Here is a 115,343-nt window from a genome sequence, read left to right as displayed (position 1 = left end):
CCGTGCGGATACGGCGGGCGACCGCCATCGCCCGCTCGTTGGAGCCGTGGATTCCGCCGGCCAGCCCGTAGTTGGAGTTGTTCGCCATCTCGACGGCGCCGTCGTCACCGCCGTCGTACGGAGTGATGGACAGCACCGGCCCGAAGACCTCCTCCTGGAAGATCGTGTGGTCCGGTGCGACATCGGCAACGACGGTCGGTGCCACGAAGTATCCCCGGTCCAGACCGTCGGGCACGCCGCCGCCGGCAGTGATCCGGCCGCCTTCGGCCTTGGCGGTCTCGATGTATTTGAGCACCCGGGCCTGTTGCTTGGCCGACACCAACGGCCCGCAGAAGGTATTCGGATCCGCGGGGTCACCGACGGTAAGGGAGCTGAATGTCGCCGAGGCGACCTCGACGGCCTGGTCGTAATGCGAGCGCGGCACCAGCATCCGGGTGGCCAGCGCACAGCCCTGCCCGGAATGCATCAGTGCCCCGATACAGCCGGGCAGTGCCATGCTCATGTCGGCGTCGTCGAGTATCAGATACGCCGACTTGCCGCCGAGCTCGAGCATGTTGCGCTTCATGGTGTCCCCGGACAGCCGCTGGATGAGCTTGCCGACCGCGGTTGATCCGGTGAAAGACACCATGTCGATCCGCGGGTCGGTGGCGAGCACCTGCGCGATGTCGTTGTCCGACGCCGGGACGATGTTGACGACACCAGCCGGAATGTCGGTCTTCTCGGCGATGATCCGGCCCCACCGCAGCGCGCTCCACGGCGTCTCGACGGCGGGCTTGAGCACCATCGTGTTCCCGGTGGCCAGGATCTGACCCACCTTGTTGCTGATGATCTCGAACGGGAAGTTCCATGGCGTGATGGCGCCGACGACGCCCATCGGCTCCTTGACCACGACGCGGTTGTACGGCACGCCCATCTTGGCGTCCTGGTCGAGCATCCGCTCCCAGGCGAACTTCGAGATGTATTGCGCCGGCCACCGGATCGCATCGGCCAGCGGCCATTCCAGCTGCGCGATGTAGGTCATCCCGACCGTCGCGCCGACTTCGGCGATCAGCTCGGCGCGAATGTCTTCTTTTTCCTGCTGCAACGCGTCGTGCAACTGCATCAGGCAGTGTTGCCGGAACTCGTGGTTGGTCGACCAGTCGGTGGTGTCGAACGCACGGCGGGCGGCGGCGATGGCCTCCGCCATGTCCTCGGCACTGGCGTCGGCGGCGAATCCCAGCACTTCTTCATTGGCCGGGTTGACGTTTTCGACGGTCTTTCCGGTCGATGAGTCACGCAGCCGGCCGTCGATGAACAGCCGGGTCTCGGGGTTGAAGTTGACGGTGGCAGCGGCGACGGGTGAAGCCGTCATTGGCGATCCCTCTCACTGAAGTAGCGGCGTGGGTTATTGTAACCTTTTATAGCTAACTGTTTAGCGGATTCTGGCTTGCGCCCGAGTCCGGGCACCTATGAAGGGGGTCAGTTGTCCGCCCCTGTCGACAGCACCGTGGCTAGTGTTCGCCACCCTGAGTACCTGTCCGACGTCGCAGCCTACCGTCAGGATTTCCGCAATTGGCTCAGCGAGTTGGACTGGGCCGACGCATGGCGCACGACGGCGTTCGATACAGCCGAAGACGAACTCGCCTACCACGCCACGGTCCTCGCTCGCGTCTACGAGGCCGGCTGGAATCGGTACGGCTGGCCGGAGACGGCGGGCGGATTCGGAGGCACCGAGATCCACCGCGCGGTGTACTTCGAAGAGTTGGCTGCGGCGATGCTGCCGGTTCCGGAACAGCACTGGACCCTTGAAGTGCTCGGACCTGCCCTGCTCAAGTACGCACCAGAGCTGGCCGCCGCGTATCTGCCGAACTATTTGCGTGGCGCGGAGTGGTGGGGTCAGGGCTTTTCCGAACCCGAATCCGGCAGCGACCTGGCCGGGCTGCGATGCCGGGCTACGGACGACGGCGCAGGCGGCTTCGTCCTCAACGGGCAGAAGATCTGGACCAGTCAGGGCCCGACCGCTACCCGATTCTTGGTGCTGGTGCGCACCGGCACACCGGAGAGCCGTCATCGTGGGCTGAGCACCCTGTTGGTCGATTCCGATGCTCCCGGGGTCACGGTGCGACCTATTACGTTGGCCAGCGGTCGCCGCGAATTGGCCGAGGTGTTCTTCGACGATGTCCGGGTGCCGCGTGAGCGGCTGATCGGCGACGTCGACGCCGGCTGGGGCGTGGTCATGCATCTGATGCAATACGAGCGCGGCATGTACGGCTACGCCGTGCTGACCACCGCACTGACTGAGCTGAGCCGGCTGCGGGCCGTGATGGCCGTCCACGGTGCGTCATCTGCCCACCGCGAACGCTTCGCACAGCTGTATGTGGCGGTGGTCGCCGCGCAGGCCCGTGCGGCAACCACAGTGCGCGCGCTGGCCGAGGGTCGGATGGTCGGTCCGAACAGCAGCATCGACAAACTTCTGTTCGCCAAGGCCGAAAAGGAGATCAACGACCTCACTCTCGACGTACGGCGGGAGTGGATGATCGCCGGGGTGGGCGCCGAGGGCGGCAAGGAGCTCGATGCCGTACGCGCGAAATGGTGGTACACCCGCGCCGCGACCATCATGGGCGGCACCGCCGAGGTGCAACGCGGCATCATCGCCGATCACCTGCTCGGGCTGCCGAAGGAGAAGCGGTGATGGGCGCTCCCACAGTCGACGAATCATGGCCGATGGTTGAGGAAGCCGTCTTCCGGCTGTTCGACGAACTGGCCGCCAAGGGGACCGACGAACACCTTTCGGTCGGACCGCCACTGGCCGAACTGGGGTGGTCAGACATCGAGATTGAATACCCGATTCAGGCTTGCGAGTTGCTGTTTCGGGCCCAGGGCCGGTCGCTGCTCAACTCCGACTCACTGAACAGGGTCTTGCTGGCCGAGTTGGCCCCGGTGCAAGACGGCGCGGTCGACGGCATCGTGCTGCCGGCGATTGCTGACGGCTACCGTCCGAGCGCTGATGCCGAGCGGGTCCGCGGAATCCTGCTCGGGCCGATGCCGAGCAATGGACGACTGGTTGTCCCGGTGTCGAGCCCGAAGGGCACGGTGTCAATCGGGATTATCGACGCCGACGGTCTTGACGCCGAGAGGCTCGACACCTTCGACCCGTCGGCATATTGGACGCAGGTCACCGGGCCGATGACCAGCGAGCTGGTCGACGCCTCGGCTGAATGGAGTCATGCGATCGCCGCGGCGCACCGCGCTTTGGCCACCGAACTGGTCGCGCTGGCGGACGAAGCGCTTCGTATCGCCGTTGAACACGTGAGCGTCCGCATCCAGTTTGGTGCACCCATCGGATCGTTCCAATCGCCGCGTCATCTACTCGCCGACGCATCAGCGGGTCTGGAAGGTGCGCGCGCATTGCTCGGCGAAACATGGCAATACGGCGGGGAACTCTCCGCGTTGACCGCGAAGGCCGCCGCCGGGCGAGCCCATCGGGCAGTGTCCGACGCGACTCTGCAGGTATGCGGTGCGATCGGGCTGACCATCGAACACGAGCTGCACCGGTATGTGAGCCGTGGTTTCCAGATCGACTCCCTCTTCGGCTCCTACCAGCAACTCGAGGCACTGCTTGCCGACTGCCTCTTTGCCGACGACTCCCCCGAAGGGACCTTGCCCTCCATCGTGTCCTCGACCAATTAGAGGAAAGTGTATGCGCCGCAACATCTTCGATGAGATCCACGACGACTTTCGGGCCAGCGCGCGCGAATTCTTCGAGCGGGAATGCGTGCCGAACGTCGAGAAGTGGGAACGCGACGGCAAGGTCAGCCGCGAGGCATGGCTGGCCGCGGGGGCGGCCGGTCTGATCGGCTGGGAGTTCGACGAGAAGTACGGCGGCCTTGGCGTCAAGGATTTCCGGTTCAACCAGATCATCTCCGAGGAGATGTTTGCGACCGGGTCGGTGGGCATCGGCCTTGGCGTCCAGAACGACATCCTGGTGCCTTACCTCAACCACCTCACCACCGACGAACAGAAGGCCCGCTGGCTGCCCAAGTTCGTGTCCGGCGAATACATCGGCTCCATCGCGATGTCCGAACCCGCGGCCGGGTCCGACCTGGCGGGTATCAAGACGACTGCCCGTGACGCAGGCGACCACTGGGTGGTCAACGGCCAGAAGACCTTCATCAGCAACGGCTTGCTGTCCAAGCTGGTGCTGACCGCCGTCAAAACCGATACTGAAGCGCGCCACAAGGGCATCAGCCTCTTGATTATCGAAGACGGCATGGAGGGTTTCACCCGCGGCCGCAAGCTCGACAAGATCGGCCAGTTCTCCGCCGACACCGCCGAACTGTTCTTCGAGGACGTCAAGGTGCCCAAGGAGAACCTCGTCGGCGAGCTCAACCGCGGCTTCTACCATCTGGTCTCCAACCTGCCCAGCGAGCGGGTCGGCGTGGCCTGTTACGCGCTCCCGGCCGCTCGTCGCGCTCTGGACCTCACCAAGGCATATGCGTTGGAGCGCACCGCTTTCGGTCAGCCGATCGGCAAATTCCAGGTCAACAGACATTTCCTCGCCGAGATGCAGACCAAACTCGACGCCGCCCAGACTTATCTCGATCAGTGCGTGCTATCGGTCAACGACGGCACATTGTCCGACCAGGACGCCGCCGGCTTGAAGTGGTGGACCTCTGAGGTCCAGTGGGAGATCATCGACCGCTGCCTGCAGATGTACGGCGGCTATGGCTACATCAACGAGTACGAAGTGGCGAGGCTCTGGCGTGATTCGCGTGTGCAACGGCTCTACGCCGGCACCACCGAGATCATGAAGGACCTCATGGGACGGGCAATGGGGTACTAGGGGTGACGTTGATTACTGACAGTCGCCAATTCCCGGCTCAAACCACGTATTCGGATAACCTGCTAAATGATTAGTTAATTCGCATATTCGCTTAACGGTGGAGGTTGCAATGGAGGTCACCAGTCTTCGGGAACCGAAGATGGCCGATCGGGTGGCCACGGTGCTGCGGCGGATGTTCATCCGCGGCGAGATCACCGAGGGCACCATGCTGCCACCCGAGTCTGAGCTGATGGAACGATTCGGGGTGTCCCGGCCGACGCTGCGCGAGGCGTTCCGCGTGCTCGAATCGGAGTCTCTAATTCAAGTGCAACGTGGGGTACGCGGCGGTGCGCGCGTCACCCGCCCACGTCGTGAAACGCTGGCCCGCTACGCCGGCCTGATCTTGGAGTACGAGGGCGTCACGGTCAAGGACGTCTACGACGCGCGGGTGACCCTGGAGGTCCCGATGGTCGAGCAGTTGGCCAAGGACCGCAATCCCAAGGTGATCGCCGAACTCGATCAGATCGTCGAGCGCGAATCGCAGCTGAATCCCGGCAGCGAAGCCGTCGATCAGCTCACCGACTTCCACGCTGCGATCGCGCGGTTGTCCGGCAACAGCACGCTGCAAATCGTCAGCGACATGCTGCATCACATCATCGAGAAGGCCAACCGGTCGCTCCAGCCCACCAAGGGCACGCGCGCCGAGCAGGCGGTCCGCCGCTCAGCGAAGACCCACCGGATGGTGCTGGACATGATCAAGGACGGCGACGCCGAGAAGGCCGGCGAGCTCTGGAAGCGCCACCTGCAGAAGGCAGAGGAGTTCGTTCTGACCGGCGCCGAATTGTCTACTGTCGTAGACCTTCTCGAATGACCGGGGCCGACGAACAGGTAAACCAGCACGATCTCGAGACACCCGACTCGATACAGGTCCGGTTCGGTATCGAATACGTCGAATCAGACCCGCCCAAGGCCGCAGCTGTGCTGTCGATGCCGATGCACCGATTCCGGAATCCGTCCACCGGCGCTCCTACTGTGGCCCCCTTGGCGATCCTCGTCGACGCGGCCGCCGGGATCGTCAACCACTACCGCCGGCGACCTGGCCAGTGGACGGTCTCAAGCGAGCTGTCGATGGACCTCAGCCCCGACGTCGGCGAACTCGACGGCCCGGTGCTGGCCAGCGCGCACTCACCCGGTCCGCTGGGTGCCACATCGCTGGGAATCTGCACACTGACGTATCGGGGCGTGGTGATCGGCACCGGCATAGTGCGGTCGTTCTTCATCCACGCCGGCGACGTCGTCTCCCAGCAACGGTCGGAGACCCTGCGCAGGTCGGGCGAGACCGCGTTCGCCGACCTGATGGCTGTGCACGTTACACAGGATGGTCCGGCGACGGTGCTGGCGCAGCGTGTCGACCGCAACCTGAACAACGACATCGACATCGTGCACGGGGGCGTGGCCGCCGCCGGCCTGGAGATCGCGGCATCGGCGGCCGTGAACCGGGACCCTTCCGACGGTCTGCTGCAGACCGGCTCGCTGCGAGTGAACTTCCTACGACCGTTTCTCGCCGGCACCGAATCCCGCTATGAGGGCACACCAATGCGGCTAGGTCGCAACACCGGCGTGGGCGATGCACGGGCCATCGGCGATGACGGCAAGGTGGCGATCACCGCGCGAATGACCGCCTACCGCTGAGGTCGATCGCTCTCACGAAACGACCACTCGGACCTGCGCGACATTGGCGATCCGGCACGAGCTCGCGGCGGGGTCGCCATCCCGGTGCGAGTGGACCCGGCCGGTCACGAAGTACTCGCCCGGCCGATCGAACGCGTGCTTGGTGAAAAGTGTTACCGAGGCTGCCGATCCGTCGATGCCTTCGTGGCTGAACGGGAAGGAGCCGGTACCGTCGAAGTCCCAGTCGGCGGAGATGATCGTGCCGGCGCCCGGAGGCACCGTCGCCCGGAGCTCCAGTTCCACCGCTTCGCCCACCGCCGCTTCGGCGCGGTCGCGGCCGTTGACGGTCACCGCGATGACCGCTTGGATGCCGCGACGCTGCGCAGCGTCCGGGGACAGGATCACCTTGTTCTCGACGTAGTCGAAGGCGGTATCGACGGGCTCGACGCCTTCCTCCACCCAGGCGATCAGGTCGGCCAGCGACTGCTCGATGTACGGCAGATAGTCGATGAGCCAGGTGTTGCTGGCCCGGTTGGGCAGCGAGGGCACCATCATCGAGGGGGTGTGTTCGGCGTTCTCGATCCACCGGAGCCGGAAACGCTCCTTGGCGCCCTCCTGCCCCTGCGCCCGCAAGACGGCCTCGCGGTAAATGAGTCCCTGCGAGGGCCACAGCGACGAATCCTTGGTGTGGTGGACCCAGATGAGCTTGCCGCGGTAGAGCCCGGAGTAGCCGACGCCCATGAGGGCCGACTGCCGCGGCACGGGGTGCTGCGGAAACACGGGGCGATCGTCGACGCGCAGCGAGTCGAACTGAGAATCCCTCATCAGGTGGTGCCGGGCGAAGTAATGGAAAGCCAGGAAGTCACGGTTGTCGACCTGCAGCTCGTCACCGGGTTGCACTTCGCTGAACCTGAGCAGGTTGGCCTCGCCCGCACCGTCGCAGTAAAGGACGTCGTCGGCGTGGGCCCCGCAGTAGAGCCGCCGCCCGGCCGCCGCGCCCGTGAGCATGGTGACGCTCGCGCCGAGCCGGTAGCCCGTCTGCCCGAGGCCTTCGAGCTCGACCAGCATGGGTAGCGAGGGGTCTGCTCCGAGGCTGGAGAACACCATGATCAGCAGCCGGAAGTTCTGGTGCCGGGGCTCGAGGAAGCGCGGATCCCCGAGTACGTCGGCGCCCGTGAGCACCTTGGTCACGGTGGCTCGTGTGTTCAGGATGTCGCGCTCGACGAGGCCTGGCTGGTCAAAGCCGATGTAGCCGGGCTTGGTCCAGAAATCGTCGAAGTAGCTGGGGTCCTGCTCGAGCAGCGACGTGGCCATTGAGGTCCAGAGCCACATCTGGCCGAGGGGTTTGCCGATCATGTACTCGTCGCCGCGCGGGAAGCCCTGCCGGTACAGGCTGGCCAGCTCCTCGCGCTGGTGGGTGGTCAACCCAACGAAGGGGTCGCCATGCCCGCCGGGAGCCATGGCGGCGGCGATCTCGTCCGTCTTGTCGCCGAGCAGGCGCTGGCAGTTGAACATCGTGGCGAACGACATCACCTGGGCGCCCTCGATCTTCTCCGTGTTGCCGTGCTCCACGATCGGCCCGCCGCCGGCGAACGGCAGCGCCCCGTCCCACACGTCGGCTGCGTTCTCGAGGCACAGCGGCGACCGACGTCCGCCGCCCGAACCTCCCCAGACATACGCGTGGTGAGGCGCCTCGCCATAAACCTGCGCGGCGACGAATTTGGCCAGTCGGGCCGTCTCCGCGCTGGCACGGTGCCCGTAAAGCGTCGGGTCGTCGCCCCCTCGGGGGTCGAGGTCGTCACCGATGTGGCCCTGGTTGGACTCCACCATGCAGCCGCCGAGGCGGGCGCACATCCGCAGGCCGCCAAGGAAGTCAGCCACGAGGTCGTTGCCGAAGGCGTTCTCGTGACCGCCGTGAGCGCCCTCGAGCGGCTGGAGGATCCGTCCGCGATACTGCCCGTCAGTCGGGAACCAGAAAGCCCAGCGAGTAGCGGTGTCCGCGAACCCACCGTGGACGTAGCGGTGCCCGATCGGCTCCGATCGATCTTCGTCGACGTCCACGTACGCCGTACCGAAGAACCCGTCCGTCGACACGTATCCGGCAACGTCGATCGCGCCGTTCCCGACCTCCGAACGCTGACCAGTCTCGGTCATCGATGCCTCCCTACAGTCGGGTCGCAGCCAATTCGGTCCTACGAACTCCGAAGTTGCGGGTGCCTGCCAACCTTTGCACCCTCTGCCATCTTTTGTCTAGAGTCGTGCCGTGCTGCCTAAACCCGCCGCTCCGGCCACGCTCGTCCAGGAAGGGGTTTGGGATCGTCGCCGTCGCCTCGTCGCGGGCGAGATCGAGCAAGTCGCGCTCCAGTTGTTCGCGGAACGGGGCTACGACAACGTCACGACCGACGACATCGCGCGGGCATGCAACATCTCCGCGCGGACGTTCTTCCGGTACTTCGCCGCGAAACGCGACGTGCTACTCGCCATCCCGCGCCGCAGCCTCGTCGTCCTGTGCGACGCGGTGGACCAGCGCCCCGCAAACGAGGACCTCCTCGCCTCCTGGCGAGCGGCCGCCATCGGTGTCCTTGGTGGCGACGAGGTCGATCTCGCCCTGATCGAGCAGCTCAAGGTGCTCATCCGTGACAGCCCCGATCTCGTCGACACGATCAACGGCGATGCTGAGCTCACGGAGCGGTTCGTGCGGACCACCGCCGCGCGGCTCGGCGTCGATCCGGCGACGGACCTTCGGCCGATCATCGTCGCGGGGGCCGTGCGCAACGCACTCATCGCGGCATTGGACCAATGGTCCTCCGGCCGTGCCGACGACCTCGCGCGATCCTTCGGGGAGGCCTTCGACATCCTCGCTCGCCTCGACACGATCGGTGGCCGCAACCCCGCCTAATGTTTCTCCGACGGGGCCGTGACGGGTGGTGCCGCACGAACACCGTTGCGCCGCAGCGGCCAACGGATCATCTACTTCTTTGAGCGCGCCCGGAACGCGGCCACCCGCTCCTTGAACTCCGGGGTCGTGAACGACGTGTATTCCTCGGCCAGCGCATACTCCAGCACACCGAGCGCGGCCCGGGAAAGGTGCATGTTCATCGCGACCTTGCTGGCGCGCAGCGCCTGGGGCGGCAGACCGGCCAATCTCTCGCCGATCGCGAGCGCCTCGTCGAGCACGGTGTCGTCGGTGGCGACTTTGGTGACGAGGTTCAGCTTGTCCGCAACAGCCGGAGTGATCCGATCTCCCAGCAGCACATATTCTTTGGCCTTCATCAGGCCGATCAGCAGCGGCAGCATCGCGGCACCGCCGTCGCCGGCGACCAACCCAACCGCTACGTGCGGATCGGCCAAGTAGCTGCTCTCCCCCATGACAAGGAAGTCGCTCAACAAAGCGATCGAGCAGCCCAGCCCGACAGCGGGGCCGTTGACCGCGGACACCAGCGGCTTGGGGAAGTTGATCACTTCGAGGAACACCGTGCGGGCCTCGGTGATTTGGAACTGGCGCGCCACCGCATCGTCGATCAGGCGCCCGAACATCACCATGTCGCCGCCGGCCGAGAACGCCTTGCCGACACCGGTTGTCACCACTGCACGCACGTCGTCGTCGGCAGCCAGTACTCGCCAGATCGTGGCGAACGCGTGGTGGACTTCCTCATTGACGGCGTTGAACGCCTCCGGTCGGTTGATGCTCACGACGTGGACGTTGCCGGTCTTCTCAACCAGCAGCCACGGCGCGAACTCCTCATAGCCGGACAAGGTGGCGATCTCGGAAGTCGTCATGTGATGTCCCGTCAGTTCTTCTTGTTGGATAGGACAGTGACCGCGGAGACCGCGGTCGGCCCGCCGATATTGTGGGCCAACGCGACTCGCGCACCGTCGACCTGATTCTCGGCTTCACCACGAAGCTGGTTGAACAGTTCGTAGCACTGCGCCACGCCCGTGGCGCCCGGTGGGTGGCCTTTCGCCTTCAACCCGCCGCTCGGGTTGATCGGAATCGACCCGCCGACATAGTGTTCGCGGCCCTCGACCAGCTTGTAGGCCTCGTAACGCTGGGCGAACCCCAGATCCTCGTAGCTGATCAGCTCGACCCCGGTGAAGCAGTCGTGCACCTCGGCGACGTCGATGTCGCGCGGCGTCACGCCGGCCATCGCCATCGCGGCTTTGGCGGCGCGCACCGTCGGCGGGAACGTCGTCATGTCCGTCTTGTGCTGGTGCATCACCCGATCCATGCCCAGCCCGACGCCGCGAACCCAGACTGGTCGGTCGGTGTAGCGGTCGACCACCTCCTCGGCGGCCAAAATCACCGCGGCGGCGCCGTCGCTCTGCGGGGTACAGTCGTAGAGGCCGAAGGGTTCGACCACGATCGGGGCGGCCAGCGCCTGCTCGACGGTGATCTCAAAGCGCAGTTGGGCTTTCGGGTTCTTCAGCGCGTGGAAATGGTTCTTCACCGCCACCATCGCCATGTGCTCCTTCGTGGCAGGCGACTCGTGCAGATACCGCATCACGTGCAGCGCGAAGTTGGCCGGCGCCACCAGTCCCAACGGGTAATCCCAGGCGTTGTCACGGGTCAGCGCCGCCCAGTCCCAGAACGTGGTGTTTGACGCCGTCTCACGTACCTTATCCGCTCCGACCACGAGCACCACGTCGTACATACCCGACGCGATGGCCAAGGTTCCGTTGCGAATCGCGTCATTGCCCGTCGCACAGGCATTTTCGATGCGAGTCACCGGAATCTCGGTGAGATCGAGAGTGTCGGCCAAAATGCCCGACGGAAACCCATCGGTGGTGGACAGCTCACCGAACCACGCCGCCTGGACGTCCGACTTCGTGATGCCCTTGTCGACGTTGGCGACGCACTCGGCGTAGGCCATCGGTATCAGGTCCTTGATACCCAGTTCGAAGTGTTCGGCGAACGGCGTCATCCCCGCGCCGACGATGGCGACGTTTCTCATGCAACGGCTCCTTCCAGTGTGCGGCCGGGCCAGAATGCGTAGCCGTAGTCGGGGATGCCGGCCCGAATGGCGACCCTGCGCAACACCACTGAGCCCGGCTGGCCGATCCTCGCTTCGCCCGCGGGTACGCCGGTGACCTTGAGCAGCACCCGTACCGGGCTGCCGTCGAGCTGAACGACGGCCAGTGAGTAGGGGCCGGGCAGGTCGGGCACCGGGATCCGCACCGTGGTGTGGGTATAGACAGTGCCCGTTCGTGGCAGCGGTTCGAGTCGGTAGTCCGTCGCCAGCTGCCCCGCGTTGTTGACCCTCAGCCGCGGCGGGAACTGCGGCGCGGCGTCGATGCCGGGGTTCTCGTCGAAAACCGCTGCTTCCCAACGGATCTTCGGTTCAAATGCTCGCGCGTACGCCGGCATCGAGATCGGAATCCCCACGCCGTCGGCGACGCGTGTCATTGGCAATTCCCGCGCCGAAAACTCGTCGCGGGAGATCCGGGGCGTCGTGACCCCGAACGCGAGATCTGCCGCGCTGATGCTGGACTGCTCCACCGCAAGCAACAAGCCCTGCGTTCCCGCCTCGATCGCATCGGCCAGCACCAAGATGATCGCCGCGGCGGAGACAGTGGGGTCGCCCACGGCGTGCGATGTGTCGAAGTTGCTTGCGACCTGAGCGAGCGGCACGCCTGCTACCGCCGCCAGTGCCGGCGTTCCGGTCAGGTCCAGCCGGGCCAGGGTGGAGCGCACCCCCACCTCGCGTTGCAGCCGGGGGTCGACGTAGGCGTGGCGGGCGCCATCCTCACCCCGGGCCGTCAGCGGCAGACTTCGCGTCTGGCGTGCCGCCGGGGTCAGCGTGGCGCCGCCGTCACCTGTCAGCACCGCGCCGGCCCCCGCCGCGAGACCATTGTCGTCGGCGGCGATCACCATGGTGCCGTCGTCGGCGCTGCCGATTTGGTCCAACACCGCGGGCGCACCGCCGAGCACCTCGGCCACGGGAGTGTCGGCCGGCAGGGACAACGCGGCCAACAGCACCGCGCCGTTGCCGCCCTCCAGCAGCGGAAAGTCACGCGACACCAACACCACGCGTCGCGCCGTGGCGTCGGGGTCGGCGACGCGACCGGCGGCGACGGCCATGGTCAGCGCGTCCTCGTCGGGTCCCTTGACCCGCCGATCGCGCACTGTCCAGGGCGGCAGATAGGTGCCGATCGACAAGACCCGAGTCATAGATCCCCGCTTATGTGGATGAGCGCGCGTTACATCGCGCAACTAACTAGCTATATAGTTATAGCATTCGACCTCACAGCCTAGCGACGGACGGAAGGGTCAGCGAACCGTGGGCAATCCCCATCCTCGCAGTCTGAAGGATCGCGTCGTGGTGGTGACCGGTGCCAGCCGCGGCATCGGCGCCGCCATCGCCGAGCGGGCAGCGCAGGACGGTGCAGCCGTCGCACTGCTGGCCAGAACCGAGACGCCCAACCCCAAGATCGCGGGCACCCTGGCCGAGACCGCGGACGCCGTGCATCGCGCGGGCGGCCGGGCCTTGCCGTTGGCCTGCGATGTGCGCGACCCCGCCGCGGTCGCGTCGGCGATCGCCTCGGTCGCCGAGAAGTTCGGTGGCATCGACGTCGTCGTCAACAACGCCGGAGCCTTGGATCTGCGGCCCACCGCGCAACTGCCGCCGAAGAACCTCCGCCGGCTGCTGGAGATCAATGTGGAGGGGCCGTTTGCGGTGGTGCAAGCCGCGCTTGCCCACCTGCGCCGGTCGGGCAACGCACATGTGGTCAACGTCTCTCCCCCGCTGAACATGGACCCCAGATGGGTCGGCGCCCACGTCGGGCACACCGTGGGCAAGTACGCCGAAAGCCTGCTTACCTTGGGTTGGGCCGAGGAGTTTGCCTCAGTGCCGATCGCGGTGAACTCGCTGTGGCCGGCCACCACGATCGCCAGCACGGGGATGATGGTCGCGTTGGGCGGTGCAGCGGTCCGCGCGCAGGCCCGCAGCCCACAGATCATGGCCGAGGCGGTGCATGCGCTGGTCACCCGGCCCGCCGCGGCGTGCAGCGGCCATTTCTATACCGACGAGCAGATCCTGCGGGAAGAAGGCCGCGAGGACCTGTCGGGTTACCTACTGGCTCCGAGCGAGGAGGACCTGACGCCCAACTTCTACTTACTGTCGGCCCCGGTACCGACGGTTTAGGAAGCGGCTGTGGTGAATTCGTTCGATGCGTTGAGCGCTCGTGAGCCCGAGTTGGTCAAGCTGCGGTTCGCCGTGCGGGACTTCCTCCGCTCCGACCGCGCTGAATTTCGTTGGCAGCCCGGCGTCGACTCGTGGTTGGCCGGGTGGGACGAGGAGTTCTCCGCCCGGCTGGGCGCGGCCGGATTCATCGGTCTGACCATCCCGAAGCAATACGGTGGCCACGGTCTCGGGCATCTGCACCGCTACGTGGTGACCGAGGAACTGATCGCGGCGGGTGCCCCCGTAGCGGCGCACTGGACCGCCGATCGCCAGGTCGCACCCGGCCTGTTGACCTACGGCACCGAGGAGCAGCGCGAACGGCTATTGCCTAAAATTGTTGCGGGCAAGCTCTATTCGTCGATCGGCATGAGCGAGCACGGCGCCGGGTCCGATCTTGCCGCCGTGCAAACCAAGGCCGTCCGCAGCGACGGAGGCTGGCTGCTCTCCGGCTCAAAGGTGTGGACCAGCGGCGCCCACCATGCACACCAAGTCGTCGTGCTGGCCCGCACCAGCCCGCCGGACCCCGAGCACCGGCATGCCGGTTTCAGCCAGTTCCTGGTGCCCTGCGATGCCGAAGGCGTCCGCATCGAGCCCATTATTTTAATGTCGGGGGCTCACCACTTCAACGAAGTGGTGTTCGACCAGGTCTTCGTTCCCGATGCCGACGTGCTCGGCGAGGTCGGCAACGGCTGGCACCAGGTCACCTCCGAGTTGTCGTTCGAACGCAGCGGTCCCGAGCGGATCCTGTCCACCGGTCCCCTGCTGTTGGCCGCCATCCGCACACTCGGTCGCGGGCCGGTGCCCGACGACCGCACCGCCGCCGACATCGGCGACCTGATGGCGCGGTTGATCTCGCTGAGACAGCTGTCATTATCGGTGGCCCGCACGCTCACCGACGGCGGCAACGCGGCCAACCAGGCGGCGCTGGTGAAGGACCTCGGCACCCGTTTCGAAGCCGAATCCGTCGGGTTGATCGCCGACCTGCTCGAGGCGGCACCGCCGGACCCCGAACTGGAGACAATGCTGAACACCGCTTGGCTGCACAAGCCCATGTTCACGCTGCGCGGCGGCACCAACGAGGTGCTCCGCGGCGTGGTCGCCCGCGGAATGGGGCTGCGATGAGCGCTCTGGCCGGCGGGGTCTTCGCCGTAACCGACTCTCAGAGTGACGACGCTCAGCTGCGTCAACTCGTCGACGACCTTGGGCAGCGCTCCTACGACGCCGGGCTTGGCCACCGCGGCATCCCTGACCGGTTCGACGCCGATCTGTGGGGCCACCTCGAGGACACCGGGCTGGCCCGGCTGACGAGCACGCCGGACATGGGCGCCGGTCCGCACGAGTTGGCGATTGCGCTCTACGGCGTGGCCCGCCATGCCGGCGCGGTGCCGTTCGCCGAAACCGACGCGCTGGCCGGGTGGCTCGGCCAGCAGGCCGGCATCGAGCTACCCGACGGCCCGCTGACCGTTGCCGTCGCCGACGCCGAATCCGACGACGGCCGGGTCACCGGCACCGCGGCCGCGGTGCCATGGGCACGGGCGTGCGCCGCCGCCTTGCTGGCCGTCACCACGCCCGCCGGACTGCGGGTCGGCATGATCGACGTGATCCCCGGTGAGCTGCGGGAAGATCACAACCTCGCCGGCGAACCACGCGATGCGATCGCGTTCGACGTGCCGGCCGACCAATTACGCGCCCTAGAACCGGCACTCGGCGCCGAGCTAACTCGGCGCGGCGCATGGTCACGCTGTGTGCAGACCATCGGGGTGCTGGACGCCGCCGCGGAGCTGTCAGTCCAGCACACCCGCCAGCGTGTCCAGTTCGGTCGTCCGCTCAGCGCCTTCCAGTCCGTGCAGCAGGCACTGGCTGGCATGGCCGGGGAGATCGAAAGAGCCCGTGCCGCTGCGGAATTGGCTGTCGCTGCCGCTGCCGAGTATGGCTTCGACTCCCCCCACACCGACTACGCCGTCACCGTTGCCAAGGTGGCGGTCGGCCGGGCCGTCGGACCGGTCACCAGCATCGCCCATCAGCTGCACGGCGCGATCGGCGTCACAAGTGAGCACCCGTTGTGGCTGTTCACCTTGCGCGCGCAGAGCTGGACCGGGGATTACGGAACCACCGCGCACTACGCGCGCCGACTCGGCCGGCTCGTTCTGGCCGCGGAGGATTCATGGAGCCTGGTGACGGGCGATCTGACTCAGTTGGAAACCAACGGTAGGTAAGGAGAACTGGTGACGGTGCAGCAATTCGAGGGCGCCTCGGCGATTGTCAGCGGCGGTGCGGGCGGCCTGGGCGAGGCGACTGTCCGTCGGCTCCACGCCGACGGACTTGGCGTGGTGATCGCCGATCTCGCCGGCGACAAAGGCAAGGCGCTGGCCGACGAGCTTGGCAGCCGTGCGCTGTTCGTCAGCACCGACGTGACAAGCGAGGATAGCATCCTTGGTGCCATCGAGCAGGCCAACCAGCTCGGCCAGTTGCGCTACGCGGTCGTCGCACACGGCGGTTTCGGTGTGGCGCAACGAATTGTGCAGCGCGACGGCAGCCCGGCGGACTTCGGTGGCTTCACCAAGACCATCGACCTCTACCTCAACGGCACCTACAACATGGCGCGACTCGTGGCCGCAACCGTGGCAACCGCAGAACCCCGCGACAGCGGCGAACGGGGCGCGTTGGTGTTGACCGCCTCGATTGCGGGATATGAGGGTCAGATCGGGCAAACCGCCTATGCCGCAGCGAAAGCCGGCGTCATCGGGCTGACCATCGCCGCGGCCCGCGACCTGAGTTCGGTAGGCATCCGGGTCAACACCATCGCACCGGGAACGATGAAGACGCCGATCATGGAATCGGTCGGCGAAGAGGCCATCGCCAAGTTCGCCGCCAACGTACCGTTCCCTAAACGACTCGGTTCCCCCGACGAGTTCGCCGACGCGGCAACGTTCCTGCTCACCAACGGCTACGTCAACGGCGAGGTGATGCGCCTCGACGGCGCCCAGCGGTTCACTCCCAAGTAGACGCGAAGGGCCTAAAGTCGGCCGTCCACACGCAGGTCGGGGTGCACCCAGTCCGGCGAATTCTTCTCCTTGAACGCGCGGAAGCCTTCGCGTGCTTCGGGACCGAACAGGCTGGTTTGCATCCCGATCCGGTCATCTAGGCCCAGGTAGTTGTCCAGGCTGGCCTTGATCACGCCGCGCGCCGCGGGGGCGGTTCGGCAGCATTGCGCGAGAAGCTCTTTGGCGACGTCCAGCAGGGCATCGTGGCGAACCAGCCTGGCCACGATGCCCCAGTCGAGCGCCTCCTGCGCGGTCAACGTGCGCCCGGTGAACATCAGGTCCTTGGTGCGGACCGGGCCGATCAGCCGTGCCAACACCTGGCTGTAGTAGGTATCAGCAATGCCGCGGAACAATTCGGGCACGCGGAAGGTGGCCCGATCGCTGACGACCGCGAGGTCACTGCACATGGCGATCTGCAGGCCACCACCCTGACACAAGCCGTTGACCGCCGACACGACCGGCTTCGGAGACTGTCGCAAGACGTCAAAGGGCGTTACGTCCATACCCATGGTGGAGGCAAAGTCCATCCAGTTATCCTCGGCGGCCTGTCCCAGATCCCCACCGGGAGCAAAGACATCACCGGTTCCGGTGATGAGCAGACCCGCGAGGCCGGAATCTGCGTTGACCCGGCTGATGGCGTACCGGATGCCGAAGTACATCGCGGGTGTCATCGCGTTGCGCGCCTGCGGACGGTCCAGGGTGCAGATCGCAAACGCCCCTTCGCGTTCGAACCTCAGGAACGGGGTGCCCAACCAGTCGCCATCAGGAGGACGTGGACCGCCGTTGAGGCCATCGGACATGGTGAGATTCCCTTTCGAGAGCGACGAGTGCTTTGCCGGACCCCCAAAGTAGCGAAATAGTTGTACGATTCCAATCTCCCGGCGTAGCATTCTCCACGTGGCGCAGGTCACTGAATCGCGCCCGCTGGATACCGCTGAGCGCGGCCGCAAACGAGCTACTGGAGGCATACGAATGGGTTCACTCGACGGCCGGGTCGTCTTCATCACCGGCGCCGCCCGCGGGCAGGGCCGCTCGCACGCGGTGATGTGTGCCGAGCAGGGCGCGAACATCGTCGGAGTCGACATCTGCGAAGACCTTGAGGTGGTGCCGTACAAGCTGGGCAGCTACGAGGATCTCGAGGAGACGGCTCGCCTAGTCGAAAAGACCGGGCAGGAAATGCTTTTCCGCAAGGCGGACGTCCGCGACAAAGCTGCCCTGCAGGAGGCGTTCGACGCGGGCGTCGAAAAGTTCGGTCACATCGACACCGTCATCGCCAACGCCGGCGTGGTGTTGACCAATGCCGACGAGCGCGACGCCTCCGAAGCGTTGCGGCTCGGCCTCGACATCATGCTCATCGGCGTCTGGAACGCTTTTCAAATCGCGATTCCCCACCTGAAGGAGCGCGGCCAGGGTGGCAATCTGATCGCAACCAGTTCCATGATTGCGCTGTTGGATCTCACCGACGGTCGTGGCGGTACCGACGCCTACCTCATGTCCAAACTCGCGATCACCGGCCTGGTCCGCTCTTACGCGAACATGCTTGCCGCCGACCGCATCCGAGTGAATGGGGTGGCGCCGACCAACTGCGCGACGCCGATGATCACCGAGAACCCGGCGTTGTTCAAAGTGATCGAGGAGAACCCACACCTGGTCAATGCGATGCAGACCGCACTGCCGGACTTCCCGATGATCGAGCCACGCGACGTCAGCAACGCGATCCTATTCCTGATCAGCGAAGCGGGCCGCACGTTCACCGGCAGCGTACTGAAGGTGGATGCAGGCATGGACGTGCGGCGCTAGTCGGCCCCCCGATGCACTACGGAATCGACGGCCGTTCGGCGCTGGTTGTCGGCGGCAGCAAGGGAATCGGCTTCGAGGTTGCCAAACTGCTCGCCGACGAGGGCGCACGGGTAGCTGTGCTGGCCCGGACCAAGATCGACCTAGACGCCGCCGTCGAGACGATCCGCGCGTGCGGCGGCACGGCGATCGGCGTCAGCGCCGACGTCGGCAACGCGGAGCAACTCGGCGACGCGGTGCGGGAGGTGACCGCCCAGCACGGTCCGCCACTCATCGTGATCGGCCAGGCTAAATACCAGCGGCCCGGGGATTTCGCCGACATCACCGACCTGAACGTCTACCGTGAGTCCTTCGAAATGCACACGATGAGCCAGATCCTGCTTCTGCAGGCGGTCCTGCCGGCAATGCGGGACGCCGGCTGGGGCCGATTCGTGCACATCGGTTCAGCCACCGCGAAGGAGCCGGCGGGCAATATCCACCACGCGGTGGCCAACACGAGTCGACCGTCGACGATCGGTCTGCTCAAGACGGTCTCTGACGAGTACGCCCAGCACGGCATCACGGTCAACACCGTCGCGCCCGGCTGGATTGAGACCGAGAACGCAATGGCCTACCTGAAGCAGCACCTCGGCGCGAGCACCGAGCAGCAGCGCCGCAACTTCATGCTCACTGAGGCCCGCGTCCCCGCGGCGCGGATGGGCAAACCGCATGAAATCGCTTCGCTCATTGCATATCTCTGCTCGGAGCCTGCGGGTTATCTGACCGGCAGCTGGATCGAAGTCGACGGTGGCTTGCACCGGTCGGCCTTCTAATCGTTAGGAGAATAGGTGGAAACCCTTGGCGTACCCGAACTCTCCTTCGTGAGCCTGCCGATGGCAGCAGACCGCGGCGTGGGATGGAAGACCGTTCGCGACGCCGGACGCGTGGTGTTCATCGACGGCTGGTTCTACCTGTCTCACCGCGACGACGTGCTGGCCGCGCTGCGCAATCCGGAGCTGTTCTCGTCGAAGAAGGCCTTCGACGTGCTGGGTGCCCCGCTGCCGCTGGTGCCCATCTCGACCGATCCGCCGGAACACACCCGGTTCCGCAAGATCCTGCAGCCTTTCTTCAGCCCACACACCTTGAACGAGATGCTGCCGTCGCTGCAGAAGCAGGCGATCGACATCGTCGACGACATCGCCAAGAAGGGCGAGTGCGAAGTCGTCGCCGAGCTCGCGATTCCCTACCCGTCACAGGTGTTCCTGACGTTGTTCGGGCTGCCGTTGGAAGATCGCGACCGGCTGATCGCATGGAAGGACTCGGTCATCGCGCTGGCGGACTCCCCGTCGCTCGAAGGCGCTGACCTAACCCCCGCAATGGAATTGCTCGCCTACGTCTCCCAGGCGATCAACGAACGAAGGGCCAACCCGGGGCCGGACATCCTGTCCCAGGTGCTCACCGGCGAGGACCCTCTCGACGATACCGAGGCGATGGGGCTGAGCTTCCTGTTCGTGCTCGCCGGGCTGGACACCGTCACGGCGGCGATGAGCACGGCGCTGCTGGAACTCGCTCGCAACCCGGTACTGCGCGCCACCCTGCGTGAGGATCCCGGGCAGATCGATGTCTTCGTCGAGGAGATCGTCCGGTTGGAGCCGCCCGCGCCCATGCTGCCGCGGGTCACCACCGCAGAGGTCACCATCGGGGACATCACCCTGCCCGCGGAGACCCAGGTGCGGCTGTGCGTCGGCGCCATCAACCGTGACGACAGTGATGAGATCTCGACTAATGACGTGGTGATGGACGGGAAGGTGCATCGGCACTGGGGCTTCGGTGGCGGACCGCACCGCTGCCTCGGTTCGCACCTGGCCCGCATGGAGCTGAAGTTGATCCTCGACGAGTGGCTCAAGCGCATCCCGGAGTTCTCCCTCGAAGCCGGTTACGAACCGCACATCATCTTCCCCGCGCAGACATTCGCGCTGGAGCGCGTACCGCTGAAGCTCGGGTAGTCGACTAACCCGTCGACGAGTACTTGGCGACAAGCTGCTGTTTGTACAGCTTACCGGCGTCAGTGCGGGGTAGCTGCGCCTCGAAGGAGATCGACCGCGGACACTTGTAGTGCGCCAACCGGTTTCGCACCCAGTCTAAGAGCTCCGCGGCGAAGCCGTCGTTAGCGTCGGCTGGATCCACCGTCTGCACGACGCCCTTGACGGCTTGACCCATCTCGTCGTCCGGGATGCCGAATACCGCCGCGTCGAGCACCTTGGGATGAGTGATCAGCAGATCTTCGGCTTCTTGCGGGTAGATGTTCACCCCGCCCGAGATGATCATGTGATGGCGGCGGTCGGTGAGATAGAGGTAGCCGTCGACGTCGAGGTACCCGATATCACCAACGGTCACCCAGCCGTGCGCGTCATGGGCCGCCGCCGTCTTCGCGTCGTCCTTGAGGTACTGGAACGAATATCCCCCCTCGTAATAGATCTCACCGGGAGTGCCGGGCGGCAGCTCCTGGCCGTTCTCGTCGAGGATGTGCGGAACCCCGACCAGCGGACGGCCGACCGAGCCGGGGTGGTCCAGCCAGTCCTCTGCGCGGATGAACGAGGCTCCCACCGCCTCCGAAGCGGCGTAATACTCGTCGATGATCGGTCCCCACCACGCGATCATCTGTTTCTTGATGTCCACCGGGCATGGCGCGGCCGCATGCACCACCCGGCGCAGGCTGGACACGTCGTAGGACTTGCGCACCGCTTCAGGCAGTTTGAGCATCCGGACGAACATCGCCGGAACGAATTGGCCATGCGTGATGCCGTAGCGCTGGATGCACTCGAGCGCCTCTTCGGGGTCGAACTTCTCCATCACGACGGTGGTGCCGCCCAGCGACTGCACCACCATCGACCAGAACGACGGCGCGGTATGGTACAGCGGTGCCGGGCTCAGATACACCGAATCACCGCTGATTCCAACGGCATTCATCAACGGCGTCAGCATGTTGGGCGCTTCACTCGGCGGTAGATGCGGAAGCTCGCGGCGGATCCCCTTGGGCCGGCCGGTGGTTCCCGACGAGTACTGCAGCAGATCGCCTTCCCGCTCGTCGGGGATCGGCGTCTCGGGCTGGTCGGCGACACATTCCGGGTAGCGATCCCATCCATCCAGATCATCGTCGGCGATCAACAGCAACTCGGGCAGCCCACCGGGGGAATGCTCGGCGAGGCGTTCGCAGACGCTGCGCGTCGCGCGTGACCCGATCAGCGCCTTGGCTGAACTGTTGTGGATGATGTAGGCCGCCTCGGCGGCCGTCAAGTGAGTGTTGACCAACGCGTAGTACAGACCACTTCGCCTCGCCGCCCACATCACAGCATGAATGTGTTCATTGTTCTCGAGTATTGCCGCGACGGTGTCGCCCTCCCGAAGTCCGGCGGCGTACCAGAAATGAGCCAGCCGGTTGGCACGTATCTCCAGCTCGGCGAAGTCGATCACCGTGCCAGCCCGAGCAAGGATCAGGGCAGGTTTACCGGATGAGATGTGACCGCGGATCTCCATGATGTCAGCTTAGAGTCTGTCGATGCAAAGGAGACGAATCTCTATATTCTGTAAGGGATCTACCGAGTATTTCGTCACAAATGTCAAAAAATAGCCTAGGGTTGGGGTATGGCTCCGACACCATGGGACCCAGAGACCACGGCCGTTATCTGTGTGGAATGCCAGAACGGTGTACTGGGCCCCGACTCCATCTTGCCCGCATTGGCCGCCGACACCTCCGAACTGGTATCCGGCGTGCGGCGACTTCTCGATTCAGCCCGCCAGTTCGGCGCGCGAGTGGTGCATGCGACCTACGAGGGCAGCCTCGGCGGCCGACAGACGGGGACGGCACGCCTCTGGCGGGCGCTGGGTCCGGCAACCGCACAGTGGACGCCCGGAAGCGCACCCACCATAGTGCTTCCCGAGTTGTTGGCGCCCACCGATCTGGTGTTACCGCGCCATCACGGTCTATTCCCCACCCTCGATTCCGAATTACTGCCGGTGCTTAAAGGTTTGGGCGTGCGCACCATCGTTCTTGCCGGCGTTTCGCTGAACCTGGCGATCACCCACACTGCCGGGCATGTCACACAGGCCGGTTTCGACCTCGTCGTCCCGCGCGACGCCGTCGGCGGAACCCCCAAGGACTATGCAGAACAAGTGCTGGACAACACTATTGCGGTGCTGGGCCGACTGACCACGATCGATCAGGTGATCGACGAATGGACCTCCGTCAGGTCCGACCATTAACCGTTCGCCACAGCATCTCGGTGGCCGCCATGAGCACCGCTCGGCGCGTTGTTGACGGGATCTCGTTGTGCTGGACCATTAGCCACGAACGCTCCAGCATCGCCATGACCACCAGCCCCGACGCCACCGAGTCGAGGTCTGGCGGTGTGGGCGCGACCTTTGCGATGCCCTCACCGAGCGCGGCCGCGGTTCGACGGTACGAGCGACTGACCGCGGCACGGAATTTACGGTCGGGAGGCATGTCCTCCGCGGAGCGGATGACGAAGGCACCGTTGCGGTCGAGGTAGCTGAAGTAGCCGGCAACCCAGGCCTCGATGCCCTCCCTGCTGGGAGGGCTCCCCTGCCCCATCAAACCTTCGACGAGCGCGAGTGCTTCGCGGTAGGTATCGGTGCCGAGTTCGATGAAGAGTTCGGTCTTGTCGGAGAAGTAATAGTAGAAGTTCGCCCTGGTGACGGATGCGAGGTCAGTGATGTCCTTGATGGCGACACCCGAAAAGCCCTTGCGCGCGAACGCGGTCCGCGCAGCGTCGAGGATTGACTCTCGGGTGCGGTCAGACTTCCGTATTACCCGCCGTGGCGAGCCCTCAGGCGCCATGTGTGACCGGTTCGGCTGCGGCCTGCGGTTCGGGATAGAACCCGCTCGCCCACCGACGCAGCGCGCGAAAACCCGCCGCCTCCGATGTCGCCAGGCCCGGCGGTTCAAGGTACTTCTGGTGCTCCCAGATCCGGATGTCGTCGGGCAGGGCGACTTTCGCGGCGGCCAGACGCGCTTCGAAATCACCTGGGCCTTGTGATTGTTCCTCGCTGATCCAGTAGCCGGCGAAGATGTCGGATCTGGTGTCGTCCACCGGTGTCGCGCAGATCGAGATGACCCGGATTCCGTCGCGGACGTGTTCAGCGTTGTAGCTGACGCCAAGGCCTGACCAATAGATCTCGATCGTGTTCATCGTGTCACCGTCGCGGTCCAGGCCGTCGCTCCACCTCCGGCCGAAGCCGACCTTGGCCGACCAGGTAGAGCTGTCGGTGCTCTCGCGCAATACCACGGGACTAGTCGGCGTGCGATGTACGAACTGGAAGTGGTGCGGATCGACCGCGTTCTCGGCGATCACCTGAGGATGCACCTTCACCCGCTCGTGCCGCGTTCGGCAATCGGCACCCAACGGGTGGAACTGCCGCGACCCGACATGCTCGCCCAGCACCGCGAAGGCGTCGGGCGCTTCCCAGAGTGGGTCCCTGCCGGCGCTGTCGTGCCAGATCAAGATTGAGTCATTGAGTTCTGCGACCGGATAGGAACGTACTCGTCTGGCCTTGTTGGGTCGATCCTGATACGGAATGCGGACGTTGCGTCCAGCACCGTTCCACACCCAGCCGTGAAAAGGGCACTGAATGCCTTCTTCGACTACGCAGCCACCATGGGCCAGGCTCGCACCAAGATGCTGGCAGTGCGCGTCCAGCACCTTCACCGTCCCATCAAGCTGCCGGAAGGCGACCAGATCCCGGCCGAAGTAGTGCATTGGGACCACCTCGGCCACGGCGAGGTCAGCGCCCCAGGCGACCTGAAACCACCCGGTGGGCAGCATGCTCGGCAAGGTTTGCATTATCGGAACGTCCTTTCGCGTACGACACCTAGCAGCAGCACGATCCCGAGGCTACCCATTTTTGACACTTTTGTCGAAAAAGGCCTGCGGTCCCGGGTCGCGACATCATGGCCGCCGACCAGGACGTACAATGACATGTCTAACTAGGTTAGTGATGTAATGCCGACGGATGTGAGGACACATGGATTGGGGTCTGCCATGGCCGGGGCCCGCGCTAGCAACGCAGGCCGAGACTGCCGGGGCGCAGGCATTTTGCGCCGGTGAGTTCGCCGACCTGAACGCCTACATAACAACGACCGAGATGGCCCTCGGTACCTCGCAGGCGAGCATCGGCCCCGGGATCGCCTATGCGTTCGCCCGGTCCCCGTTCGTGCACGCCGCGGCCGTCCGACATCTCTGGACACTCGCGCCGGGCAGGGTCTTTCTGGGACTTGGGTCGGGGACCTCACGGATGAACAAGGACTGGTTCGGTGTCGACGCCGCCCACCCCGCACCCCGGATGGCTGAACTGATCGACGTGATCCGGGCGTTCCTGCACGCCGAGAACGGCGACCGCGTTCGGTACGAGGGCCGGTTCTACACGGTCGACGCCGACATCCGTGCACCGGTGCTCGGCCGGTTGGACGTGCCCATCCTGATCGGAGCCTTCAACAAGATCATGTTGAGAGCGGTAGGTCGCACTGCCGACGGCGTGCTGGGACACGGCCTGTTCACCGATCGGTGGTGGACCGAACTCGTGGAGCCCGAACTGGCCCGCGGCGCCGAATCAAGCGGACGCGACCCCGCCGAGCTACGACGCTGGGGTTGGCTGATCACCGCGATCGACAACGACGACCCGGCACGCGCTGTCCGGGACGCACGGCTTCAGATCGCCTTCTACTTCACCGTGAAAACCTACGACTCACTCGTCGAACTGCACGGCTGGACCGACGAGGTCGCCCAGATCCGTTCGGCCTTTCGCAGCGGCCAACCAGAAACGATCGCCGACCACGTCACCGACGATATGCTGTGGTCGATCGCAATCTGCGGCGACGACACACAGGCGCGTGAAATGCTCGCAGCTCGCAAACGACTGCCCAATCTGGCGTTCGCATCGCCGCCAAGCTTCCTGGTCGGGCGCCGGCGACGCGTCGGCTACGGTGCAGCCGCCACGCGCGTTCTGTCGCAGCTGCGCTGACGCAGGCCGCGGATACGCCAGATCGCGTCCTGACATGGTGTACTGAGTAGTACATGTCGAGTTTCAGGAGGTCGCGATGCCCAAGCGCGAACCACTCGCTCCGATGACCGCGTCAGAGCACAACGGTGCGGTGCGGTCGCCCAAGACCGCCGAAATCGTGGCGGACACGCTCCGGCGGATGATCGTCGAGGGGCAGCTCAAAGACGGCGACTTCCTACCCTACGAAGCCGAACTCATGACTCACTTCCAGGTCAGCCGGCCGTCGCTGCGAGAAGCGGTGCGAGTCTTGGAGTCCGACCGTCTGGTTGAGGTCCGCCGCGGTTCACGCACCGGCGCCCGCGTTCGCGTCCCAGGCCCCGAAATCGTGGCGCGACCGGCGGGCTTCCTGCTCGAAATGGCGGGAACGACGCTTGGCGACGTGATGACCGCGCGGATGGGTATCGAACCGTATGCGGCCCGACTGCTCGCAGAGAACGGCACCGTGGTGGCTCACCGCGAGTTGCGCGACCTCATCGAAGAGATCCCCGCTGCATGGGAGACCGGCAAGCTGGCCGCAGCCTCGACCGCATTGCACCGCCGGCTAGTCGAACTGTCGGGCAACGCGACGCTGACCGTGATCGCCGGCATGCTGCACGAGATCTTCGAGCGGCACATGACCGCAGCATTTCTCAGCGTGCAGAACGTCGTGCCGAAGGCTCAGTACAACAAGCTGATGCGGTCGTATATCCGACTCGCCGATCTGGTGGCCGAGCGCGACGGCACTGAGGCCGAGGCGCATTGGCGACGACACATGAAGAACGCCAGCGCTGAGCTGCTCAAAGGCTACGAGAAGACGAAGGTCCGAGACATCATGCATTGAGTGGGCACCGTGCCCACCCTCACCTGAAGGACATCTGATGCGTAAACCGCTCACCGGAGTTCGCGTGCTGGAGGTCGCCCAGTTCACCTTCGTTCCGTCAGCGGGCGCCGTGCTCGCCGACTGGGGCGCCGACGTGGTGAAGGTCGAGCATCCTGTCACCGGCGATGCCCAGCGCGGGTTGGTCAAGGTGCTAGGCGCCGCGGTGACGGTACCCGGATCGTCGTTCGCGCCAATCATGGAGGCGCCCAACCGCGGAAAGCGCAGTGTCGGGCTGGCCCTCGACAATTCCGAGGCGCGTCCTTTGCTCGACGAACTGATCCGGCGAAGCGACGTGTTCCTGACGAATTACCTGCCGTCGTCGCGAAAGAAGCTGTCCATCGACGTCGACGACGTCCGCCGCGTCAACCCCGACATCATTTATGTCGTCGGCAACGGTTTCGGCTCCAATGGGCCCGACCGCGATGCCGGCGCCTACGATGCGACGGCGTTCTGGGCCCGCGGCGGCAGCGCGGACGGCCTCACATCGCCCGACGCCGAACAGAGCCCGTTCATGCCGGCCGGAGCTTACGGAGACAACATCGGCGGGATCACCATTGCCGGAGGTGTGGCGGCCGCACTCTACGGCAGGCAGGCCACCGGGGAACCGTCGGTACTCGACGTCTCGCTGCTGGCGGTCGGCGCTTGGGCAACCCAGTTCAGCGTGAACATGGCGATGCTCATGGGCGGGCCACTGCCGAGGGTGGAACGCCGAACCCAGGCCCCGGGCAACCCACTGACCGGCGCCTATCGAACGTCGGACGGAAGGTTCGTCCAGTTGTCGATGCTGCAGCCGACCCGGTATTGGCCGGAGTTCTGCCGGCTGATGGGTCTGCACGACGTCGCCGAAGATCCACGGTTCACCTCGATCGAGGCGATGGCCGAGCACAGCGAAACTGCTCAACGACTCGTTGCGGACGTGATCGGCAAATTGACGTTCGCCGAGTGTCAAGCGTTGCTACGCAAGGGCAGAGGGCAGTGGGCCCCGGTACAGGATGCCTGGGAAATAGCCAACGACGAAGCACTGACCGCCAACGGTGGCATCGCCGAAATCATCGATGCCGAAGGTCATCCGCAGAGGTTAGTCGCCAGTCCCGTGAAGTTCGACGATGATCCGGCAAGCCTGGCCAGAGCGCCACAGTTCGCTGAGCACACCGACGGGGTGCTGCGCGAACTCGGCATCGACGACGACAGACTCATTGAGCTCAAGATCGCCGGTGCGATCACGTAATCAGTGAGTACCTGTCGACACAGATCGGCCACCGCCCTCACAACGGCCCGTCACGGAGCGACTGGTCAGGGCCGCCGACGCGGAAATCACCGTATGGCGTGAGCACATGTAGGTCGCGAACCAGCCGACCTCGTACGGGAAGCGGCCTGGGGCAAGGCAATTCACCCGGATACCGTATGAGGACCGCTTTAAGGCCGAGGACCGGGCTCCGCTGTTTCGAAACAATTGTGTGCCTAAAAGCGCTGTCCGGCGGTACTATTCGGAGATGATCCGGCGGTCTCTGGTAGCACTTTGCGTGGTTCCGGCAATGGCGCTCATCGGCATCTGTCCCGCGGTCTCGCATGCGTCGCCATCGGGCGACGATGGACCCGGACAGTGCTCCTTCATCCTCACGCCGCCGAAAGTCGTGCAAGTGTCTGGATTGAGCGTCGTGTCGGCCACTCTGCGGCCTGGCCCGTGCACGATCCATGCCAGCCCCAACTTGTCGGTGGTATGTCTGTCCGTGGCCGGCGGGGGTTCGCAGGGAGAATGCGCATCCAAGAATGGCCAGAACCCGGCGGAGGTGCGCTATCCCTACCAGCCTGGCACGACCTACGTCGTCAAGGCCCAGGGATGCGCTAGCACCTTCCAGCCACCGTATACGCTTTGCCAGAATTTCGGCCCAACCCAAACCACCCTCTGAGGTCAAGGCGGGACGATATCGCCTGGGCCACGGTATTCAGTCTAGATAGGATCGAACGAGGAAATGAGCCAGCGGGCACCGGTCTTGTCCAAAGTCACCCGGACGGTGGACGCGGTTTCGGTCGGTGCGTCGTTGCCGACAGTCACCATCTGGTCGACACACACTAGGACGACGGCATGCTGTGGAGTCGCCGAAACCGAAGCGGCAGCAGGAACAGTGGCGACCGCCGAGATGCGCTGCTTCTTCGCGCCTGGGATCACCACGTCGTGGGTCAGCTGCGTGTAGGAATCCTTGAAGGTCCCGGTCAACCGATCACGGGCGGCCCCCAAATCCTTATCGACGGTGTCGGGCTGGTAGGACAATAACGCCGCGGTGGAATCTTTTGCAGCCGCAACGGACTCGAGGCCGGCGACTCCGGACCCGCGGACCCACGCGTCTTGCCACTTCAGATAGCCTGCAGCCGCCGCTATCACCAACGCCAGGACCGGCAGCACTCCGAAGGCCAACACACGCGACCACCTAATGCGGCGCCAACGTGCTGGTGGCTCAACGTCTTCGGCGTCCTCCGGTTCAGCGTCGTCGGAGGATGTGTCCTCCGATTCAGCAATCTGTTCGGTGTCTCCGGTGTCCTCGGTGGCGTCCCCGGTGTCTTCGGGGTCGTCGATCTCCGTCGCAAACTGCTCGGTTTTCTCCGCGAAGACCTCGGCCGCGTCCTGGCTGGTCTCGCTTTGGGTTTTGACCCCCACGGGGACGGTTCCTTTTCTGGTTCGTAGGATCGGTAGTCGGCGCTTGCCGATCTGCAGCTTCCTCACTGCACAAACTCGACGTTGGAGACCTTTGCCTCGTCGCCGACTTTTTTCACCGAGATTCGCATCCGCCAATGTCGCGGCTCCTCTTCGGCCGCACCGAGATTCGAAGTTTTGACGGAAACGGCGACCAGCACTTGGGCTTCGTCCTTCGATTGCGACTCGAGACCCGCCTCATTGACAGTTCCCACTGACTTGGACTGCGCTTTCTTGACGACGTCAACGAAAGGTTTCGACCGCTTGGAGAAGTCGTCGTAGAAGGTGCCTGTGGAGGAGTCCAGAATGCGTTGTATGTCGGTGTCGGCGTGCTGCCAGTCGATCGTGGTGAGGTTCAGGGCGCCCTGTCGTCCCACCTGAACCAACAGCTCGGTCAGCCGCTGGGCCTGGCGTGCCTGATATTCGCGAAACCCTAGCCAGCCGGCCAGCGAGGTCAAGGCGACCACCAGAAGCACACCCAACACTGTTGCCAGCCGGACCGGCGAGATCGGTTTCTTCTCAGTGGCAACGTCTTTGGGATCGTCGTCCACATCGGCGTCAACTGCACCGTCATAATCCTCGGCGTCGTCCGTTTGGACTTCCGCGGCCTCGGAACTCGTCTCCTCTGAGGCGACCTCATCGGGCGATTCAGACACACCCGCGTCGGTGTTCAATTCTTCGCGGGAGGCATCAGCATGCTCTGCCATGTTTGCTCCTTTACGGCACCTGGGGTCAACTCGGCCTTTGTGTAAACATGGCCGTCGGGTCCCATGTACATACCGGTGCCTGGATCGTATTGAAAGGCCGCTATCGGTGGTGGTGGTGGACCGAGCGGCAGCGGAGGTGGCGCCTGCCCCGGCGGCTCCTCGCCCGGTCTGTACTGCGGGACACCCTGCCCCGTATATGTTGCGTTCGGATCACCCTTCCAGTTCCACCCGTCGTTGAGCGGAACATACGCTTGGTCGCTTTCGCACATTTTCACCGTCGGGGCGCGTTTGCCCGGACGGGTCTCGCACGGATAGTTCCGCGCACCGCGCACGTTGAGCATCGAGTCTTGCGGCACCCGGCAGTAGAAGTCGCCTTTAGGGGGGTCTGGATAGTCTTCGTAACTGGCGGCCCGCTGCTGCTGGGGCGGCAGGAATCCGGTGGTGCATGCTGGCGGCCATCCGAGGTTCAGGTTAAAGCTCAAGTAGGCACCGAGGTAGTCCTGCTTCGTGTTTCGGTTGGCCACCCCGACCGCCTGGATGTCGGCCGCGCCTTGCGGCAACTCCACCAGGAGGCCTTCGAGGTTGTCCCGGTAGGTGACACCAACCTGGCCCACACTGACCAGGTTGGCCAGCACGATAGCCAACGTCGGGTTGAGCCGGTCAATTAGCGCCCGGGCCTGGTCGACCGCTGGGCCGCCCTTTTGCAGAATGCCCGCCACAGCGGAGTCGTTGTTCCGTAGCTGCGACGTGATGGTCGCCAGGTGGGCGGCCCACGCCTGGACCGAGCCCGATGACGCGGTTTGGCTGTCGAGTAGCGGCTTCGACTGGTCGATCAAAGTAGTGATCGCGTCCAGGTTCTTGTGAGCGCCGATCGCCAGATCGGTCGTCCCCTTCACCAGCCGGGACAGTTCCGGACCGAGCCCGCCGAAGGCGACATACCCTTCGTCGACCACCGTTTTCAGGTTGTCACGTGGGATCGCGGACAGGCCGCGGTTGGTTGCCTCCAGCAGCGAGTTGATGTCCGGTGGAACATACGTGCGGTCCATGGCGATTACGTCGCCGTCTTTCAGCGACGGCCCTTGCGAGCTACGGGGTAGCAGCTCGACGTATTGCTCGCCAACTGCCGAAACACTGTGTACTTGAGCGTTGAGGTCGGCGGGGACGTGAATGTCCGATTTCAGCTGAAGCACCGCCTCGGCACCCGTCTGGGTGAGACGTACGGTCTGCACCCGGCCAATCTCGACTCCACGGTAAGTGACGTTTCCGCCTGGGTACAGGCCACCCGCTTGAGGTAACTGCACCGTGACCGAGTACCGATCGACCCCGAAGAACACCGTCGGTACCTGCATGTAGGCGAAGAACATGATGGTGCCCGCGATCAAGCTGACCACTGCGAAAACCGCCAATTGGATTCTGGTGCGCTTCGTCAACACGATGTCACGGCCCCTGATTGAAGTGGTAAGGGACGACTAATGGGTTGCCGGGGTTGTACTGGCTGCCGCCCATGCACGGACTGGGCATCTGCCCGATGGTGCGGCCCCACTGCAGCTCTAGCTCGGTCAGATTGCACTCAAAGCGGGTGCCGGTGAAGAACCCCGCGTCGAGCCGGCTCAGCGTGAGGTCCAGGACCGCGGTCAAGTTCGCGTAGTCGCCGCGTAGCCATTTGTTGAGCGTGTCCTTAGGAAATGGGAAGGTTCCGAAAAACCCGAGCGAGCGAGTCAGCGCGGGTCCAGCGTCGGCGAGTGATTGGAGCACCGGGCCGAGGTCGTTCAGTTCTTTGACCAGGTTTGACTTGGTTTTGTTTACCGAATCAGCAGCAAGCGCGCCGAATTTGCTCAGCTCCCCGAGCGCGTCGGAGAGATTGTCCCGTTCGTCCTTGAGGACGGCCAATGCACCCGGCAGCGTCTTCAGCGCCTTGTCGATCACCGGCTTCTGGTCGGCGAATTGACCGACCAAGTTGTTGAGGCTGTCGGTTGCGGCGATGATGTCGTCCTTTTGATCGTTGAGGTAGCCGACGAACTTATCGAGTTGCCCGAGAAGGCTTCTCAGGTCCTGTTCGCGACCGCTAAACGCGGTGCTCAACGCCTTGATGATGTCCTGGATCTGGCCTAGGCCACCGCCGTTCACCAACAACGACACTGCGGCTAGCGTCCGTTCGGTGGACGGATACGCGCCAGCGGACGCCAACGGGATCACTGATCCCGCTTTGAGCTTGCCCTTGGCCGGCACACCGGCGGGTGGTGCCAGCTCTACGTGCACCGAGCCCAGCAGGCTGGTCTGCCCCAGGGTGGCCGTTGCGTTAGCTGGCAGATCGACGTCTCCGTTAATCGTCATGGTGACCATCGCATGCCAGCCCTGAAGTTGGATGTTGGTCACGGTGCCGACAGTGACGTCGTTGACTCGGACGCGGGAATTCTGTTCGAGGTTTTGAACATCGGGCATCTGCGCTTGGACAATGTATGAGCCTGGGCCCCCGCCCTTCGTGCCCGGCAATTTGAACGAATTCGCGCCGTGGAAAGCACATCCGGATAGCGCCGCCACAGTCAGCACCGCCACGAGTCCCCTGGCGACGCGCAGCCGGTGTCGCAAGCGAATCATTGTCCACCACCTCCGGGCGGCACCATCATTCCGCGCAACCCGGCGGCTGGATCGGTCGGCACTGGTTGCGCGCCTGGCGATTCCGCCGCCAGTGGTGAGTTCCCTGCTGCTGGTGGTGCATTGGCCGGCGGCGGCGGGTTGACCGGGCCGGAGGCAGGTGGCGGCGGAACGTAGTCGGGTCGCAACCAGTCCTCGCTGTAGGTGATTTCGTTGGGACGAGCTGAGGCTCCGACGAAAAGATTCTCGCCCAGCGGCGGGAAGTTGTACTGACGGTTTTTCAGGATCGGCGCCAGATACTGCACGCACAGCTTCGCTGACTCCTTGGCGCCCCGACGGGAAGCGGCCTGTATTGCCGAGCACAGGAACTGGATCGGGTTGGCGAAGTTGTTGAATGCCAGCGCTCCGCTCAGCGTGCCTTGCGCAGGCTGGTAGATGTTGAGGAAGTTCTGAAAGGCCGTAGGCGCGACATGCAGGAGTTGTTTGACGTCGTCGAGGCTGTCGTTCACTGCCTGTGTAACCGACGCCAATTTGTCCGAGGTGGTCCCAAGCGACTCTTGATTGTCGGCCACAAAGGTTCGGACGTCATCGACCACGTCGTGGAGGTCCCGAACTGCGTTGCCAACCGCATGGGGGTCGTCTGCCAGCAGGTTCGTCACGGCGGCCAGGTTTTGGTTGAGGTGTTGCAGCAGATCGCCGCTGTCGTGCAACGCGGAGACGAGAATCGACAGGTTTTTGACAGTGGTGAACAGGTCGTCGCTGTGATCGCCCAGAGCGGAAATCGCCTGCGACAGTTTGATAATGGTGTCACGGATGTCTGGGCCCTGGCCGCGCAGGTTGTCGGCCGCAGTGTTGATGAACGCTCCTAATGTGCTGGTCCCGCCCGCTCTGGTCGGTTGCAGTACCTGCGTCAGCTTCTCGAGCTGCTCGCGGAAGTCGTCCCATTCCACCGGGACCGCGGTGCGTTCCTGCGGGATCACCGCGTCGGTCCGCATCACCGGACCACCCGTATAGGCCGGCGTCAATTGGATGGATCGAGGCGTCACCAGTGACGGCGACAGGATCACGGCTTTGGCGTCCGCTGGCACCTTGTATTTGTCCTTGTACCAGAAGGTGATCTTGACGCGGTCAGGCTCCGCCTCGATCTTTTCGACCTTGCCGACGGGCACGCCGAGAATAACGACGTCATCTCCGTTGTAGATGCCGGTGCTGTTGGCGAAGTATCCGACGACATTCGTGCGGCCGACGCCGTTCGCTAACCGCACTACCATGACGATGCCCCCGATCAGCGCCACCACCAGCGCGACGGCCACGCCGATCTTGGCGTTCCGGCCGTTCACCGTCCACCACCTTCGTCCGGCGGGTTGATGGGCCCCGGCCCGTTCAGCACGGGCGCTTGGGCCGGCGGCACCTGCCCGGGTGCCGGCTGCTCGATCGGTCCCGACGGCGGAGGCTGGGATTGGCCTTGGCCGGGACCCAGCGGTGCGGGCGGTCCCGGCGGCGGGCCTCCGGGTGGTGGCGCGGGCACCGGCTCGCGAGCCGGGTAGCAGCCAGGGCCAGGCAACGGCACGCCCGGCAAACCGCACTGATGGTCGCTCGGGTTGCCAGTGATCGCGTCAGGGATAGTCATCCGTGGTGGTCCGCCCTGCCCGGTACGCGGGTACGGAACCGGTAGCGGCGGGGTCCCCGGCTGGCCGATCTGCGGGTCAGTGCGTTGCGAGGGCAACAGCACATTCGGATCCAGGCCGAGGTCGGAGAAGGCCGCATCGATGTACGGCTGCACCCACTGCCCCGGCAGCAGGTTGACGACATAGGCCTTGAAGAACGGCCCCGATCCCACCGATTCACCCAGTCCCAGGGCGTATCTGTTAAGCCCTACGAGCGCCTTCTGCACGCGTTCTTTGCGGTTGTCGACGATCGTCAGCACGCCGTTGAGTTTGTCCAGTGCCGGCTTCAACGTGTCGCGGTTCTCGGCGATGAGGCCTTTTAGCTGCTGGGCCAGCGCGGAGAGGTTGTGGGCGATCTGGTTGAGCGCGTTGCTTTGCGTTCGCAGCTGAACCAGCAACGCGTTGGTGTTGGTGACCAGGTTGACCAGTTCGTCGCTGCGTTCAGACAGTACCTTCGTTGCCTTGTTGGCGTTACTCAACAGGTTTCGCAGCTGCGCGTCGCGCTCGTCCAATGTCTGCGAAAAGCGCGCCACCCCCTGAACCGCGGCCTTCAGATCGGGTGGCGTATCTGAGAATGTGTCGGAGAGCACCGCGAGCGAGTCCGACAGTCGCTTGGTGTTCAGGCCGCTGATGGTTGTCGTGAGGTCACCCAGAGCGTCGGGCAGTTGATAGGCCGGCGTGGTCCGGTTGAGGGGTATCGGACCGCTCAGCTTCCCCTCCCCGCGGGGGGTGACCTCGAGAATCTTGGTTCCGAGCAGAGTCTTCAACTTTATTGCCGCCTCGGTGCGGTCACCAAGGCGGATGTTGTCGGCGACGTCGAACTTGACCAGCACCCGGGGTCCGTCCAATTCGACGCTGGAGACCTGCCCGACCCGGAAACCCGACACTTGCACGACGTTGCCAGACATCAACCCGCCCGCCTCAGCGAAATACGCCGAGTAGGTCTTACCGTTGCTGAAGAACGGCAACTTGTCGTAGTTCACCGACAGCAGCATCAAAGCGAGGATGATGCCGACGCCGATGGCGCCGATGACAAGCGGGTTGCGATCGGAGAAAGGCCTCATCGCGGCGTACACCTGCCGGTGGGCTGGCCGGCCAGCTTGACGTACACCGGTTGACCACCCTTCCCGTTGACCTTTAACACGATTTCGCAGAAGTAGAAGCTGAAGAAGTCGCCGTACATGCCCTGCCTGTTGAGTATTTGAGTCGCATCGGGCCAGGTGTTGAGAAAGTTGTCGAAATAGTCGTGATCGGCCAATATGGTTGCGGCCGTTCGATCCGCCTCGTGAACCACTTTCTTCAACGGCGGTCGAGCCTGCGCCAGCAGGCCGGCGATTGACCCGGCAGCCGCGTTGGCGTACGCCACGCCGTTGCTGATGTCTTGCTTGCGGGCGTTCAGGCCTGCCACGAGTTCAGAGAGCGAGTCGACGGCCTTGGCGAACTGTTTGCTCTGGCCGCTCAGCGAACCGAGCACGGTATTCAGATTGACGACGACTTGACCGATCAGTTGATCCCGGTCGGCCAGCGTGTTTGTCAGGGCTGCGGCCTGGCTGAGGAATGAGCTGATCGTGGCGCCCTGTCCCTGGAAAGCGGCGATCAATTGACCGGTCAGTTTGTTCACCTGGTCTGGATCCAGTGCGCGAAACAACGGCCGAAAACCGCCGATCAAGGCGTCCAGGTCCAGCGCAGGCTCGGTGCGGCTCAGTGGGATGGTCCCGCCCGGATTAAGTCTCTTGACTCCCCCGGCTCCCTCTTCGAGTGCCACATACCTGCCGCCCACGAGATCGGCGAAACGGATCGCAGCCCTGGTGCCCTCGGTAAGCACTACCGAATCGGCCGCGGTGAACTCGACGCGCACCGTCGAGTCGGGCTGGACGGCGATGTTTTTGACCTTGCCGACCTCGACACCAGCAATGCGGACGAAGTTGCCGCCCTCTAGTCCCGATACATTGACGAACTGGGCCGTGTAGGTCTTCTCCGACTGGAAACGCAACTGGGCGAAGACGGCGATCAGTCCGAACGCGCCCGTCACGCAGACGACAACGTAGATGGCGAGGCGCCACAGCGCGCCTCGCAAATTCTCTCGCATCTCTGCCTTCCTCTATAGCTTTCGGCCGTCAGGGCGCTGGCGCGAACGGCGGCGGTGGCGGCGGCTCACACGGCACGGTGACCACTCCGCAAGTTGGTTGCGGGCCGCCCGGCGTTGCCGGCAAGAACGGTTCGGATCCGGCCGGCGGCGGCCCCGTTTCCCGGGGTCTGCCCGGCGGGGGCGCCGGCGGCAGACCGGGATACAGCGGCGTTCCGTCCGGGGCGTACATGGGCGCCCCGTACGGTGGTGCACCCGGGTACGGGATAGGGCCGGGAGCCGGACCTCCCGGGTGGCGCAGGCTGGGCGGTTTCGGTGTTCCGCGGGTGACGGGGAAGTAATCGACGTAGCCCGGGAAGCCGATACCGGGGTTGGGCCGAACGTCCATTCCGGTGCCCCACCCGGAGTTGGTGACCAGGTAGCGCTGCGGGAAGTTTTTCGACACGTCTGGCAACGATCCACAGCCAGGCTGGCCTCCAGGGCCGCCCTTGATGCCGTTGATCGGCAGATTCTCGGGGAAACTGTATGTGTCGTCGCCCAGTAGCAGTCCGGCGTCCAGAATCACCGAGAAGCCGTTGCGTCCACCGGCAACATCCAAGAAGCCGAAATCGACGACGTTCTTCCCGCCGACCAGCAAGCAGGTCAATTCCGGGTTGTATTTCATCAACAGGCTGGTGGTGGACTCGAGCAGGTTGATGCCGTGCACGAGGTTGTCCTTATTTGGGCCGAGCAGGTTGACCCCGCTACGGGAAAGTCCGGTGAGGTCGAGCAGCAACGAGTCAAGCTGCTTGGCGTTGTTGGTGATCGTGGAGCTAGTCGTGCTGGCAGCGTCCAGTACCGTCACGATGTCACGTGCGGCTGCGGCGTAGGTGTCACTGAACCCCTTCAGTGCATGAAAATCCGCGCGGATGGTTTCGCTGCGGGGGTTGATCTCCGTCAGCACCTGGTTGAAGTCGGTGGTCGCCTCGCCGATGGCCGGACCCTTGCCGCGAAACCCTTCGGCCAGGGCCGTGAGGACAGCGTTGAGTTTGGCGACGTCGACCTTGTTCAGCACCGCAACCAAATTCTGGAACACCGTGTTTACCTCAGTGGTCACGTTGCGTGATTCCACCACCGCCCCGGCCGTCAGCCGCTTCGGGCTCGGGTCGGTGGGGGTGAGCAGGTCGACATACTTGGCGCCGAACGCTGTGGTGGCGGTGATCTCGGCTCCGACGTTGGAGGGAATGTATTTGAGCTGCTCTGGGTACAGTTCCAGCTGAAGTTTCACCGGGTCGCCCTCCTGAATCGACGCAACCCGGCCGACCTGGACGCCGCGCAACTTCACCTTCGCGCCGGGTTCCATGACCAGGCCCGACCGGTCCGAGGTGAGGGTCACCCTGGCGTACGGTCTGAAGTCTCTGTTGAACGCGCCTAGCGTCAACACAAATGCGCCGATGATGAAGGCCAAAAGGATCACCGTCCACAGCGCCGGGTGCAGGCCGGCCTCGCGCCGTTTCCTTGTCATCGTCGCTATCCCGACAGGTTGAAGTCGCCGGACACACCGTAGGCGGCCATTGCCACCGCCAAAGTCACCGCTACCGCAACGACCAGGGATGCGCGTACCGCACGACCGACCGCCTCACCGACGCCGGCCGGCCCGCCGGAGGCGTTGAAACCGTAATAAGTGTGTACCAACATGATCGATGTGGCCGTCCCGATGACTTGCAGCATCGACCAGATCAGGTCGGTCGGCTGCAGGTAGGTGTGGAAGTAGTGGTCGTAGACCCCGGGAGCCTGCCCATAGGCGAAAATGACAAGGGTCCGGGTGGCCATATAGCCGGCCAGCGAGGCCATGCACCATAACGGAACTGCGACGACGACACCGGCCACCACCCGGGTGGAGACTAGATAGGTGATTGTGCGGATGCCCATCACCTCGAGCGCGTCGACCTCCTCGTTGATTCGCATGGCGCCCAACTGCGCAGTGGCACCGGCGCCGATGGTGGCCGCTAGGCCGATACAGGCGACCAGCGGCGCGGCGAGGCGCGTGTTGATGTAAGCGGAGGCAAATCCGCTCAACGCCTGCACCCCGACATCGGACAACGATCGGAATAGCTGGATGGCGACGAGTCCACCGACGGACATCGTCAGGGTGGTGACGATGACCACGGTGCCGCCGATTACGGCCAACGCACCAACACCCAGACTCATATTCGCGATCAGTCGCAGCGTTTCCACTTTGTAACGGACAACGGCTTCCCACATGAAGCCCAGTGCCCTGACGTAGAACGCGGTCTGGCTTCCCAGCCGATTCCACTCGTTGATCAGGCCACGCACGGTACTCGTCAGCCGCGGCAGCCTCAGTCCGGCGGGGGCGGCGCTCACATCGTCGCCTTCGTCGTGACCGCGGTGAGTACCACATTGATCACAAATAAAGCCATGAACGTATACACCACGGTTTCGTTGACCGCGTTGCCGACGCCTTGCGGGCCTCCGCCCACAGTGGTGCCCTTGTAGCAGGCGATCAAGCCGGCGATCACGCCGAAAAGTGTCGCCTTGACGAAGGCTATGACGACTTCGGTGACCCCAACGAGCAGCGTCAAGCTCGCCGCGTAGGAACCAGGATTGACGTGTTGGAAGCCGATGGAGAAGAAGTAGCTGGTGACCAGGCCGACGATCGTGTTGATGGCGTTCAGCAGCAGCCCGTTGACCGTGAGCGCAAGAACCCTCGGCACCAGCAGGCGCTGGACCGGGTTGATTCCCATGACTCGCATCGCGTCGATTTCTTCGCGGATGGTGCGAGCCCCCAGTTCGGCGCACATCGCGGTGGCGCCACAACCCGCTACGACCAGCACCGTCGATATCGGGCCGATGTACACAACACACGCCAGCGCAGCGCCGGTGCCGGAGAGGTCGGCGGCGCCGATCTCGACCAGCAGGATGTTGATGATGAAGACGGCGAACGCATTGAAAGGGATCGACACGGCAACGGTTGGGAAGATCGTGACTCGAGCGACAAACCAACTCTGGTGGACGAACTCACGCCAGGCAAAGGGCGGACGCACCATCTGCACCAGGATGTCCAGCGACAACGCGAAAAAGTTGCCGACCTCCCGCAGCGGCTTGGTGTAGCTTGCCGGCCTAAGCCCGACTCCCTCCGCCGGCGACAAACTGGTGGCCGGCGGAGCCGATGTTGCGTCCGTCGTGACCACTAGCGCACCCGCTCGTATCGAATCTCAGCCGGCATTAGAGCGGTGAATCCTCCCCGTACGGTTAATATAAGCGCCGCCGTCCAACGGTGTGGCCCACGGCACAGGCGGGACGGTACACCACGACTTTCATGCAGAGCAACATACACCGCTTTCATTGTTGGCAATCCAGGTTCGGTAGACATCTGTCAAACTATGGCTGATTTGCTGTGGGCTGCGATATATTCAATCTAAACGTCGCAATCGTCGGGTACTTGCCAACTGCACGTGTCTCTGTTCGGCATTGGCGGTTACGGCCCTTCACGTGGGTCTATTAGGGTTCACCGGGTCATACAGCTGGCGTAGCTGAGCCGAGGGCCGTGTCGCGGGTAGCCGGATTGGCGCATCCGTTCCAGCGTGATGGCGCCGGATAATTTACGCCCGGTTAATTTGCTCCAATCGAGCGATTTCGGCCGTCTCTTCCCATTAGAATTAGCGTAAATCAGCCTGTCGAACTTTGCACCGTGATTTCCGGGCAGGCGCACGATTGGATGGACATTTGAATACGATCCGTATTTTCGCACATATCCTGCAGCCCCTTATGCCTTACTTCTTCACGTATAGTGCGGGCAGCGAGCAATAGCGAGTCGAAAAGGAGTTTGCGATTCGCAGTGCATATCACCATCCATTTAGATCGCCGCGACTTTTGCCCCCGCGCCTTGCACCGCGCGGGACGGAACAGGTTCGCATTTCGGATGCCACCTTCCAAGCCGGCGGATCGTGGCAGGCTGCTCAAAGCTGCATGACCAGTGCTCTTGGGGCGGCGATACGGGAGTTCCCTTGTCATCGGTGGGTGCGGTTCGACGTCCTGGCGCTTTCGGATCTCGCCACTTGGCTGCCCTTCAACAACGTCACCGTCTTCCCCGGACCGACCGTGCATTTATTCTTCGCCAACGCCTGTCGGGTCGACCGGGCTTGACCAGGGTGACGGCGAGTGGAAGGGGAGCACGCGAATGAGACGCGTCGGCCAATCAGCCCGCAACAGCAAAATATTTATCTATATATCGAATTGGATCATTAGTATATTTAAGCACGTTGCTGGTGAGCCGGAAGGCAGCTCCAACGTACTCCACGGGGACAGGCTGGACCCACGGCCTGTCGATTGCCAACTCGGTACGGACCACGTCGGATGGTGTGCCTGCCGCGTGTCCTCATCATTTCCGGTCGGCCCGCGATACTCCGGCGGAGGTAGCCGACCGCAACTTGCGAGGGTGTGTCACCGGTATGCCGAGAACGTCCGAGTGGGCTCTTGTGACTGCTCGACCGACGAGCCACATGACGGGTTTGTGAGGTGCCGACCCGCCCGCCGATGAGGACGAAGCGTGCGAAAGGCTGCTGGCCGCAACGCGATGCCTGCCACACGGGGAAGGGCAGATACGGCTCGTCCGGCGCCTCGATGCTGCTGCCCCCGCCGGCGAGATCGCCACGATCTTCGGGCCGATACCCTCGCCCCGCTGGATTGTCCGGAACGACTTCAGCCTCATTGCTCAACCAGCTAGGCCCGAGGGCGTCAGTGACGAAGGGTACTGCGGAACCGCTCGTCGCCTCCTGACTACCGGGTTAGCCCCATAGGCGAACAAACGCCGCTGTTAGTTGAGCGATTCATCACCGGTTGGCGTTGCGGCAGCTACATTTCTCTAGCAGAAGGTAGGGCAGACGTGGCGGGACGAAACCGAGGTGGGCTGGTGCAGAAGCGGTTCTTCAATAAGACGGCGGCCACTCTGGTCGCGGCAAGTGTCGCTGCGTGCTCATCGTCGCCACCCGCTTCAGCTCCGCCGGGCGTACTGGCCGCAGGAACCGCGAGGGTGACGATCAACGATAGGGAGCTCCCGGCGACGACCTCGGTGAAGTGCTCGCCGATAGGAACGTTAACGACGATCACTACTGGTGACATGGCTGCAGGCGTTACGGCACTGGTATCCAACGAAACTGGGCTTACTGCCAAGTCCGTTAGCATCACTAATTTGGGCGGATTCACTGGGACCTACATGAAAGGACTCGACGGCAAAGCCGACGTCAGTATGACGGATCAGACATACGTAATACGTGGTACCGCCGACGGGTTCGACACCGACAACCCCAGCGTGAGGACAACGGGCACATTCGCAATTCGGGTCGCGTGTTAGCCCCTAGCCGCGGATCACAAGCCAACCCGGGTTGGCGCTCAGCCTGGCGGCGGTCGTTGAGCAGATACGCCGCCGCGGCGTGTGGTCGCCAGCGTAGCCACCTGAGTGAAAGGCTCTCCTTGCTTCGTGGCGGCCAAAGCGTAATATATCTGTCTAATTCCCTTCGCCCGAAAGCAGAGGCTGCGCCGTGATGCAATCGCCATGGCCAAGGCAGTAATCGGTCGCAGGAGCTTCCACAGCCCACCACCGATCACCACCTAGTGGCTTCGGACGAGGAGGAAATGACATGAAGTATCGGCCGCTAACTCTGCACGTCTTGGTGGTCGCCACAAGCACTCTGCTGTATGTCCCTGCCGCGCATGCGGATAATGACAACAACACGCTCATACCGAACAACAAACGGCTCAACGACGGTGTCGTTGCTAATGTCTACACCATGCAGCATCAGGCAGGCTGCACCAACGACGTCAGGATCAACCCACAGCTGCAACTCGCCGCGCAGCGCCACAGTAGGGATGTGCTGAACAACCGCAATCTCGACGGCGACATCGGCTCAGACGGGTCCACCCCCCAGGACCGCGCGAACGCGGCTGGCTTCCACGGTCAGGCCACGGAAACGGTGGCGATCAACCAATCCATCGCAATCAGCGGCAATGATTTGATCAACCGGTGGTACTACAACCCGGCCTACAACGCCATCATGTCCAACTGTGCCAATTCCCAAATGGGAGTCTGGTCCGAAAACAGCCCGGATCGCACCGTGGTCGTGGCTGTTTATGGACAGCCCCCACAGCCTGCCGGCACCGGAGCAAATGCAGTGTCGCCCATGGGCGCCGCGCAAAGCGAGACCAATATACCGCTCGATCCCAGCCCCGACTATGACGCCAGCGACGAGCTCGAGTTCGGCATCAATTGGTTCCCCTGGATCCTGCGGGGTGTCTACCCGCCGCCTGGCAATCCGCCGCAATAGGCAAGGGCCAGAACGTCATCGGAGCCGGCGCCTAACCGATTATGTCCGGGAGAGCCCGCGAAAGTACGCTCGAGCGCTCACCGAGCGAGATCGGGCGCTCTGCAGCCCCAACATAGACACCGAGTGCGTTTTCCCTGCCCTGCTCGGCCAATCGGCGGGTTAGGCACCCAGATGAGGCGTGCAGATGACGGAATTCTTGGACCTACAGTCGCACACCCGGTGGGCGGGGTGTGATAGGGCGGGAAACCAGCCTCTGAAGTGGAGTTGTTCAGCGTCGCTTGATTCTTGACGTTTCTGTCTCGGTTGACCTTGGGGCTATAAGGCTCCCGGGAGATGCCTGAGTGACGGAAAAAGGTCGACGATCACGATCGATAGCGGACCAGTTTCTGTAGGCCGCAAATGTGTTGTACTGGCGCAGTATTCGACGCCCTTTCGATGTCGAAAACTACGTATCGTGACCGGCGAACAGCAGCGACCAGCACGTCCGAGCTGTCCCCGCGCCGATAATGACCACTTTCGCCAGCACGGCTGCGGGACCGGTCTTTGCCCGTTCAGCGGGGATCGCGGCGCGGAACAGCACGGCTCTGGGCCTGCGGGGACGCTAGAGTCCGCCTTGAACGGAGCGCACCGCTACCCAGTCGGCCCACCACGGCGATTCTGACCGAAGTAGGCGGGATCGTGGAAGGCATCGATGATCTGCCGGGGCAGGGCCTCCGCGGCAAGGTATGAGAAGGGAGCGTTCACCGTAGCTGACGTGATCCGTGCCGGCGGAGTCTGCGATCCTCACGCGCGTCGCCCTGCGCTGGTACTCATCCATGGGGGCAAGTACGACAGCAGGTGTTGGCAGCCAACAGTCGATGCGATCGAGCGCAGCGCCCCTCAGGTGCGGGTGATCACGCCTAATCTGCCGGGGCGCCAGCGGATTCCCGGAGACCTGCGGGCCCTGACCGTCGGTCAGTGCGTCGCCTCGATCGTGCGACAGATCGAGGCGGCGGGTGTCGATCACGTGGTGCTGGTGGCGCACTCCTTAGCGGGGATCATCGTTCCCGGTGTGGCTGCCGAGCTCGGATCCTGCCGTGTGCGACGCATCGTCTTTGTGGCGTGCAATGTCCCGCGTCAAGGCACCAGCGTGCTGAGCAACCTGAGCCCGCCCATCCGTTTCTTCGCACGAATGGCCACAGACCGGCTGCCGTTATCGATGTCGCGATGGATGTTCTGCGGTGGCATGACCCCGGCGCAGCACCGCTTCGCCGGGGAGGTGTTGGTACCGGAGGCCACGACACTGATCCGCGAGCCGGTCGATCGCTCCCGGATGCCCAGCGACATCCGGAGGACCTGGGTGCTGACGCGCAATGACCGCACGGTCTCCGTCCGGCATCAGCGTCGCTTCATCCGCAACCTCGGGGGTGTGCGGGAGGTCATTGAAATGCATACCTGCCACAACGCGATGATCTCGCAATCCTCGAAGCTCGCCTCTATTCTCACTAGCCGTCTGTGATCGCCGCTCACCAGTGGCGCAATTCACAGGTAACTATATAACTATATACCTTATTGTGGACGAGTGAGTGATTCTCTTCTGAGCAGCGCCGTTCAGAGTCTTCCGTGCATGCTCCGCCGAAGCGCGAGGTAGGCCACCGTGACTGATGTCGTGTCTATTGGCACTTACCTTCCGCCCTGGACGACTGGAGTGGGTGACCGCTCTCGTCGGGTCAAGGGACCTGACGAGGATGCGCTGACTATGGCGGTTGCCGCCGGTCGCGCGGCCGATCCGGCGGCCTCTGCGCAGCGCGTCGTCCTCATCTCGCGTGACTTTCCACTGCTGGAGGGTGGCAACGGTGCTGTGCTTCTCGCCGGTCTATCGCTGTCCGCCGACGCTGCGGTGACCGAGGTTCTCGGAGGTGCGCCGGTGGTGCTCGACCAGATCACGTCTGCCCCCGCCGGCACGCTCGTCATCGCCGCCGATGACACCGATGGCGTCGCCTCCGCCGCCGCGGTGTTGACCGGAGTCGACGGTTCCGGTGCGGCGGTGAATGCAGTCGCTCGACAGACCCGCAGCCTGCCGACGATCGCGCGCGGGCGGGACGGGGCGCGGCACGTGTACGCCGATCCGCGGTTGCAGCGCGAAGTCGGTGTGAAGTCGACGGTGGCCCTGCTGGGACTCGACGGGACACAGTCCGTGGCCGCGGTCGCGGGAGTCGCGGCAGGCCACCTCGGGGGCGGTTTCGATGCGGGCGCCGCGGCCGAAGACGCGACTGTCTCGGCGGCCGCACTGATTCGCGTCTTGGCCGCAGCCATCGAGAAGGGCACAGCAGGGTTGGTGCTGGCTGTCGAGCAGTCCACCGTGACCGCCGCGCAACTGGAGTTCAGCGCACACCTGCCGGCAATCACCCGCGACGAGGTGACCGCTCGCGATCTTCCTCCCTTCAGGACGGCCGAGGGCATCGGCATCCCGATCTCGCTTCCTGCTTATGCGCGCGCGTTCGATCCGAAGCTGCGGTGGGAGGCCGCTGTATTCGAGGAGCGGCCCGGTATCGACTCCGCACCGCAGTTTCCGCCACGCACCCGTGTCGACGACAACGGTGTGCTCGCCGCCGATTACCGGCTCGAGCCGTTGCCGCGCACCGGCACCGTCTACACCCACACCACAGTGCGGATCCCAGTACCCGATCTGCCCGGCCCTTATTCGCTGGCTGTTGTCCAGCTCGACGACAGCCCAGTACGGGTGCTGCTCAAGGTAACCGGGGTTCCGGCCGGCGAAGCCACTATCGGCCAGCCCGGCTCGGTGGTGCTCCGCCGGCTCGCCACCCGCGCCGGAATTCCCGACTACGGCTACGCGTTCTGGCCCGGCCGCGATTCACGAGGAGCATTGGCATGAGAAACGTCGCCGTCGTCGGGGCCGGAATGACCGCATTTGCAGAGCATTTCGACCTCGGCATCAAAGATCTGATCCCGATGGCCTACGCCGAGTGCGTCGCCAACGTCGACAAAGGCATCGCCAAATCCGAATTGCAGGCCGCCTGGTTCGGCGAGTTGACCACGACGGACGGCTTCCCAGCCGGCATCCTGGCAGACACCCTCGACCTCACCGATATTCCGGTAACCCGGGTCGAGAATGCCTGCGCCACTGGCAATGACGCCGTCCGCAACGGCGTGCTGGCGATTGCGTCCGGCGCCTACGACGTGGTGCTAGTGGTGGGAGCAGACAAGGTCCGCGAGACCGCGACCAACGCCACATTCTGGGAGTGGGCCGGGCTGACCCGCGACACCGCCTGGGACTACCCCTTGGGGCTAGTCGCCCCGGCCAACTTCGCGCTACACGTCACCCGTTACCTGCACGAGTCGCCGGCCACCAAGGAACACATGGCGATGGTGGCGGTGAAGAACCACTTCCACGCCCTGAAGAACCCGAAAGCCCAACTGCGCTTTGAGATCACTGTCGAGCAGGCACTGGCCGCGCCGATCATTGCTGACCCGTTCGGGCTGTATGACTGCACGCCGCAGAGTGACGGTGCCGCCGCGCTGATCCTGGCCGCCGAGGACGTCGTCGACCGTTACACCGACCGCCCGGTGTGGGTGCGCGGCGTGGGGGTAGGCATGGACCGTGTGATGCATCAGCACAAGTCGGATATGACGAGTTTCCCGCCGACGGTGCGCGCCGCCAAGGCCGCGATGAATATGGCCGGACTGACACCGCGCGATATCGACGTCGCCGAAGTGCACGACTGCTTCACCGGCGTCGAACTGATCAGCTACGAAGACCTGGGTTTCGCCAGCCGCTTCGAGGCCTACAAACTGGTCGAGGGCCGCGAACACTACGTCGGCGGCTCCATCCCGATCAACCCCAGCGGCGGGTTGAAGGCCAAGGGGCACCCGCCGGGCGCTACCGGTGTGGCGCAGTGCTACGAACTGTTCAACCAGTTACGCGGCGAAGCCGAAAACCAGGTCGACGGGGCACGAGTGGGGTTGGCGCACAACATCGGCGGACCGACCGCGGTGTCCGCGGTGACCATCCTGTCCAGCGACAAGAGCTGACACCGCGGATTCGGCGATGAAGGTCGGCGTGTACTTCGACATGCGCAACCCCCCCGCATGGCGCCAGGACTGGAGTCGGCTCTACGGGTTCACGTTGGAGATGTGCCAAGAGGCCGAGCACCTCGGCATCGACTCGGTGTGGACCAGTGAGCATCACTTATTCGAAGACGGCTACCTCACACAGCCGTTGACGATGTTGGCGGCGATGGGTGCCGTCACCCGGAAGGTTCGGCTCGGCACCGCCGTTCTGCTTGCACCGTTGCGCTCGGCGATTCAGATCGCCGAGGAGGCGACCATCGTCGACGTGATCACCGGCGGACGGGTCGACCTCGGTCTCGGTGCGGGGTACCGCCATCCCGAGTTCGAACTGTTCGGGGCGGACATCTCCCGGCGTTACACCGCGACTGACTGTCGGGTCACCGAGTTGCGTGAGATCTTCTCTGATGGCCGGCATGTGCCCGCGCCGGTCCACGGTCAGATCCCGATCTATCTGGGCTACCAGGGACCGAAGGGGGCCACACGGGCCGGCAAACTCGGTGCCGGTCTGCTCAGCGCGAACGGCGCTCTGTGGCCGCACTACCGAGACGGGCTCGTCGCGGGTGGTCACGATCCGTCGGTGGGCCGCATGAAGGGCGCCTTCTCGGGTTGGGTGACCGAGGACCCCGAGGCCGACTGGCCCGTGGTGAGCGAACACCTGCGGTACCAGCTCGACTCCTACCGGCGGTACATGGTTGAGGGCACCGACACGCCGCTGCCCCGTCCGGTTGACCCCGACCGCATCCGCAGCGAATCCGACTTGGGCAGGGTGCTCGGGGCGTTCGTCCACAACACCCCCGAGGTCGTCGCCGAGTCAGTGCGTACTTATGTCGACGACGCACCTGTCGAGGAGATCTTCCTGTGGTCATCCATCGCGGGAATGCCAGAGCAGTTGGTGGCCGATCACATCCGACTGATCGCCACCAAACTCAAACCGCTTCTCGCTCAATAGGCGACGACTCCTCGGGGCAGTGCTGTTAGGCAAAGCAGCCTGTTCCGGTCCGTCCGCAACGCCGAGTTGGCTCAGAACACGTACCGTGCGATCAGGTCGGCGACTGCGGCTGGTTTATCCGATCCGTCGATCTCGATGGTGTGGCGCACGGTCAAGTGCACGACGTGGTCGGCTACTTTGGCGGCGTCGATCAGTTCGGAGCGAAGGCGGATCCGACTGTCCGCGGTGACCGCCGCGACGAAGCGCACTTTGTTCAGCCCGTAGTTGACACCCATCTTCGCGTTCTCGACGACGTAGGTGTCCTTGCTCATCTTCGGGATCAGCGACAGTAACAGGAAGCCATGTGCAACCGTGGCGCCGTAAGGGCTGTCGGACGCTGCGCGGTCGGCATCGACGTGTATCCACTGGTGGTCTTCGGTGACGTCGGCGAAGGCGTCGATGCGCGCCTGATCGATCTCCTTCCAGTTGCTCACTCCGAGTTCATGGCCCACCAGTCGCATTGCATCGTCGACGGACGCGATCACCTTCATCGGTGCCTCTCTCCTCTGTTCGGCACGCGCTCTCGCGCACCGATGGTCGGGTCCCGCCGCGACGCCCGGAACCTGCTAGCGCGTGAACAGCTCGGTGATCAGGGTGCGGCGCTGCGCCCAGTCCGCTAAACGCACATCAACGCAACCGTTGTCGGTCACGATGATGTCGACGTCGAAAGCCGGGGTCGACGCTGGCCGGCTCAACTGATCCACCAGCGGTGAGCGCCCGTTGAAGGTGGACGGGACGGCGATGATGGACAGACCGCCGCGGCTCAGTCGGCCGGCCCGGCAGTAGTCGGGGTGCCCGCCGATGCCGCCGACGACCTTGTCGGCGACCCCTTCGACGTTGACCTGTCCCGTGGGGTCGATTTCGATGGCGGTGTTGACCGTGATGAGAGGCTCGCCCTGGCTGAGGCGGGTGAGGTCGTGGGTGTGCGCGACGCTCCGCAGGATGGGGCGGCCGTCGGCCCAGTCGTAGAGGACGTCGCTGCCCAGCAGATAGGTGGCCGAGGGTTCACCGACAAGCAGGCCACGCCGGTCGAGATCGACCACGGCGTCGGTGAGCAGTCCGGTGTCCAGGCGTAGCGGAACTTGTGCGCGCTGGAGCAGCGCGGTGCCCAGCTGGCCCGGCCCGTACTGTAGCCGGGCTCCCGCGGGCACGAATCTGAGCACCTCATCGGCGAGCGCGTCGTGCACCGGTTCGGGTTCCTTCTGCGGGAGCTGATATGGGCCATCGCAACTGCGTCCGATGATGCGCACTTGATGGGGATTCAGCGGTGGCTCGGCGCTGGCAGCTGGGGCGGTGCTGTCGACGACGGCCAACACCGGGATGCCCGCGTCGATGAGCTCTCGCTGCCAGGACACCTCGGTGCTGAACAGGAGCTGGTCGCCGCGCTGCACCAGCCGGGTGATCAACACGTCGGGCCGCAACGGCCCGAGCAGCAGCGCCGGCTGCGCGGCGAGGCTGGTGGGCAGGAATCGTGCTGACGGGCTGCGCAGCACGGCTCGCATACCCCAACCCGGCATCAACGCCACCACCTCGGCGAATACATCCGGCTCGAGGCCGTCCAAGGGCGCGGCCAGCCAACTGAGCACCAACCGCATTGCACTGATGTCGCGTGCCGCCGCGCTCAGCGCGGCACCGAAAGCGGTGCCGTCGTCCAGTGTGCGCAGCTGGCCGACACCATCGCCGACGGCGACGGTGAAACCAGTGCCAGGTGCCCGTGACCGGGTTACCGCGTGCAACTCTGTGCGCAGCGTCGCGGCGAAGTCGCCGCGGCCATGGGTCAGCGTCACCGTGACGCCATCCGACATGGGAGTGTCTGCCCGCCGATGGTGGTCATGGACGTTCTTGTCGGATTTGTGTGCGGGGCATTGATTGCCGTCAGACCACCTCGATCACCATGGCTGCACCCATTCCGCCGCCGGCGCACATGGACAGGACGCCGATGCCGCCGCCGCGGCGGCGCAACTCATAGATCGCCGAGGTGACCATGCGGGCCCCGGTTGCGGCGATTGGGTGGCCCAGACTGATGCCCGAGCCGTAGACGTTGACGATGTCTTCATCTAGACCCAGTTCGCGGGCGCAGGCCACGGCTTGGGCGGCGAATGCCTCGTTGATCTCGAACAGTGCGACGTCCTCGATCTTTCGCCCGGCCAGTTCCAGCGCCTTGGGGATCGCCGTGATGGGCGCGCTCCCGGTGCGGTTGGGCGCCACGCCGACGGCGTTCCAGGACAGCACATTGGCCAGGACGTCGTTGCGTGTCGTCGGCGCGGCCAGTGCCACGACGGCGGCCGCGTCGTTGATGCCCGAGGAGTTGCCGGCGGTCACGGTGAAACCCTCGATCTCGGGGTGGAGCACCTTTAGACCCGACAGCGTCTCCAGGGTGCTGCCGCGACGGGGGTGCTCGTCCTGGGCGAAGGTCGTGGTGCTGCCGTCGGCCTGCGGGACCTCGACCGGGACGATCTCCTCGACGAAGGCCCCTGCGTCGATGGCTGCGGTGGCCCGCTGGTGGGAGCGCAGTGCCCACTGGTCTTGCGCTTCCCGTGAGATTCCGTACTGGACCGCGCAGTTGTGGGCCACCGTGATCGACATGTCCATTGCCGGCGCATCCGGGGTCGGTGGGTGGGAGAGGGAGAACCACGGGCCGACCCAGTCGTCGGGGTCCTTGCCGGTGGTGAACGGCTTGCGCTTGCGCGACATCGGTGCCGTCGAGGCTGATTCGGCTCCGCCGGCCAGGATCGCCCGGCCCATTCCTGCGGCGATCTGCCCGGCGGCGACCGCGATTGCGGTGAGGCTCGACGCGCACTGGCGGTTCAGCGCGAGCCCCGGCAGTTGGGTCAATCCGAGATCGACCGCGACGTAGCGGGCGATGTCACCGCCGCCCTGCATGACCTCGGCCAGGATCAGGTCCTCGAAGTCGGTGGCGTCCACACCGGATCGATCGATGGCCGCGGCCACGACCGGCTTGGCGAGGTCCTTGGACTCGACGTTGGCCAGTGTGCCCCTGCGGGCGGTGCCGATCGGGGTGCGCGCCGCGGCGACGATGGCTGCGCGGCTGGTGGTTACGGCCATTTTCGGACTCCCATGGTTGTGTGTGGGTCAGGTCGACAGGATGGTGACCGCGGCGGTGCCGGGGGCGCCGTAAAGCTGCGCATATCCGACCCGCGGTGCGTCCACTTGGCGTGCGCCCGCACGTCCGCGTAGCTGGGTGACGAGTTCGTATATTTGCCGCAATCCCGACGCGCCAACGGGTTCGCCGTTGGCCAACAGGCCGCCGTCGGTGTTGACGGGCAGGCGGCCACTGATCTCGGTCTCGCCCGCTGCGATCAGCTTCTCCTGATCACCGTCGGCGCAGAAGCCGTTCTCGGCCAGATGGATAACCTCGGAGCCGGCGTCGGTGTCCTGCAGCTGGATCACGTCGACATCCTCGGGACCGATCCCGGCCTCCTCGAAGGCAGCCTGGGCCGCGAAGACAGTCGGACTGGGCGCCGGCGTGAGTGAGATCGACGGGCTCAGCACTTCCAGCGCGCCCGCGCGCCGGGAGAACAGTTGGGAAGCCCGCAGGTAAATGGGCTGCTTGGTGTACTTGTGGGCTTGGTCAGCGCGGCACAGCACTGCGGCCGCCGCACCCTCGTCGGGCCCGCAGTACATGTACTGGCGCAGTGGATAATTCAGGATCGGCGACGCGAGGATCTCCTGTTCAGCGACCGGTTTGCGCCGCCAGGCCGTCGGGTTGGCCGCGCCGTTGCGGAAGGCCTTAGCCGCAACCCGTGCCAGGGTTTCGTGGCTGATCCCGTAGTCGTGCATGTAGCGGTTGATCTTCATTCCGAAGAAGTGGGTGGTCAAGAACAGACCCGCTTCGCCATACCAATCCGGCAGCCCAGATACCGAGGGGTGATCGGAGAACGCTCCGCGGGGATGTTTGTCGAGGCCGATCGCGATCGTCAGGTCGTGGTCTCCCACGCGGATTGCGTTGGCTGCCATGGCCAGTGACGTGCCTCCGGTGGCGCATCCGGTGAATACCGCCCGCGCGGGTATGCCGGTCATGCCGAGCAGCGCGGTGATGGCCTCAGGGTTCTTGACCTCCATGCTGCCGGCGTAGAGCGCCTGAATGTCCGTCCACGCCACACCGGCATCGACGAGTGCGTCGTACACGGCCTCTTCGCCCATCTCCAGCGCAGACTTGCCGGGATAGCGGCCGAACGGGTGTAGACCCACCCCGACGATTGCGACGTCACTTGCGGCCATCGTGGTCTCCTTCTGCAGCGTCGTCACCGTCAGCCGGGGCGAAGGCGAAGATCATCGTTTGATCGCCGTCTGCGTTCTTGCCGAACGGCACGATCCGAAGCTCCATCGGCTGACCGATTCTCAGCTTCTCGGGGTCGCTCTCGGTGAGTCGGGTTTCCACCCGCAACGCTCCGGGCAGCTCCACATAGCCGATCGCGAACGGCGTGAACGTCGTCGCGTCGTCATCGCCGGCATACGGCGGCGCCGGAGGCCGGAATTGCTGGGTGGTGAACGTCCACAGCGTGCCGCGCCGCGGCAGCTCCACCGGCTCGAGCGCTTCGCGCCGGCTGCCGACGACGCGGTGGGAGCGATACGGGAAGACGATCTGTCCGTCGGAGGATCGCCCGCCGATCAAAGCGGGATCCTCTGATGGCCAGGTGAACAATCCTTCAGCCAGCGGAACCTGTTGGCTCACGGTCAATATCCTCTCGGTGTCAGTACTGTCCACGCGGCCATCACCGCGACGGTGTCGGTGCGAAGAACGACAGGGGGCGTTCGACGAATTCGAACAACACCCCGTCCGGCGACTGCAGGAAGGCGATGTAGAGTCCGTCGATCTTGGTGCCGGGCAGCGGGCACCACACCGGATCACCTTGCACGCCAACCCAATCCGGCAGCAAAGCCAGTGCGCGTTCTACGCTGTCCACCCTCAGCGCGCAGCGATACAGTCCCTGACTGTTGCCGCCGTCGGCCCTCGGGTGCCGGGCAGTGTCGGGATGCTCGATCAAGGTGAGGGTGAACTGTGCGCCGTCCTCAGGCAAGCCCAGCCGTGCCACCACGCAGTCCACGGGTTCCGCAGTGCCGCCGGGGGCGAGCTGTTCGCCTGAGACGGAGACCCGCGTGGGTCCGTCGATGACGGCGAACCCGATCTCGGTGAGGAAGGCGACGGTCGCCGCGGCGTCGATGGCTGCGATGCGGATGCCGCCGAACAGCGCCCCCTGGTGGGGGTCGGCGTCCGGTGGCGCCTGGGTGAGCTCGATCACCGCACCGTCGGGATCCAGGGCAAGCACCGACTCGGTGCCCGAGATGAGACCGTCGACGGGATCGGAGACCCGTACTCCGGAGGCGCGCAGGTCCGTGCTGATAGCGGCGAGATCGGTGACCGACAGCAGCGTGGAGCGGATGCCGGGTCGCACCGGATCGGTGTTGGTGTCGTGCCGCAGCGGTGGGGTGCTCCACTCGATGGCTTCCAAAGCGCAACTGCGGCGGCCCCCGCGACCGTCATAGAGGAACGCGGTCTCGGTGTAGGTGGGGCCATCCAGGCCCATGATGCTGCCGTCGCCGGGCACCTGGGGATCGGTCCGCATCCGCGTGGTCAGTCCGAGTACGCCGCCGTAGAGCTTCTCGGTGGCCTGCACCGAGGCGCAGTTGAGGTTGACGTGCAGGAAGCGGCGGGCGAGATCCTCGGAGATCGGCATCGCTACAGCACCACCGAGTTGATCTTGAAGTCGATGATCTCGTCCTCGCTGAATCCCAGCTCGGCCAGCACGGCGTCGGTGTGCTCACCGTGTGCAGGCGCGCACGTGAGGTCCAGCGGTATCTCGTTGAACTGGGCGGGGCTTGCAGCCAGCGCGAACTCGTTGGACTTGGCGTCGGTGACCCGAGGCAGATACCCGTTGGCGATCACCTGCGGATCGCTGTGCACCTCGTGGGCGGTGCGCATGACGTCCCACACACCATCGAACCCGGAGAAAGCCTTCTCCCAGTGCGCAAGGCTCTTCGATGCGAAGCTCGCCCGCAGTTCGGCGATGCACTGCTTGCGGTTGCCGAACCGCGCCGTGGCATGAGCGAAGCGCTCGTCGTCGATCAGGTCGGTGCGGCCCAGTCGGGTGCAGAAGTCCGACCAGAATCGGTCGGCCTGCAGCAGCACGAAGGCGATGAACCGGTTGTCGCGCGTCCTGTAGATGCTGGCCACCGGGTTGGGCATCTCGTCGAGGTTGAACTTAGGGATGTCCTGTCCGGTGACGCCGGCGCCGACGATGTCGGGGCCCAGCTGCCAGATTGCGGCGTTGAGCAGCGAGACGTCGACGACCGATGGCTCACCGGTGCGTTCGCGTTTCACCAGGGCTGCGGCAATACCGGCCGCGAGCGCCAGACCACCGTAGGAGTCACCGAAGCCCGGTCGCTGAATCGGCGGATAGGAGCCGGTACCGTCGGCGTACGCATCGCCGATGCCGCCGCGCGCCCAGTACGCCGCCAGGTCGAAACCGCCCTGGGCGGACAGGTCACCCTTGGTGCCGTAACCATGGCCGCGGGCGTAGATGATGTTGGGGTTGCGGGCGCGGATCTGGTCGACGTCGATGCCCATCCGCTGTCGGGAGTCGGGCAGCAGGTTGGTGATGAAGACGTCGGCGGTCTCGATCAGCCTCATCAGCAGTTCAAGGCCTTCGGCGGTGGAGGTATCCAACCCGACACTGCGCTTGCCACGGTTGGGCTGCTCAACAAAGTGGTTCACTCCCCCCGCTCCGGTGACGATCCCTGAGCTGATGAGCCCGCGCTGCGGGTCGCCTGTCTCGGGATGCTCGACCTTGATGACGTCGGCGCCCCAGTCGGCAAGCACCGCGCCGGCCGCCGGGACGAACGTCCACGCGGCCAGCTCGACCACACGGATCCCGCTCAACACGTCAGTCATGTCGTCCATCGGTTCATCGGTTGAGTGCTGACGGCCGGCGTCAGTCGACTAGCAAAGCGATCACCCTGTGGATGTGGCACGAGTCCCCCATCACGTGGCGAAGCTGCGGTCAGCACAGTCACCCGGGCATCGTAACCCGGTTGTTGACGTTTTTGTCAAATGGCGGGTTGCGACGGGAATTTGGCTCTCGTGCGCCCGCCATCGAGCCACTTCAGAACCGCTAAAGCGGGATTTTGACAATAACGTCAGCAAGAGTCGGGGTGGGGTTCGATCCATTGGGGTCCGGGCGCGGAGGACCGCCGTGCCGTCCGGGTGGAGGTTGTTCGTGTCGGGCTGCCTCATAGCTGTGCATCGCCCCTGGCGTCCTTCGGCGACTCGCTGCCCGTGGCTTGTCGTCCTTCGTGGCGACCCTGGCTGAACGCCGCCTGGACATCCGCGGGTGGCGCGTCTTCGACGACTCGCACAACGACCACTGCGCGGCGGCGGGCTTCGCGAGCGCGGGCGCGGTCGATCCTGTGCCGAGATCGGCTACTGGGCGAAGTCCATCGTGATGGTCTCATCGCTTAGATCGCTTGCAGCTGAACGTCATTCAGTGTCGCTCACCGCCTCTTGCGCTGAGGAACGACCGCAGGAAAGCTGCGTGGCCGAGGCTAGCCCAGCAGGTCTGCCGAGGCGCGCGGTTACCGTTCGCCCGGCTTGGCGGTGCGAGCAGAATTGCCTGCATGTTCCAGCCGAAGCCTAATTGGACTTTGGCAATACACTGTCATAATTGGCGCTGTAGCCCCTGCGCGGCGGGGGTGTCAAATCTGGGCCGATGCCGTGATTGTCGCTGTCGGGACATCGGAGACAGTCGAGGAGGGGCGGATGGCGCGAGGCGATCGTTCACCGCGTGACGCGCATGCTGATCGGACGCGGAATGCGCTGCTGGAGGCCGCCCTGAACCTGTTCAGCGCCAACGGTTACGACGCGACTACCACCGACCAGATCGCCGAGAGCGCGGGCGTTTCGCCGCGGACCTTCTACCGGTACTTCCCCGGCAAGGAGTCGGTGCTGTTTTTCGGTGAGTACGACTTCATCGACGCCGTCAGCGGGGTCTACCTCGCGCAGCCCGAGGAGCTATCCGACTTCGAGGCGCTGGCAAGCTCGTTCGCGTTACTTGCGCCGGGGCTTAAGCGCTTTCGCAAGCGGATCGCTCAGTACCACGAAGCGGTCGCGTCGTCGCTCGTACTGATGGGCCGGGAGCGCAGTAATCACGAGGCCAATGCCACGACAGTGGCGAAGGTGATCGCCCAACGGCGGCATCTGCCGGCACCCGACGACGAGTGCCGTTTGCTGGCGGCCGTCGGGATGCTGCTGGTCCAACGTGCCCTCGATCAATGGTTGTCGACACCGGGCCGCGCTCTCGACGATCTGATCCGTCAGGAGTTCGCGGCGCTGCCCACGGTACTGAAGTAGCGGCCCCGCTGACCCTGACGGTCATCGGAGGGTGTGCCGTCGGGGCCACGTCCGCCGGTTGCCCGGCACTGGACTTGACCTTTCAGAACGACCCGCGGTCTGTTGGGTGAACCTGACTTGTGGCACCACTCTGCCGGATCGTTGACTACATGTGGGGCGGGAGTTGCGTTCCCTGCGCATCGCATCACGTGATGCTGGCGGCTTCCGCGGACTGTGAGCTGTGGCCGGCACGTGGACCCGTGGGCTGATCCGCTGGCGGCCCACTCATGCCTCGACGAAGTGGGTTGTTGCGGCACGCCTGCTGGTTCTCCTGCCCGCCAATGGATACCGCGGGGACGATCGGCACTTCAGCGTTGAGCGCCGCCTTGACGTACCCGGTTCGGCCATTGAAGTCGACGATGTTGGCTGACCGGGTGGATCGGTAGACGTCGTAGTCGCCGCCGGGGAATACCACGACCACCCCGCCGGCACGCAGCGCCGCATCGGCGTTGTCGTGATTGGCGCGGATGAAGCCTGTCTTGGACAAGATGTCGCCGGCCGGGGCGGTGGCAAGGATGTCGTGACTGAGTGTGTAGACGGGCCGGTCGTAGCCGAACTTGTCGTAGAGCCGGTCGCGAACACCGGGACATCCAGCGCGAACAACCCGCCCGAGTGGTTGGACACTACCAGCGCCCCGCCAGGCGGAAAGGATTCCAGACCGCGCACCCGGGAACGGTGATACCCCTTGATGATCGGCCGAATCCAGCCCATCACCCGCTCGGTCAGCTCAGGGTCCCACTTGGTGACCTCCGAGGAGCTGGTGTCGCTCGATCCCACTTTCCCCCTTCGGTTTTCATTAATCATCGTCGCGGGTGGCGCCCGCGTGTTATTTCGGGGTGAAGCGTTGCGCGCCGTCGAGCCGCAAGACCTCGCCGTTGGCGTAGCCGTTGGTCAGCAGGAACGTGGCCGCGTCGGCGAATTCTGTGGGGGATCCGAGCCGCTTCGGGAATGGCACGTTCGCAGTGAACTTGGCGATGGCGTCTTCGCCGACCGATTCCATGATCGGAGTCTTCATTGTTCCCGGCGCAATGGTGTTGACCCGGATGCCCACCGAACTGAGATCGCGGGCCGCGGCGATGGTCAACCCGATGACTCCGGCCTTGGCCGCAGCATAGGCGGTCTGCCCGATTTGGCCCTCGTAGCCCGCGATCGACGCGGTCAGCACCAGCGCGCCCCGCTCACCATTTTCGCGGGGTTCGGCCGCGGCGATCGCGGCGGCTACCAACCGGGCCACGTTGTAGGTGCCGTTGAGGTAGAGATCGATCGTCTTGGTGAAGCCACCGAAGTCCGCCGGGCTGCCGTCGCGCTGCACGATCCGTTGCGCCACACCGAAACCGCCGTGTGCCACGACCGCATAACGCAGTTGACCGAGCTGGTTGGCCTGCTCAATCGCGCCGAGGATGCTGTCCTCGCTGGTCACGTCGGTGCTCACGAACAGCGCCCGGCTGCCCAGCTCGTCGGCCAGCGCCTTGCCCTTGTCGGTGGCGAGATCAGCGATCACCACACCTAAGCCGTCGGCGTGCAACCGGCGAACCGTCGCCTCGCCCAGACCGCCGGCGCCGCCGCTGACAATCGCCGAGGCACCTTCGAATTGCTGCACCATCACCATTACTCACTCCTTGGGTTGGGACGGACTAGCCGTCGAGATAGTCGTTGTATTCGTCGCGGAACTGACTCCATCGCGTTGAGGCGGCGGGCCAGCGGGGTGATCTCGGCGTCGATCTGGGCAGGATCGCCCGAGCTTGCCGTCACTTCGTCGAGCCGAGCGTGGGTGCGCTCGATCTCCTCGACGAGGCGCTCGCGGGCCTCGTCTTTGGTGAGGAGATCCGTCGGTCCAGTCCGACCGAGGAAGCTGCTCAACCCGCCCCACGTCGTCGCCGGCGGGGGTCACGCCACCCGCGGAAAGTTGTAGAACTCACGGGCATTGAGTTCGACGATCTTGTGGGCCTCGTCGTCGGGCACGTCCTTAAGGGCCTGCGCGGCCCGGTCGCGGCTCTGCGGCCAGAACGAATCCGAGTGCGGGTAGTCGCACTCCCAGGTGATCTTGTCGACGCCGATCATGTGTCGCATCTCCACGCCGAAGTCATCCTCGATGAAGCAGCCGTGAAAGTGCTTCTTGAACAGGTAGCTCGGCGGGTGGTCCTGGTTGACGTTGTTGTAGAAGCGGTGCTTACGCCACACGCTGTCGGCGCGCTCCAAGATGTAGGGGATCCAACCGATGCCGCCCTCGCTCAGGCCGATCTTCAACTTGGGATGCCGGTACAGCGTGTGGCTGAACAACCAGTCGGTCAGTGCGGTCATCGACATGGTCCCCATCAGCGTGACGAACACCGCGAAAGGGGCATCCGGAGCAATCGGCGGCGGGAAGCCACCAGAACCGAAGTGCTGAGCCAGCACCAGGCCGGTGTCCTCCATCGCCGACAGCAGCGGGTCCCAGTGATCGGAGTGCACGGAGGGCAGGCCGAGCCGGTCGGGCAGGTCGGGGAAGGTCACGCATTTCGCGCCCTTAGCGGCGACACGGTGGATCTCCTTGACGCTGGCCTCGACGTCCCAGAACGGCAACATTGCAACCGCGACGAACCGATCCGGTGCGGTGGCGGCCCACTCGTCGAGGTGAAAGTCATTCCAGGCCTGCGAGCACAGTCGTGCTAACTCTTTGTCCTCGCCCTCGTGGAACACCGCGCCCGCGAACCGCGGGAATGAGGGGAAGCACGTCATCGCCTGCACGCCGTCGATGTCCATGTCGGCCACCCGCGCCTTGGGGTCGTAGCAACCGGGGATCATGTCGTCGTAGCGCACCGGTTCGATGCCGTACTCCTCGGGCCTCTTGCCCGCGACCGCGTTGAGCCCGATGTAGGGGTAGATCCGGCCCTCGTATTCCCAGACCTGACACATCGCCTTGGTATCGGGGCGCTCCCACTCGATGATCTTCGGACCCGCCTCCAGGTACTTGGTGGGCAACCGATCACTCCAGACCTTCGGATGTTCGATCAGGTGATCGTCAACGGAGATCAATTCCATCCAGGGCTGCAGCGGCACGGGTGGCTCCTTTGTCCGGGTAAGTGAAGTGAGCGGGGAAACACATTCAGTTTTCTTACGGGCCTATTTATTGGCGGTGAGTACGTCAGGTTCCGGATAGAAGCCGCGCGCCCAACGGCGCAGCCGCTGAAAGCCCGCGGCCTCGCTCGGCGCGAGCCCAGGTTTGTCCAGGTACTGCTGGTGATCCCAGATCTTGATGTCGTCGGGCAGCGCCATCTTGGCGACCCGGAGTCGTTCGTCGTAGTTCTCACCCTCGGAGATCCAGTACGTCGCGAAGATGTCGGACGTGGCGTCATCGACGGGCGTCGTGCAGATCGCGATGACCCGCACACCGTCGGCGGTGTGCTCACCGTTGAAGCTGACCCCGATTCCCGACCAGCGGATCTCGATGGTGTTGTGGGTGTCGCCGGGCCGGTCGACGCCGTTGACCCATCGCCGGCCGAACCCCACCTTGGCGTGCCAGGCCTCTTCGGTGACGTGCTCGGTGAGCACGACGGGGCTGATCGGGGTGCGGTGGACGAACTGGAAGTGGTGGGGGTCGACGCCGTTCTCCGCGACGATCTGCGGGTGCACATGGATTCCGGGAAACAGGGCGCGTTCCTGGCTGCCGACCGCTCGGTAGCACCGACTGCTGACGTGCTCGCCGAGGGCTTCGAGCGCGTGGGGTAGCTGCCAGAGCGGATCGCGGCGTTGCACGTCGTGCCAGAGATAGATGCATTCGTTGATTTCTGACACCGGCCAGGCCCGTACCCGTCGTCCCCGGTTGGGGCGTTGCTCATAGGGGATGCGGACGTTGCGGCCGTTGCCGTCCCAGACCCAGCCGTGGAAGGGGCACTGGATCCCGTCCTCGACCACACAGCCCCCGACGGAGAGATTGGCCCCGAGGTGTTGGCAGTGCGCGTCGAGGACGTGGACGGCGCCGTCCAAGTCGCGGAAGGCGACCAACTCAGTCCCGAAATAGTGCAGTGGCTTCACCGCGCCGACGGCGAGATCGGAGCTCCAGCCGACCTGGAACCATCCGGTCGGCTGCATCGTCGGCAACTCGCTCACGCAGCGCATCCGCCCGTTGTTTCGGTTCAGTTGGGTGGCAGGACGAGCGGGACGGCGTCCAGGCCCATGGTGGCGTGTGGCCACGGCACGGTGGGCTGGGCGCCCTCGAGGAGGGCGTAGTTGGGTATGCGGTCGTGCCATTCCTCGAGGATCAGGCGCAATTCGAGGCGGGCCAGGTGGGATCCCAGGCAACGATGGGGGCCGCGGCTGAACGCGAAATGGGGTGGCTGCTTGTCGAGATGCACGGTGTCTGGGTCTGGATATTGGTCGGGGTCGCGGTTTGCGCCGCCCAGACTCATCAGGATCGTGGTGTCCTTGGCCACGGGGCACCCCGCTATTTCGACGTCCTCGGTGGCAACGCGCGGCGCGAACGGCACCGGGCTGTCGACTCGGAGCTGCTCCTCGATGAAGTGCGGAATCAGCGAGTAGTCAGCGGTAAGTGTGTGTCGCAGTTCCGGATCCGTGGCCAGCCTCGCAAAGGAGAAACCCAAAGCAGACGTCACGGTATCGAGGCCGGCAAGGACGAACAGGAAGCACAGCCCGAGGATCTCCGGGTCGGTGAGACCGCCTTCGTCGTCGAGCGCTGTCAACTGCGAGAGCAGATCATCACCCTCGGGGTTGGCGCGCCGCGCCGCAATGTGCTCATTCAGGTAGGTGTAGAGTTCGAGGGCGAGCGCCAAGACCTCCGGCGTCGGCTCGCCGCTCGCGGGGTTGGTGAACTCCAGGATCGAGTCCTTCCAGTGCACCAGGCGGTCGCGGTCTTCCAGCGGCAACCCGAACAGTGTCAGGAAGACCTGGGTAGGGAACGGGACGGCGACGTCGGCGAGGAACTCACACTCCCCCCGTTCCTTGATGGCATCGATCAACTCGCCCGCCTGCCGCCGCAGCTCGGGTTCGCGTTCAGCCATCCTTCGCGGACTGAAGAACGGGTCCAACAGCCGTCGGAATCGGGTGTGATCGGGGGGGTCGATGGCGATCGGAACCAATGGGACCGGGCTGCCGAGGCGGTCGAACGCCCGGGCCGAGGAGAAAAGTTCGGGTCGCTTCGCCACGAACTCGACGGCCGCAGCGCTGGTCAGCACCACCTGCTCGCGACCTTGCACGACCTCGCCGTGCTGGCGGAGCTGCTGCCAGGCCAGTGTTCTGTCCTGGGTGAACGGTAGATCGTCGACGTCGAAGGTGGCGTCGGTGCTCATGTCGGTCATGCTGGCGTGGTCCCGTCGTTCGCGAGCCGGATGGTGAATTCGGGTATGCGGTAACCACTCTCACCGAGGTCGACGATGCGGGCCTGCACTGGTTGGCCGATCCGCACGTCGGCGGGGTCGGCGTCGATGACCGCATTGATACGTAGGCCGGGCTGTTCGTCGAGTTCGATGAGGCCGACGACGTAGGGCGGTATGCGACCGGGCACCAGCGCTTGGCGTATCACGATGTAGCTGAAGATGGTGCCCCGTCCGCTGACTTCTTCAAAGTGCACTGGGCCGCCGGTGTATCGGCTGCGTTCTAGCGGGGGGTGGATCCACTTGCCGGTGTCGTCGCAGCGACACAGCATCAGCTTGCCGGCCTTGAGGCCTTCCCAGTACGGCGCCGAGTCCGGGTCGGGTACCGGGATCGGCGGCATCAGTAGCGGATTGGTGGCCGGGGGTGATGTCATGGCTTCTCCCTGCTGTAGACGTTAGCGCCGCCGAACGGGCCGCCGCCGGCGGTGACGAGAGCGAGTTGGGCACCGTCGACCTGGCGCACACCGGCCGCGTGACGCAACTGCAGTGCGGCTTCGTAATGGTGGTTGAGGCCGTGAATGTAGCCTTCGGACAACAGGCCGCCGTGGGGGTTCACCACAACGTCGCCGCCGTAGGTCGCGCGGCCGGTGGAGAAGAACTTGCCGACCTCGCCCTTCTCACAAAATCCGAACCCTTCCATGGTGGCCATCACGGTGTAGGTGAAGCAGTCGTACATGCAGGCCAGATCCATGTCAGCGGGTGTTAGCCCCGTCTTGTCCCAGATCTTGGGACCGGCGGTGCGCGAATACATTTCGGTCGGATCGCTCCACTCCGTCCAACCGGCCCCACCTTGAGAGTTGGACGAGCCGACGAGCCACATCGGATCCTGCTTGGCGTTGCGGGCGATGTCCTCGCCCGTAATCAGGATGGCCACCGCGCCGTCGACCTCGGAGGTGCAGTCCAGCACCCGGAACGGCTCGTTGATCCAGCGCGCCGCCAAATAGTCATCCATCGACAGCGGCTCGCGACGTAGCGCGTGCTCATTGGGCCCGGCGTGCTTACGCTGGGTGATCGCGATCTGACCGAGATCCTCTGAGGTGGAGCCGTATTCGTGTTGGTGGCGGCGCGCCCACATGGCAAACCATTGCGGCGGCACCATGAATCCCGACGCGGTGTCGAACTGGTCATGGTGGGGCACCTGCATCGGTCCCTCGATGTGGCCGAAGCGATGTCCGGAGCGGCCGTTGAGCGAGCGGTACACCAGCACGGCCTTGCAAATCCCGGCCTCGATGACCGCGGCGGCGGTCGCGACCTGGTCGGCTACCAGGTTCCCGCCGCCGAACATGGCGTTGGCCCACGCCAATTCCTCGATACCGAGCGCCCACCCGACGAAGATCGGCTGTTCGGAGTCGTTGGCCATGAAGGTGCAGATCCCGTCGATGTCGGCTGGTGTCAGCCCGGCGTCGTCGATCGCATCGCGGCAGGCGGCGACGGCCATCCCACGGGTGGTGCGCCCGGAGTTCTTCGAGTAGGTGGTGCGGCCGATTCCGATGACGGCACAGGTCATTTCATTTCTCCAGTCATCGCGTTACTTGGTGGTCGGTGCGGGCGCCGGGTCCCTGGGCAGGCCCAGGATTCGTTCGGCGATCAGATTTCTGACGACTTCGGAGGTGCCGCCGGCGATGGTCAGGCAGCGACTGAACAGGTAGTCGTGCACCACCGTTCCGGCGGCCTGCCGGCCCAACGGATCGCCGCCGACGGCCTGGCAGCCGTCGGGTCCGGTCAACAGGGCGGGCCCGGCGATGCGGACTGCCAGTTCGGCGACGCGCTGAGCGTGCTCGGCGCCGAAGAGTTTGGCGATGTTGCCTTCGATGCCGGGTCCGGATTCGAAGACCGCGCGGGCAGCTTGGCGCAGGTTCACCGTCGCCAGGGCGTAGGCCTCGATGAGCAGCGCGCCCACCTCGCCGGCCAGCCGGTGATCGTTGCCGCGGTGACGAGCCAACAGATCGAGCAGGTCCTCGGCGACCATGGTCACCGAGCCGCCGCCGATCGACACCCGCTCATTGCCGAGGGCCGCCATGGCCACCCGCCAGCCGTTGTTGACCTCGCCGACCACGCGATCGTCGGCGACGAACACCTCGTCGAAGAAGACCTCGTTGAAGAGGGCTTCCCCGGTGATCTCCCGCAAGGGACGGATTTCGACCCCCGGTGCGGACAGGTCGATGATCATGGCCGTAATGCCCTTGTGCTTGGGCACATTCGTGTCGGTGCGCACCGTGGCCAGCCCAAGCTGGCAGTTCAACGCGTCGCTGGTCCACACCTTCTGGCCGGTGAGCGTCCAGCCGCCGTCGGTCCGGACGGCCTTGGTGGACACTGCAGCCGCATCCGAGCCGGCTCCCGGTTCACTGAACAGCTGGCACCACCGCTCCTCACCCTCCAGGCTGGGCCAGATGAACCGGTCGATCTGTTCAGGGCTGCCGTGTTGCAACACCGTGGGCACCATCCACTCGCCGAGACCCAGGCTGGGGCGTTCCACGCCGCGGAGCTCCTGCTCGATAATCAGCTGCTCGATCGAGCCGGCGGCACGGCCATAGGGTTTGGGCCAGTGCGGCACCAGATATCCGGCGTGAGCCCACAGCTTCTGCTGCTCGGCGGGTTCGGTCTTGGCCAGCTCTGCCCGGAAGTCCCTTACCGCCTGCCGGTACTGTTCGGCGTCCGGCGGTAGGTCCAACGACGTGCCTTGGCGTGCACCGCCGATCTGCAGGGCTGCGACGTCATCGCGGAGCGCGTCCTCGCCGCCGGCAAACGCCAGCAGCACCGTTGCGCGGCGGACGTAGAGGTGGGCGTCGTGTTCCCAGGTGTAGCCGATGCCGCCGTGGATCTGGATGTTTTTCAGCGCCGCGCGTTGATAGGCGGGCAACACGTGCCCAGCCGCCATCGTCACCGCCAGCTCGGCCTCGGATGCCTTGGTGCGGGCCGCATCCCAGGTGGCGGACACGGCGAGCTCGGTGTCGACCAACATGTTGGCGCAATGGTGCTTGATCGACTGAAAGGACCCGATCGGGCGGCCGAACTGTTCACGGGTGGCCGCATAGACGCTGGCCATCTCGGTGCACGCGGTGAGACCGCCAACGGCTTCGGCCGCGGCCAGCAGGCGCACCGTCCGGGCCGCAACGCGGGCCATCCCAGGGAAGCTGTCCACCACCGGCGCCGACGCCAAGTTGGCGACGGTAATCGGGCGCATCACCTGATCGACGGCGTCGCTGCGCGTTGTGCCCACCGCGTCGCCCGCCTCGACGAGCACCAGATCGTCCCCGACCGGAATGAGGAACAGATCGGCGTCCTGCTCCCCGAGGGTCGCGATTGCGTCAGCCGCAACTGCCGATCCCCTCAGCGCGGCATCACTGGTGGTGCCGATCGCGGCCACGACGTCGCCGGACACCAGCTTCGGAAGCCAACGTTGTCGTTGCTCCTCGGTGCCGACCTCGGCGATGACTGCCGAGACGACCACCGTGGGCAGGAACGGTCCCGCGATCGCGGCGCGGCCGAGTTGTTCGAGCACAATGGTCAGCTCGGGTAGTCCGAAGCCCTGACCGCCGTAGCGTTCGTCGATGTGCAAACCAAGCCAGCCCGTGGAGACGATCTCCTTCCACAAGCCGTCGTTCTGCCACCAGCGCCCGCTGTCGTCCGCGTCGAGCAGGATGCGGCGCGCGGCTGCGGTTCCGCCGCGACCGGCCACCAGCGATTTGGCGACGTCGGCGAGTGCACCGTGGTCTTCGGTCAACGCCAAGGGCATGATGCGGCCTCACTCATCGGGACGAACAGCGAAAGGTCATGAGTCCGAGCGGATCTCGCCCGCACGCGTGTCGCGCGGAACGGGGACCCAGCCGTCATGTCGCTACCCGTCGTTCGCCGCGGGGAGTCCAGCCGGTCAACGACACGGTGCTCAGGTCCAACGTCTCGCCCAGCGTCAACGTGCCCGCCATGACCCGCTTGAGGAACTCCGCCATCACAGCGTCGGGCTCGCGATCGAGTTCGTAGACCACGAGATAGCGGTGCGTCGGCGGCGGTAGCTGTGCGGGCAGGTCCTCGTCCTCGGGCACCTTGACCTCGGACAGGTCATAGCGCTGGGCGGCCACGACACCGGGAACGTCGAGAACCTCCGGCACGTGCGTGGAGTCGTACCACGCATTGAATGCGTCGTCTTGACCCTCGATGGGGTTGCTCAACACAAGGAACACGTTCTCCGCCACGCACACGCCTTTCGGGCCGATGGATTCGAAGACTGGCTTCGTAAGCGAGAGTATGGCAGAGGACTGTCATAGTCAATGTACGGCTCCTGGCTCGGCGTCCGATCGACACCGACCTGCGTCGCCAACCGTCGTGCGGCGCGCCGGCTCGCGTGGGCTCCCTGCGCGCGTCGATGCCGGCACACGGCTTCCGCGATGATGCGCGCGCTTCCTGGGATTGGCGGCGCCAAGCCGCTGAGTAGCCTTTTAGGAGCTGTTATTTGAATGCCTGGACCGGCCTGCATGGGGTTGCTTCTTCGCTACGCGCCGGCACGGCGCGGTCACATTCTCGGATACCCCGCCGCGCCGCCGGCACCGACAGCTGCGTGCAGTGATTGTGATCCGGCTATCACCGGCCGACCGTTGAGGCTTCTGGCAGCGCACTGTCATACTGTCGGAATAGCAGGGGGCTTGCCCGTGGTGCGGGGATCCTTCGGGGCCACTGTCACCCAGACCGGCACATGGGCTTGAGGAGGTGCGCAGCGATGGTGCGCGGTGAACGCTCGCCCCGTGGCGATCACGCCCACCGGGTGCGTACCACGCTGGTCGACGTCGCACTCGATCTCTTCAGCACGCAGGGGTACGACGCAACGACCACCGACGAGATCGCGAAGGCGGCCGGCGTGTCCACGCGAACGTTCTTCCGTTACTTCCCCACCAAGCAGTCCATCCTGTTCTTCGGAGCCTATGACTTCATCCAAGGATTCCGGGGGGTCTACCTCGCCCAACCGACGTCGGTGTCAGACCTCGACGCCATGACCGAGTCGTTCGCGTCGCTGGCAATCGGCCTGAAACGGATCCGCCGCCGCGTCTCGCTCTACCAGAAAGCGGTCGCCACCTCTCTGGTCCTGCGCGGTCAGGAACGCCATGACCAGGATGGCAATGCACAGATCGTCGCGCTGGCGGTCGCAGAGCGCCGCGGGCTTCCGACCCCCGATGCCGCGGCGGAGGTACTCGCCGGGGTCGGGCTGCTGCTGCTCGACCGTGCCGTCAAGCGGTGGGTATCGGGCCACGATCACGCCGTCGACGACCTCGTCCGGCACGAGTTCGCCGCGCTATCGGCCGCCTTGCGCTAGTTTCCTCGGTGCCTCGCGGCCTGGCAGCTGACTGCCATATCGCATTATCGGCGACGCGCTGGATTCAGCGTCGATTCGTGCCGTGGCGGTACGATGCCCGTCGAGCGTGTGATCAGTGAAGAACGTCGGAACCGATCTGTTGAACTGCGGCGATAGTTCCTGCTTGGACAGCGCGACGGGCCCTCCACTCGATGGTGATCGGCGTCCTCGCGTTCTCTGCGTCTACCCGTGAGATTCGGCCGAGCTCCCGAAGAAGCACGGTCTTGACCTTTGACACTTGGCTGCCATAGTGTCGGTATCCCGCGGCGTGGGCTGCAGACAGATGTCCACGCGGACCTCACTCCCAGCGAGGCGACATTGCGCGGCACAACAGCGAAAAGGGTTGAGGACCATGGGTGTGTTGGACGGTCGGGTTGCTTTCATCACCGGCGCCGCGCGCGGGCAAGGACGTGCCCATGCGGTGCGGTTGGCTGCCGACGGCGCCGACATCATCGCGTTGGACATCTGTGCCGATATCGCGTCTATGGACTATCCCAACGCCACCCGGTCGGATTTGGACGAGACGGTCAAGCTGGTCGAGGGTGCAGGCCGGCGCATCGTGGCGCGTCAGGCCGATGTCCGCGACGGCGACGCCGTGGAGGCGGTCCTCGCCGACGGCCTCGCCGAATTCGGGCGCTTGGACATCGTGATCGCCAACGCCGGCATCATCCGGCTGTCCGGTGGCGGTGACGACCGGCAGGTGTTCCGTGACATCGTCGACGTCAACCTGACTGGGGTGTGGAACACCGTGCATGCCGCGATCCCGACCCTGATCGAGGGCGGGCGCGGCGGATCAATCGTCATCACCAGCTCCAGCGCCGGGCTCAAAGCCACCGGCACCGACCGGACTGGCGGTCAGGCCTATTCAGCTGCCAAGCGAGGACTCGTCGGTCTGATGCAGGTGTGGGCCAACGAACTGGGGAAACATTCCATCCGTGTGAACACCATCCACCCCACTGGGGTGGCGACCGGCATGGTCATGAACGAAGCGATGGGCAAACTGCTCGAGTCCGGGGACGTCGCGATTGAGGCGATGCAGAACGTGTTGCCGATCCCGATGCTGATGCCCGAGGACGTGGCGAACGCGGTGGCCTTCCTGGTCTCGGATGAAGCCAAGTTCATCACCGGAACGGCCTGGCCCCTTGATGCCGGCTTTGCGGTGCGCTGAACGCTGCGGCTACTCACTGAGCACGGCGCGATTGTTATTGGTGGCGCGTCGTGAATGATCTCTATGCCCTGACAGCGACCTTCATCCGTGCCAGGCTTGTAACGGTCCTGCGCCCCGACAAATACGTCCGGGTCCTCTCTGCGGTGCGGCGTGAAGGAATGTCGGCGACGACGGTTTCGCGATCGCCAACGGCCCTGGCCGGCGACGCGCGCCGGCAAACTGATCCTGCTGACCTCCGGGACGACGGGACTCCCTAAGGGCGCCAGGCATTCCGGTGGTGGGCTCCGGGCCGTCGAGGCGATCCTGAACCGGACGCCGTGGCGTGCTGAAGAGACGACCGTCGTGGCGGCACCGATGTTTCACGCCTGGGGTTTCGGGCAGTTGGTGCTCGCGGCGATGATGGCGTGCACCGTGGTCACGCGCCGCAAGTTCGATCGCGAGGCCACCCTGGACCTCGTCGACCGGTACCGCGCCGCCAGGCTAGCCGTGGTTCCGGTGATGTTCGACCGGATCATGGACCTGCCCGACGATGTCCGCAACCGCTACAGTGGGCGCTCGCTGCGGTTCGCCGCCGCATCCGGTTCGCGGATGCGGCTTGATGTGGTGATCGCCTTCATAGACCAGTTTGGCGATGTCATCTACGCCAACTACAACGCCACCGAAGCCGGCAGGGCTTTCCGGAGCGCTCAGCGCGGTCGGTACTGCGATGGCGCACGTCACGCCCGGCGCCCACCGGCAGCCTCGATGAACTACCGCTTTTCAGTCGCCGTGATGCGCTCATCGGGCTGTCGCTTGTCTGATCTGGCCCTTGCGTCGAAGTGATGCGTCCGTCGTCGACACTGGGTGCCGATGCTTAGCGCACCGCCAACCGACCGCCCGGCTGCAACGTCGCTACTACATGGCGGTGTATCCGGCGTCGACGGGCAGGCATACCCCGGTGATGTAGCGGGCGTGATCGCTGGCCAGCCACACCACCGCGTTGGTGACGTCCTGGGCCTCGACGAACGGGACCGGAAGCAGGTTGGTGGCCAGCTTCGATGCCGACGGATGCTCGGTAAACACCTGCGCCATGTGCTCGTTGACCACCATCGGGGTGAAGACCCCGGTCGGGTGCACGGTGTTGACCCGAATGCTGTGCTCGGCGTAGGAGGTGGCCGCCACCCTCATCAGGCCGACGACACCATGTTTAGATGCGGCGTAGGCGAAGGCCGCCGCGCTGCCGTCCCCGCCTCGGCCCACCAGTCCCTGCGTCGAACTGGTCAGGATGATGGAGCCGCCGCGTCCTTTTCGAATCATCGAGGGCACCGAGGCCACTAGGGTGTTCCAGACTCCGAACAGGTTCGTCTCCACGATGTCTCGGTAGAGGCCCTCGTCGGCGGGATCGGTCTTGCCCGTGGCCACCACGCCGGCGTTGGCGACCACGATGTCGATGTCCCCGAGTTCGGCGATTCCGGTCTCGGCAGCCGCTCGCAGGTCGACCAGCTCGCGGACATCTACCACCGACGTGTGAATCCGCCTGCCCAAATCACGGACGAGTTGCGCGGTCTGCTCCAGATCGTCGCGGCTGGCTAATGAGTAGGGGATGGAATCCATATCGGCGGCGCGGTCGACCGCGATGATGTCGGCGCCTTGCTCGGCCATCGCTACCGCGTGGCTGCGGCCTTGCCCACGCGCAGCACCGGTGATCAGTGCGACTTTGTTGTCGAGCAGTCCCATGTGTGCCCCTTTCCTGGTGTTCGGGCGGCGGAGGAATTGGTCCGCTGGTGCGTTAGGGATTCAGCAGCCGGGCGCCTATGGATGTATCGAAATGCAGTACGCGAACCCGACAGGCCGCGCCCGGGAAGTCTATCTGACAGTGACGTGTCAACATTCTGTTCGCCAATGACAGAACGGCGGGCTCCGCATCGGTCAGGTCGCGGTGACCGGCGGCCCTTGAACCAATGATGTATTTCCTTGTGACAGTGCTCTTGCCAAGCCTCTGTTAGGCCACTGCAACACCTGTGCTCACGCCTCGAACCACTTGCGTTATCCAATGCAGTGGCACTGGACTGGCATATTCTGTCCAGCGCAGGTCGCGAGCTGCCGCCGGATTTCGGCGACGGACCTTGACCGCAGTTCCGCATCACCGCCGACGCCATCGTCGTGCACCTTCACGCACGGCCTCGTGGCGGCCGGCGCTGCTACGAGTGGGCGACGGTGTCGCGGATGCGTTTCTTGTCGATTTTGCCGCTGGGCAGTACGGGCAGTTCGTCGACGATGGCCAGCCGGCGCGGCACTTTGTACCGGGCCAGGGTGTCGCGCAGGAAGTCCTGGATGCGATCCAGGGTCAGCTGCGCGCCGGGTCGCAGCACGACGACCGCGGTGACGGCTTCACCCCACCGGGGATCCGGTGTTCCGACCACCGCGCAGTCCACGACCTCGTCGAGGCCGCGCAGCGCAAGCTCGACCTCTGGCGAGAACACGTTTTCCCCACCGCTGATGATCACGTCCTTCTTCCGGTCGACCAGATAGAGCAGCCCGTTTTTGTCGATGCGCCCGATATCGCCGGTGTGACACCATCCGTCGCGCAACGTCGCCAGCGTGGCGGCCTGGTCGTTCCAGTAGCCGCGAAACAGTGAGTCCGACTGAACGATGATCTCGCCCGGCTGGCCGGCGGGAACGTCGAGGCCGTCATCGTCGACGATGCGTATCGACACACCGGGAAAGGGGAATCCGACCGATCCGAGTCGGTGTGCGGCTGTGGGGTTGTCGAGCGAGTGCAGTTCCCGTGGTAGTCCCGACACGATGGCTTCGGTTTGCCCGTAGAGGTTGGTGAACCCGGCGTCGGGCATGGTCGCCAGCGCTTGGCGCAGGGTGTGCGGCGGCATCGGCGCGGCGGAATAGACGACGGTGCGCACGTCGGCGAGGGCCTCGTGGGCGCCGGGTTCGTCCAGCAGGGCTTGGAGCATCACCGGGGCCAGATGCAGCAGGGTGACGCGTTCGTTCGTGACCAACCGGAGGGCTTCTGCGGTGTCGAATTGTGCTTGGAGGACTGCGGTTCCGCCGCGAGCGTGCAGGGCGCTGATGATGGCCAAGGCGCCGAAGTGGAACATCGGCATGTTGATCAGCCCGCGGTCGTCGGAGCCGGTGCGCATCTCGACGTTGGCCGCGAAAGCGATTCGGCGCAGTTCGCGGTGTCCGAGCATGCAGCACTTCGAAGGACCCGTGGTGCCGCTGGTGAACAGCAGGCACGCAATGTCGTCGGGTCGTGCGGTGAACGGTAGCTCATCGGCGACACCCTGCGCAATGAAGGCATCGAACTGCATCATCCCCGGGGCAGCGGAAGTACCGAGGCAGACGATCTGCCGAACCCCGCTCAGCTGGGGCGCGAATTCGCCCACGGTGGAAGCGAACTCGTCGTCGCAGAACACGATGGACGGCGTGACCCTGCGCAGGGCATCGAGGATTTCGGGTGCGGACAGCCGAAAGTTGATCGTTGCCATCGTGATTCCGCTGAGCTGGGTGGCGGCGAACAGCTCGCCGTATTCGATGCTGTTCCGACCGAGCACGGCGATGCGGTCTTGGCGGCGCAGCCCGTTCTGGGCCATCGCCGACGCCAGCTTCACGCCGCGGTCACGCAGCTGGCGATGGCTGATGAAGCGTGCGCCGAGGCGATAGGCGGCGACGTCGGGGAAGCGTTCGGCGTTGTCGATGACGATGTCACCCATCGTCATCGCCGCATCACCGCCGGGGCGCGCAACAGTGGCCGATGCCCGTCGCGGCGGGGTGGTCGTGCCATTATGCGGGGGCACCGGGGCAGTGTCGCGAGGTTGTGGCCGCGGCGTCTTCTCGGTGGGTTGCGTTGACCGAGTCGTAAGGGAGTCGTTGAGGACCGCCATGATCATGGCGGCGACGGTGGTGACCATGTCGTCGTCCTCTACCGGCAGGCCTTCCGGTCGCACGAAGTACCACGCGCGGTCCAACAGAGCCAGCACCGCAAGCCCCAGAGTGTCGGTTGACGGAGTCGGCGAGGATCGGCGCGCCTGCAGTGCGAGCCCCAGCGGGGCGGCCACGTGCATCTCCATCCGCCGCGCGCCCTCCCGGAACGTGTCGCGGCTCGACGACCAACTGCTCGAGGACAGGACGAAAGCGCCGTGGACGTCCATGTAGGCGAAGTAGGCGCCCACCCATGACTTCACTTCATCCAGCGTCGGATGAGCGCCGAGCGTCTCCCACCCTCTGACCACGGTCTGGGCGTCGTGGTAGGCATTCTGACCAAGTGCGGCGAACACCTCGGCCTTGTCCTTGAAGTAGGTGTAAAAGCCGGCGCGGGAGATCCCACACTTCTCGGTGATGTCGTTGATGCGGGTACCGGCGTAGCCGCGACTGAGGAACAGGCTGCGGGCCGCCTCCAATATTGAGTCCCGCGTCTGCAGCGCGCGAGGACTCAATGGGATGTCGTTGTGCTGTTGGTCCACAGTCCCGTCGCGGTTTGGTAAGGCCCGTATCGTCGCCTGATGATACTCCACGACGGCGGACGACCCGGTCATGCAGATCGCTGAATCCGCACCGTCGCGCGGTATCGATGCAGCTCAAGATGCATTTATGAACTTGGCATTTTTGTCAACGCTACTTGGCGTTTGCGTCAAGTAGCGCTAGGGTCGGGCCTTGAGGAAGCGGGTGTCACCCGCGCGGAGTCGCCGCGCACCTCGATCCCGTCGTGTGCCGTCGACACAATTAGGAGACCACTATGGCCGACGTCGCCGCCGATACGAGCCGAGCGGAGATGGTGGCGGCTCTGCTGCGTGACTTCTCGGGTGGTGACTTCGACACCGCGATGACGTTGTTCGCCGAGGAGATCGAGGTGCGGTTGCCGTTCCAGGATGAGCGCACCGGTTTCTGGTCCCACGTCAGGGGCAAGCGCGGTGTTCGGCAACTCTTCGCGGGAGTGGCCAAGCTGTTCGATCCGCACCCGCTGCACCTCGACGAGGTGTTTTCCGCCACCGACGACAGGACTGTCGTGGCCCGCTATCACGGTGATTTCGTGGCCCGCGACACCGGAAAGCCCTACCAGAACACCTACATCGCAGTGTTCGAGTTCGACGGCGGCCTGATCAGGTCGTGGACGGAATTTCACAACCCGATGGTGCTGGCCGAGGCGTTACGCCCCTAGGTCAGCGCTCACCCTGCGCGCGTCTCGCGGGGCAACCCCAGGATGCGCTCGGCGATGATGTTGCGTTGAATCTCCGACGTGCCTGCGTAGATGGTGCCGGCCATCGCGTTGCACAGATGCACCGACAACCACGAGCTGGAATCGTTTGGCGCGCCGGCGTCATCGGCACGGAACCACCTCATGGGCATGTCACCGTCCCACGCCAGGGCATCCGTGCCGAGGATGTCGACAGCCAACCGCGTTGTGCTCTGGTGATACTCGCTCCAGTAGAGCTTGGCGACGGACGCCTCGGGCCCCAGCGACCCGTCGCGCATGTAGGCCGACAGGATCTTGTCGCCCAGCGCTTTCATCACCGCGACACCGAGATAGGCGCGTCCGAGCCGCTCACGGGTCACCGATTGCCGGTCAGCGCCGCGATCCTTCGCCAGCGCGAAGACGCGTTCGAGTTCATGGGCGAACAGAATCGGGTTGACCGCCGCTTCCTCACCCCGTTCGTGGCTGAGCAGCGAATTGGCCACCGCCCAGCCGTTGTTGACCTCCCCGACGACCAGACCGGCCTCGGTGCGGGCGTCACTGAGAAAGACCTCGCAAAAGTCTTCGGTGTTGTTGAGCATCGTGATCGGCCGGACGTCGACACCAGGCTGGTCCATCGGCATCAGCAGCATGCTGATGCCCTTGGATTTCGGCGCGTCCGGGTCGGTGCGGGCCAACAGGAACATCCAGTTGGCGTTTGTCGCGTTCGAGGTCCAGATCTTCTGGCCGTCGATGTGCCACTGGTCGTCCTCGCGTCGGGCACGGGTTCGCAGACCCGCGAGGTCTGAACCGGCCTCGGGCTCGGAGTAGCCCTGGCACCAGATGTCCTCGCCGCTGATGATGCGGGGCAGGAACCGCAGCTTCTGTTCGTGAGTTCCCCAGGCCGCCAACGTGTTCCCGAGCAGCTTCATCGACAGCGTGTCGCCCGGGCTGCCAACCGGCACCCTGGCGCGGGAGAACTCTTCGACCACCACCAGGTGGTCCAGTTTGGTCAGGCCCCGCCCGCCGTAGGCCACCGGCCACGTCACGCCGAGCATTCCGGCCTGCCCGCAGAGGCGGCGCCACCGGTCGACGAACTCACGGCGCTGCGGCCCGGGCAGCGCGCCGAGACCGGCCCAGTCGGCGGGGAGGTTGGCTCGAAGAAACGCCCTGACCTCATCACGGAACCCGGGCGTCTCGGCTGGTTCTGCCGCAGTCATAAGGCCACCCCACGGCAGTTGCGAAGAATCATATAGAGGATACTAATGTATTCGAAAGCGAACTAATATGGTGCTTTGACCGAAGGGGGCCGAATGCCCTTGCTGACCGAGGACGACCGGATGGAGTTCCGGATCTGGGTCCGCGACGGCCTGCAGCAGCACGCGCCGTTGGCCCGGACACGGCAATTGGCCGAATCGGGTCGCCGGGAGGACCCCAACCTGTGCCGGAGCCTCGCGGAATTGGGGGTGTTCGGACTGGCGACGCCCGAGGAGTACGGCGGCGGTGACGTCGGTGCGGCAGGGTTGGCCATTTTCCTGATGGAGGCCGGCCGGTGTCTGTTGCCCGCGCCCTATCTGTCGAGCGCCGTGCTGGCGCCGACGGCGATACGCTGGGCCGGCGCCGAGGAACACTTCGCCGATCTACTCAAGGGCATCGTTCAGGGGCAGGTGCGGGTGGCGCTGGCGTTGAGCCCGTTGGATGGCGCCCCGCCCCGCGCCACGCATGACGGACACACCTGGCGGGTCAGCGGCGCCGAACCGGCCGTGCTGGAAGCTGATGTGACGGATTGGCTGATCGTGGCCGCCGAAATCGATACCGGGCCTGGGCTATTCGTGGTCGACGGGCACGACGCGGGGGTACGCATCGAGACTCTTCGCTCCGTCGATGTGACCCGGCCGGTTGCCGCTGTCACCTTCGAAGCCGTACCGGCAGTCGCGCTGGGTGATCTGGACGCCGCGGCGGCGCTGCAAGCCCGGCTGCAGGACCTCATCCGCTTGGCGATAGCCGCCGACGCAGTCGGGGCCGCTCAACGGCTGCTGGACATGTCGGTGGAATACGCGAAGACGCGGGTTCAGTTCGGCCGACCAATCGGCTCCTTTCAGGCGATCAAGCACCGCTGCGCCGATCTGTTCGTGGCGGTGCAGGCCGCCACCGCCGCGGTGGAGGCCGCGTTCGGCCACCTCGATCAGCCACAGCCGATCCCGGTGTCGGCGGCCGTGGCCGCGGTCTGCGCACACGAGGCGAACTGGCAGGCGGTCCGGACCGCCATGCAAATCCATGGTGGGCTCGCCTTGACGTGGGAGCACGAGGTGCAGCTCTATTTGAAACGCGCGACGGCCTCCCAGCATCTGTTGGGCAATCCCGACCGGGAGCTGGCCCGGCTTACCGATCTGGTGCTCGCCGAGGGCTACGACGTGGTGCAAGAGATCATCGGATGAACCCACGTCCAACGACCGTCAGCTCGACGTGTGCGCTGTCGGGTCAGCCGAGCATCTCCACCACCGTTTTAGCCAACGGGCGGGCGGTGTAGTGGTGCTCGATCTCGTCGAGGTGCTTGTTCCACAATTCGATCGCGGCATCGGTGTCGTGGCGTTCGATCAGCGTCACAAAATAAGCGTGCGTGCGATGTACTTCGGCGTACTCGACGCCCAACTCACCGGGCGCCAGCGCCTCGACGTAGCGGTTCCGCGCTGGCAGCAAGAGGTGGTACAGCACCTCCACGGTGGTGCGGACGGTCTCGTTGCCGGCGAGTTCGGCGACCAGCAGGTGAAAGTCGATGTCGTGGCGGGCGTACTCGGCCGGGTTCGCGATGTGCGGTGTCGCCTCGGTGATCGCCTGGCTGAGCCGGGATACGTTCTGGCGGCGTTTGTCTCGCGCGACCGCCTCGCCCAAGGGCCGTTCCAGCGCGCTACGCGCACGGTAGACATCGGCCATCGTGGTGCCGCGATATTGCAGCAGATATCCCAGATGACGCGCTGCCATTACGCCGTCGGGGGGCTTGACGCGTGCGCCGCCCAGGGCGCCGCGCCGCACGACGATCAACGCCTCGGACTCCAGGATGCGGAACGCTTCGCGCAGGGTGGGCCGGCTGACGTCGAACTGCTCCATCAACACGGCTTCGGCCGGCAGCAGCGCATCGGCCCGAAGTTCACCGGTAATGATCTGTCCGCGCAGACTGGCCGCGACCAGCTCGGCGGCCTTGGGGACCCGGACGGCACCAAAGGACGCTGCCGTCATCGTTTCACCCTCCCGTGCCGCGCCCTAGGTGTCGACATTGCGGCACCGGCGAGCGGTACCGCTCATCATGCAGAACATCTTAATCCTCCAACTCATTTATTGGATGGAGGCGCCCGTGGTGCACGTTCGGACCTTCACGGCCCGCGCCGCCGCGCGTCCGATAACTGCACCCGCGCCGCGACCTCGGTACCCCACACCAATTCAACGAAGGATGGATCGTGCGAAAGATAGAAGGCCCAGACGAATTGCGCTCACTGGTCGGCCAGGAGATTGGTGTCAGCGGCTGGAAGGCGGTGGATCAGGACCGCATCAACCTGTTCGCCGACGCCACCGACGACCACCAATGGATCCACGTCGATCCTGAGAAGGCCGCGGAGGGGCCCTTCGGGACTCCGATCGCCCATGGATACCTCACCTTGTCGCTGCTGCCTCCGCTGATGAACGACGTCTTCGAAGTGGCCAACAAGCGCATGGGGGTCAACTACGGCCTCAACAAGGTCCGCTTCCCCGCTCCCCTGCCGGTCGATTCCCGGGTGCGTGTTCGGCTCGGTATCGCCGCCGTGGACGACGTGCCGGACGGCGTCCAGGTGGTGTGGCTGGCCACGGTGGAGCGCGAGGGCGGTGACAAACCGGTCTGCGTCGCCGAGTCCATCACCCGCCTCTACTTCTGACGTGGCAGCGACGTTCGCGAACGGGAATGGATTGTGCTCAACGACAGTGCTGGTGACCGCTCAGCACCGCGGTCGAGGGTGCGACAATGACGTGTCCGCGGACGCATTGATGTGCGCCGGGCACAATTCCGGGGCCGCTGACAGCGCGGAAGATCTTGCAGCCGTGCTACATCGCCGGCTCCGCGCCTACGGGTCGGCGCCCGTCATCGAGTTCGGCGGCACGTGGTTACGCGGCGACGATCTCACCGGCTCCGTCGACGCCATCGACTCGCTCATCGGCGCGGCCGGCGTCGGCGAGCGCGACGCCATCGGACTGGTGGTCCGCAACCGACCGCAACACGCCGCCGCCATCGTCGGCCTGTTGGCGCGGCGGCGATCGTTTTCCCAGATCTACGCGTTCCAGTCCCCGGCCGCCATCGCTGCGGACATCGAGGCGCTGCGGCCCGGGGTCGTCATCGCCGACCGCGACGACTGGACGGCGCCGGTGATCGCGGCCGCGGCGCGGGTCGGTTCGATCGGCATCGCCGTCCAATCGGTAGCGCCACACGTGGCGCTGCTGCCCGAACTGTCCGCCCGTGGCGAGCGCCGATACGCCCAAGCGCCCCAAGAGCCGGCGATCGGCGTGCTGACCAGCGGCACCACCGGCCCCCCGAAGCGCATCCACCTACCCACCCCGGTGTTGCAGCGTGCGGTGCTCAGCGCAACGGCGCTGTCACCCGGGAATCCCGACGCTGCACCGGAACTCGTGTTCTGGCCGTTCGCCGGGATCGGCGGGATCGCCCAGCTTGTCGGCGCTATACACAGCGGCAAGCGGCTCGTCCTGCTGGAGAAGTTTCAGGTCGATGACTGGGTCAGCGCGATCAAGCGGTACCAGATGCCCTACGTCGGTGTGCAGCCCGCCGTGGTGCGGATGGTGCTGGAGGCGAAAGTGCCGCGCGGCGACCTGGCGTCGTTGAAGTTTCTGTTCGGTGGGTCTGGCCCGTTGGAGCCCGAGACCCGCCAGTCCTTCGAGAGCACGTACGGGGTTCCGGTGCTGTGGGCCTACGGGGCCACCGAATTCGCCGGCACCGTGGTCGCGTGGACACCGGCGCTCTACGAAGAATTCGGCCACGTGAAACCGGCAGCGTCGGGCCGGCCCACCGCCGGAACCGAGGTGCGCGTCGTTGATGTGTCCACCGGCGCGCAGCTGCCCGACGGCCAGCAGGGCCTGCTGGAGGCCAGGGTTGGGGTGGTCAGCCCGGACTGGATCCGGACCACCGACCTCGCCTCGATCGACGTCGACGGCTTTGTCACCGTGCATGGCCGCGCCGACGGCGCGATCAACCGCGGTGGTTTCAAGGTCCTGCCCGAGACGGTCGTCAACGCCCTGTTGTGCCACCCCGCCGTGCGGGACGCGGCCGTCGTTGCAGTGCCCGATCCGCGTCTGGGCGAGATTCCCTTCGCGGTCGCAGAACTCCGCGCCGGCGCAACGGCCCCCGGCGTCGAGGACCTGAAGACCTATCTGAGGCAACGGGTTCCCGCACATCACATCCCGGTGGACATTCGGATCGTCGAGCGGCTACCACGCACCCCGTCGCTGAAGGTGAGCTTGCGCGACGTCAAAGCCATGTACCGCCCCGACTCCGGCAGCCCGCCGCGGTCAGCGTCACACGCACCTACAGGAGGAAACACATGACCAATCCCGCACGACTGGCCGGCCGCGTCGCCGTCGTGACCGGCGCCGGCCAGGGACTGGGCCGGGCGATCGCCATCCGCTACGCCGCCGAAGGCGCACGAGTCGCCGTCGTCGACATCAATGCCGACACCGCGCACGCTGTGGCCGAGGAGATCACCGCCGCAGGCGGCACTGCGGCCGCAATCGCGTGTGATGTGTCCGATCGCGCGGCGGTCGACGACGCGGCAGCACGAGCCGCCGCCGACCTGGGCCCCATCAGCGTGCTGGTCAGCAACGCCGGCCTGACCCGGCCGGCGATGCTGTGGAAGATGACCGACGAGCAATGGTCAACCGTCCTGAACATCCACCTCAACGGAGCGTTCTACTGGCTGCAGGCGGTGGTGCCGGGAATGCAGGAAGCCCGGAAGGGTTCCATCATCTTCACAACCTCCTCAGCCGGGCTCAACGGCACCATCGGACAGATCAACTACGCGTCGGCCAAGGCGGCGCTGCTCGGCATGACGCGGTCGGCCGCCCGCGAACTCGCCGGCTACAACATCGTCGTCAACGCCGTCGCCCCCGCCGCGGCCACGCCGATGACCGAAGGGCTGCGCAACAACGACAAGCTCAATGAGAACTACCTGCAACGCATTCCGTTGAAGCGGTGGGCCGAACCGGAGGAGATCGCCGGCACCTACGTCTTTCTGGCCTCCGACGAGGCCACCTACATGACCGGACAGGTCCTGGCGATCGACGGCGGACTGGTGATGGTCCGGTGATGACCCGATGAGACTCGAGGCAACCGAACTCAGCACCGACGAACAACGGTTACGCGACGACGTCCGGGCCTTCCTGGCCGACCGGCTTCCGCCGGGCAGCTATAACGCCGGCCTAGGGTTCGCCGCCCCCAGCGATCCCGTCTTCTCCCGCGACCTGGGCGCGCAGGGCTGGCTCGGCATGGCGCTGCCGAAGGAGTATGGCGGCGGCGGACGCACCGCCGTGGAGCGGCTCATCGTGGTCGAGGAGTTACTGGCCGTCGGAGCGCCGGTGGGATGGCATTGGGTCGCCGACCGCCAATCCGGTCCCAATATCGCCGCGAACGGCACCGACGAGCAGAAGCAGTACTTCCTGCCCCGCATTGCCAGCGGAGAGTTGTCCTTCGCGATCGGCATGAGCGAACCCGACGCCGGCTCCGACCTGGCCGCCGTGCGGACCCGAGCGATCAAGGTCGACGGCGGGTGGCTGCTCAACGGAACCAAGATCTGGACCTCCGGTGCGGCCGAGGCGACCCACCTATTGGGGCTCTTCCGCACCTCCGAGGACCGCTACCGCGGATTGACCCAGTTCATCGTGGACCGCCACGCCGACGGGCTGACCCCGTCGAAGATCACCTTCATCGACGGCACCCGCCACTTCTGCGAAGTCGCGTTCGACGACGTCTTCGTCCCGGACTCCAGGCGCCTGGGCGAGGTGGGTGCCGGCTGGGGACAGAACACCGCCGAACTCGTTCTCGAGCGCGGCGGTGTCGACCGCTGGATGTCGGTGATGCCGGTTCTGGACCACTGGGCCGGCACGCTGCACGGCACCGCCCCCGGTTGGGCGCAGACCGAACTCGGATCGGTGGCAGCGCGTTGCTGGGCGTTCCACGGCCTGTCGCTGTCGATCGCGCGGGCTGTCGACCGCGGCGAATCGCCAACGGTCGAGGCGGCGCTGGCCAAGGAAATGGCCACCCGATTCGAACAGGAGTGCATCGAAATCGTGCTCAGACACTTCGGCCGGACACCGGAACTGACCTCGTCGGACCCGTATGAATCCCTGCTCGCCAGGGCAGTGCTGACCGGCCCGTCGTTCACCATCCGCGGCGGCACCACCGAGATCATGCGTAACATCATCGCCAAGGCGCTGATCACGTCATGACCGCGCACCAAGCTGACCCCGAGCTCGTCGGGCTGGTCCGGGACTACTTTTCTCAGACCTTCAGCGCCGATGTCATCGGCGCGGTGGAACGCGACGGCCTGACCACCCCCTTGTGGCAGTCAGCAGCAGAACTCGGTTTACCGCTCGTCGGGATCGCCGAGGAATGCGGCGGGTCGGGCGGTTCATTGCCGGATCTACTCGCGGTCCTGAAGGGCGCGGGCCGCCACGCGGTGCCCCTGCCCCTGGCCGAGACCAGCCTGGCCGCCTGGTTGCTGGCCCGCGCCGGAGCGGAGATTCCGGCCACCCCGATGACCGTGGTACCTGACTCCAGCGCCTTGTCCCTCGACGGTGACCGATTGACCGGCACCGCTACACACGTGCCCTGGGTGCGGGGCGCCAGCCACGTGGTGGCGGTCCTACCCGCCGGGGTGGTGGTGGCCGACGTCGACCACCTGCAAGTGACCGCGGGGTCGGACCTCGCGGGGATGCCCCGAGACGCCATCACGGCGAACGGAAGCGAAGTGGACGTCTACCCCGCCGATGTCGGTGCCGATGACGTACTGCTGCGCGGCGCCTTGCTGCGGTCCGCACAGATAGCCGGCGCCATCACCGGAGCGTTCGAACTGACCACGACCTACGCCGGGCAGCGTGAGCAGTTCGGCCGCCCGATCGGCAAGTTTCAGTCCGTGCAGGCCCATATCGTCGAACTCGCGCAGGCGTCAGCCTTGACCGCGCTTTCGGTCGACCGCGCGGGTGCCGCCGCACTGCACGGCGCGGCCTCCTTCGAGATCGTCGCCACCAAATCGGTGGCCAACCGCAACGCCGGGCTGGCGGCACGGGCCGCGCACCAGGCCCACGGCGCCATCGGCATGACGCAGGAATACGCCCTGCAGCTGCTGACCCGACGCCTACACACCTGGCGCGGCGACTTCGGCGACGAGGCATCGATGAACACAAGGCTCGGTACGGCGATGGCCCTCGTCGGCGGCATCAACAAGGCCGTCACGGCCGTCGGCTCAACGATCGGAGTATGAAGTGGCACAGAACATCTCGGTGAGCACCGCCGACCATGTCAGCATCATCGAAATCACCCGCCCCCCGGCGAACTACTTCGACCGCCAGCTCATCGGCGAGATCGTGGATGCCGCCGCCGACGTGCACGCCCACGGGACGCGCGCCATCGTGCTGTGTTCGCAAGGCAAGCACTTCTGCGCCGGCGCCAACTTCGCTCAGGGCGAGATGGACGAGGACCGGGCGCGGTCCTCGGAACTGTTGTACCGCGAGGCGGTTCGGCTGTTCGACGTAGCGGTGCCGATCGTCGCCGCGGTCCAGGGCTCCGCCGTCGGGGGCGGTCTTGGTTTGGCGTGCGCGGCCGACTTCCGGGTTGCCGCGCCGTCGAGCCGATTTCACGCCAACTTCTCGATGCTGGGGTTCCATCACGGCTTCGGGCTGAGCGTGACCCTGCCCGGCATCGTCGGACAGCAAAAAGCCACGGACCTGCTCTACACCAGCCGACGCATCGACGGTCAACGCGCCTTCGACATCGGGCTGGTCGATCGGCTCGTACCGGACGGGGACGTCCGGGACGAGGCGCTGCGCTGGGCGGTCGAGATCGCTGCGGCCGCACCGCTAGCGGTGCAATCGATCCGGCAGACCCTACGTGCACCCCTGGTAAGCCAGGTCCGGGCGGTGCTGGACCGTGAGCTGGCCGAACAGCGGACGCTGTGGGCCACCGAGGACAGCAAGATCGGGATCGCCGCCAACCTGGCCCGCGAGAAGGCGGTGTTCACCGGGCAATAGCGCCGGCACCGGACCGGACCGCAATCTGTAAAGGGTTCTGCTGCTTTCACCTTTCAAGGTCGGCCTCAGAATAGATCCAGAGTTCCTAAGTCGTCCATTGCTGTACTAATACGCCGGATAAACGCGGGGGTGACATCTGCCGGTTGCATATCGGGCATGCCTGCTGTCGGTCGATACGTTATGGTCCACCAGGTCAATGATGACAGGAGCTGCTTTCGGTAATGCCTCCACGCATCATCGAAAGTTACTCCAGCAACTCCCGCCGCAGATAATTCTTCAACGTAATAGCGCACGAGGTCTTCCTCCCATGTCCTGCGATTTTCCACCGTCAGCGCAGTCGATAAGGTGTAAGCAAGATCCCGCCCCCAATGGCCGACACCGCAGCATTGCCAGTCGGCCAAACCCATTCGATCACCCGGCATTACATACCAGTTTTTGAGGTGCACATCATTGTGCGTAAAGGTTTTGGGTAGACTCTTATTCTCTGCTATTGACTCGAGAGTGGCTGGCCATATTTCTTCGAATCTTCCATACAGAGAAGGCGGGATCACTTCCTGTGCATCTAGAAAACCCTGGTTGGAGCCTTCTCTCAAACCAAAATCGAGCGTCGTTTGGAAAAAGTCAAACCAGGTAGGCAACTCGGAGAGTTCCTTATGGGCTTCGTTTCCGTCATGAAAACGTGCGTGCATTTTTGCCAGCAATAGGATCTGGCTCTCGGCACGCGCTCTGCTGATATGGGTTTCATGAGTGCAGAACGATTCAACCTCGTCACTGATGTCGCCAAGAATGAGAATCGAATTGAATGTCTCCGTGTCGAGGTTGCCGTAGTAGCAGTTCGGCGCCTCGATATCGAGCTGCGGACGTAATCTATCGTAAAAATAGATTTCTGAAGAACCGGATCCCGTGTGACCAAACCCGAGTCGGATGGCCAAGTCGTGCGAGGCCTTACAAAAAAGGCGGTTAGGCAGACCCGCACTATTGCCTGCTCGATTGTACTCGACACCAATTTTCCTGCGATTCGAAGTCCCATTATCCACGTCGCCAAGCGTGAGCGAAACCACCTTCGCTCCCGGTGCATCATGACAAAGGACTTCTGTCAGCCACCCTGGCGTAATCGCCTCATATGAGGAGGGAATATCGGAGGGGCTTCCACCGGGATGATTGGCCGCTCTTGCTCTTTGCGATAAGCTGCTGCCACCTTTGCGCCCATGTTTGGCATTATGTGCACCTCTTACTATTCGGCCGCTTATCTGTTACGACAAGACGTCGCCCCGGAGTTAGCGGCCCGCGGTTCAGATGCCGAAAGCATGTAGAACTCGTTCGTGGTAGACGGCGGGGCCGCCGAAGCACAGTTGGGATGCTTTGGCCCGCCGAAAGTACAAGTGCGCGGGGTGTTCCCAGGTGAATCCGATCCCGCCGTGCACCTGGATGTTTTCTGAGGCCACGAACATCAATGCCTCCGAGCACACCGAATGCGCGACCGCGGCAGCAATTGCCAAAGGCGGTGCGTCCGGGGCACCATCGGCGGCGTCGGCCGCCTCGGCTGCGGCAGCGTCGGCCAGTGAGACCCTGGCCAGCATGTCGGCGCACTTGTGTTTGACGGCCTGAAAGCTGCCGATCGGGCGGCCAAACTGGGTGCGCTCCCGGGCGTAGTCGGTGGCTGCCTCCAGGCAGGCGCGGGCGGCGCCGCACTGCTCGGCGGCCAACGCAGTCGTGGCCAAATCGAGCACCCGCTCGACCACAGACGCGGCCTGACCGGGTTCGCCCACCAGGACCGCCGGGGTGTGGTCGAACGAGACCGCCGCCTGGTGGCGCGTCATGTCCAGCGTGGTCATCGGCGTCCTGGTCAAATTTGCCGCCTCGGCCTCGACGGCGAACAGGCTCGGGCCGGTCTCGGTGGCGGCCACCACCAGGATCAGGTCGGCGCTCGCACCGTCTACGACGAACATCTTGCGGCCTCTGAGCGTCCAGCGGTTCTCGGCGAGGACGGCCCGGGTGTCGAGCGCGTCGGTCCGCCAGAGCCCATCGCTTTCGGCCACCGCGACGGTCGCGGTGATCGCCCCCGCGGCGATCTGCGGCAGGTACGTCGCGCACACGCCGGCGTCCCCGGCGGCGAGCAACGCCGAACTCGCCAGCACCACCGTCGAGAAGAACGGGGACGGTAGAAGGGCCCGCCCCATTTCCTCCAACACCACCCGCAACTCACGGAACCCGTACCCGTCGCCGCCGTACTCGACCGGCAGGGCCATTGACTGCACACCGAGCTGGCTGGTCAGCAGCGACCACACCAAGGGATCCCAGCCCCGGGCTGACTCCATTGCCGAACGCAACTGGTGGTCGGTGGATTTGGCGGCTAGGAAGTCGCGGACGCTGCTGCGTAGCTCGGCGAGGTCGTCTTGGCTGATGGTGTCGGTCATCGCGGGTTGTCCCTGCCTGGCGCCGGTTCCTTGGGTAGGCCCAGCACCCGCTCGCCGAGGATGTTCTTCATGATTTCCTCGGTGCCACCGAGGATCCGCAGTGCCGGCACCGACAACAGCAGCTCCGACCAGGCGTAGCTGCCCCATTCGCCGGTGTCCGCGCTGATTTTGGGGCCGAGCACCTCAGCGGCGAAATGCGCTGCCCGCGTGAGATTCTGGGCGAACATCAGCTTGGAGACCGATCCCTCGGGGCCGGGATCCTGGCCGGCTTGAAGCCTCCGCAACGCCTGGTGGTTGAGGTACTGGCTGGCGGTCAGATCGGCGAGTAGCTTGGCGAGTTCGCGTCGCAGCGCACGGTCATCGAGGCGGCCGTTGACGTCCATCAGTTTGGTCAGAAAGGGTTGCGAGAGGGCGCGGGTCACCGAGTCGGAGCCCTCACCGCCAACGGTGGCGCGTTCGTTCATCAGGGTGGTCAGCGCGACGCGCCATCCGCCGTGCACCTCGCCGAGGCGGTGATCGTCGGGGACCCGCACGTCGGTGAGGAAGACCTCGTTGAAGTCTGCGCCGCCGGTCATCTGCCGCAGTGGCCGCACCTCGACACCGGGTGCGGACATGTCCACCAGAAACGCGGTGATCCCCTTGTGCTTGGGGGCCTCAGAATCGGTGCGGCACAACGCCATCCCGATCTGCGCGTGCTGGGCGATCGACGTCCAGACCTTTTGGCCGTTGAGGACCCACTCCGCACCGTCGGGGACCGCTTTGGTCTGGACGCTGGCCAGGTCGGATCCCGCGGCGGGTTCGCTGAACAGTTGACACGCGATGACGTCGCCGGAGTACATGGCCGGTAGGTAGCGGTCCTTGATGTGGTCGCGGGCGTGCGCCAGGATCGTCGGACCGATCATGCCCAGACCGATGACCGCGAGCACACCGGTGTCAGGGACGTCGTACTGCGCTTCGACGCCGTCGTAGACCAGATCGTGGACGGCGGTCAACCCCGCGCCGCCATATTCGCGGGGACCTGTGATCCAGCCGAATCCGGCGTCGTAGCGCTGGCGCTGCCAGGCGCGGGCCGCCGCCACGTTGGCTTGATCGATCTCGCGCGGGTCGCTGCTGAAGTATGCGATCCGGTCAGGTCCGGAACCCCATTCCACCGTTGCGACTTCGTCAGGACGGCGTTGGGCGCTGCTCTGCAGGAACTGTCGCGCCGCCTCGGCGAACGAAGCCAGATCCGCTGCGGCGTTCGGCACCGTCGTCTCACCCGCGTTTGGGGTCGTTGATGCGGTCATAACAACTCGAACGCCGAATCGGTCTCCTCGCCGTCGAGCACCGCACTGCCGATCACTTCGGTCAGCGCCTGGTGTCCCCCGAGCAGCGCATCCAGCGCCGCGGCCCGCTCCACGTAGCGGTGGATGTCGCTTTCCCTGGTCAGGCCGATCGCGCCGAACACCTGAACGGCGTGGCGCATCAGAACGGCCTGGGCCTGACCGGCGCGGGTCTTGGCGACGATCGCCGCCCACGGGTCGCCGTCGCTGCCGGCGACCGCGTAGGCGTTGTCGAGTACCGACCGGGCACCGGCCATGGCGACGTAAGCTTCGGCGAGGCGGTGGCGGACCGCTTGAAACGAGCCGATCGACCTGCCGAACTGGACCCGCGCGGTCGCGTGCGCGAGCACCAATTCCAAAGCGGCCTCACACACTCCGAGGATCTCTGCCGCGAGCGCACGCCGTCCGGCCGCCACGGCACGATCCCAGGTCTTACCGGCTGGGACCGCGCCGGTGCCCGCCGGGTACGACCCGGCCACGGTCCGCCAGTCCAGGTCGCTGTCAAAGCCCCGGATCGGGCTCTGCGACACCGTGAATTCGTCAGTTCGCACCAAAAGGTATGCGACCACGCCGCCGTCGAGTGTCACCGGGATCACGGCGTCCTGTGCATCGCCGAGGGGCCCCAGGACCAACCCGCGCAGCGGCTCGTCGCGGGACAAACTGAGCAACCCATCCACCGGATGCGGGTAGATGACGGCCCGATGCTGGCCACCGGCCACCGCAGGTGGCATCTCGGCGAGCACCACGTCGTCGAGCGCGCGCGAGGTGGCCAGTGCCCGACCGTGTTCGGCGAACAGCGTCATGAGCGCGAAGGCGGGGTCCTCGGCCAGAACGTCGGCCCACCCCAAATTGGCCAGCAACGGTGCCAAGTCCTGCCCGGCGCGGCGCCGACTGAACATCTCGCGCAACGATTTGGTGATCTCGGCCCGCGTCGCAGCGTCGAAACCCGTTTCCGTGTGGACGTTCACGCGTTGGTCTCCTTGGGCAGTCCCAGCACCCGGTCGGCGATGATGCCGCGCTGCACCTCGGCGGAGCCGCCCATGATCGTCGAGGCCCTGCTGTACCACCAGTCGTCGCGCCAATGCGCGGCTGCAGGTCCGTCTCCGAACAGGAACTCGCAAGGCATCAGGTCGCGGGCCAGGTCGTGCAGCGCGGTCTCCGCCGTCGCCAACAGGATCTTGTCGACGCTGGCCTCGGGCCCCACGGCTTCACCTGCGGCAAGCCGGCGCACGGTTTGCGCGCTGCGCGCTTTGAGGGTGACGATGTCGGCGTAACACTGGCCGAGCCGGCGCACGCCGCCGTCGGGCAGTTCGGCTAGGAGGTCCCGCAGGTCCCGCAGCTTGCGTGCAGCGACCGTCGCACTCAGCCACGCGTACATCGCCCGCTCGAACTGCAACAAGAACATCGCGACCTGCCAGCCCTGCCCCTCGGCCCCGACCAGCCGTGACGCGGGCACCACGACGTCGTCGAAGAACACCTCCGACAACTCGTTTTGGCCGCTGGCCAACGTGATCGGGCGGATGGAAACCCCCGGGGTATCGGTGTCGATCATGATCATCGTCAGCCCGCGGTGGCGACTCTCCAGCGTGCCGGTCCGCAGCAGAGCGATCAGGCGGCGGGCCGTAACCCCGTGGCTGGTCCAGATCTTCTGGCCGGACACGACGTAGGTGTCACCGTCTCGGCGCGCGCGGCAGCGCAGCCCGGCGAGGTCACTGCCGGCGTCGGGCTCGGAGAACGACTGCGACCACCACTCCTCGCCTGCCAGGTAGGCCGGCAGGAATTCGGCCGCCAAGTCGGGGGCGAAATGCAACACAGCCGGCCCCAGCACCTCGAGCAGCATCTGTTGCTCGGGCACGTCGACTCCGGCGGCGCTGAGTTCGTCGTAGAGCACGGCGCGGTGTCGCTCGTCGCCACCGAAACCGCCGGCCGCCTGCGGCCAGCCGTACCTGCTCCAGCCACTGGCAAAGAGCTGCGCCATCAGCGCCGCGTGCTCGGCCATGTGATCTTCGGTCGTGGGATAGTGGGTGCCGCGCCACCGCTGCAGTGCCGGCTCGCCGCAGACGTAGCTGCGCACCGCCTGCCGGTAGGCCCAGAGGTCGTCGGTGAAGATCTGCTGCTCGGCAACACTCGACGAACCGGTCGTCATGAGGGCGATTCTGCTTTCGCTGCCCTGGCTTTCGCGCGCTCCAAGAAGTTGGTGATCAGCGCCTGATGTTCCACAGTTTCGAATGAGTCGAACTCCTCGGACAGCGCGTACTCCAGCACACCCGCGACGGCGCGTTTAATGTGCATGTTCAACGCCCGCTTGGTGCTCTGCACGGCTTGGGGCGGCAGAGTGGCGATCCGCTGTGCGACCGCCAGCGCCTCCTCCAACAGGTCAGTATCAGGCACCACTCGGTTGGCCAGACCGAGCGCCACCGCCTGCTCGGCGGGTATCCGCTCGCTGGTGAGCAGGTACTCCTTGGCCCGCAGCATGCTCATCAGCAACGGCCACGTCGGCGCTCCGCCATCGGCGGCGGTCAGACCGACACTGACATGCGGGTCGGAAATATAGGCACTCTCAGCGATGAGCACGATGTCGCTGAGCACCGCCAGATTGCAGCCCAAGCCGACTGCCGGCCCATTGACCGCGGCCACCACAGGCAACGGAAAGTCAACCATCTCCGTCAGCAGACGCCGGGCGCCGTCGATCTCGCGGCGGCGCCGCGGCCGGTCACCCCATAACTCCACGAAATGCTCGAAGTCTCCGCCGGCACTGAATGCGCGACCCGCCCCGGTCAGCACGACCGCACGGGCTTCGCCGTCTTGGGCAAGGTGACCCCACACCGACTGCAAGGCGCTGTGCAGCGCCTCGTTTGTGGCGTTCAGCGCCTCCGGCCGGTTCAAGGTGACGACACGGACCGCGCCGCGCGACTCGATCAGCAACTCGGGCTCGAAAGGATTCTGCATTGACTCCCCATCATTCGCGCATCGCGCACCCCGGCACAGCACCTGGCGGCGCCTCTCCCCGCATCGTAACCCATTCGTTGACGAGTTTGTCAAGAAATGTTGGCGCCTCTGCCGCCACCTTGAATCTGGCCGCTGTAATACCAGCTCAGTGCCCTAGACAAGCTTCTTGACGGTTTTGTCAAATCGCTCTACGCTCAGCCAGACAACGTCTAACTCGAGGTGGAATCAAGCGTGGACAACTTCCCCAACGCCCCAATTTTCGATGCCGATCAGCACATGTACGAGACACCCGACGCGCTGACCAAGCACCTGCCCGAACGATTCCGCAAGGCGGTGCAGTTCGTCCAGATCGGGCGGCACACCCGAATCTCCATCTTGGACAAGATCACCGACTTCATCCCCAACCCCACCTTTGACCGCGTCGCGGCCCCCGGAGCCCATGAGAAGTTCTACGCCGGAAACAACCCCGAGGGACTGAGCCTGCGGGAGATGACCGGAGAACCGATCGACTCGATCCCCGCCTTCCGCAACCCCGCCGCCCGGATCGACATGATGAACGCCCACGGCGTGGACGAAGCGCTGGTCTACCCGACGCTGGCTAACCTCGTCGAGCACTCGGCCGCCGAGGACCCCGAACTCGTCGTCGCGATCATCCACGCCCTCAACCAGTGGATGCTCGAAACCTGGGGCTACACCTACGACAACCGGCTCTACATGACCCCGGTCATCACCGCAGCCCTCGTCGACGACGCGCGCCGCGAGCTGGCGTACGTCCTGGAAAACGGGGCCAAAGCAGTGCTGATGAAACCGGCACCGGTGAAGGGCTACCGAGGTTGGCGCTCGCCAGCTCTTCCCGAATTCGACCCGTTCTGGAGCGACGTCGAGCAAGCCGGCATACCGGTGGTGCTGCACGCCAGCCAACCCCCACTGGACAGCTACATCAAGCGGTGGGAACCGGCAGGCTCGGGCAGCTTCTTCGAAATGGGCGCCTTCCGCTGGATAGTGCTGGGCCACCGCGAAATCTCCGACATGCTGACCAGTCTCATCTGCCACGGCACCTTGACCCGCTTCCCGAAACTACGGATCGCCAGCGTCGAGAACGGCAGCGCATGGATCCGCCAGCTGTTCGAGGACTTCGAGAGCATGTATGCCAAGATGCCCCAAGCCTTCGAAGAACACCCCCTGGAGGTGTTCCGCCGCAACATCTGGGTCAGCCCGTTCTGGGAAGGCTCCGTTGAAGACGTCGTCACCCGCGTCGGCTGGGACAGAGTGCTCTTCGGCTCCGATTACCCCCACCCCGAAGGGCTCGCCGAACCCAAGGACTACTACAGATACGCCGAAGGCATGGACGAACAGCGCACCCGAGACTTCATGGGCGACAACGCACGCCGACTCCTCGGCATCCCCATCCGAAACCCGCAACCCACCCGCACCCTCACAACCGCCTGATGTAAGTGGGCATGTCGGTCGCCTCCTGCGAGGGCTGGAACCTGCACCGGGCCAATCTCCAACCCTTGTCGTGGTTGACCCTCAACGGCAGCAACCCAGAACGGAGACGTCACAGTGAAGCAGGCACTCGTTATCGGCGCGGCGGGAGATGTCGGACGGGGGGTGGCGGGCGCACTCGCGGCGACCGGCTGGCAAGTACTCGGCGCCGGACGTTCGGCAGGAAAGCTCCGCGACGTTAGGGACGAGGTCCGCCGACTGACTCCGGATGCTCGACTGACCACCCTTGTTGGCGATTTGGCGACCGAAACTAGTACCCGAGGCCTAGCCGACGACGCCCACGCCGACCAACTCGACGCCGTGGTGACCACGATCGGCGCACCGTGGCCGGCGAAACCCCTCGCACAGTGCACCTTCGACGACATCGCTGGGTACTTTGATCGCTACTTGCGGTTGCATTTCAATGCCGCGAAAGTGTTCCTGCCGCTGCTGAAGTCGAATGCGGTGTACCTGGCGGTCGGTGGAGGAATGGCCGATGCCGTGTTTCCCCATTTGGTGCCGCTATCGATGACCCAGGCGGCCCAACGATCCCTGATACGAGGCTTCGCCAAGGAATCCCGCGGATCCGGCGTGCATATCCGAGAGCTGATGATCGCCTCCAACGTCAACGGCCGATCGACGCGCGACGTCGCCGAGCCAGACTGGCTGACCGATCAGGAAATCGGATCCCGCGCGTTGGAAATCGTCTCTGACATCGATGCGTTTCCCGGAACAATCGTCACCATCTCCCCGCAAAATCGTGTGGCTCCCTGAGGAAAATCCGCTGCACGCGCAACGCCGATGACCGGGTTGTCGAAATCGTTCCGCGGCCCTACAGCTGCGGCGATCAGCGCGGGGTTCACCGCGTAACCGGTTCGACGGGTGGATTCGATGCGCGCGAAAGGACTCTGATGAGATCGAAGGTGTACGGCTCGGCCGCGGAGGCCGTCGTGGACATCACCGACGGTGCGACCCTGGCCGTCGGAGGATTCGGCCTGTGCGGCATCCCGGACCGGCTGATCGAGGCGATCGCGCAGTCCTCCGCGACCAACCTCGAGGTCTTCTCCAACAACTGCGGAGTGGACGGTGTCGGGCTGGGCGTTCTGCTCTCCCTCGGCCGGATCCGACGCGTCACCGCCTCCTACGTCGGCGAGAACAAGGAGTTCGCCCGCCGATACCTCGCGGGCGAACTCGAGGTCGAATTGACGCCGCAGGGCACCCTGGCCGAACGCATGCGAGCCGGTGGTGCGGGCATCCCCGCGTTCTTCACGCCGGCGGGTGTGGGCAGCCCCGTATCCGACGGCGGGCTCCCTTGGCGCTACGCCGAGGACGGATCGGTCGCGGCCGCCTCGCCACCCAAAGAGATTCGCGAGTTCGGCGGCAAGCGCTACGTCCTGGAGGAGTCGATCAACGCCGACTTCGCGCTCGTGCACGCCCTGCGCGGTGACACCGACGGCAACCTCGTCTTCAACAAGACAGCGATGAACTTCAACCCACTGGCCGCCATGGCGGGACGCATCACCATCGCCGAAGTCGAAGAGCTGGTAGCACCAGGTGAGATCGACCCGGCCGCAGTGCATCTCGCCGGCGTCTTCGTCCAGCGCATCGTGCACACCGGACCACAGGACAAGAAGATCGAGAAACGCACCGTGCGCCAACCGCAAGGACCGGCCCAATGACCGACTCGACCACCACGGGTTGGAACCGCAACGAGATGGCCGCCCGCGCCGCGGCGGAAATGGTCGACGGCGAGTACGTCAACCTCGGTATCGGTCTACCGACGCTCATTCCCGGCCATCTCAGCGCCGACGTCAACGTCACCCTGCACTCCGAAAACGGCATCCTGGGGACCGGCCCCTATCCAGGAGAGGACGACGTCGACCCCGATCTGATCAACGCGGGCAAAGAGACCGTGACGGTCAATCCCGGTGCGGCGTATTTCGATTCGGCGCTCTCATTCGGGATGATCCGCGGCGGCCACATCGACACCGCGGTGCTCGGCGGCATGCAAGTGTCCAAGAACGGCGACCTGGCCAACTGGATGGTGCCCGGCAAGATGGTCAAGGGCATGGGCGGTGCGATGGACCTGGTTCACGGTGCGGCCCGGGTCATCGTCCTGATGGAGCACACCGACCGAGCGGGCAACCCGAAAATCGTCCAGACCTGCACCCTGCCGCTCACCGGTCAGGGCGTCGTCGATCGCATCGTTACCAACCTCTGCGTCATCGACGTACCAGGGGACGGCACCCTGGTGCTGCGGGAACTGGCCCCCGGCGTCACCGAGGCCGACGTCATCGCCGCAACCGGCGCCGACCTCGTGATCGACATGACCTAAAGGTGCAGTTGTCATATCGACCGGCGCGAACGCCGTCCGCAACGCCAGCGTCTGGGCGACCTGGGGCCAAACGGGCAAAGGCATTGCGGTCGAACCTAGTTCGTGTCGCCGACGCGCGGCCCCGGCGTGAACCTGACCGGCAGCTCCCGAACGGCGAAAACCTCCCCTGCGTCCTCAAACATCTTCGCCTCGCCCGCCAGTTCGAAGTCCGGCAGCCGCTGCAGCACCTGGGTCGTCATGACCTCGAACATCATCTTGGCGTAGTGCGAGCCTAAACACCGGTGCATACCCACCCCAAACGCCATGTGCTTCTTGGCATTCGGCCGGGACAGGTCAAGGGCATCGGGGTTGGCAAACATCACAGGGTCCCGGTTGGCGGCCGCCCACATCAGGATCGCGCGATCACCCTTACATAGCGGCTGGCCGAAGAACTCGGCATCACGGGAGACCGTGCGCGCCAGGCCCAGAGTCGGCGTGTACAACCGCAGCAGCTCGTCGACGGATTTCCTCACCAGGTCGGGATCGGCGATGAACTGCTGCCGCAATTCGGTGTCCGTGCACAGCCGCAACAGCACATTGCCGGTAAAGCCGCTGGTGGTATCCATGCCGCCCAGCATCATCAGCACCGTGTACATAGTGATCTGGGTATCGTCGAGCGGCTTGCCGTCGATGGTGCCGCGCAGGATGTCGCTGAACAGATCGTCACCGAGGCCCTCGGCGCGCCGCTGCCCCATGTGCGTGACGATCTCGCCGAACATCTCCATGCCAGCCACCCCGGCCTTCTCCGGGTCATGGGCGCGATCATGCACCATCGAGTGCACCCATTGCACCCATTGCGAGTGCCGCGATTCGTCGAACTTCAACAGTCGCAGGATCAGTCGCGCCGGCAGCGGCGTCGTCAACTCACCGACGAGGTCGGCGTGCCCACGCTCGATGAAGGCGTCTATCGCCTCATTGGTCATATCAACGGCCGCGTCCCGGAACCGCTCCGCAGACCCCGGAGAAAACCGTTTGAGAGTGACGTCGCGTAGCTTCTGCGTTTCCGGGGGGTCAGACTCGATCGGCAGGATCGGAAGGGGTAACTCGCTAGCCGGCACTGCGATCGAGGGGTAGGAATTGAACAGATCGTCGTCTCTGGCGGCCTCGAACACCGAGGCATAGTCCACCAGCGCCCAGAAACCCTCATAGTGGTTGGAATACGCGACCGGACAACCCGATTCGCGCATCTCTCGGAACCTGCCATGCGGGTCCTCACGAAACCCAGACGAGTGGTGATCAAGATCCACCTCGGCGCGCGGGCGTTGCTCGGCCTCGGCTTTCGTGTCGGTCATCGGCATATGTCCCATCGTTGGGCGATCTACAAACGTCTGGCGGCGCCGTCTCGCCGCATGCTAGCTTATCTCTTGACAGTTTTGTCAACTACCTAAAGTGGCGTCCGACCGGATGCGAAGAATATCGCATCATTGCCGCTGATCGGGGTTAGCGATGCTTGTTGACGTAATTGTCAAATGGTGGCGGGGACACGCCTGCGGACGTCTATATTCAGGTGACCGCAGCTCACCACAGTTGAGCCACACCACCCGCGATTGCTTGTAAAAGCCAACAAGAGGAGCCGGGACATCGTGGCCGATGAAAGCACCGCTACTGCTCAGCTCATCGATCTGATTCACGACGTTCATTTCAATGACCTACCGGCCCAGGTTGTCCACGACACCAAGCGTCTCATCGCCGACACGGTGGGGTGCGCCCTCGGCGCTCGCCAGCACGCGGCGGCGCAGATGGCCGTGGAGGTTGCGGCTGAGATGGGCGGCCCGGGCGTGGGTGGCCCAGCCACGGTGGTAGGCACCAGGGTGACGGCTGCTCCCGCCGTGGCTGCCGCGGCCAATATGTATCTGGGCAACTACCTCGACGCCGATGACACCTACCTGAGTTTCAGCCACCCAGGGGTGGCGGCTGTCTTCCCTGGCCTGGCATTCGCGGAAAGCTCGGAATTATCGGGGGAAGCGCTGATCGCGGCAGTAGCCCTTGGATATGAAGTCGGTTGCCGGGTCGGCGGAGCCTTGGAGTTCATGCGTCTGACTCCGACCGGGGACATCGAAGCGGTGCCGGGATGCCTGGGCTGGTACGGCTTCTGTGTGGCCGGCGCGGTTGGCAAGCTGTTGGATTTCGCACCCGCCCAATACAACAACGCCTTCGGACTCGCGGGCTGGACCGCGCCGATCGAGACCGGACAATTCTTCGCGCCGGTCCTGCGACCCGGCAAGCACATGCTGAAGTACTCGCCCGTCAGCTCGATGGGCATCAACGGAGTGATGGCCGCGCAACTCGCGCACAAAGGGTTCGTAGGCGAACAGAACATCTTCGACGCACCTGAAGAATTCTGGCGCGCGTTCGGGACCGTGGGCCTCAACCGGCAGCGCCTGCTCGACGGGCTCGGGGAGACATGGCAGGTGGCACGAACGTCATTCAAACCCTATTCGGCATGCCGCTACGGCCATCCCGCAATCGCTTTGTTCACCGGCCTCATTCAGCGTCACGACCTCAAGCCCGACGATATCGACCGGGTCGTCGTGCGTACCTTCGAGCGCGGCGTGGACTGGCTCGGACCCACCTACGCGCCTGAGACACCTTCTGATCTACAGTTCAGCATCCCAATGGCGCTCGGCGCTGCCGCCCACGGATCCGACCTCGGGCCATCCTGGCAGGACAACGAGAGCATCCACGACCCGCGATACCTCGCGTTCGCACGCAAGGTCGTCGTCGAAGGCCACCCCGACAGTGGCAAAGCCATCTTCGAGCAGATGCTGGCCACGGGCCGCTTCACCCGTATACCCAACGAGGTCCAGATCAGCGCCCGCGGAGAGGAATTCAGCGACAGCTGCGATTACGTCTGGGGCGACCCGGGGTCGGACGACACCAGGATGACCGATGACCAGATCCATGACAAGTACCGCACCTACGCACAAGCAGCACTCCCGTCCGACCAGGTCGAACAGTCGCTAGACTTGTTGTTCACCCTCGAGAACGTCACCAACGTAGCGAAGGAACTGGCGCCGCTGCTGCAGCAGAAGAGCGTGTAAAGTCCTACAAGATAACCACTTTGGCGCCTTTGGCCGTACCGCTGGTCGAGACCACTGTCTAGTCCGTCGACTCCTTCGCGCCGCCTTTTCAGGGCCTTTTTTGCTTGCACAGCAGCTGCCTGATACTGAGTGCCTATGTCAGGCCGCCGTCGCGCATCACCCCGAGGGCGTGGGCTATTCGCGGGGTTTACCTTCCCATGCATCGATTTCCACGTCCGGCAGCGAATCGTCGAAGTTGTCGGGAATTGAGAGCTTTGGTAGCTGACTGAAGCGGCGACCGCGCGTTGCTGTGGATGCGACAACGCGAGCCCGGTATTCGTCGCTAGTGATCCTGCCGGCTACGGCCTCGATGAGAAGCGCCACCGCTTCGCGGGTGGGAATCCAGCCTTCGAGCATGCTGCAGGCTAGCGCGTTGCCTTGCAATTGCCCGTTCCATGCATCCGGACCGGCAGACCCCGCGAATCGAAGTTCCCAGGTAATCGAGTTGACCACGGGTGTCAAAAGTCGAGCTGCTCTGGGGCGTTTTCTTGCGAATCCGTCGCAGCGAACCGGTTTGCCTTGGTGAGATCACACGCGGCGCCCACCCCGCCTCGGGGAGATGCGTATGGGCGCCGATCACTGTGGCGTCGTCCACCGCTCCCCGGGATTAATGCGCGGGATGCCTTAGTGGCCACGTCCGCACCGGCAAGCGGCGATCGACATGGCTAGTACGCCAGCAACGAGGGTGCCGCCGCGGTGCCAAAATCGTCGCAAAACCCGACATGACTGCGCGCAGACGAAACCCGGAGGACGTCCCCGGAACAGCGGCTCACGCCCCAAACCGCACGAATCCGGGTTAGATCCGACCCTCCCGGCGTTCAAAACCGCTGGTCATCGTGCCCACGAGGACCTGCCTGCGGCTAGTTAAACAAGAAGACGCTACTCGCTAATCTTCGTTGCATCTCGACAACCGACGTCACCGCGCCATGTTGGTGAACCGCGACAGGTGCAGCTGGTGCGCGACGGTCACCGTCTTGGTGGGGCCGTTGCGGTGTTTGGCGAGAATGAAATCCGCCTCTCCCCCGCGCGGATCGTCGCGCTCGAACGCGTCCGGCCGGTTCAGCAGGATCACCATGTCGGCATCCTGCTCCAGCGATCCCGACTCACGAAGGTCCGACAGCATCGGCTTCTTGTCGGTGCGCTGCTCGGGACCGCGGTTCAGCTGGCTGATCGCAACGACGGGAACTTCGAGCTCCTTAGCCAAAAGCTTGAGTTGGCGCGAGAACTCGGACACCTCGAGCTGGCGGGACTCGACCTTCTTTCCCGACGACATCAGCTGCAGGTAATCGACCACGACCAGACGCAGGTCGGATTTCTGCCGCAGCCGGCGCGCCTTGGCCCGGATCTCCATCATCGTCAGGTTCGGCGAGTCGTCGATATACAGTGGCGCCTCACTGATTTCGCTCATCCGCCGCGCCAGTCGCGTCCAGTCCTCGTCGCTCATGCGACCGGAGCGCATGTCGGCGAGTTTGATTTTCGCTTCCGCCGACAGCAGCCGCATGACGATCTCGGACTTGCTCATCTCCAGCGAGAAGATCACGCTGGCCATGCGGTGCTTGATCGAGCACGACCGCAGGAAGTCGAGTCCAAGAGTGGAGTTGTGAGTGGGGATCATCGCTTTGCTCGCCAGATACATGTGGCTGTCGTTGTCCACTTCGACACAGCGCACGGCCACTGTCTTGATCGGGCGGACATCCACAATGAAGCGCGATCCCGAGCGCGCGGTGCCGGTCACAGCCCGACGCTCCTTGTGCACCATAGCCTTTCGCTCCAAGGCGAACACTTTGTCTTCGGTGGAAAAGGTCAGGGTGTAGGCGATGCTGGACGATTCGTAACGGCCCCGGACGCGGTTGGTCGAGGTTTGGCAGCGATAGCCAAGGCTGACGATAAGCTCGGTGACATCGCGGGCTAGCAGATGGCTGGTGACCGAAAATTGGACGGCACCACCCGCCGTCACGGTTCCATCGGTATCGAGCAAGCCGGCGAGTAGCTCGCGCCGCTGCATCTCGGATCCCCGCAGGTATTCAATTGGGATGTGCTTGTTCCCAAGCACGCCGATTGTGCGTAGCCGCGCCTGCAAGGTACCTACCGCGGAGTGGCAATTCTGGCACAACCGCAGCCCCGCGGATGGTCCCCCGCAGCGAACGCAGGTGGGGCTCGGTACCGGGGCCGAGACAAACCGTGCCCGGCCACCGCACGAGCGTCCGCAGGTCCGCACCTGACTGGTATGAGGAATGAACGACTTGCCGCATACCACGCACTGGCGCGGAGCTTGATCAGGATGAGCCGGCAGCCGGAGCTGGTAGCGGTACCGAGCGGATTCCGAGGGAATTGCTACGACGCCTTCCGCTTCGATGCGCATGATGATTTCAGGATCGACCGCGGTGATCTGGGCTGCGGCACTGGTGCCATCCCCAAGCCAAGCGCCGAGTGTGTATGGCGGCACCAAGAATTCGCGATCGGGTAGCTCAAGCGCATGCGCATTGACCACGCTGTGGTTCAGTCGCCGGTCTGGAGTGGCGCAGCGCAGACTTCCAGCGATCTCGGCCGTCGTCCGCACCGCCGCAAAGGTGCGCTGATTCTTATCGCGGTTGTACCCGACCGCCGCAGCTTGCGCAGACTTCCGGGATGCGCGTGTCTCCGTCAACCACTGATGCGCCGCGTCGGCGACTATCACTGTCCCGTCGGAGAACTCCACCTCGTAGCACGGCCGGTCCAACATCACTTCGGTCGCGGCCACCACCCGCGTCGGCCGCCCGTCGGCGCCCAGCAACTCATCACCGACTGCGACATCACCCATCGTCGTCCAGCCGGTCGGCGTGGGCAGCAGCGTGTCCAACGCGAGCGCCTTACCCACGCCAGGCCGGGCCGCGACGATGATCATCTGCCCGGCGTGCAGACCGTTGGTCACCTCGTCGAGCTCGGTGAAGCCGGTCGGCACGCCGCGCGCGACGCCGCCGTTGGAGGCGATGGCGTCGATCTCGTCCATGGTCGGCTGCAGCAGATCCTCGAGCGGAACGAAATCCTCCGATGTCCGACGCTCGGCCACCTCGTAGATCTCGGCCTGCGCGCGGTCGACCACCTCCGCGACGTCGGCGCCCTCGGCGCCCGCATAGCCGTACTGCACGACCCGGGTGCCGGCCTCCACGAGGCGCCGCAGGAGCGCCTTCTCGGCCACGATGGTCGCGTAGTAGCTCGCGTTGGCCGCGGTCGGCACCGTCGAGATCAGCGTGTGCAGATAGGGTGCCCCGCCGATGCGGCGCAGCAGGTTGCGGCGGTCCAGTTCCGCGGCGACCGTCACCGCGTCGGCCGGCTCGCCACGCCCGTAGAGGTCCAGGATCGCGTCGTACACGTTCTGATGGGCGGGGCGGTAAAAGTCGCCGGGCCGCAGCCGTTCCAGCACATCGGCGATGGCGTCCTTGCTCAGCAGCATGCCGCCCAGCACCGCCTGCTCGGCCGCCAGATCCTGCGGTGGCTGCCGTCCGAAGTCCTCGCTTGGCGGCGAGGAATCCATGCCCGACGCCAAGTCATCGACGACCGCCACAGATTCCCTCCTCCCCTGATTCACGCATCCGAACATACATTCGATACTCGACATCGAGCGTAAGTCAAGGTGCTGACACCTGCGTCCTACGGCACCAACACGCTCGGCGCCGGGACGACGTTAAACGTTGCTGGCGAGCAGGCAAAGGGGGTGCTGTTTATGAAGCTGTGCATGGTGTGTGCATATCCATCGACACCTGTGTTGAGCGGGGTGTGGAGAACCTGTGGATTAAGACAAAGGGCTAGGACATCGATGCAGATACCGGCCATACAACGCCCTGGAATTCGTGTGGACAAGAATCTCTACGGCGTGTCGGCCCAGGTTACTGCGCCGGGCGTGTTGGCTTTCCGCCATATTTTCCCAACGTTACGGGCCGGTAAAGCGGGGTGGCGAAATACACCCCAGAAATAGTTCGCCGGGGAGCACGTCCGCGATCCTCCTCAGCACAGGGCGGGCGGGTGCCCGCAGCACGACGAAGCCGGCGGCGGCCGATCATGGCCGCCGCCGGTAAACGAGCAAACGTCGGGTGCTTAGCTCTGCGGGACGACCTCGAGCGCGACCTCGACGTCGACCTCGGGGTGCAGATGCACCGCCACCGGGTGGGTCCCGACGGCTTTGATGTGGGACTTGGGCAGCCGCACGATCCGTTTGTCCAGGTTGGGGCCGCCGGCCTTCTTGATCGCGGCGACGACATCACTGGCGGTCACCGAGCCGAACAGCTTCCCGGAATCGGCGGCGGTCTTCACCGGCAGCGGGACGGGGCCGAGCGCCTCGATCGCCGTCTTGAGTTCGTTGGCGTGGCCGAGGTCGCGCACCGCCTTGGTCTCGCGGGCCCGGCGGATATCGTCGGCCTGCTTCTGCGCGCCGCGGGAGGCCACGATCGCCAGGCCGCGCGGGAGCAGGAAGTTGCGGCCGTAACCGTCCTTGACCTCGACACTTTCGCCGACGGTACCCAGGTGGTCGACGTCAGCCGTCAGAATGAGCTTCATCGTTTCGTACTTTCGGTAGGCCTTCGGCGACTATCGCGCCGAGGAGGTGAAGGGCAGCAGCGCCACCTCGCGGGCATTCTTCACGGCGATGGCGACGTCACGTTGGTGCTGCACACAGTTGCCGGTGACGCGACGCGCCCGGATCTTGCCGCGCTCACTGATGTACGTACGCAGCAACGCGGTGTCCTTATAGTCGATCTCTTGGCCCTTTTTGGAGCAGAAGACGCATTTCCGCGCCTTGATCGGCTTTTCCGGAGCCGGGCGCCGCTTGTTGGACTTGGCCATGTCTGTCTTTCTTTCCGTTCTCTATTACTGAAGTTTTCTTGAATCAGAAGGGCGGTTCGTCGTCGCCGCCGCCGAACGAGCCCGATGCGGGCGCACTGCCCCACGGGTCGTCCGCGGGTGCGCCGCTCGCCGGCGCCGACTGCTGGCGGGATCCGCCTCCGCCGCCGCCGAAGCCGCCGCCACCACCGCCGCTGCCGCTGCGGCTGGCCTTGTTGACCTTGGCTGTGGCATACCGCAGCGAGGGGCCGATCTCGTCGACCTCGACCTCCATGACGGTGCGCTTCTCACCTTCACGAGTCTCAAAAGAGCGCTGCTTGAGCCGCCCCGTGACGATCACTCGGGCACCACGCGTGAGGCTTTCCGCGACATTCTCGGCCGCTTCCCGCCAGATGTTGCACCGCAGGAACAGCGCCTCACCGTCTTTCCATTCCCCGCTCTGACGGTCGTAGATCCGGGGTGTCGACGCCACGGTGAAGTTCGCGACGGCGGCACCCGAGGGCGTGAACCGCAATTCGGGGTCGGCGGTCAGGTTTCCGACAACGGTGATAGTGGTGTCACCAGCCACAGTTTCCTCCTCGTTCCGCCTGCTACTCGCTTCTCCGACGGTGAATGGCACGTGTCCTGGCTGAGCCTACGCAAGTCCACCGACGGTGGGCCCACGACTCAGCCACAGGTGTTAGTGCTTGTCGGTGCGCATCACCTTGGTGCGCAATACCGACTCGTTCAGGCTCAGCTGGCGGTCGAGCTCGGAGACCGTCGCCGGCTCGGCCTTCAGGTCGACGACGACATAGATGCCTTCGGCGTGCTTGGCGATCTCGTAGGCCAGGCGGCGCCGGCCCCAGATGTCGACCTTGTCGACGGATCCACCATCCTTGCGGACGACGTTGAGGAACGTCTCCAAGGACGGGGCAACGGTTCGCTCGTCGAGCGTGGGGTCAAGAATGACCATGATTTCGTATGGACGCATGGAAACCTCACCACCTCCTCTGGTCTGTGCGGCCACGGACGATCCGTGGCAGGAGGGTCGCCTGCGTCGGCAACCGCATCAGGCTACCGGATACCGGGCTGACCAGAAAAATCCGAGCGCTCAGGCAACGTGGCTACTGGCGGGCGGCCAAGTACTGCTCGGCCCGCGCAACCGTCGCGGGGTCGGCCTTGGCGAGCGCTCCCGAGGCGAAGGGCGGCTGCGGGTCGTATTCGATCAGCAGCTGGGCGGCCTGGGCGGCCTCGCGATCGACGAGCAGCTCCACCAGACGTAAGGCCATGTCGATGCCGCTGGACACCCCGGCGGCGGTGATGATCCGCCGCGGTAGATGCTCGACGACTCGTTCCGGCACGTAGCGTGCACCCAAGCTGTTCAGTAGGTCGGCGGCCCGCCAATGGGTGGTGGCCGTGAGCCCATCCAGCAGTCCGGCCGCGGCCAGCAGCAGCGCCCCGGTGCAGACCGAGGTGGTGAACCGGGTGTTGGGGTATACCGCGCGCAGCCACGCCCGGATGGCCTCGTCGTGAACCAGCTGGCGGGTGCCGATGCCGCCGGGGAACACGACCACGTCGGGTGCGTTCACCTGGTCGAATGTGGCGTCACAGCTGACACCGAGCATCCCGTTCTCGGTGCGCACCTCACCCCGCTGATGCCCGACGAACACGACATCGATCGACGGAATGCGTTGCAGCACTTCGTAAGGACCTACCGCGTCGAGCGCGGTGAATCGCGGGAAGATCGGGATGGCGACCTGCGTCATGGCGCCATTCCTCCGATCCCGGCTGCGCCGGCATCATCGTCACCGGCGCGGGTCATGGCGCCATTCCCACGATCCCGGCTGCGCCGGCATCATCGTCACCGGCGCGGGTCATGGCGCCATTCCGCTCGCCATGGCGGGTTGCTCGACGGCGTCGTCGGATGCCGGGACGGTCGAGCGGCGCGAGCCAACCGGTCGCAGCAAGTCCGGCAGCCACCGGGGTGGGGCGTCCGGCGCACGGTCGAACGGTCCGCCCGCCGGATCGTCCACCCGTCCGTCCCATCGGACCAAATCCTCGCGGGGCCGATATATCTGCCGAATCACCAACGCGCAGAAGGTGATAACCGCGATGTCGCGGAGCAGCACGGTCGTGGTGAAGAACTGTTCGGGCAGCGAGCGGTTGGGGTTGCCGTACAGGTAATACATCCGCGGCACCCACACCAGCGCGTCGACGGTCATCCACGCCAGCAGCAGTCGGCGATGCGGCAGTGCGAGCACTGCCAGCGGCACCAGCCACAGCGAGAACTGCGGGCTCCACACCTTGTTGGTCAGCAGGAACGCCGCCACCACCAAGAACAACAGTTGCGCCACGCGCGGGCGTTGCGGGGCGGTCAACACGACGAACGCGATTGCCGCACAGCACGCCACGAACAGCACCGTGACAACACTGTTGAGCACCGTCGGTGGCTGCCAGAATCCCAGCTTGGGGTCGAAACCCCGCCATCCGGTGAACGACTTGATGACGTTGTACAGCGAGTCCATGTCGTCGCCGCGGCGGGTATTGAGCCGGAAGAACTCCGACCAGCCGCGCGGAAAGAACACCAGCACGGGCAGGTTCACCAACAGCCAGGTCACCCCGGTCGCGACCGCGGTGCGGACCCACGCCCGCAGCCGTCCGGTCCGAATACCCAGCAGCAGCATCGGACCCAGGAACAGCAAGGGATACAGCTTCGCCGCGGCACCCAATCCGATCAGCACGCCGGCCAGCACCGGTTTTCGTCGCGCCCAGGCCAGCAGCCCGGCCATCGCGAATGCCGTTGCCAGCGCGTCGAAATTGGTGAAAATCTGGAAGATCAATATCGGCGAGCCGGCCACCAGCGCGGCGTCCCAGATCCGTCGGCCGGACAGGCCCGCGCTTGCCCAGACGGTGCCCAGCCAGGCCAGCGCCAGCCCGAAGGCGGCGATGTTGAAGAACATCACCACCTCGGCGACCACCGGCAGCGGGCCGAGCTTGCTCAGCGCGGTGTATGTCTTGGCCAACGCCATCGACACGTACTGATAAATGCCCGTCAGCACCGGATACTCCATGTAGCGCACCGCGGGCCGGCCGTCGTAACGGATCTGCTGGGCGCCGGTGGAGTCGGTCTCGACCCAGCTCGACTTGTAGGGAAACTTGCCCTGGCTCAACAGCTCTGCGCTGTAGAGCGGCACGGTGTCGGAGTAACACAGCTCGTAGTAGGCGCGTTGGTTGTCCCAGTTGGCCACCCGCTGATCGCCGGTCCCGGTGCCGGTGCTTTGCAGGCAGGCGGCCTTGGTCGACCAGCCGAGCGCCAGGAAGACCAGCGCGATCATGAACATCACCCGCAGCGGGGTCATCAGCCGCGACCGCCCGATCAGCGCGTGCCGGCCCACCGGGCCCCCGACGACGTCGGCGAGTGCGGCACCCAGAAAGTCGGTGCGGCTCGGGCAATCTCGGTTGTCGGCGCTGCGCAGATCCGCGGCCAGCCGCCGCGGTGAGGTGGTCGCGCCGTGCTCCGCGGCGTCGGTCACGGTGGCGGTGGCGGCGCTTGGGGTCCACCCGGCGGGACGCCACCACCCGGGAAGCCACCGGGCGGGCCACCCGGCTCCGGGCCCCCCGGCGGACCGCCGGGCACCGGTGGCGCCGCGGTGATCGTCGTCGGCGGACCGACCGGGATGGTGATGCCCGGCGCCACTTCGATGGTGGGCTGGATAACGGTCTCCGACGGCGGCGGGGGCGGCGGAGGCGCAACCGGCACGCCGGCGTAGCCGCCGATCTCGGTTGGCTTGGGGAACGATTCGTTGGACGTGCCCTTGAGGGCGCCGTCCATGGTGGACTTCCAGATGTCCGACGGCAGCCCCGAGCCGTAGACCGGTCCGCCCGAAGCCGTTACCAGCGGGCTGTCCCCTTTGGCCGTGCCCACCCACACCGCCGTCGACAGCGACGGCGTGTAGCCCACCATCCAGGCGTCCTTATTGGAGGTGGTGTCGCCGAGCTGGGTGGTTCCGGTCTTGGCCGCCGACGGCCTACCGCCGGCCAGGGCGTGGCCGCGTGAATAGGCCGCGATCGGTGCCATGGCCGCGGTGACGTTGTCGGCAACGGCCTTAGGGATGCGCTGCTCGTTCTTGTTGTCGGAGTTCGCGGCGTCGAAAAGGACCTGCCCGTCGGAGTTGACGACCTTCTGCACGAAGTGCGGGCGGTGGTAGACGCCGGAGGCCGCCAGCGTGGCGTAGGCCGAGGCCATGTCGAACACTCGGGTTTGATACTGGCCCAGCACAATTCCGTTGTTCGGTGGTCCGCCCTTGCCGTCCTCGGACAGGGTGTGGGCCACGCCGGGGAAGCTGGTCGCGACGCCGGCTTGGTGCGCCGCGTCGGCGACGGCCTGCGGTCCGCCCTTGAGCTTGAGCATCAGCCGGTAGTAGGAGGTGTTCAGCGACATCTTGAGCGCCTGGGCGAGGTTGCACGTCCCGCAGCTCTCGCCCTCGACGTTGGTGATCTTGATGCCGTCGACCGTCAACGGGGAGCTGTCCACCTGATAACCCAGGCCGATGCCCTGCTCGAGGGCGGCGACCAGCGCGAACACTTTGAACGACGACCCGGTCTGCAGCCCAGCCTGAGCGAAGTCGAAACCGAAGGCGTCGGTGCCACCGAAGTACGCACGAATCGCGCCGTCGTGCGGATCGACCGAGACCGCGGCCGAACGCATATCGGGGTCTTGGCCGTCGAGGTACTTCGACACCGCCTTCTCCGCCGCCTGCTGCGCCTTCGGGTCGATGGTGGTGGTGACCTGCAGGCCCTGGGTGTTCAGGGTCCGCTCGTCGATGTTGAACAGCTCCATCAACTCTTTGGTCACCTGACGCTCGATCAGTCCGTTGGGCCCGGTCGTCTGGTTCTGCGCGCGCGCCTGGTCCGGCGGCACGGTCGGCGGGAACTCCTGAGCGGAACGATCACTCGGAGACAGCGCCTTGGTTTCCACCATGCCGTCGAGCACCCACGCCCAGCGGGCACGCGCGCCCTGCGGATCGATGGCCGGGTCCAGTGAGGACGGCCGCCGGATCAGCGCCGCCAGCAGTGCGCCCTCGGAAACCGTGAGCTGCTCGACGGGTTTGTTGAAGTAGGCCTTGGCGGCGGCCGAGATGCCGTAGGCGCCACGGCCGAAGTAGATGATGTTCAGATAGGCCTGCAGGACGTCGTCTTTCGACCACTCCCCCGACATCTTCGTCGCGATGACCAGTTCCTTGGCCTTACGCATCAGGCCGCTGACTCCGTGCTGGGCCGAACCGACCAGCGCGTTCTTCACGTACTGCTGGGTGATCGTCGACCCGCCCTGCAGGTCGCCGCTGCCGAACAGGTTGTTGTTCACCGCGCGCACGAAACCGCTGAAATCGAAACCCGGGTTCGAGTAGAAATTGCGGTCTTCGGCGGCGATCACCGCTTGGCGCACATGCACGGGAACCTGGTTGATGTTGACGTCAACCCGATTGCCTTCCGGCGGGATGATTTTGGCGATCTCCGAACCGTCGCTGGCCAGGATGGTCGAAACCTGGTTGGTGCGAAGGTCACCCGGCTTGGGGATGTCGACGATGAAGTACGCCATAGCGAACGTGACGATCGGCAACAGCACCAGCACCGCCGCACAGAGGTACGCCCCTCGCCGTACCCACAGCCAGTTGATCTGCTCGGTCCAGGCCCAGTCGCGCCACGGCGGGACGGGCCGCCCCCCGGGACCGCCGGGTCCTGTCGGGCGTCCGGGCCGCCGGGGCGGAGGGGGCGGTCCACCGGGCGGACCACCGCCGTGGCCGGCCCGCTCGTGCCGGCCGGACGTCGGTCCCCGGCCGGCCAGCGCGGCCTTGACCTCGTCGAGCGCGTCGCGCCGCAAGGGTGTCGACGGGGGGCCGGCCAGCGCGGCTTTGACTTCTTCGATGGGATCAGCGCGCCGTGGCGCCCGATCATCCTGGACCGGCGGCAGGATCGTGGTCATCCGATCGTCGGGCGGGGCCTGACGGCGACGGGCGAATTTCGGCGGCGCCTCCCAGCGTTCCGGATCCCGACGACCGGCGTCCGGACGGTCGGTGTCCGGACGCTCGGTAGAACGCTGATTGCCTACATGCTCAGTCGTTGGCCCACGTTGGTCACCGGACGACTGGCTGTGGCGTCCTTCGTTATTCAATGGCCGTGCGGGCGTTGTTGCGCGCGGTCCGCGTGCGTCCGGTACCCCTGGGAGGAGGTGCCGTGCGCGCCGCACCGAGCACATATGACTTGACGAGATGGTTCCAGCTGCAGGTGCGGCAAACCTCCACCACGTGGACGGCGAACTCCTCGAAGCGGGTGGCCAACATCACCAACTCTTCGGCCGTGCGCGCCGAGCCCGACACCGCACCCAAGTGCTCCCCGAACACCCACGACACCAGCGTCAGCTGTTCCTTGCGGCAGATCGGACACATGACCTGGCTCGGTTTCCCGTGAAACTTGGCGGCCCGCAGCAGATAAGGATTCGCGTCACATACCTCGGACACTCCGGTGCGGCCCGAGTACACCTCGGCCAGCAGTGAGCGCCGCCGGAGCGCGTAGTCCACCACTTGTCGCTGCAGTCGCACGCCCACCAGAGTACGTCGCCATCCCAGCCAGGGATACGCAACCGAACCGTGGCGGCCCATGCCAGGTGATCGACGGTGATTTCTGCGCCAAACCAAGACCGGACTTCGTACGATCATCCCCGTGGCGAAATGGCTCGGGGCACCGCTCGGCGGCGGCGCGACAACGACCACCCGAGCGGCCCCGCCCCCGTCGACCTGAGCAAGTTCGATGTGACGAAGACCGTGGGCATCATGCGCGGCGCGCCCGAGACTCTGCACATGAAGCCGTCCGACGTCAAAACCAGCTACCTGATCGTCGAGCCGGCAACCGACCCGACCACGCCCGGGGCGCTCACGCTGTCGCTATACGTCTCCAGCGACTACGGAGGTGGCTATATCTCCTTCACGGGCGACGGCACCGTCAAGCAGATGAGTCTGCCCACTTAAAGGGCCGTCCCCCGGCCCAATTCGCACCCCTGCACTGTGACGAACGGCAAACCAACACTGAGTGGTGTTGTGGCTAATATATCGAGACGATACGATTGCGCGAGGCGTCGAACCGTCGTAACCAGCCATGCATATCTTTTTCACAGGAGGTGATCCGATTGCTGGAGCTCGCCATCCTGGGTCTCCTGATCGAATCGCCCATGCACGGTTATGAGTTGCGCAAACGGCTGACCGGTCTACTCGGTGCGTTCCGGGCGTTTTCGTACGGTTCGCTCTACCCGGCCCTGCGGCGCATGCAGGCTGAAGGGTTGATTGCCGAGGATGCCGCGCCGGCCGGGACGCCGGTCCGGCGGGCCCGGCGCGTTTACCAGCTAACCGACGAGGGCCGCCGGCGCTTCGGTGAACTGGTGGCCGACACGGGTCCCCACAACTACACCGATGACGGCTTCGGGGTACACCTGGCGTTCTTCAACCGGACTCCGGCAGAGGCGCGGATGCGCATTCTGGAAGGTCGCCGCCGTCAGGTCGAGGAACGGCGGGAAGGTCTGCGCGAAGCCGTTGCGCGGGCCAGTAGCTCGTTCGACCGCTACACCCGTCAGCTTCATCAATTGGGGCTCGAGTCCAGTGAGCGCGAAGTCAAGTGGCTCAACGAGCTCATCGCTGCGGAGCGGGCTATGCCCGGCCTCTCCGAGCAAACGTAAACCCCCAGTACGACCCCAGCATCCCAGTGGTTAGAGGTTAGGAGAACGCCCATATGAGTGAGCAGAACGCGCCACAGGCGTCGACGGAGGTACGAGTCGCCATTGTGGGCGTCGGTAACTGCGCGTCTTCGCTGGTTCAGGGCGTGCAGTACTACTACGACGCCGACGCGAACAGCACCGTGCCCGGCTTGATGCACGTGAAGTTCGGCCAGTACCACGTCCGCGACGTAAAGTTCGTCGCCGCGTTCGACGTGGACGCCAAAAAGGTTGGCTTCGACCTGTCCGAGGCGATCTTCGCGTCGGAGAACAACACCATCAAGATCGCCGACGTGCCGCCGACCAACGTGACGGTGCAGCGCGGCCCGACGCTGGACGGCATCGGCAAGTACTACGCCGACACCATCGAGGTGTCCGACGTCGAGGCCGTCGACGTGGTGCAGGTGCTGAAAGAGGCCAAGGTCGATGTGTTGGTCTCCTACCTGCCGGTGGGCTCCGAGGAGGCCGACAAGTTCTACGCCCAGTGCGCCATCGACGCGGGCGTGGCGTTCGTCAACGCGCTGCCGGTGTTCATCGCCTCCGACCCGGTGTGGGCCAAGAAGTTCGCCGACGCCGGCGTGCCCATCGTCGGTGACGACATCAAGAGCCAGGTCGGCGCGACCATCACCCACCGCGTGATGGCCAAGCTGTTCGAGGACCGCGGCGTGCAGTTGGACCGCACCATGCAGCTCAACGTGGGCGGCAACATGGACTTCCTCAACATGCTCGAGCGCGAGCGCCTGGAGTCCAAGAAGATCTCCAAGACCCAGGCCGTGACGAGCAACCTGCAGCGCGAGTTCAAGACCAAGGACGTGCACATCGGGCCGTCCGACCACGTGGGCTGGCTCGACGACCGTAAGTGGGCATACGTGCGGCTGGAGGGCCGCGCGTTCGGCGATGTGCCGCTGAACCTGGAGTACAAGCTCGAGGTGTGGGACTCGCCGAACTCCGCCGGCGTCATCATCGACGCGGTGCGGGCGGCCAAGATCGCCAAGGACCGCAGCATCGGCGGCCCGGTGATCCCGGCGTCGGCCTATCTGATGAAGAGCCCGCCGCAGCAGCTGCCCGACGACATCGCACGCACCCAGCTCGAAGAGTTCATCATCGAGGGCTAGAGCCGGCCAGTCGCCCCGGCCATTAGGTAAGTCTCCAAAGCGCGACCGCATGCGCTCGCGAATCCGCGGATCACCTAATGGCCGGGGCGCTGTGATGTCTCTGGGGACGCCGCGGCCATTCCATCGACACAACGCTGTGCAGCTGCTTAGCATCACTGTCGATGACCGTTCAACCCGCAGCGTTCCTCCGCACGACGCTCCCCCTCGACCTGTCCCGTCTCGCGGAGCTCGACAGTGGTCGCTACCACTCCATCTGGCTGCCCGACCACATGGTCAGCTTCTGGCCGGACTCGATCTGGACTCCCGAGTTCACCGACCTGGCCACCGCTTCCCCATCGCCGCACCGGCATCTGGACGGCCTGGCGGTGGCCGCTGCGGCCGCGGTCCTCACCGAGCGGGTTCCTCTGGTCAGCGCGGTCGTCGACACGGTGCGGCGCCATCCCGCCCTGCTGGCCCAGACCGCGCTCACCATCGACCATCTCGCCAAGGGACGCTTCATCCTCGGGCTGGGCAGCGGCGAGAGTGAGAACACGCTGCCCTACGGCTTCGACTTCTCGCGTTCGGTCAGCCGCTTCGAGGAGTCGCTGGCGGTGATCCGGCTGCTGTGGGAAAGCGACGGGCCGGTCGACTTCGACGGCCAGTTCTACTCGCTGCACCACGCCCGGTTGGACACCGAACCCTACGAGGGCCGGCGACCGCAGATCTGGATCGGCGCCAGCGGCCCGCGGATGCTCGACATCACGGGCCGGCATGCCGACGGGTGGTGGCCGGCGGGCGCGTGGACTCCGGAGCACTACGCGCAGATGCTGTCCGTGGTGCGGGCATCCGCAGAACGCGCCGGCCGCGATCCGCTGGCGATCACACCCTGCTTCATCCAGGTGTGCCTAATCGGTGCGGACGACGACGCCCTCGCCGAGATCCTGCAGGCGCCACTGGTCAAGGCCTTTCTGCTGCAGGTCTCCGCAAAGACATTGCACGACTTCGGATTCGAGCACCCCATGGGCGATAGTTGGCGCGGATTCCAGGACATCGACCCGGCCGTACTCACCCGGGAGCGGATCGTGGAGTTTCTGGACAACGTGCGACCCGAGATGGTCCTGGCCGTCGTACCCCATGGCACACCGAAAGAGGTCGCCAAAATCGTCAAGACGTACGTGGACGCGGGTCTGCGCGTGCCCAAGATTCTCGATTACGGCGCCATGGCCGGGGTGACATACTCGCAGGCTTCCGCGGCGAATGTCCTTGCGGCAGAGGACGAACTCGTGCGGCTCTGCGGAGATCTGTCGTGACTGCACGTTTGGACGCCGCGGAGATGCTCGCCGCCGCCGAGGCGGAAACCGGGTTGCGAGACTACGGCGATCCCACCCTGCCGGAACGTTTCGCCGTCGCGGTCGAGCACCTGAACGGCTTGGGCATGGATGCCGATGGCCGCTTCGAAGCCGCGCAGGTGTGTCGTTGGCTGCTGACATCGCGTCTCGAATTCATCGAGGACCGCGGCCGCTACCCGATCGGCGCCGAAGTGATCGACTCACCGATGTTCGTCACCGGCGAACCCCGCTCGGGGACAACGCTTATGCACGCCCTGATGTCCGTCGATCCGCACGCTCGGGCGTTGCGGTTCTGGGAGGTGATGTACCCGTCGCCACCGCCGGGACTGGCCGCGCCCGATGACGCCCGCCGGACGCGGGCCGACGCGGACTGGCGTGAGATCAACGCCAAAATGCCGAAATGGCTGCACAGCCACCCCTACAACGACATGCTGGGCGACGGCCTCCCCGAAGACGAACGGACCTGGGCGTTCGACTTCCGGGTGATGACGCCCACCGCGTGGTGGCGGGTCCCGATGCAGTCGCTGGTCGGAGGTCTGGAAACCGACGCGGCCGCACAGTACCGGCTGCACAAGGCTATGCTGCAGCAATTGCAATACAACCGGCCGCGAAAGTACTGGGTGCTGAAGGGCTTTCACGGCTTCCGGCTCAAGGAGATGTTCGACGCCTACCCCGACGCGACCCTGGTGTGGTTGCACCGCGACCCGGTGCAGGTCGCTGCCTCACGCACCATGATGATGGCCGACATCGCCGAAGGCATGGTCGGTCCCGTCGACCTGCACGCCCTGGCGAACATGCATCTGGAGTTGACCCGTGCCGGCGTCGCCAACACCATGAGCAACCCCATGGTCGACGATCCACGCATCCTGCACGTCCGCTACACCGACTTCATTGCCGACCAGGTAGGAACGGTGCAGCGCTACTACGCATTCGCCGGTCGAGAGGTTACCCCGGACGCGGAGTCGGCAATGCGCGCCTACCTGGCCGGCAATCGCGGCGACCGCTACGGCAAGTTCCACTACTCCACCCAACTGCTAACCGACATCGGTGAAGACCTCGACGCGCTGCACGCCGAATTCCAGCCCTTCCGTGAGCGATTCGGCGTGGGGATCGAGAACCGGTCATGATATGACGGGCGTACACGAGCGGCTGTCGGTGCACAACGTCACGTTCTACGGCGAACCGCTGGCCGAGCTCGAGGAACACTGGGCGGCGCTCGGCGTGTCCCGGTTGAGCATCCTGGACAGCCAGCTACTCGATCCGGAACTTCCAAAGCTGTTGCGGCGCAATGGCTATACCGTTGAAGCAGTCTGCCACATCTTCGGCGGAGGCCGGCTGGACACCGGCGCACCCGCGGCGCGCGACGCCCTGCTGCCGGTGATCGACGCCGCGGCCACGGTCGGCGCGCGCGTGGTCTATATGTTGACCGGCGGGCGAGGCGCACTGAGCTGGCCGCAGGCGGCCGATCGCTTCAGCGCGATGATCGCGCCCTGCGTCGAGCACGCGGAGCGGGCGGGCGTGGCGCTGGCGATCGAGAACGCCTCGAGCCTCTACGCCGACATTCATATCGCCCATACCCTGCGCGATACCATCACGCTGGCCGAAATGAGCGGGCTTGGCGTCTGCATCGAGCTGTTCCACTGCTGGGCGGAGGGCGATGTCGAAGCGATGGTGCAGCGGGCATTGCCTCGAACCGAGCTCATTCAGCTCAGCGATTACGTGTTGGGTGACCGGGCGCTCCCGGGTCGCGCGGTGCCGGGTGACGGCGCGATCCCACTCGAAGCGTTCGTCGCCCAGGCGCTGGCCGGCGGCTACGCTCACGGATTCGACCTGGAATTGATCGGACCCCGCATCGAGGCGGAGGGCCGCCTGCAATCCGCGCGGCGCGCCTGCGACGTGGTGGGAGCCATGCTGAACAGATTGGTTGCGTGACAATGGGATTCGGCGACGGCTTCGACGACGCGGCGCTGCAATCGGCCTGGACCGAATTCTGTGCCCAACTGCAGCGCGCGGGCGAGCGGGTCTTCAAAGACGCCAACCCCGCCGCCGCATCGCAACGCGTTGACGCGTACCGGTTCCTGACCCAGAACCTCGGCCAGGCCTTCGATCTGGCCCTCGAAACCCGCGACACCAGCTACCCGGCGCTGCACACCTTCTGCGGTCCGACCCGCAAGCTCGGCGGGGACTCCGCCGACTTCACCTATCAACAAGCCTGGATCGACGGGCACTCGACCTACCGGCTCACCGGCACCCGCGGCACCTCGCGCTTCTTCAACGTCACCGTGCAGGGCCGACGCACGCCCGGCCCGGGCGTTTTGCACGAGCCGTTCGGCGACACCCCACAGGCCAACCTGCTCGGCCATCAACTCGATATCGGCGAGGACGGGGAATTCGAGCTTTACATCGGAGGACCCGAGCGCGGCCCCAATTGGCTGCCCACCACACCGGAGTCACGAAAACTGTTCATCCGCCAGGGGTTTGACCGCTGGGAAGAGTCGCCGGCGCGGCTGCGCATCGAACGCACCGACATGGCCTCGGCCAAGCCGTTGCCCACCCCCGCCGACATGATCGCGGCGATGGGCTGGGCCGGTGATTTCGTCACCGGTCTGATGAACGATTGGCCCGAATTCCCGTTCACCTACGGAGGCGTCGACGCCGAGCGCCCTAACACGTTCCCGCGCGTCGGCGCCACCGATGCCGACAACAAACGCGGCCGGGCCGCCGCCAACATGTATTGGGAGCTGGCGGCCGACGAGGCGCTGATCGTCGAATTCGACGCGCACGACGGGCTGTGGATGTTCACCAACATGGGCGTCTTCTTCAACAGCATGGACTACCTGTATCGCCCGGTGAGCTACACACCGGGCCGCACCAAGATCGACCGCGACGGCCGCATCCGCCTGGTTATGGCTCACCGTGATCCCGGCGTGCACAACTGGCTGGACACCCAGGGTTTCGAACGCGGCAACCTCACCTACCGGCACATGCTCGAAGGCTACCCCGTCCCGCTCGACACCCGGGTGGTCAAACACGACGACGTGCTCGGCGCCCTGCCCGAGGAAACCGCCATGGTGAGCGCACCCGAGCGAACCGCCGCGATGTGGGACCGCTTCCACGGCATTCGCCGCCGCTACATTCTGTAGGCAGCGCTAGTGTCAAAGATCGTGACCGACATCTCCGAAGACGAACTGGCCGGGCTGTCCGAATTCTCGCTGCTGTACGAAAACGCCGAGCAGGCCGGGGTGTCCGGCCCACTGCCCGACGCCGAACGCGTCGAGTCCGGCACGGGCGAAGCCAAGATCAGCGCCTTGCGCTGGGGCGGCAGCGCCCCCCCGCGGATCGTGTTCGTCCACGGCGGCGGGCAGAATGCGCACACCTGGGACACCATCATCGTCGGCATCGGTGAGCCCGCGCTGGCGGTCGACCTTCCCGGCCACGGCCACTCCACCTGGCGCGAGGACGGCGACTACTCGCCGCAGCACAACGCCGACACCTTGCTACCGATCCTGCGCGAACACGCCGCGTCGGCCGACCTCGTCGTCGGCATGTCGTTGGGCGGACTGACCGCGATCCGGCTGGGTGCGGTGGCCCCCGAGCTGGTCAACGAACTCGTGCTGATCGACGTCACCCCGTCGGCGCTGCAACGGCATTCCGAGATGACCAAAGAGCAGCAGGGCACGGTGGCGCTGATGCACGGGGAACGCGAATTCCCCAGCTTCCAGGCCATGCTCGACTTGACGGTCGCCGCCGCGCCGCACCGCGAGGTGAAGGCACTGCGCCGCGGCGTATTCCACAACTCGCGCAAGCTGGACAACGGCAACTGGACGTGGCGCTACGACGCCATCCGCACCTTCCCCGACTTCGCCGGCCTGTGGGACGACGTCGACGCACTGTCCGCCCCCGTGACCCTGGTGCGCGGTGGCTCATCGGGCTTCGTCAGCGACGAGGACGCCGCCGAACTCGGCCGCCGCGCAAAGCATTTCCGCTCCGCGCACGTCGTGGAGAATTCGGGCCATTCCGTGCAAAGCGACCAGCCCCGCGCGCTGATCGACATTCTGCGTGGGGTGCTCGACGCGTGCTGAGCCTACGGTGGGGTCATGACTTCTGCTGACCGTCCCGTTCGAATCGGCGTGCAACTGCAGCCTCAGCACGCCCCCGAGTACAGCCAGATCCGCGACGCCGTGCGCCGCTGCGAAGACATCGGCGTCGACATCGCCTTCAACTGGGACCACTTCTTCCCGCTCTACGGCGATCCCAACGGCGCGCATTTCGAATGCTGGACCATGCTCGGAGCCTGGGCCGAGCAGACATCGCGCATTCAGATCGGCGCGCTGGTGACGTGCAACTCCTACCGCAACCCGGAGCTGCTGGCCGATATGGCCCGCACCGTCGACCACATTTCCGACGGCCGACTCATCCTGGGCATCGGGTCGGGTTGGAAACAGAAG

General features: G+C 65.1%; 104 protein-coding genes and 4 pseudogenes (2 of these 108 only partly in view). 50 read left to right on the top strand and 58 right to left on the bottom strand.

Features of this window, described 5'->3' with window-relative positions:
* Positions 1-1,351, bottom strand: partial view of an aldehyde dehydrogenase family protein gene (locus tag G6N50_RS20460; protein ID WP_083098502.1) — the 5' portion only. The gene continues 143 nt to the left of window position 1, outside the view; 1,351 of the gene's 1,494 nt are visible here — the first part of the coding sequence; the start codon lies at positions 1,349-1,351; the stop codon falls past the left edge of the window.
* 111 nt (positions 1,352-1,462) lie between these two features.
* Here G6N50_RS20460 and G6N50_RS20455 point away from each other — a divergent pair, with 111 nt between their 5' ends.
* From G6N50_RS20455 to G6N50_RS20435, 5 genes are all read left to right on the top strand, one after another.
* Positions 1,463-2,671 (top strand): acyl-CoA dehydrogenase family protein, encoded by a 1,209-nt coding sequence (locus tag G6N50_RS20455; protein ID WP_083098584.1) that lies wholly within the window; start codon positions 1,463-1,465, stop codon positions 2,669-2,671.
* A complete protein-coding gene (locus tag G6N50_RS20450; protein ID WP_232068793.1) occupies positions 2,671-3,669 on the top strand; it encodes an acyl-CoA dehydrogenase family protein in 999 nt (332 codons plus the stop codon). Before G6N50_RS20455 ends, G6N50_RS20450 begins: the two co-directional genes overlap by 1 nt.
* Positions 3,670-3,679: 10 nt before the next feature.
* On the top strand, positions 3,680-4,822 hold the full coding sequence (locus G6N50_RS20445) for an acyl-CoA dehydrogenase family protein (protein ID WP_083098503.1): 1,143 nt from the start codon (positions 3,680-3,682) through the stop codon (positions 4,820-4,822).
* 109 nt (positions 4,823-4,931) lie between these two features.
* A complete protein-coding gene (locus G6N50_RS20440) occupies positions 4,932-5,672 on the top strand; it encodes a FadR/GntR family transcriptional regulator (protein WP_083098505.1) in 741 nt (246 codons plus the stop codon).
* Positions 5,669-6,493 (top strand): PaaI family thioesterase, encoded by an 825-nt coding sequence (locus tag G6N50_RS20435; RefSeq protein ID WP_083098507.1) that lies wholly within the window; start codon positions 5,669-5,671, stop codon positions 6,491-6,493. The genes G6N50_RS20440 and G6N50_RS20435 overlap by 4 nt, the downstream gene beginning before the upstream one ends.
* A 12-nt stretch (positions 6,494-6,505) precedes the next feature.
* Here the strand turns inward: G6N50_RS20435 and G6N50_RS20430 are convergent, their stop codons facing one another.
* Positions 6,506-8,626 carry a tannase/feruloyl esterase family alpha/beta hydrolase gene (locus tag G6N50_RS20430; protein WP_083098509.1) on the bottom strand — a complete coding sequence of 707 codons (2,121 nt, stop codon included), beginning with the start codon at positions 8,624-8,626 and terminating at the stop codon, positions 6,506-6,508.
* A gap of 109 nt (positions 8,627-8,735) precedes the next feature.
* Between G6N50_RS20430 and G6N50_RS20425 the strand changes: the two genes are divergently transcribed.
* Complete coding sequence (locus tag G6N50_RS20425) at positions 8,736-9,371, top strand: TetR family transcriptional regulator (protein ID WP_083098511.1); 636 nt, start codon at positions 8,736-8,738, stop codon at positions 9,369-9,371.
* A 71-nt stretch (positions 9,372-9,442) separates the two neighbouring features.
* Here G6N50_RS20425 and G6N50_RS20420 read toward each other — a convergent pair whose 3' ends face one another.
* Genes G6N50_RS20420 through G6N50_RS20410 form a run of 3 tightly spaced genes read right to left on the bottom strand, consistent with a single transcriptional unit; the run spans position 9,443 to position 12,641 of the window.
* Positions 9,443-10,252, bottom strand: a complete 810-nt coding sequence (locus tag G6N50_RS20420; protein WP_083098513.1) for an enoyl-CoA hydratase/isomerase family protein — start codon at positions 10,250-10,252, stop codon at positions 9,443-9,445.
* 11 nt (positions 10,253-10,263) lie between these two features.
* Positions 10,264-11,424 (bottom strand): thiolase C-terminal domain-containing protein, encoded by a 1,161-nt coding sequence (locus G6N50_RS20415; protein WP_083098515.1) that lies wholly within the window; start codon positions 11,422-11,424, stop codon positions 10,264-10,266.
* The gene (locus tag G6N50_RS20410; protein WP_083098517.1) at positions 11,421-12,641 is read right to left on the bottom strand and encodes a Zn-ribbon domain-containing OB-fold protein; all 1,221 of its coding nucleotides are present in this window, start codon (positions 12,639-12,641) and stop codon (positions 11,421-11,423) included. Before G6N50_RS20410 ends, G6N50_RS20415 begins: the two co-directional genes overlap by 4 nt.
* Positions 12,642-12,750: 109 nt before the next feature.
* Here G6N50_RS20410 and G6N50_RS20405 point away from each other — a divergent pair, with 109 nt between their 5' ends.
* The 4 genes from G6N50_RS20405 to G6N50_RS20390 are packed head-to-tail and all read left to right on the top strand — an operon-like array spanning position 12,751 to position 16,658.
* Entirely contained in the window at positions 12,751-13,614 is an 864-nt protein-coding gene (locus tag G6N50_RS20405; RefSeq protein WP_142275719.1) for an SDR family oxidoreductase, read from the top strand.
* Between the two features lie 9 nt (positions 13,615-13,623).
* Positions 13,624-14,775 carry an acyl-CoA dehydrogenase family protein gene (locus G6N50_RS20400; RefSeq protein ID WP_083098519.1) on the top strand — a complete coding sequence of 384 codons (1,152 nt, stop codon included), beginning with the start codon at positions 13,624-13,626 and terminating at the stop codon, positions 14,773-14,775.
* Positions 14,772-15,869, top strand: a complete 1,098-nt coding sequence (locus tag G6N50_RS20395) for an acyl-CoA dehydrogenase family protein (protein WP_083098521.1) — start codon at positions 14,772-14,774, stop codon at positions 15,867-15,869. Before G6N50_RS20400 ends, G6N50_RS20395 begins: the two co-directional genes overlap by 4 nt.
* A 9-nt stretch (positions 15,870-15,878) precedes the next feature.
* Positions 15,879-16,658: an SDR family oxidoreductase gene (locus G6N50_RS20390; protein WP_083098523.1), complete on the top strand. Its 780-nt coding sequence runs from the start codon at positions 15,879-15,881 to the stop codon at positions 16,656-16,658.
* Between the two features lie 11 nt (positions 16,659-16,669).
* Here the strand turns inward: G6N50_RS20390 and G6N50_RS20385 are convergent, their stop codons facing one another.
* The gene (locus G6N50_RS20385) at positions 16,670-17,497 is read right to left on the bottom strand and encodes an enoyl-CoA hydratase/isomerase family protein (protein WP_083098525.1); all 828 of its coding nucleotides are present in this window, start codon (positions 17,495-17,497) and stop codon (positions 16,670-16,672) included.
* A 172-nt stretch (positions 17,498-17,669) separates the two neighbouring features.
* On the opposite strand from G6N50_RS20385, the gene G6N50_RS20380 reads away from it, so the two are divergent.
* The 3 genes from G6N50_RS20380 to G6N50_RS20370 are packed head-to-tail and all read left to right on the top strand — an operon-like array spanning position 17,670 to position 20,479.
* Positions 17,670-18,497, top strand: a complete 828-nt coding sequence (locus G6N50_RS20380) for a mycofactocin-coupled SDR family oxidoreductase (RefSeq protein WP_083098527.1) — start codon at positions 17,670-17,672, stop codon at positions 18,495-18,497.
* An 11-nt stretch (positions 18,498-18,508) separates the two neighbouring features.
* The gene (locus G6N50_RS20375) at positions 18,509-19,306 is read left to right on the top strand and encodes an SDR family oxidoreductase (protein WP_083098528.1); all 798 of its coding nucleotides are present in this window, start codon (positions 18,509-18,511) and stop codon (positions 19,304-19,306) included.
* Between the two features lie 60 nt (positions 19,307-19,366).
* A complete protein-coding gene (locus G6N50_RS20370; RefSeq protein WP_232069008.1) occupies positions 19,367-20,479 on the top strand; it encodes a cytochrome P450 in 1,113 nt (370 codons plus the stop codon).
* A gap of 4 nt (positions 20,480-20,483) precedes the next feature.
* Here the strand turns inward: G6N50_RS20370 and fadD4 are convergent, their stop codons facing one another.
* Positions 20,484-22,010 carry a fatty-acid--CoA ligase FadD4 gene (fadD4, locus tag G6N50_RS20365; RefSeq protein ID WP_083098532.1) on the bottom strand — a complete coding sequence of 509 codons (1,527 nt, stop codon included), beginning with the start codon at positions 22,008-22,010 and terminating at the stop codon, positions 20,484-20,486.
* A 108-nt stretch (positions 22,011-22,118) separates the two neighbouring features.
* On the opposite strand from fadD4, the gene G6N50_RS20360 reads away from it, so the two are divergent.
* Positions 22,119-22,736, top strand: a complete 618-nt coding sequence (locus tag G6N50_RS20360; RefSeq protein ID WP_083098534.1) for an isochorismatase family protein — start codon at positions 22,119-22,121, stop codon at positions 22,734-22,736.
* On the opposite strand, the gene G6N50_RS20355 is transcribed toward G6N50_RS20360, so the two are convergent.
* Together G6N50_RS20355 and G6N50_RS20350 are read right to left on the bottom strand one after the other, a co-directional pair.
* Positions 22,720-23,331, bottom strand: a complete 612-nt coding sequence (locus G6N50_RS20355) for a TetR/AcrR family transcriptional regulator (RefSeq protein WP_083098536.1) — start codon at positions 23,329-23,331, stop codon at positions 22,720-22,722. The genes G6N50_RS20360 and G6N50_RS20355 overlap by 17 nt on opposite strands.
* Positions 23,321-24,334: a Rieske 2Fe-2S domain-containing protein gene (locus tag G6N50_RS20350; RefSeq protein ID WP_083098538.1), complete on the bottom strand. Its 1,014-nt coding sequence runs from the start codon at positions 24,332-24,334 to the stop codon at positions 23,321-23,323. The genes G6N50_RS20355 and G6N50_RS20350 overlap by 11 nt, the downstream gene beginning before the upstream one ends.
* 181 nt (positions 24,335-24,515) lie before the next feature.
* On the opposite strand from G6N50_RS20350, the gene G6N50_RS20345 reads away from it, so the two are divergent.
* The 3 genes from G6N50_RS20345 to G6N50_RS20335 all read left to right on the top strand — a co-directional run bounded on the left by G6N50_RS20345 (position 24,516) and on the right by G6N50_RS20335 (position 27,637).
* Positions 24,516-25,511, top strand: a complete 996-nt coding sequence (locus tag G6N50_RS20345; protein ID WP_083098540.1) for an LLM class flavin-dependent oxidoreductase — start codon at positions 24,516-24,518, stop codon at positions 25,509-25,511.
* 76 nt (positions 25,512-25,587) lie between these two features.
* Positions 25,588-26,370 (top strand): FadR/GntR family transcriptional regulator, encoded by a 783-nt coding sequence (locus G6N50_RS20340; RefSeq protein ID WP_083098542.1) that lies wholly within the window; start codon positions 25,588-25,590, stop codon positions 26,368-26,370.
* A 37-nt stretch (positions 26,371-26,407) separates the two neighbouring features.
* Positions 26,408-27,637 carry a CaiB/BaiF CoA transferase family protein gene (locus tag G6N50_RS20335; protein ID WP_083098544.1) on the top strand — a complete coding sequence of 410 codons (1,230 nt, stop codon included), beginning with the start codon at positions 26,408-26,410 and terminating at the stop codon, positions 27,635-27,637.
* A 723-nt stretch (positions 27,638-28,360) separates the two neighbouring features.
* On the opposite strand, the gene G6N50_RS20330 is transcribed toward G6N50_RS20335, so the two are convergent.
* The 10 genes from G6N50_RS20330 to G6N50_RS20285 all read right to left on the bottom strand — a co-directional run bounded on the left by G6N50_RS20330 (position 28,361) and on the right by G6N50_RS20285 (position 39,203).
* Positions 28,361-29,065 (bottom strand): hypothetical protein, encoded by a 705-nt coding sequence (locus G6N50_RS20330; protein ID WP_083098545.1) that lies wholly within the window; start codon positions 29,063-29,065, stop codon positions 28,361-28,363.
* A 62-nt stretch (positions 29,066-29,127) separates the two neighbouring features.
* A complete protein-coding gene (locus G6N50_RS20325; protein WP_083098547.1) occupies positions 29,128-29,808 on the bottom strand; it encodes an Mce protein in 681 nt (226 codons plus the stop codon).
* Positions 29,772-31,244, bottom strand: a complete 1,473-nt coding sequence (locus tag G6N50_RS20320) for an MCE family protein (protein ID WP_083098549.1) — start codon at positions 31,242-31,244, stop codon at positions 29,772-29,774. The genes G6N50_RS20325 and G6N50_RS20320 overlap by 37 nt, the downstream gene beginning before the upstream one ends.
* Before the next feature lies 1 nt (position 31,245).
* Positions 31,246-32,406 carry a virulence factor Mce family protein gene (locus G6N50_RS20315; RefSeq protein WP_083098551.1) on the bottom strand — a complete coding sequence of 387 codons (1,161 nt, stop codon included), beginning with the start codon at positions 32,404-32,406 and terminating at the stop codon, positions 31,246-31,248.
* Positions 32,403-33,743 carry a virulence factor Mce family protein gene (locus tag G6N50_RS20310; protein ID WP_142275720.1) on the bottom strand — a complete coding sequence of 447 codons (1,341 nt, stop codon included), beginning with the start codon at positions 33,741-33,743 and terminating at the stop codon, positions 32,403-32,405. The genes G6N50_RS20315 and G6N50_RS20310 overlap by 4 nt, the downstream gene beginning before the upstream one ends.
* On the bottom strand, positions 33,740-35,134 hold the full coding sequence (locus G6N50_RS20305; RefSeq protein WP_083098592.1) for an MCE family protein: 1,395 nt from the start codon (positions 35,132-35,134) through the stop codon (positions 33,740-33,742). The genes G6N50_RS20310 and G6N50_RS20305 overlap by 4 nt, the downstream gene beginning before the upstream one ends.
* The gene (locus G6N50_RS20300; RefSeq protein ID WP_083098553.1) at positions 35,131-36,159 is read right to left on the bottom strand and encodes an MCE family protein; all 1,029 of its coding nucleotides are present in this window, start codon (positions 36,157-36,159) and stop codon (positions 35,131-35,133) included. The genes G6N50_RS20305 and G6N50_RS20300 overlap by 4 nt, the downstream gene beginning before the upstream one ends.
* A gap of 28 nt (positions 36,160-36,187) precedes the next feature.
* Entirely contained in the window at positions 36,188-37,660 is a 1,473-nt protein-coding gene (locus G6N50_RS20295; RefSeq protein WP_083098555.1) for an MCE family protein, read from the bottom strand.
* Positions 37,661-37,665: 5 nt separating this feature from the next.
* Complete coding sequence (locus G6N50_RS20290; RefSeq protein WP_083098557.1) at positions 37,666-38,520, bottom strand: ABC transporter permease; 855 nt, start codon at positions 38,518-38,520, stop codon at positions 37,666-37,668.
* Positions 38,517-39,203: an MlaE family ABC transporter permease gene (locus G6N50_RS20285; RefSeq protein WP_308204147.1), complete on the bottom strand. Its 687-nt coding sequence runs from the start codon at positions 39,201-39,203 to the stop codon at positions 38,517-38,519. Before G6N50_RS20285 ends, G6N50_RS20290 begins: the two co-directional genes overlap by 4 nt.
* A gap of 973 nt (positions 39,204-40,176) precedes the next feature.
* Here G6N50_RS20285 and G6N50_RS29765 point away from each other — a divergent pair.
* From G6N50_RS29765 to G6N50_RS20255, 7 genes are all read left to right on the top strand, one after another.
* Positions 40,177-40,302 carry a hypothetical protein gene (locus G6N50_RS29765; RefSeq protein ID WP_264028576.1) on the top strand — a complete coding sequence of 42 codons (126 nt, stop codon included), beginning with the start codon at positions 40,177-40,179 and terminating at the stop codon, positions 40,300-40,302.
* Between the two features lie 739 nt (positions 40,303-41,041).
* The gene (locus tag G6N50_RS20280) at positions 41,042-41,509 is read left to right on the top strand and encodes a lipoprotein LpqH (RefSeq protein ID WP_332108037.1); all 468 of its coding nucleotides are present in this window, start codon (positions 41,042-41,044) and stop codon (positions 41,507-41,509) included.
* A gap of 286 nt (positions 41,510-41,795) precedes the next feature.
* On the top strand, positions 41,796-42,479 hold the full coding sequence (locus tag G6N50_RS20275; protein WP_232068792.1) for a CAP domain-containing protein: 684 nt from the start codon (positions 41,796-41,798) through the stop codon (positions 42,477-42,479).
* Positions 42,480-43,233: 754 nt separating this feature from the next.
* On the top strand, positions 43,234-43,977 hold the full coding sequence (locus tag G6N50_RS20270) for an alpha/beta fold hydrolase (RefSeq protein WP_158086108.1): 744 nt from the start codon (positions 43,234-43,236) through the stop codon (positions 43,975-43,977).
* A gap of 138 nt (positions 43,978-44,115) precedes the next feature.
* Positions 44,116-45,354 (top strand): Zn-ribbon domain-containing OB-fold protein, encoded by a 1,239-nt coding sequence (locus G6N50_RS20265; RefSeq protein ID WP_083098563.1) that lies wholly within the window; start codon positions 44,116-44,118, stop codon positions 45,352-45,354.
* The gene (locus tag G6N50_RS20260) at positions 45,351-46,511 is read left to right on the top strand and encodes a thiolase C-terminal domain-containing protein (protein WP_083098565.1); all 1,161 of its coding nucleotides are present in this window, start codon (positions 45,351-45,353) and stop codon (positions 46,509-46,511) included. Before G6N50_RS20265 ends, G6N50_RS20260 begins: the two co-directional genes overlap by 4 nt.
* Before the next feature lie 16 nt (positions 46,512-46,527).
* Positions 46,528-47,499, top strand: a complete 972-nt coding sequence (locus tag G6N50_RS20255; protein ID WP_083098567.1) for an LLM class flavin-dependent oxidoreductase — start codon at positions 46,528-46,530, stop codon at positions 47,497-47,499.
* Positions 47,500-47,570: 71 nt separating this feature from the next.
* Here the strand turns inward: G6N50_RS20255 and G6N50_RS20250 are convergent, their stop codons facing one another.
* The 7 genes from G6N50_RS20250 to G6N50_RS20220 all read right to left on the bottom strand — a co-directional run bounded on the left by G6N50_RS20250 (position 47,571) and on the right by G6N50_RS20220 (position 54,451).
* A complete protein-coding gene (locus G6N50_RS20250) occupies positions 47,571-48,029 on the bottom strand; it encodes a MaoC family dehydratase (protein WP_083098573.1) in 459 nt (152 codons plus the stop codon).
* 75 nt (positions 48,030-48,104) lie between these two features.
* Positions 48,105-49,343 (bottom strand): acetyl-CoA hydrolase/transferase C-terminal domain-containing protein, encoded by a 1,239-nt coding sequence (locus G6N50_RS20245; protein WP_083098575.1) that lies wholly within the window; start codon positions 49,341-49,343, stop codon positions 48,105-48,107.
* A gap of 70 nt (positions 49,344-49,413) precedes the next feature.
* Entirely contained in the window at positions 49,414-50,604 is a 1,191-nt protein-coding gene (locus G6N50_RS20240) for a thiolase family protein (RefSeq protein ID WP_083098577.1), read from the bottom strand.
* A 27-nt stretch (positions 50,605-50,631) separates the two neighbouring features.
* Positions 50,632-51,780, bottom strand: a complete 1,149-nt coding sequence (locus tag G6N50_RS20235; RefSeq protein ID WP_083098599.1) for a thiolase family protein — start codon at positions 51,778-51,780, stop codon at positions 50,632-50,634.
* Positions 51,767-52,234 carry a Zn-ribbon domain-containing OB-fold protein gene (locus G6N50_RS20230; RefSeq protein ID WP_083098579.1) on the bottom strand — a complete coding sequence of 156 codons (468 nt, stop codon included), beginning with the start codon at positions 52,232-52,234 and terminating at the stop codon, positions 51,767-51,769. The genes G6N50_RS20235 and G6N50_RS20230 overlap by 14 nt, the downstream gene beginning before the upstream one ends.
* 40 nt (positions 52,235-52,274) lie before the next feature.
* A complete protein-coding gene (locus G6N50_RS20225) occupies positions 52,275-53,237 on the bottom strand; it encodes a VOC family protein (protein ID WP_083098581.1) in 963 nt (320 codons plus the stop codon).
* A gap of 2 nt (positions 53,238-53,239) precedes the next feature.
* Positions 53,240-54,451, bottom strand: coding sequence for a CaiB/BaiF CoA transferase family protein (locus G6N50_RS20220; protein ID WP_083098601.1), 1,212 nt, complete (start codon positions 54,449-54,451; stop codon positions 53,240-53,242).
* A gap of 864 nt (positions 54,452-55,315) precedes the next feature.
* Here G6N50_RS20220 and G6N50_RS20215 point away from each other — a divergent pair.
* Positions 55,316-55,906: a TetR family transcriptional regulator gene (locus G6N50_RS20215; protein ID WP_083098583.1), complete on the top strand. Its 591-nt coding sequence runs from the start codon at positions 55,316-55,318 to the stop codon at positions 55,904-55,906.
* Between the two features lie 301 nt (positions 55,907-56,207).
* On the opposite strand, the pseudogene G6N50_RS20210 reads toward G6N50_RS20215, so the two are convergent.
* The 10 genes and pseudogenes from G6N50_RS20210 to G6N50_RS20165 form a co-directional block, all read right to left on the bottom strand.
* Positions 56,208-56,749: pseudogene (locus G6N50_RS20210) on the bottom strand (1-acyl-sn-glycerol-3-phosphate acyltransferase); the annotation flags it as partial.
* 22 nt (positions 56,750-56,771) lie between these two features.
* A complete protein-coding gene (locus G6N50_RS20205; RefSeq protein ID WP_083098603.1) occupies positions 56,772-57,551 on the bottom strand; it encodes an SDR family oxidoreductase in 780 nt (259 codons plus the stop codon).
* Positions 57,552-57,553: 2 nt separating this feature from the next.
* The gene (locus G6N50_RS20200) at positions 57,554-57,805 is read right to left on the bottom strand and encodes a hypothetical protein (RefSeq protein ID WP_232068791.1); all 252 of its coding nucleotides are present in this window, start codon (positions 57,803-57,805) and stop codon (positions 57,554-57,556) included.
* Between the two features lie 27 nt (positions 57,806-57,832).
* A complete protein-coding gene (locus G6N50_RS20195) occupies positions 57,833-58,984 on the bottom strand; it encodes an amidohydrolase family protein (RefSeq protein WP_197748030.1) in 1,152 nt (383 codons plus the stop codon).
* 63 nt (positions 58,985-59,047) lie between these two features.
* Positions 59,048-60,034: a Rieske 2Fe-2S domain-containing protein gene (locus tag G6N50_RS20190; protein WP_232068790.1), complete on the bottom strand. Its 987-nt coding sequence runs from the start codon at positions 60,032-60,034 to the stop codon at positions 59,048-59,050.
* 26 nt (positions 60,035-60,060) lie between these two features.
* Positions 60,061-61,239 carry a cytochrome P450 gene (locus tag G6N50_RS20185; protein WP_083095181.1) on the bottom strand — a complete coding sequence of 393 codons (1,179 nt, stop codon included), beginning with the start codon at positions 61,237-61,239 and terminating at the stop codon, positions 60,061-60,063.
* Positions 61,236-61,688, bottom strand: a complete 453-nt coding sequence (locus G6N50_RS20180) for a Zn-ribbon domain-containing OB-fold protein (protein ID WP_083095180.1) — start codon at positions 61,686-61,688, stop codon at positions 61,236-61,238. The genes G6N50_RS20185 and G6N50_RS20180 overlap by 4 nt, the downstream gene beginning before the upstream one ends.
* Positions 61,685-62,821, bottom strand: a complete 1,137-nt coding sequence (locus G6N50_RS20175) for a thiolase C-terminal domain-containing protein (protein ID WP_083095179.1) — start codon at positions 62,819-62,821, stop codon at positions 61,685-61,687. The genes G6N50_RS20180 and G6N50_RS20175 overlap by 4 nt, the downstream gene beginning before the upstream one ends.
* A gap of 21 nt (positions 62,822-62,842) precedes the next feature.
* Entirely contained in the window at positions 62,843-65,050 is a 2,208-nt protein-coding gene (locus G6N50_RS20170) for an acyl-CoA dehydrogenase (RefSeq protein ID WP_083095178.1), read from the bottom strand.
* 94 nt (positions 65,051-65,144) lie between these two features.
* On the bottom strand, positions 65,145-65,507 hold the full coding sequence (locus tag G6N50_RS20165; protein WP_062886387.1) for a DUF4286 family protein: 363 nt from the start codon (positions 65,505-65,507) through the stop codon (positions 65,145-65,147).
* 521 nt (positions 65,508-66,028) lie between these two features.
* Here G6N50_RS20165 and G6N50_RS20160 point away from each other — a divergent pair.
* From G6N50_RS20160 to G6N50_RS20150, 3 genes and pseudogenes are all read left to right on the top strand, one after another.
* On the top strand, positions 66,029-66,619 hold the full coding sequence (locus G6N50_RS20160; RefSeq protein WP_083095177.1) for a TetR family transcriptional regulator: 591 nt from the start codon (positions 66,029-66,031) through the stop codon (positions 66,617-66,619).
* Positions 66,620-67,010: 391 nt separating this feature from the next.
* On the top strand, positions 67,011-67,826 hold the full coding sequence (locus G6N50_RS20155; protein ID WP_083095176.1) for a mycofactocin-coupled SDR family oxidoreductase: 816 nt from the start codon (positions 67,011-67,013) through the stop codon (positions 67,824-67,826).
* 213 nt (positions 67,827-68,039) lie between these two features.
* Positions 68,040-68,495, top strand: a pseudogene (locus G6N50_RS20150) (AMP-binding protein); the annotation flags it as partial.
* Between the two features lie 225 nt (positions 68,496-68,720).
* Here the strand turns inward: G6N50_RS20150 and G6N50_RS20145 are convergent.
* The 3 genes and pseudogenes from G6N50_RS20145 to G6N50_RS30150 form a co-directional block, all read right to left on the bottom strand.
* Positions 68,721-69,542 carry a mycofactocin-coupled SDR family oxidoreductase gene (locus G6N50_RS20145; RefSeq protein WP_083095175.1) on the bottom strand — a complete coding sequence of 274 codons (822 nt, stop codon included), beginning with the start codon at positions 69,540-69,542 and terminating at the stop codon, positions 68,721-68,723.
* A 464-nt stretch (positions 69,543-70,006) separates the two neighbouring features.
* Positions 70,007-71,539, bottom strand: a complete 1,533-nt coding sequence (locus G6N50_RS20140; RefSeq protein ID WP_169926960.1) for a class I adenylate-forming enzyme family protein — start codon at positions 71,537-71,539, stop codon at positions 70,007-70,009.
* A gap of 555 nt (positions 71,540-72,094) precedes the next feature.
* A pseudogene (locus G6N50_RS30150) lies at positions 72,095-72,355 on the bottom strand (TetR/AcrR family transcriptional regulator); the annotation flags it as partial.
* Between the two features lie 200 nt (positions 72,356-72,555).
* Between G6N50_RS30150 and G6N50_RS20135 the strand changes: the two are divergent.
* On the top strand, positions 72,556-72,978 hold the full coding sequence (locus G6N50_RS20135) for a nuclear transport factor 2 family protein (protein ID WP_083095173.1): 423 nt from the start codon (positions 72,556-72,558) through the stop codon (positions 72,976-72,978).
* Positions 72,979-72,986: 8 nt separating this feature from the next.
* Here the strand turns inward: G6N50_RS20135 and G6N50_RS20130 are convergent, their stop codons facing one another.
* Complete coding sequence (locus G6N50_RS20130; RefSeq protein ID WP_083095172.1) at positions 72,987-74,210, bottom strand: acyl-CoA dehydrogenase family protein; 1,224 nt, start codon at positions 74,208-74,210, stop codon at positions 72,987-72,989.
* A gap of 93 nt (positions 74,211-74,303) precedes the next feature.
* On the opposite strand from G6N50_RS20130, the gene G6N50_RS20125 reads away from it, so the two are divergent.
* Positions 74,304-75,428 (top strand): acyl-CoA dehydrogenase family protein, encoded by a 1,125-nt coding sequence (locus G6N50_RS20125; RefSeq protein ID WP_083095171.1) that lies wholly within the window; start codon positions 74,304-74,306, stop codon positions 75,426-75,428.
* Between the two features lie 43 nt (positions 75,429-75,471).
* Here the strand turns inward: G6N50_RS20125 and G6N50_RS20120 are convergent, their stop codons facing one another.
* A complete protein-coding gene (locus G6N50_RS20120) occupies positions 75,472-76,227 on the bottom strand; it encodes a FadR/GntR family transcriptional regulator (RefSeq protein ID WP_083095170.1) in 756 nt (251 codons plus the stop codon).
* Between the two features lie 218 nt (positions 76,228-76,445).
* Between G6N50_RS20120 and G6N50_RS20115 the strand changes: the two genes are divergently transcribed.
* From G6N50_RS20115 to G6N50_RS20090, 6 genes are all read left to right on the top strand, one after another.
* Complete coding sequence (locus G6N50_RS20115) at positions 76,446-76,898, top strand: MaoC family dehydratase (RefSeq protein WP_083095169.1); 453 nt, start codon at positions 76,446-76,448, stop codon at positions 76,896-76,898.
* A gap of 91 nt (positions 76,899-76,989) precedes the next feature.
* Positions 76,990-78,573 (top strand): class I adenylate-forming enzyme family protein, encoded by a 1,584-nt coding sequence (locus G6N50_RS20110; protein WP_232068789.1) that lies wholly within the window; start codon positions 76,990-76,992, stop codon positions 78,571-78,573.
* A complete protein-coding gene (locus G6N50_RS20105) occupies positions 78,570-79,331 on the top strand; it encodes an SDR family NAD(P)-dependent oxidoreductase (RefSeq protein ID WP_083095168.1) in 762 nt (253 codons plus the stop codon). Before G6N50_RS20110 ends, G6N50_RS20105 begins: the two co-directional genes overlap by 4 nt.
* Before the next feature lie 7 nt (positions 79,332-79,338).
* Positions 79,339-80,469 (top strand): acyl-CoA dehydrogenase family protein, encoded by a 1,131-nt coding sequence (locus tag G6N50_RS20100; protein ID WP_083095167.1) that lies wholly within the window; start codon positions 79,339-79,341, stop codon positions 80,467-80,469.
* The gene (locus G6N50_RS20095; RefSeq protein ID WP_083095166.1) at positions 80,466-81,503 is read left to right on the top strand and encodes an acyl-CoA dehydrogenase; all 1,038 of its coding nucleotides are present in this window, start codon (positions 80,466-80,468) and stop codon (positions 81,501-81,503) included. The genes G6N50_RS20100 and G6N50_RS20095 overlap by 4 nt, the downstream gene beginning before the upstream one ends.
* Position 81,504: 1 nt before the next feature.
* Complete coding sequence (locus G6N50_RS20090; protein WP_083095165.1) at positions 81,505-82,269, top strand: enoyl-CoA hydratase/isomerase family protein; 765 nt, start codon at positions 81,505-81,507, stop codon at positions 82,267-82,269.
* Positions 82,270-82,334: 65 nt separating this feature from the next.
* Here G6N50_RS20090 and G6N50_RS20085 read toward each other — a convergent pair whose 3' ends face one another.
* The 6 genes from G6N50_RS20085 to G6N50_RS20060 all read right to left on the bottom strand — a co-directional run bounded on the left by G6N50_RS20085 (position 82,335) and on the right by G6N50_RS20060 (position 88,957).
* Entirely contained in the window at positions 82,335-83,330 is a 996-nt protein-coding gene (locus tag G6N50_RS20085; RefSeq protein ID WP_158086067.1) for an aminoglycoside phosphotransferase family protein, read from the bottom strand.
* A gap of 231 nt (positions 83,331-83,561) precedes the next feature.
* Entirely contained in the window at positions 83,562-84,686 is a 1,125-nt protein-coding gene (locus G6N50_RS20080; RefSeq protein ID WP_083095163.1) for an acyl-CoA dehydrogenase family protein, read from the bottom strand.
* Positions 84,683-85,972 (bottom strand): acyl-CoA dehydrogenase family protein, encoded by a 1,290-nt coding sequence (locus G6N50_RS20075; protein WP_083095162.1) that lies wholly within the window; start codon positions 85,970-85,972, stop codon positions 84,683-84,685. The genes G6N50_RS20080 and G6N50_RS20075 overlap by 4 nt, the downstream gene beginning before the upstream one ends.
* Positions 85,969-86,976, bottom strand: coding sequence for an acyl-CoA dehydrogenase family protein (locus G6N50_RS20070; protein WP_197748029.1), 1,008 nt, complete (start codon positions 86,974-86,976; stop codon positions 85,969-85,971). The genes G6N50_RS20075 and G6N50_RS20070 overlap by 4 nt, the downstream gene beginning before the upstream one ends.
* Positions 86,973-88,154 carry an acyl-CoA dehydrogenase family protein gene (locus G6N50_RS20065; protein ID WP_083095161.1) on the bottom strand — a complete coding sequence of 394 codons (1,182 nt, stop codon included), beginning with the start codon at positions 88,152-88,154 and terminating at the stop codon, positions 86,973-86,975. The genes G6N50_RS20070 and G6N50_RS20065 overlap by 4 nt, the downstream gene beginning before the upstream one ends.
* Entirely contained in the window at positions 88,151-88,957 is an 807-nt protein-coding gene (locus G6N50_RS20060) for an enoyl-CoA hydratase/isomerase family protein (protein ID WP_062886280.1), read from the bottom strand. The genes G6N50_RS20065 and G6N50_RS20060 overlap by 4 nt, the downstream gene beginning before the upstream one ends.
* A gap of 276 nt (positions 88,958-89,233) precedes the next feature.
* On the opposite strand from G6N50_RS20060, the gene G6N50_RS20055 reads away from it, so the two are divergent.
* The 4 genes from G6N50_RS20055 (at position 89,234) to G6N50_RS20040 (ending at position 92,777) form a co-directional block, all read left to right on the top strand.
* On the top strand, positions 89,234-90,406 hold the full coding sequence (locus tag G6N50_RS20055; protein WP_083095192.1) for an amidohydrolase family protein: 1,173 nt from the start codon (positions 89,234-89,236) through the stop codon (positions 90,404-90,406).
* A 114-nt stretch (positions 90,407-90,520) separates the two neighbouring features.
* Complete coding sequence (locus G6N50_RS20050; RefSeq protein ID WP_083095160.1) at positions 90,521-91,216, top strand: SDR family oxidoreductase; 696 nt, start codon at positions 90,521-90,523, stop codon at positions 91,214-91,216.
* Between the two features lie 137 nt (positions 91,217-91,353).
* Positions 91,354-92,121 (top strand): CoA transferase subunit A, encoded by a 768-nt coding sequence (locus tag G6N50_RS20045; RefSeq protein ID WP_083095159.1) that lies wholly within the window; start codon positions 91,354-91,356, stop codon positions 92,119-92,121.
* The gene (locus G6N50_RS20040; protein WP_083095158.1) at positions 92,118-92,777 is read left to right on the top strand and encodes a 3-oxoacid CoA-transferase subunit B; all 660 of its coding nucleotides are present in this window, start codon (positions 92,118-92,120) and stop codon (positions 92,775-92,777) included. The genes G6N50_RS20045 and G6N50_RS20040 overlap by 4 nt, the downstream gene beginning before the upstream one ends.
* Before the next feature lie 95 nt (positions 92,778-92,872).
* Here the strand turns inward: G6N50_RS20040 and G6N50_RS20035 are convergent, their stop codons facing one another.
* Positions 92,873-94,108: a cytochrome P450 gene (locus G6N50_RS20035; RefSeq protein ID WP_083095191.1), complete on the bottom strand. Its 1,236-nt coding sequence runs from the start codon at positions 94,106-94,108 to the stop codon at positions 92,873-92,875.
* A gap of 291 nt (positions 94,109-94,399) precedes the next feature.
* Here G6N50_RS20035 and G6N50_RS20030 point away from each other — a divergent pair, with 291 nt between their 5' ends.
* On the top strand, positions 94,400-95,857 hold the full coding sequence (locus G6N50_RS20030; protein ID WP_158086066.1) for an MmgE/PrpD family protein: 1,458 nt from the start codon (positions 94,400-94,402) through the stop codon (positions 95,855-95,857).
* Between the two features lie 174 nt (positions 95,858-96,031).
* Here the strand turns inward: G6N50_RS20030 and G6N50_RS20025 are convergent, their stop codons facing one another.
* From G6N50_RS20025 to G6N50_RS19980, 10 genes are all read right to left on the bottom strand, one after another.
* On the bottom strand, positions 96,032-96,349 hold the full coding sequence (locus tag G6N50_RS20025; protein WP_158086065.1) for an antitoxin VbhA family protein: 318 nt from the start codon (positions 96,347-96,349) through the stop codon (positions 96,032-96,034).
* Positions 96,350-96,812: 463 nt separating this feature from the next.
* Positions 96,813-99,440, bottom strand: a complete 2,628-nt coding sequence (gene dnaB, locus G6N50_RS20020; RefSeq protein ID WP_083095156.1) for a replicative DNA helicase — start codon at positions 99,438-99,440, stop codon at positions 96,813-96,815.
* A gap of 530 nt (positions 99,441-99,970) precedes the next feature.
* Positions 99,971-100,429 carry a 50S ribosomal protein L9 gene (rplI, locus tag G6N50_RS20015; protein ID WP_083095155.1) on the bottom strand — a complete coding sequence of 153 codons (459 nt, stop codon included), beginning with the start codon at positions 100,427-100,429 and terminating at the stop codon, positions 99,971-99,973.
* A gap of 30 nt (positions 100,430-100,459) precedes the next feature.
* Positions 100,460-100,714 carry a 30S ribosomal protein S18 gene (gene rpsR / locus G6N50_RS20010; RefSeq protein WP_067839118.1) on the bottom strand — a complete coding sequence of 85 codons (255 nt, stop codon included), beginning with the start codon at positions 100,712-100,714 and terminating at the stop codon, positions 100,460-100,462.
* Between the two features lie 43 nt (positions 100,715-100,757).
* Entirely contained in the window at positions 100,758-101,279 is a 522-nt protein-coding gene (locus tag G6N50_RS20005) for a single-stranded DNA-binding protein (RefSeq protein ID WP_083095154.1), read from the bottom strand.
* A 111-nt stretch (positions 101,280-101,390) separates the two neighbouring features.
* Positions 101,391-101,681, bottom strand: coding sequence for a 30S ribosomal protein S6 (rpsF, locus tag G6N50_RS20000; protein WP_007771721.1), 291 nt, complete (start codon positions 101,679-101,681; stop codon positions 101,391-101,393).
* 133 nt (positions 101,682-101,814) lie between these two features.
* Positions 101,815-102,456: a DJ-1/PfpI family protein gene (locus tag G6N50_RS19995; RefSeq protein ID WP_083095153.1), complete on the bottom strand. Its 642-nt coding sequence runs from the start codon at positions 102,454-102,456 to the stop codon at positions 101,815-101,817.
* A 108-nt stretch (positions 102,457-102,564) separates the two neighbouring features.
* Complete coding sequence (locus tag G6N50_RS19990; protein WP_083095152.1) at positions 102,565-104,223, bottom strand: glycosyltransferase family 87 protein; 1,659 nt, start codon at positions 104,221-104,223, stop codon at positions 102,565-102,567.
* Positions 104,220-106,673 (bottom strand): transglycosylase domain-containing protein, encoded by a 2,454-nt coding sequence (locus G6N50_RS19985; protein ID WP_158086064.1) that lies wholly within the window; start codon positions 106,671-106,673, stop codon positions 104,220-104,222. Before G6N50_RS19985 ends, G6N50_RS19990 begins: the two co-directional genes overlap by 4 nt.
* 181 nt (positions 106,674-106,854) lie before the next feature.
* Positions 106,855-107,289: a DUF5318 family protein gene (locus G6N50_RS19980; RefSeq protein WP_065029591.1), complete on the bottom strand. Its 435-nt coding sequence runs from the start codon at positions 107,287-107,289 to the stop codon at positions 106,855-106,857.
* A gap of 177 nt (positions 107,290-107,466) precedes the next feature.
* Between G6N50_RS19980 and G6N50_RS19975 the strand changes: the two are divergent.
* From G6N50_RS19975 to G6N50_RS19935, 9 genes and pseudogenes are all read left to right on the top strand, one after another.
* Positions 107,467-107,715 (top strand): annotated as a pseudogene (locus tag G6N50_RS19975) (hypothetical protein); the annotation flags it as partial.
* Between the two features lie 158 nt (positions 107,716-107,873).
* Positions 107,874-108,416, top strand: coding sequence for a PadR family transcriptional regulator (locus G6N50_RS19970; RefSeq protein ID WP_003874738.1), 543 nt, complete (start codon positions 107,874-107,876; stop codon positions 108,414-108,416).
* Positions 108,417-108,469: 53 nt separating this feature from the next.
* Entirely contained in the window at positions 108,470-109,567 is a 1,098-nt protein-coding gene (locus tag G6N50_RS19965; RefSeq protein WP_083095150.1) for an inositol-3-phosphate synthase, read from the top strand.
* Between the two features lie 161 nt (positions 109,568-109,728).
* On the top strand, positions 109,729-110,856 hold the full coding sequence (locus G6N50_RS19960) for an LLM class flavin-dependent oxidoreductase (RefSeq protein ID WP_083095149.1): 1,128 nt from the start codon (positions 109,729-109,731) through the stop codon (positions 110,854-110,856).
* A complete protein-coding gene (locus G6N50_RS19955; protein WP_083095148.1) occupies positions 110,853-112,022 on the top strand; it encodes a sulfotransferase family protein in 1,170 nt (389 codons plus the stop codon). Before G6N50_RS19960 ends, G6N50_RS19955 begins: the two co-directional genes overlap by 4 nt.
* Position 112,023: 1 nt before the next feature.
* The gene (locus tag G6N50_RS19950) at positions 112,024-112,827 is read left to right on the top strand and encodes a sugar phosphate isomerase/epimerase family protein (RefSeq protein ID WP_083095147.1); all 804 of its coding nucleotides are present in this window, start codon (positions 112,024-112,026) and stop codon (positions 112,825-112,827) included.
* A gap of 2 nt (positions 112,828-112,829) precedes the next feature.
* Positions 112,830-114,038, top strand: a complete 1,209-nt coding sequence (locus tag G6N50_RS19945) for a DUF1214 domain-containing protein (protein WP_083095146.1) — start codon at positions 112,830-112,832, stop codon at positions 114,036-114,038.
* A 21-nt stretch (positions 114,039-114,059) separates the two neighbouring features.
* Complete coding sequence (locus tag G6N50_RS19940) at positions 114,060-114,977, top strand: alpha/beta fold hydrolase (protein ID WP_083095189.1); 918 nt, start codon at positions 114,060-114,062, stop codon at positions 114,975-114,977.
* Between the two features lie 15 nt (positions 114,978-114,992).
* On the top strand, positions 114,993-115,343 hold the start of the coding sequence (locus G6N50_RS19935; protein WP_083095145.1) for an LLM class F420-dependent oxidoreductase. Its footprint extends 465 nt past the window's final position; 351 of the gene's 816 nt are visible here — the first part of the coding sequence; it begins with the start codon at positions 114,993-114,995; its stop codon lies off the right edge, out of view.

Source organism: Mycobacterium mantenii (genome assembly GCF_010731775.1).
Taxonomy (GTDB): domain Bacteria; phylum Actinomycetota; class Actinomycetes; order Mycobacteriales; family Mycobacteriaceae; genus Mycobacterium; species Mycobacterium mantenii.
Note: the sequence above shows the minus strand (reverse complement) of the source record. Positions and strands in the feature narration are given on the sequence as shown.

Bases quoted from the DNA above. Each gene is read 5' to 3' on its own strand.
- G6N50_RS20450 (WP_232068793.1), top strand. From the start codon at position 2,671: ATGGGCGCTCCCACAGTCGACGAATCATGGCCGATGGTTGAGGAAGCC.
- G6N50_RS20445 (WP_083098503.1), top strand. From the start codon at position 3,680: ATGCGCCGCAACATCTTCGATGAGATCCACGACGACTTTCGGGCCAGC.
- G6N50_RS20440 (WP_083098505.1), top strand. From the start codon at position 4,932: ATGGAGGTCACCAGTCTTCGGGAACCGAAGATGGCCGATCGGGTGGCC.
- G6N50_RS20435 (WP_083098507.1), top strand. From the start codon at position 5,669: ATGACCGGGGCCGACGAACAGGTAAACCAGCACGATCTCGAGACACCC.
- G6N50_RS20430 (WP_083098509.1), bottom strand. From the start codon at position 8,626: ATGACCGAGACTGGTCAGCGTTCGGAGGTCGGGAACGGCGCGATCGAC.
- G6N50_RS20420 (WP_083098513.1), bottom strand. From the start codon at position 10,252: ATGACGACTTCCGAGATCGCCACCTTGTCCGGCTATGAGGAGTTCGCG.
- G6N50_RS20415 (WP_083098515.1), bottom strand. From the start codon at position 11,424: ATGAGAAACGTCGCCATCGTCGGCGCGGGGATGACGCCGTTCGCCGAA.
- G6N50_RS20410 (WP_083098517.1), bottom strand. From the start codon at position 12,641: ATGACTCGGGTCTTGTCGATCGGCACCTATCTGCCGCCCTGGACAGTG.
- G6N50_RS20395 (WP_083098521.1), top strand. From the start codon at position 14,772: ATGAGCGCTCTGGCCGGCGGGGTCTTCGCCGTAACCGACTCTCAGAGT.
- G6N50_RS20385 (WP_083098525.1), bottom strand. From the start codon at position 17,497: ATGTCCGATGGCCTCAACGGCGGTCCACGTCCTCCTGATGGCGACTGG.
- G6N50_RS20380 (WP_083098527.1), top strand. From the start codon at position 17,670: ATGGGTTCACTCGACGGCCGGGTCGTCTTCATCACCGGCGCCGCCCGC.
- G6N50_RS20375 (WP_083098528.1), top strand. From the start codon at position 18,509: ATGCACTACGGAATCGACGGCCGTTCGGCGCTGGTTGTCGGCGGCAGC.
- G6N50_RS20370 (WP_232069008.1), top strand. From the start codon at position 19,367: ATGGCAGCAGACCGCGGCGTGGGATGGAAGACCGTTCGCGACGCCGGA.
- fadD4 (WP_083098532.1), bottom strand. From the start codon at position 22,010: ATGGAGATCCGCGGTCACATCTCATCCGGTAAACCTGCCCTGATCCTT.
- G6N50_RS20360 (WP_083098534.1), top strand. From the start codon at position 22,119: ATGGCTCCGACACCATGGGACCCAGAGACCACGGCCGTTATCTGTGTG.
- G6N50_RS20355 (WP_083098536.1), bottom strand. From the start codon at position 23,331: ATGGCGCCTGAGGGCTCGCCACGGCGGGTAATACGGAAGTCTGACCGC.
- G6N50_RS20350 (WP_083098538.1), bottom strand. From the start codon at position 24,334: ATGCAAACCTTGCCGAGCATGCTGCCCACCGGGTGGTTTCAGGTCGCC.
- G6N50_RS20345 (WP_083098540.1), top strand. From the start codon at position 24,516: ATGGATTGGGGTCTGCCATGGCCGGGGCCCGCGCTAGCAACGCAGGCC.
- G6N50_RS20340 (WP_083098542.1), top strand. From the start codon at position 25,588: ATGCCCAAGCGCGAACCACTCGCTCCGATGACCGCGTCAGAGCACAAC.
- G6N50_RS20335 (WP_083098544.1), top strand. From the start codon at position 26,408: ATGCGTAAACCGCTCACCGGAGTTCGCGTGCTGGAGGTCGCCCAGTTC.
- G6N50_RS20325 (WP_083098547.1), bottom strand. From the start codon at position 29,808: ATGGCAGAGCATGCTGATGCCTCCCGCGAAGAATTGAACACCGACGCG.
- G6N50_RS20315 (WP_083098551.1), bottom strand. From the start codon at position 32,406: ATGATTCGCTTGCGACACCGGCTGCGCGTCGCCAGGGGACTCGTGGCG.
- G6N50_RS20305 (WP_083098592.1), bottom strand. From the start codon at position 35,134: ATGAGGCCTTTCTCCGATCGCAACCCGCTTGTCATCGGCGCCATCGGC.
- G6N50_RS20300 (WP_083098553.1), bottom strand. From the start codon at position 36,159: ATGCGAGAGAATTTGCGAGGCGCGCTGTGGCGCCTCGCCATCTACGTT.
- G6N50_RS20295 (WP_083098555.1), bottom strand. From the start codon at position 37,660: ATGACAAGGAAACGGCGCGAGGCCGGCCTGCACCCGGCGCTGTGGACG.
- G6N50_RS20285 (WP_308204147.1), bottom strand. From the start codon at position 39,203: ATGGTGCGTCCGCCCTTTGCCTGGCGTGAGTTCGTCCACCAGAGTTGG.
- G6N50_RS20275 (WP_232068792.1), top strand. From the start codon at position 41,796: ATGAAGTATCGGCCGCTAACTCTGCACGTCTTGGTGGTCGCCACAAGC.
- G6N50_RS20260 (WP_083098565.1), top strand. From the start codon at position 45,351: ATGAGAAACGTCGCCGTCGTCGGGGCCGGAATGACCGCATTTGCAGAG.
- G6N50_RS20255 (WP_083098567.1), top strand. From the start codon at position 46,528: ATGAAGGTCGGCGTGTACTTCGACATGCGCAACCCCCCCGCATGGCGC.
- G6N50_RS20250 (WP_083098573.1), bottom strand. From the start codon at position 48,029: ATGAAGGTGATCGCGTCCGTCGACGATGCAATGCGACTGGTGGGCCAT.
- G6N50_RS20245 (WP_083098575.1), bottom strand. From the start codon at position 49,343: ATGTCGGATGGCGTCACGGTGACGCTGACCCATGGCCGCGGCGACTTC.
- G6N50_RS20240 (WP_083098577.1), bottom strand. From the start codon at position 50,604: ATGGCCGTAACCACCAGCCGCGCAGCCATCGTCGCCGCGGCGCGCACC.
- G6N50_RS20235 (WP_083098599.1), bottom strand. From the start codon at position 51,780: ATGGCCGCAAGTGACGTCGCAATCGTCGGGGTGGGTCTACACCCGTTC.
- G6N50_RS20225 (WP_083098581.1), bottom strand. From the start codon at position 53,237: ATGCCGATCTCCGAGGATCTCGCCCGCCGCTTCCTGCACGTCAACCTC.
- G6N50_RS20220 (WP_083098601.1), bottom strand. From the start codon at position 54,451: ATGACTGACGTGTTGAGCGGGATCCGTGTGGTCGAGCTGGCCGCGTGG.
- G6N50_RS20215 (WP_083098583.1), top strand. From the start codon at position 55,316: ATGGCGCGAGGCGATCGTTCACCGCGTGACGCGCATGCTGATCGGACG.
- G6N50_RS20185 (WP_083095181.1), bottom strand. From the start codon at position 61,239: ATGACCGACATGAGCACCGACGCCACCTTCGACGTCGACGATCTACCG.
- G6N50_RS20180 (WP_083095180.1), bottom strand. From the start codon at position 61,688: ATGACATCACCCCCGGCCACCAATCCGCTACTGATGCCGCCGATCCCG.
- G6N50_RS20175 (WP_083095179.1), bottom strand. From the start codon at position 62,821: ATGACCTGTGCCGTCATCGGAATCGGCCGCACCACCTACTCGAAGAAC.
- G6N50_RS20170 (WP_083095178.1), bottom strand. From the start codon at position 65,050: ATGCCCTTGGCGTTGACCGAAGACCACGGTGCACTCGCCGACGTCGCC.
- G6N50_RS20160 (WP_083095177.1), top strand. From the start codon at position 66,029: ATGGTGCGCGGTGAACGCTCGCCCCGTGGCGATCACGCCCACCGGGTG.
- G6N50_RS20155 (WP_083095176.1), top strand. From the start codon at position 67,011: ATGGGTGTGTTGGACGGTCGGGTTGCTTTCATCACCGGCGCCGCGCGC.
- G6N50_RS20145 (WP_083095175.1), bottom strand. From the start codon at position 69,542: ATGGGACTGCTCGACAACAAAGTCGCACTGATCACCGGTGCTGCGCGT.
- G6N50_RS20140 (WP_169926960.1), bottom strand. From the start codon at position 71,539: ATGACGATGGGTGACATCGTCATCGACAACGCCGAACGCTTCCCCGAC.
- G6N50_RS20135 (WP_083095173.1), top strand. From the start codon at position 72,556: ATGGCCGACGTCGCCGCCGATACGAGCCGAGCGGAGATGGTGGCGGCT.
- G6N50_RS20130 (WP_083095172.1), bottom strand. From the start codon at position 74,210: ATGACTGCGGCAGAACCAGCCGAGACGCCCGGGTTCCGTGATGAGGTC.
- G6N50_RS20125 (WP_083095171.1), top strand. From the start codon at position 74,304: ATGCCCTTGCTGACCGAGGACGACCGGATGGAGTTCCGGATCTGGGTC.
- G6N50_RS20120 (WP_083095170.1), bottom strand. From the start codon at position 76,227: ATGACGGCAGCGTCCTTTGGTGCCGTCCGGGTCCCCAAGGCCGCCGAG.
- G6N50_RS20105 (WP_083095168.1), top strand. From the start codon at position 78,570: ATGACCAATCCCGCACGACTGGCCGGCCGCGTCGCCGTCGTGACCGGC.
- G6N50_RS20100 (WP_083095167.1), top strand. From the start codon at position 79,339: ATGAGACTCGAGGCAACCGAACTCAGCACCGACGAACAACGGTTACGC.
- G6N50_RS20095 (WP_083095166.1), top strand. From the start codon at position 80,466: ATGACCGCGCACCAAGCTGACCCCGAGCTCGTCGGGCTGGTCCGGGAC.
- G6N50_RS20080 (WP_083095163.1), bottom strand. From the start codon at position 84,686: ATGACCGACACCATCAGCCAAGACGACCTCGCCGAGCTACGCAGCAGC.
- G6N50_RS20075 (WP_083095162.1), bottom strand. From the start codon at position 85,972: ATGACCGCATCAACGACCCCAAACGCGGGTGAGACGACGGTGCCGAAC.
- G6N50_RS20065 (WP_083095161.1), bottom strand. From the start codon at position 88,154: ATGACGACCGGTTCGTCGAGTGTTGCCGAGCAGCAGATCTTCACCGAC.
- G6N50_RS20060 (WP_062886280.1), bottom strand. From the start codon at position 88,957: ATGCAGAATCCTTTCGAGCCCGAGTTGCTGATCGAGTCGCGCGGCGCG.
- G6N50_RS20055 (WP_083095192.1), top strand. From the start codon at position 89,234: ATGTACGAGACACCCGACGCGCTGACCAAGCACCTGCCCGAACGATTC.
- G6N50_RS20045 (WP_083095159.1), top strand. From the start codon at position 91,354: ATGAGATCGAAGGTGTACGGCTCGGCCGCGGAGGCCGTCGTGGACATC.
- G6N50_RS20040 (WP_083095158.1), top strand. From the start codon at position 92,118: ATGACCGACTCGACCACCACGGGTTGGAACCGCAACGAGATGGCCGCC.
- G6N50_RS20035 (WP_083095191.1), bottom strand. From the start codon at position 94,108: ATGACCGACACGAAAGCCGAGGCCGAGCAACGCCCGCGCGCCGAGGTG.
- rplI (WP_083095155.1), bottom strand. From the start codon at position 100,429: ATGAAGCTCATTCTGACGGCTGACGTCGACCACCTGGGTACCGTCGGC.
- rpsR (WP_067839118.1), bottom strand. From the start codon at position 100,714: ATGGCCAAGTCCAACAAGCGGCGCCCGGCTCCGGAAAAGCCGATCAAG.
- rpsF (WP_007771721.1), bottom strand. From the start codon at position 101,681: ATGCGTCCATACGAAATCATGGTCATTCTTGACCCCACGCTCGACGAG.
- G6N50_RS19995 (WP_083095153.1), bottom strand. From the start codon at position 102,456: ATGACGCAGGTCGCCATCCCGATCTTCCCGCGATTCACCGCGCTCGAC.
- G6N50_RS19985 (WP_158086064.1), bottom strand. From the start codon at position 106,673: ATGACCACGATCCTGCCGCCGGTCCAGGATGATCGGGCGCCACGGCGC.
- G6N50_RS19965 (WP_083095150.1), top strand. From the start codon at position 108,470: ATGAGTGAGCAGAACGCGCCACAGGCGTCGACGGAGGTACGAGTCGCC.
- G6N50_RS19960 (WP_083095149.1), top strand. From the start codon at position 109,729: ATGACCGTTCAACCCGCAGCGTTCCTCCGCACGACGCTCCCCCTCGAC.
- G6N50_RS19950 (WP_083095147.1), top strand. From the start codon at position 112,024: ATGACGGGCGTACACGAGCGGCTGTCGGTGCACAACGTCACGTTCTAC.
- G6N50_RS19945 (WP_083095146.1), top strand. From the start codon at position 112,830: ATGGGATTCGGCGACGGCTTCGACGACGCGGCGCTGCAATCGGCCTGG.